The following is a 114,005-nucleotide window of genomic DNA, read 5'->3' as shown; positions in this document are numbered from 1 at the left end:
TTCGAACCAGTTGAACCCGACGCGGGTTAGCCGGGCCCAGGTGTTTGACGACGGGTGTTCGCCGGTCCTCCGAACGGAGCGGCTTCACCAGCTTCGGGCGTTCATCGTGGACGCCACCGGCCACTTCCCGGGTCACCGACACGACCTGAGGCCCCGCGCCACGGCGTAGCCGGCCACGCGCCGTGCCCTGACCCTTCAAATCCGCCTTTTGGGCGCGGACCCAAACCCGGGCGCAAAACGGCGGCCCTGGATGCCGTGAGCGACCCGAACCCGGGCACGTGGATGGTGCCGCGCCCGTCCTGCCACGCACCGGGAATGTGCCCGGCTTTGCACCGGCTCCACGCAGCACGATATAGCCCGTTCCGGCCTTCGTCGAGTACTGCGACAGTTTCATAACGCTTACGCTAGCGGGAAGGTGAGACATTATTTGAGGATAAAAATCCATAATCAATGACACTAGTTACTAACACCGCGGACCAGACGTTTCGATGGAGGGTCCGCAGCGGCGGCTTCGTTCTGTCCGGCCATGCGCCGCTGCCGACGCGGTACATTTGAGCGGTGCCTATCTCTAATGAACATATTGTCTGGATCGATTGCGAAATGACCGGACTGGACCTCGAGGCAGATGCGCTCATCGAGGTGGCAGTGCTGGTTACCGACTCGGAGCTGAACGTGCTCGGGGACGGAGTGGACGTGGTCATCAAGCCCTCCGATGAGTCCCTTACCCAGATGAATGACTTTGTCCGGGAAATGCACACTACTTCCAAGCTGCTCGATGAACTGCCGCATGGCATGACCATGGCCGAGGCGGAAGAGATAGTCATGGAGTACATCACCGCTTGGGTTCCGGAGCCCCGCAAGGCACAGCTCGCCGGGAACTCGGTAGGCACGGACCGCAACTTCCTGGCCAGGGACATGCCGAAGGTCATCGATTTCCTCCACTACCGGATCATCGACGTCTCCACGATCAAGGAACTGTCGCGCCGGTGGTTCACACGCGCTTACTTCCAGTCGCCGGCCAAGAGCGGCGGCCACCGGGCCCTCGGAGACATCAAGGACTCGATCAACGAGCTGCGCTACTACCGCCAGGCAGTCTTCGTCCCCTCCCCCGGGCCCGATTCGGCAACCGCCAAGAAGATCGCTGCCGAGGTCACCCAAACGGCAGTGCTCTGATCCCACCCCGGCGATGTTAGCTGCACCACATTTTGGTCGATTCAGGCCAAAATGGCGAAAGACTGTCAAAAGCACCCCGGAAAGCATGTAGACTTATCTGCGTTGCCTTTTGTGGTTGAAGACCGGCAGGAACCGCTAGAGTGGGATCTGCCGGGAGGAACAAAGAGGCATATGGTGGGTATAGCTCAGCTGGCAGAGCGCCTGGTTGTGGTCCAGGAGGTCGCGGGTTCAAGCCCCGTTACTCACCCCGAATGAGGCTGGTGGCTGACACCGGTAGCTTCGCAAGAAAGCCGTCTTGGAGATGATCCAGGCGGCTTTCTTCATGTTCAGCCGGTCAAGCCCGGCAGTCAGCGGAATACCCTGTCGCCCAGCCTTACCTGGCCGCACGCCTGCTCACGATCTTCGGCGGCACCAGTGAGATCATTGTGCGAAGGCGCCGGCCGGGACACCGCCAACTAGCATTTCAAGCTTTCGCACTGAGGACTTTCGCATTGAGGAGAAGCATGCCCGTCCGTCCAGTCACCATCACCGGTGAACCTGTCCTGCACCGTCGCGCCGCCGCCGTTACCGAGTTCGACGACGACCTCCGCGCTCTCGTCGAGGATATGTACGAGACGATGGACGAGGCCCACGGCGTGGGACTGGCGGCGCCGCAGATCGGTGTCGGCCTGCGCCTGTTCACCTACGACTTCGCCAACGACGACGGCGTACCGCCGCGCGGCGTGCTGATCAATCCGTCTCTGACGCTCTCGAAGATATCCGGCGCCGACCCGGACCCCGAGGAGGAAGTTGAAGGCTGCCTGTCCGTGCCTGGCCTGAGCTACCCGCTCAAACGCGCGGAATGGGCCAGAGTCCAGGGGTTCGACGTCGACGGACAGCCGGTGGACTTCGAAGCCACCGGCTGGTTCGCCCGCGTCATGCAGCATGAATACGACCATCTCGACGGCAAGCTGTACATCGATCGGCTCAATGACCGCTGGGGCCGGCGCGCGCGCAAGCACATCAAAAACCAGGGCTGGGCCCAAGAAGGACTGACCTGGATGCCGGGCGTGGACCCGGATCCGTTCGGCCACTGATCCAGCAGACCTTACGGCCCCTTCTCGCTAGCTCGGTTGCTTGGTCCGCATGTCAACGCTCAGCTTGCCGTTGACCGTGGCGTAGGTGCGTACATCGCTCGCCGGGGCTGGCAGCGGGAGGCTTGTGTCCACGGCGACACGATGTTCCAAGCCGGTGAATCCGTCTTTCGTTGCCCGAGCGTAAAGATCTACGATCACGGGGCCGAAACCTGCCAAAGACGCGCAATCCAGCTTGGCGAAGTACTTGCCGGGTTCAGCTGGAAGAGGATCGAACCGCTGGGTGCTGCACTTATTGGATGCGCGGCCGCGGACCACAAGTTCCAAGCTGTCCAGTTCTCCGGCTGGCGCCAGCGCCACTTCCATGCTCATCTGATCCGATTCCCATAAGACGCTTACAGCCCTTGCCTTGGCTTGGACAAACGGTTCGGCAGCAGCCAGTCTTCGCAGCCCGTCCAGGTCGCCGGCGCGTACAAGCGCAGATCTCTGCCGATGGGGGAAGGACAACTGTTCTTCCAGTGCCGGGGAAATGTAGCGCTGCGCGAACTTAGCGTGTTCGGACATCCAGCGCCTCGCCTGCCGGCGGTTGATCTTGCGAAAACGGTCCGGCGCATAGAACCTCAGGCACTTGCGCCGGTATAGGTCCAGCACCAAGAGGCCGGCCCGCTCTGCATTGGAGTCACCTTCCGTGAGGATCCTCGCTATCTCGCTAACGGAGCGGGTGTAACTCTCCGGACTGGTCCGTTGCGAACTGATATTTGCGCCGTCGTCCCTCGTCCTAAGGTAGTAATAGTCGTAGTCCGCGAGCAGGGAGGTCCGCTCTGAAACCAGATAGCATCGCGCCAACACCAGGCCGTCTTCGAGCCTGACCATCCCTTCGGGAAATCTGATGCCGTGCCGGTCCAGCATGCTCCGACGGAACATCTTCTGGGGCGAGAGTGTACCAAGAATTTTCCTCAGGTCAACGTCCAGGTAGGTCTCTCGGAATAGTCCTGATTGGACGCCTCTGCCGCCGAGCCCCACCATACGCGGCACCAAAAGATCCACGTCATTAGCCAAGGCATAATCCACCATGCGACGCAAGGCTTCGGGCCCCAGTAGGTCATCGGCGTCGCAAAAGAAGATATAGGGAGCCTGGCTCGCCGCGATGCCGACGTTGCGCGGTTTACCCGGCCAGCCGCTGTTCTCTTGATGGATCACACGGATGTTGGAGTGGGCAGCAGCGAAGGCATCAAGCACTTCCCCGCTCATGTCCGTGGAGCCGTCATCGACAGCGACGATCTCGAACAATGCTGGATCCAGATCCTGCGCTGCCAGGGAGTCGAGCAAGTCAGCCAGATACGGCATCGTGTTGTAGACCGGTATTACCACGGCCACCTTCGCCGTCGCGGCACTGGCGCTTGGGCCGCTGTCCCCCGCCGGAACGCGCGGACCTTGGTTCTTAACTACGACCCGCTTGAGTCTGCGCTTAACGGCACGGAACTTATCGTGAAGCCTCAAATCAGGAGTCCGTCAATCCTGACCGATGCTCCTTCTCGCACCGTAGATAGTCTTCCTCGGCGATGTCCTTCAACCGGGTCAGCTCGTCAACGCGCTTCTGTTGGACATCTCCGCGCGCGAAAGCCGACTGCGCCTCTTTAAGCAAGCGCTGGGCCTCCTTGTAGTTGGCCTGCGCCTGTTCCCACCTCGACAACTCTGTCTTTTCAGTCATGGGCCCATTCTAGGAGGCCCCCTGGCAAAAGCCATAGCTGTTACCCGCATGCCGCAAATGCCGAGAGGCCGGCGGCGTATAAAACGCCGCCGGCCTCTCGATCGACCAAGATTCCGTCAGGTCAGCTGATCGCCTCAACCACGGGTTCCTTGGCAACAACCGGGAACAGCATCGGGTGCACTCCGGCCATTTCTTCCAGAACGCGGATGACCTGGCAGCTGTAGCCGAATTCGTTGTCATACCAGACGTAGAGGACGGCGTTCTTGCCGTTCGCGATGGTTGCGAGGCCATCGACAATGCCGGCGCGGCGAGAACCCACGAAGTCGCTCGAAACAACTTCGGGAGAGTCGATGTAGTCGATCTGCTTGTGCAGTTCGGAATCCAGCGACATACCGCGAAGGTAGGTGTTCAGTTCTTCCTTGTTGGCATCCTTTTCCAGGTTCAGGTTCAGGATGGCCATCGAGACGTTCGGGGTAGGAACGCGGATGGCGTTGCCCGTCAGCTTGCCTTCGAGTTCGGGCAGGGCCTTGGCGACTGCCTTGGCGGCACCGGTCTCGGTGATCACCATGTTCAGCGAAGCGGCACGGCCGCGGCGCTCACCCTTATGGAAGTTATCGATCAGGTTCTGGTCGTTCGTAAACGAGTGGACCGTCTCCACATGGCCGTGGACCACGCCGTACTTATCATTGATGGCCTTCAGGACCGGGGTAATGGCGTTGGTGGTGCAGGACGCGGCGGTGACGATCTTGTCGTCGGAGGTGATGTCCTTGTGGTTGACACCGTGGACGATGTTCTTCAGACCGCCCTTGCCCGGCGCCGTCAGCACAACGCGGGAAACACCCTTGCTCTTCAGGTGCTGCGACAGGCCCTCTTCATCGCGCCAGCGGCCGGTGTTGTCCACGACAATGGCGTCGTTGATGCCGTAGGCGGTGTAGTCAACCGTGGACGGATCGTTGGAGTAGATCACGTTGATCAGCGTGCCGTTGGCGAGGATGGTGTTGTGCTCCTCGTCCACGGAGATTGTCCCCTCGAACGGGCCGTGGACGGAGTCGCGGCGCAGCAGGCTTGCGCGCTTGACGAGGTCATTTTCGGATCCCTTGCGGACCACGATGGCGCGCAGGCGCAGGCCGTGGCCGCCGCCCGAGTGGCCGATCATGATCCGGGCCAGGAGACGGCCGATGCGGCCGAAACCGTAAAGAACGACGTCGGTGCTGACGCGGGCGTCCGCTCCGCGCTTACCGACGATCTCGGCCAGCTCTTCCCGCAGGAAGTCCTTCAATTCGCTGCCGGCGGCTTCGGTCTTGAACTTGACCAGCAGGCGGGCCAGATCGACAGAGCCGGCACCGAGGTCCAGCTCGGTCAGGGCCTGAAGCACTGGGAAAGTCTCTTCCAGCGGCAGTTCAACGTCATCGATCTGCCGGGCAAACCGATGGGCCTTGAGGATGCCAACTACGGACTGGTTGATCAGGCTTCGTCCGTGGATGGATGTGACCACGTTGTTCTCGCGGTACAGGCGCCCGATCAGCGGAATCATCGTTTCGGCAAGTGCCTCGCGATTGATCCACGTATCCAGGGCCGCTTCTGACTTCTGGTTCACAGAATTACCTTCCTACATCAGCCGGACTCTCCCTCGAGACCGGTTGGAACTCGCCGCGCAATCCACGGCGACGCCTGCAACGAAGATCCGTCTACTTCGTGCAGAGCACACACCCGCCGTAGCCGGCAGCTGTGTTGAGGACTATGCCCATATCTATTCTAGAGACTCCGGAGGGGCACTGGTTCCAGATACGTGTGAAGTCACTCACAAGCACTCAGAGTCGATACGGTCGTTGCTAGCGTGCAGAGGCCGAATCTCGCTCTCGGCACAATCCCGTATACCCTTCGACGATCGTTGATGAAAATCTACGAATAGCTAATTCGAATGGTCGAAGCGCAAGAACCAGCACCGTGATAGCGGTCAAGATTGTGCACGCTGCAAGGGCAGAGATACTTCCAGCTTCTTGGAGGAACCATGGCATTACAGGTGTGAGTGCCAGAACAACTAAGCCGTGCAAAGCGAAAACGGCCAGACTATGCCGTCCGGTCCTGGCCAGAATCCCATCTCGTTTTGGCATCAGCGAGATGAATGTCATTGTGACAAAGGCGGCAACAACAAAAAGGCCGACTCGCACAAGTATTCCCTGGCCGTGAGTAACGCCGAGATCGTCGAAGCCGAAGCTTCCATAGAGCCATTTTTGACTCAGATCCACCCGATACAAAAACAACCAGACGGCTACAGCTAGAAATACAGCTGCTGACTTCCAGATGGCGGAAAGCGCGGATACTGCACCCAATATCTCCTTTCCATAGGTCGCCCCCAAGACGAAGAAGGGCAGGAATATCAAAGTCCGGGAAAGTGACAATGGGTAACCCACCGCATCAATAACCCCGATGACCGCACTGACCAAGACTGACAGGGCCGCAGTTGTTTTGGGGAACGTGCGGATTACCGGCAGCAGCAGTAGCCACCAGAACATCGCGAGTAAGAACCAGAGGATCCAAAACGGAGTGGCAACTGAAAAATTACGGTCGATTTGAAGCAATTCTGCAGCGACAAAATAGAGCGCTTGAAACGTCGCGAGGATCACGGCGAAGGTTCCAAGCCGTCGTCCGAGATGGGTTGTCTTTGCTGTAACGCCGGCGAGAAAAACAAACGCCGGCATGTGAAACATGTAGATAGCTGTCAGTGGGAGCCGTGTCGTGTCGGCTCTCCAGGAGCCGCCTGCCTCAAGAAAATGACCTAGCACTACAAGGCAGATCAGGATGCCTTTGGCCGTGTCAATGCGATAGTCGCGCGGGCTGCTGGTGCTGAGCATTGGGAAATACTAGCAATCTATTGAGGATGGGATCCATACGCCATCACAGAAGATGCAGGATGTGGGATGGGTTGGCCTTTAAGCCGGGTTCTGTCGCCGGCGGCAGTTGCCCGCCGCCGGGTGGCAATCATCCATCTAGGGGCACCGTTGCCGATGCCCTCAAGCGGCCTACCCGGGCACTCGGGCGAGCAGCCCTCGAACGTACCCTGTATGGCCTTGCTCCGAGTGGGGTTTACCTAGCTCTCCCGGTCACCCGGGACACTGGTGGTCTCTTACACCACCTTTTCACCCTTACCAGATCCCGCCCATGGGCGGTCCTGGCGGTTTGTTTTCTGTGGCACTGGCCTGCGGGTCACCCCGAGTGGGCGTTACCCACCACTCTGCTCTGCGGAGCCCGGACTTTCCTCGGCAGCAGGTTTGCACCTGCCAACGCGATCGCCCAGCCAACCCATCCAGTTCCAAGGATACAGGCCGCGGCACCACCGGACTGCCGGGCATCGGCGGAATCTGTAAGCTCGTAGGGTGCTGATTCTGCTTCCTCCCTCCGAAGGTAAAACCGCTGCCGCCAAGGGCCATCCGTTTGAACTCTCGGAACTGCATTTTCCGGAGCTGAATCCAGCCCGCGAAGAAGTCCTGAACGCCTTGGCCCACGTCAGTTCGCAACCGGATGCCCTGGCCAGCCTCGGCGTCGGCGCGTCGCTGGCCGCCGAAGTGGAACGCAACACGCGCCTGCACGACGAACCGTCCGCCGCCGCCCACACCGTTTATTCAGGCGTCCTTTACGACGCCCTGGGCTACCGCACCATGACCGCGGCGCAAAAGCGCAAGGCTGATGCCGCCGTCGTTATTGTCTCCGCCTTGTGGGGAGCCATCGGATTCCCGGACTTCATTCCCGCGTACCGGCTCTCCATGTCGGTGGGCCTGCCCGAAACAGGGAAGCTCGCCAGTTACTGGAAGAAGCAGCTGCCCGCGGCGCTGGACGCGCATGCGGACGGGCACCTGCTGGTGGACTGCCGATCCAGCAGCTATGCCGCAGCGTGGTCGCCGGCCGCGGACAGGACGGTAGTGGTCAACGTTTTCCAAGAGCGCAACGGCAAGCGGACCGTTGTCTCGCACTTTGCCAAGCACACCCGCGGCGAGCTCGCCCGCCATTTGCTCACCCGCCGGGGCAAGGCGCCGGAGACCCCGACCAACCTGCTCAAGGCCGCGCAGGAGAAATGGCAGGCGGAACTGGTGGCAGGAACCGCGCGCAAGCCGCACGCACTGAACATCATCCTGCCGGGTTAGCTGGCCCTGCCGGCTTAGTTAGGATCCTGCCGGTTCAGCTGGCCCATTCAGTGGAGCGGACCAGGATGCAGCCGGAGTCGGGGCAGAAGACGATGTCGTCCTCGGCGGCCTTCTTGATGTCTGCCAGGTCGCCCGGGCTGAGCTGCATGCCGGAACCTTCCGACTTCCCGTGGAAGAGCCTGGCTGCGCCCACGCCCCGCTGGGCGCGGGTCTTCTCGTAGAGCGCCAGCAAGGCCGGCTCGAATGTGCCCGCCAGCTCGGCGCGCTCCGCCGCGACGGATGCGCGCTCGGCTGCGATGGCGGCCAGGTCTTCGTCCCGGGTCTTCTCCAGTGCGGCCAGTTCCTCCCGCAGGGAATCATGGGACTTCTGGTGGTCGGCCTGCCGTACCCGGACGGCCTCGAGCCGCTCCATCACCTCAAGTTCGACGTCTTCAAGATCCGAACGCCGCTTGTTCAGCGACACGAGTTCGCTCTGCAGGGCGGAGAGATCCTTGGGTGATCCGGATCCGCTGTCCAGCCGCTTCTGGTCCCGGTCGATCCGCGTCTGGACCATTTCGACGTCCGTCTCGGCCCGCTGGAGTTCGCGCTGCGTGTCACCAACCTCGGTGTTGATCGTGACAAGTTCCGAATCGGCAGTGGCCAGCTTCTCCAGCAGGGCATCGATGTCCGCGTTCTTGGCAACGGTGGCGCTGCGGCGGTCCAGCTGGGTTACCTTGCTGTCCAGTGCCTGGAGGTCAAGCAGCCGCAACTGCTCCGATGCTGGTGCTTTCGCCATGAAAATCCTCCGGATCCTGCCGTGCCCCTGCGGCCCGGCGTGCTCTCTAGCCTATCCTTTTGTGCCTAATGCACTGGCCCGGCATCAGGACCCTGGAGTCAGGACGAAATCCCACGGGTCGGTGTTGATTCCGCTGACGCTGACCTCAACGTTGTACCCCTGGTCCGTGAGCACGTTGTCCAGCGCATCGGCCGCGGGCGTGAGCCACAGCCACTCGCTGCCGAAATGCGAGACATCGATCAGATAGGGCCGCCCGTCGACCGCGCCCTCCCGGACTTCCGACGCCGGGTGGTGGCGCAGATCCGCGGTGACGTAGACATCCGCCTGTGCTGCCCGGACGGCGTCGAAGAGCGAGTCGCCGGCGCCGCCGCAGACCGCCACGGTGCGGACAATCCCGTCCTTGTCTCCGGCCACTTTCACTCCCCCGGCTACCGCGGGCAGCATGCTGAAGACAACGGCGGCGAATTCGCCCAGCGTCGTCCCGTCTGCCAGTTCCCCGACCCGCCCGATGCCTTCCTCGGGCAGGCCGTTCTCGGCAGCGGCCAGCGGCCGGACGTCCCGCAGGCCCATGGCATCGGCCAGCACGTCGGAGACCCCGCCCACGGCGCTGTCACCATTGGTATGCACGGTCACCAGCGCGCAGCCGCCCTCGATCAGGCGGTGGATGGCGTCGCCTTTGAAGTTCGAGGTTGCCACCGAGTTCACCGGCTTGAGCAGCAGCGGGTGGTGGGTGACCAGCAGGTCCGCGTCCCACGCCAGTGCTTCGGCGATCACCTCCGCCGTGGGGTCCACCGCGAAGAGGATCCGCTTTACCTCTGCCGAAGGCCTGCCCACCACGGGGCCAACCGCATCCCACGGCTCGGACAGGGATTCGGGCCACAGCTCTTCGATGGCCAGCAGTACGTCGCCAAGAATAGGGGTGCCACCTGCGTCGGGCGCAGGTTCGCTGGACGTATCTTCGGCGTCCTGCTTGGTCTCGGGCTGCTCGTCGTCGTTCATACGTCCTTTTCTACCCCATTGGCTGGTTCGAGTGCGCGTTTTTTTCGTGACGTGGAACACATTGGGAATCTTGGCGGCCCGTCTGACATTGTTAACGACCATGAAGACTTTTGTTTTGGGCGGCGGCTGCTTCTGGTGCTTGGACGCGGTATACCAGAAGACGCGCGGAGTGACCGAAGTGGTTTCCGGCTACACCGGCGGCCACACGCAGAACCCCTTCTATGAAGCGGTGTGCTCCGGAACCACGGGGCACGCGGAAGTCGTGGCTGTGACCTTCGACGAGACGGTGGTGCCCGAGGACGTCATTCTGGACATGTTCTTTGTCTCCCATGATCCGACCACGCTGAACCGCCAAGGGTACGACGTCGGCACCCAGTACCGCTCGGTCATGTACTACACGGACCAGGAGCAGAAGCAGGCGTTCGAAGCCGCGATCGAGCGTGCCCAGCCGCTGTGGGACAACCCGATTGTCACCGAGGTGTCCGAGCTGCCGACCTTCCATACCGCTGAGGAATACCACCAGGATTTTTACGCCAAGCACCCCGAACAGGGGTATTGCCGCGTCATAATCGACCCGAAGCTGGCCAAAGCCCGAAAATATTACGCCCAGTGGCTGGCTGCTTAGTCCGGCGCTGTGAGCGCTGGCTAGGCTAAAAGTATCTTTGCTCCGGGCGTGTCAGCACTGCCCGCTGCGTGTACATCCAGATCGGCCATGGGCCGGAAAAGGCAGGAATCAGCAAAAATGGCACGTATTTACGACGACGTAACCCAGCTTGTTGGACGCACTCCCCTGGTTCGGCTTAACCGTCTGGCCGAGGGGCTGCCGGCGAAGGTAGCCGTGAAGCTCGAGTTCTACAACCCGGCCAACAGTGTCAAGGACCGGATCGGCGTCGCCATTGTGGATGCCGCCGAGCAGGCAGGCGCGCTCAAGCCCGGCGGAACCATTGTGGAGGGCACCTCCGGCAACACCGGTATTGCGCTGGCCATGGTGGGTGCTGCACGCGGCTACAACGTCATTCTCACCATGCCGGAAACCATGTCCACCGAGCGCCGCGTCATGCTGCGCGCCTTCGGCGCCGAGATCGTGCTGACCCCGGGTTCCGAAGGAATGCGGGGCGCCGTCGAGAAGGCCAAGGAAATCGTGGCCACCACGGAAAACTCCATCTGGGCGCAGCAGTTCGCCAACCAGGCCAACGTCGCCATCCACCGTTCCACGACCGGCGAAGAGGTCTGGGCCGACACCGACGGCGAAGTGGACATCTTCGTTGCGGGCATCGGCACGGGCGGCACGATCACCGGCGCTGGCCGCCTGCTGAAGGAACGCAAGCCGTCAGTCCAGGTCATCGCCGTCGAGCCCGAGGACTCCGCCATCCTCACCGGCGGCAATCCCGGCCCGCATAAGATCCAGGGCCTGGGCGCGAACTTCGTCCCCGAAATCCTGGACACGGATGTCTACGACGAAGTGCTCGACGCCCCCACTGAAGCTTCGGTAGCCGTGGCACGCCAGCTCGGCATCAAGGAAGGCATCCTCGGCGGCATCTCCGCCGGCGCCGCCGTCTGGGCCGCCCTTGAGGTAGCCAAGCGTCCGGAGAACGCGGGTAAGCTGATTGTGGCCGTGGTCCCGGACTTCGGAGAGCGTTACATCTCCACCATCCTGTACGACGACATCCGCGGGTAAGTTGTCCGGACCGCACAGCGGTTACTGCCGATCAGAAAGCTTCCATGGGTTTCATAGCGCGACTGCGTGAAGATCTCGAGACCGCCAGGTCACACGACCCGGCGGCCCGCGGGTCCGTCGAGAACTTTTTAGCCTATTCGGGCCTGCATGCCATCTGGATCCACCGGGTGACGCACAAGATGTGGGCCAATCCATCGCTGCGTTTCCCTGCGCGGCTGCTCTCGCAGCTGGGGCGGTTTGTGACCGGCATCGAGATCCATCCCGGTGCCACCATTGGCCGCCGGTTCTTCATCGACCACGGCATGGGCGTGGTGATCGGCGAGACGGCGGAGATCGGCGAAGACGTCATGATCTACCACGGCGTCACGCTCGGCGGCCGTTCGCTGGCCAAGGTAAAGCGCCACCCCACCATCGGGGACCGCGTGGTCATCGGGGCCGGCGCGAAGGTGCTGGGACCGGTTGTCATCGGCGCGGACAGCGCCGTGGGAGCCAACGCCGTCGTTGTTAAGGACGCGCCCCCGGAATCGATCATCACCGGCATTCCCGCGACGTTCCGGCACCGTGATCCGCAACGGGAAACGACGCCCGCCGTGGATCCGGCCGAATACATCGATCCGGCCATGTGGATCTGACCTGCTGACTTCCGAAGGCCCCGGACTGCTCCTGCGGCAGCCTGGGGCCTTCGGCGTTTCCGGCCCCGGATCTGCTCGGGCCGGTTGACCTTGGCACGAAAGTGCTGCCCGCAAGCATTTTACTTAGGCGGGCGAACCTGACGAGAGGACTGACCATGGGTGAAACCATCCGCATCGGCATTGCCGGCTACGGAAACCTGGGCCGCGGTGTGGAGGCCGCGGTGGAGAAAAACGCCGACATGCAGCTGACCGGGATTTTTACGCGCCGCGAACCGACGGACCTGGTGCCGCTGCATCCCGGGACCGCCGTCTACGCCATGTCCGACCTGGCGGCCTACGAGGACGACATCGACGTACTGATCCTGTGCGGCGGCTCCAAGGAAGACCTCCCTGCACAGGGGCCGGTGTTGGCCGCGCGGTTCAACACCGTGGACAGCTTTGACACCCATGCGCGCATCCCGGAGTATTACGACGCCGTAAACGGGCCGGCACGCGCCAACCGGAAGACCGCGTTGATTTCCGCCGGCTGGGATCCGGGCATGTTCTCCATCAACCGGGTGTACGGTGAGGCACTCCTGCCCGACGGCGACACGTACACGTTTTGGGGCCGGGGCCTGAGCCAGGGGCATTCCGATGCGGTCCGCCGGGTTCCCGGGGTAGCCGGCGGCGTCCAGTACACCATTCCCTCGCAGACGGCCATCGACAAGGTCCGCAATGGCACCCGTCCGCAGCTGGAGACCCGGGAGAAGCACGTACGCGAGTGCTTCGTGGTGCTGGCAGACGGCGCGGACCCCGCGGCCGTCAAGGAGGCCATCGTGACGATGCCGCACTACTTTGACCAGTACAACACCGAGGTTCACTTCATCACGGCTGAGGAACTCGCCCGTGACCACCGCGCGATGCCGCACGGCGGTTTCTCGATCCGCAGCGGCAACACCAGCGGCGAACATGCGCAGGTCATTGAATACGGCCTCACGCTCGAGAGCAACCCGGAATTCACCGCCAGCGTCCTGGTGGCCTACGCCCGCGCGGTGAGCCGGCTGAACAAGCAGGGCCAGTTCGGCGCCGTGACCGTCCTGGACGTGCCGCCGGGGCTGCTCTCGCCGAAGTCGGCGGCCGAGCTGCGCGCCGAACTGCTGTAGTCCGGCCGAAGCCGGCGGTCCTGCCGGAGCGGCCCATCAAGCCGCTCCGGCAGGACCGTGCGCATTGTTAGTGCGTGTCGACGGCCTCGACCTCGGACTTGTCGCCGCTCCACTGCGTGTGGAAGGTGCCCTCAGCGTCGACGCGCCTATAGGTGTGGGCGCCGAACAGGTCGCGCAGGCCCTGCGTCAGGGCAGCCGGCAGGCGCTTGCGGCGCAGACCGTCGTAGTAGGCCAACGAGCTGGAGAAGACCGGAACCGGGATGCCCAGCTGCACGGCGGTCGCCACGACGCGGCGCCAGGCCGGTACCGCTGCCGCAATGGCTTCGGCAAAGGCCGGAGCGAACAGCAGGTTCTCGGGGCGGTCCTCATCGGCGTAGGCCTTCATGATGTCGTCGAGCAGCTCGGCGCGGATGATGCAGCCCGCACGCCACAACGAAGCGATTTCGTCCAGCTTCAGTTCCCAGCCGTATTCCTTCGCGGCCGAGGTGAGCATGTCGATGCCCTGGGCGTAGCTGACCAGCTTCGACGCGAACAGCGCCTGGCGGACGTCTTCGACGAAGCCCTCAGGTACCTGCACCTGCTGTTCGTGTCCGGCCAGCACGTCCTGCGCCAGGGCACGCTGGTCCCGCTGCGAGGACAAGCCGCGGGCGAAGACAGACTCGGCGATACCCGATACCGGCGAGCCCAGTTCCAGTGCCGAGACAACCGTCCAGCGTCCGGTGCCCTTCTGGCCCGCGGAATCAACAACGACGTCGATAAACGGCTTTGAGGTCTTGGCGTCCGTATGTGCCAACACCTCGGCCGTGATCTCGATCAGGAACGAGGACAGCTCGCCCTTGTTCCACTCGGTGAAGATCTCCGCCTGCTCGGCAGGCTCGATCCCGGCTCCGGACCGCAGGAGGTCGAAGGCCTCGCCGATGACCTGCATGTCCGCGTATTCGATGCCGTTATGGACCATCTTCACAAAGTGGCCCGCGCCGTCGGTGCCGATCCAGCGGCAGCACGGATCGCCGTCGTACTTTGCTGAAATCTTTTCCAGCATGGGGCCGAGGGAATCGTAGGATTCGCGTGAACCGCCCGGCATGATGGACGGACCGAGCAGGGCGCCTTCCTCGCCGCCGGAGACTCCGATTCCGACGAAGTGCAGGCCCTTTTCGGCCAACGCGGCTTCGCGCCGGCGGGTGTCCTCATAGTGCGAGTTGCCGGCGTCGATGACAATGTCGCCCTCTTCAAGCAACGGAGTCAGCTGCTCGATGACCGAATCCACCGGTTTTCCGGCCTTGACCATAATCAGTACACGGCGGGGCTTCTGCAGGGAGTCCACCAGTTCCTGCAGTGACTCGGTGCGGACGAAGTCGCCTTCATCCCCATGCTGGTTCAGCAGGGCATCGGTCTTCTCCACCGAACGGTTGTGCAGGGCAACGGTGTAACCGTTACGGGCAAAATTCCGTGCCAGGTTGGCGCCCATGACTGCCAGACCTGTCACACCGATGTGTGCGCTCATTACTCTCCAGTGCTTGTTTGCTTGCGTGGACCCGGGCCTGCTCGCGTAGGCAGCCGGGATAGGTATCCACGCTCCAGCCTAGTCCGGCAGTGCCCGGGCAGTTAAGCCGTTGCACTATTTTGCACGGCTAGCCCTTGGTGACCGCCGCATTGCGGGGGCTCAGTTGGACCCGGCACTCCCCCGGGCCACGTCGCTGCGTTCGAGTTCATGGATGATGCCCGCCACGTCTTCGATCAGCGAGACGCCGTCTTCCATCTCCGGATTTCCCGTCGAGAGGACGGTGATTCCGTACTCCGTGCTGTCCTCGCTGACGTAGCCGATGCTGTTGACATCCCATTTGCCGTCGTCGTCCTGCAGCCAGCCATTCTTCAGGGCCACGGAGGCGTGGGTGGTGCCGGAGGGCACTCCCCAGTACTGGGACGCTTCCACCCCGTTCATCAGTTTCTGGAGGTGGGTCAACTGGTCCTCATTCAGCCAGTCGGCTCCGTAGATGACGGCATTGACGATCTTGAGCTGGTCAGCCGCCGTGGTGGTCGACGCGCCCCAGAGCGGCCCTGCCTCCGTGCCCGTCAAGGCCAGCAGGTCATAGGTCTCCTGCAACGCCTCGGCACCGCCGATGTTCCGGTAGAGCTCGTTAGTTGCATCATTGTCGCTTGACTGGATCATCCGGGCCGATAGGTCCATCTCATCGGAAGTCAGCCCCCGGCCTTCCTTCGTGGCTTCCCGGATCAGCGTCAGGACCATGGACACCTTGACGATGCTTGCTTCCATATAGCCTTGGCGGGCGTTGTAGGTCCAGGTCTCATCCGTGGCCGGGTCGTACACCGCGGCGGAGAACGTCTTCCCTGTTGCGGCTGCATACTCATCCATGGCGGCGGAAAATTGCTGCTCATCCAGGCTGGGTTCAGGCGCCTTCGCCTCCGCACCGAGGCCTTCCTGGCCGCTCATCCGGAGATTCTCCACCTGGCTTGCCCTGGAGAGGGCCTGGGCCTGCAAGTCCTCGTCCCCGGCCCTGCTGTTGACCGCTACGTCTACAGTCTGCGCGGCAAGGAGGATGGCGGCCGCACTGCCCACGAGGGCAAAGATCGGCCGACGCTTGATGCTTGGCATTGACTACCTTCGGGTCGGAAACCGGTTTCATCTTTGCTACCACAGCAACATGGCCAGGGTCTCTGCGCAACCTGTGCACGAGCTGAACGCCGACGCAGAGCTTGGCCAAATTAGCCGTTAAACACAGCAGGGTTCCGTTGCCGGAACCCTGCGAGGGTGGGTCCTACCGGGATCGAACCGATGACATCCACGGTGTAAACGTGGCGCTCTACCAGCTGAGCTAAAGACCCAATGGTGATGTTTTGTACAGTGCCGCAGTGCGTTATCCGCCGCAACATCACAAGGAAATACTCTACCGGATAACCGGCCCGATGTGCCAACTGGACCCACCGGCACCATCTGCATCACCGGCAAACAGGGCTGGAAGCTCCGCAGCAAGGCCTTCCAGACTCTCCGAGACGCCTGCCTCGAGCTTCACCGCTGCCAACTCATCGCCGCGCGTGCTGCCCCGGTTGATAATCACCACCGGCTTGCCTGTTTTGGCGGCATGGCGAACAAAACGCAGCCCGCTCATGACGGTCAGCGATGACCCCGCCACCAGCATTGCCTCTGCCCGATCAACCATGGTGTAGGCAGCGGCAACGCGGTCCTTGGGAACGTTCTCGCCGAAATAAACAAAGTCCGGCTTGAGCATCCCGCCGCACACTTCGCAGTCCGCGATGACAAAGTGCGCTGTGTCGTCGACGTTGGCATCCGCATCGGGGGCTACGTCGCCGGGATCGGCGGAGGAGTCGGGCCATCCGGGATTCAGTGCTTCCAGCCGGTCCGCGAGTTCGGAGCGGTCGATTACCCGGCTGCACTGCAGGCAGATGACCTTGTCGAAGCGCCCGTGCAGGTCAATGACATTGATGCTGCCAGCGTCTTCATGCAGGCGGTCCACGTTCTGGGTGATCAGCCCTGTCATCAGCCCCGCATGTTCAATGGCCGCCAGAGCGAGATGGCCGGCATTCGGTTCCGCACGGTGCATGTGGCGCCAGCCGACATGGTTGCGGGCCCAGTACCGACGCCGCAGCAGTTCATCCGACACGAACTGCTGATAAGTCATGGGGCTGCGCGGCACGGAGTCAGGCCCCCGGTAGTCCGGGATGCCTGAATCCGTGCTGAGCCCCGCACCGGTGAGGACAGCAAGAGGACGGCCGGCCATGGCACTGATCGCCTGGTCAAACCGCCCCCGGTCCATACGCTGCCTAGAGCTCTTTCAGCAGGCGGTGATACTCCTGGATATCACGCGCCTGGGTGCGCGGGCTGTCGATCACGTGGCGCAGGATTCCGTCCGCATCCACGATGAACGTTCCGCGTCCTGCCATTCCGGATTCTTCGTCGAAGACGCCATATGCCTTCGCCACGCCGCCATGCGGCCAGAAATCGGCGAGCAGGTCGAATTCGTAGCTTTCCTGCTCGGCAAAGGCCCGCAGCGCGAACTTATGATCAACGGACACAGCAAGCAATCGGGCGTTTTGATCCTTGAAGGACGCCAGATCGTCGCGAAGCGCGCACAGCTCACCGGTGCAGATCCCGGAGAAAGCGAAGGGGTAAAAGACGATAACTACGGACTGGCCGCGGAGATCGGAGAGGCGGATTGGCTCCCCGAACTGGTTGGACAGCTCAAAATCCGGGGCAGCCTTGCCGACGGCGGGAAAACTCATATGGTTATTTATTCCTCTTGCTTACGAGCCGGGCGGCTGCCCAGTCATCGGAGACTCCTGCGGACGTGGTGACGTGCAGTCCTGCCGTGGGTGCTGCTTCCTGGATATCCGACGGCGGCACGTAGCCATCCCGTCCCGATTTCGGCGTCAGGACCCACACCACACCGCCGTCGTCCAGCATGGTGAGAGAATCCACCAGCGCGTCAACCAGGTCTCCGTCACCGTCCCGCCACCAAAGAATGGCAGCATCAACGGAATCCTGGTCGTCCTCGGTGAGCAGTTCGGAGCCAGTCAAGTCTTCGACGTCGGCACGCAGATCGAAATCCACATCCTCGTCGTAGCCGAACTCCTGTATTAGGTCTCCGTCTTTGAAACCCAACTTGCCTGCCACATTGTCAACCGTGGCGGCCTCGGCCTCGCTCACTGTGCTCCTCCTGGTTGGAACTGTCTTGCAACTGTCATACCTGCATGTACGGGACCGGGTTGGTCCTCTAATGGATACTACAAGCCAACACCCTATTTGCGGATGCATCAAGCCAGCCGCCGCGTCCGACCTGAAAAGGCAGCCCCTGCCACAATTGTGATAGGGCGTCCTTCCACCGCGTAATCAATGGGTTCGCGGGCAGCCCCGCGGCTACGCTGTGGCACTATGAGCGGCTAGAGTTGCACGAAGAATATCCGTGCGCGTCCAAACCGGACTGCGCCGGGATTCAGCGACCAATGCTTCCGCTTGAAGCCGGAGACATTGCCCGCCGTAAGCGCGGCCGGGACGCTTGACCATGCACGGCGCAGACACAATCTGCACATAAGAGAGGTTGGACGTGAGCGCAGGAGAAGATACCTCGCACATCCTGAGCGGGCTGACACACCAGCTCCCGGACCGCGATCCTGAGGAAACCGCGGAATGGATCGAATCGCTGGACCAGCTGATTCAGTCCCAAGGCACTGAGCGCGCACAGTTCATCATGCGCTCCCTGCTGCAACGAGCGGGCGCCCAGAGCGTCGGCGTGCCCATGGTCACCACCACGGACTACGTCAATACCATTCCCGCCGACCAGGAACCTGCGTTCCCGGGCAAGGAAGAGATCGAACGCAAGTACCGTGCCTGGTTGCGCTGGAACGCCGCGGTGCTGGTGCACCGCGCGCAGCGGCCCGACATCGGCGTTGGCGGGCACATCTCTACCTACGCCGGCGCCGCCACCCTGTACGAAGTCGGACTCAACCACTTCTTCCGCGGCAAGGACCACCCCGGCGGCGGCGACCACGTCTTCTTCCAGGGGCACGCTTCGCCCGGCATGTACGCCCGCGCCTTCCTCGAAGGCCGCATGAGCGAAGAGGATCTGGACGGTTTCCGGCAGGAGAAGTCCAAGGCGGGCCACGGCCTCTCGTCCTATCCGCACCCCCGTCTGATGCCGGAATTCTGGGAGTTCCCGACGGTCTCCATGGGTATCGGCCCGATGAACGCGATCTACCAGGCGCAGTCCAACCGCTATCTGCACAACCGCAGCATCAAGGACACCTCCGAGCAGCATGTCTGGGCCTTCCTCGGCGACGGCGAAATGGACGAGCCGGAAAGCCGCGGCCTGCTCCAGTTGGCCGCCAATGAAAACCTCGACAACCTCACTTTTGTCATCAACTGCAACCTCCAGCGCCTCGATGGCCCGGTACGCGGCAACGGCAAGATCATGCAGGAGCTCGAAGCGTTCTTCCGCGGTGCCGGCTGGAATGTCATCAAGGTTGTCTGGGGCCGTGAATGGGATCCGCTGCTGGCTGCCGACAAGGACGGCGCCCTGGTGGACGTCATGAACGAGACCATGGACGGCGACTACCAGACGTACAAGGCCGAGTCCGGCGGCTTCGTCCGCGAGCATTTCTTCGGCAAGACCCCCCAGACCAAGGAAATGGTCTCCCACCTTTCCGATGAGGAGATCTGGAACCTCAAGCGCGGCGGCCACGACTACCACAAGGTCTACGCCGCCTACAAGGCTGCCACCGAGTTCGAGGGCAAGCCGACGGTGATCCTGGCGCACACCGTCAAGGGCTACGGTCTGGGCACCCACTTCGAGGGCCGCAACGCGACCCACCAGATGAAGAAACTGACTCTGGATGATCTGAAGCAGTTCCGCGACCACCTGCGGATCCCGATCAGCGACGAGCAGCTCGAATCCGACCCGTACCGGCCGCCGTACTACCATCCAGGACAGGACTCGCCCGAGATCCAGTACCTGCAGGAGCGGCGCAAGGCCCTGGGCGGTTACGTGCCGGAACGGCGGAACACCGCGGAGCCGATCCACCTGCCTGACGACAAGGCCTACGAAGTTGCCAAGCGCGGATCCGGCAAGCAGATGGCTGCGACCACGATGGCCTTCGTGCGCCTGCTGAAGGATCTGATGCGGGACAAGGACTTCGGCAAGCGGGTTGTCCCGATTGTGCCGGACGAAGCCCGCACCTTCGGCATGGACTCGTTCTTCCCGACGTCGAAAATCTACAACCCCAAGGGCCAGAATTACCTGTCCGTGGACCGCGACCTCGTCCTGGCCTACAAGGAGTCGATTTCCGGGCAGATCCTGCACGCTGGCATCAACGAGGCCGGTTCCACCGCAGCCTTCACAGCAGCAGGAACCGCCTATGCCACCCACGGCGAGCCGCTGATTCCGATCTACATCTTCTACTCGATGTTCGGTTTCCAGCGCACCGGTGATTCCTTCTGGGCCGCCGGGGACCAGATGACCCGCGGCTTCATTATCGGCGCCACGGCCGGCCGGACCACGCTTACCGGAGAAGGTCTGCAGCACGCCGACGGCCATTCGCCGCTCCTGGCTTCGACCAACCCGGCGGTCGTGACCTACGACCCGGCGTACGGCTACGAAATCGGACACATCATGAAGTCCGGTCTGGAGCGCATGTATGGACCGGATTCCAAGGATCCGAACGTCATGTACTACCTGACGGTCTACAACGAGCCGATCCTTCAGCCGGCAGAGCCCGAAAAGCTCGACGTCGAAGGTCTGCTCAAGGGCATCTACCTGCTGGCGCCGGCCAAGGTAGACGGTCCCCGGACCCAGCTGCTGGCTTCCGGTGTCTCGGTGCCGTGGGCCCTCGAGGCACAGCAGATCCTCGCCGACGAATGGGGTGTCTCTGCCGACGTTTGGTCCGTCACGTCCTGGACCGAGCTGCGCAGGGACGGCCTGGCGGCGGAGGAAGAAGCCTTCCTTAACCCGGGCTCCGAACCGCGCAAGCCGTTTGTCACCGAACAGCTTGAGGGTGCCACTGGACCCATCGTTGCCGTAAGCGACTTCATGAAGGCAGTGCCGGACCAGATCCGCCAGTTCCTGCCCCACGAATTCGCCACGCTCGGTGCGGACGGCTTCGGCTTCTCCGATACCCGCGCTGCTGCCCGGCGCTTCTTCAAGATCGACAGCCACTCGATCGTGGTCCGCGCTCTGGAAATGCTCGCCCGCCGCGGTGAAGTGGACCAGAACGCTCCCAAGGAAGCCTTCGACCGGTACAAGCTCAATGACGTCACAGCCGGTACGTCCGGAAACGCCGGCGGCGATTCCTGACCAAGCGGCAAGAACAAGAAAGGCAGCGGGATCTCCGGAAGGGGACCCGCTGCTTTTTTTGTCCCCGCGACAGCTTCGGCCTCGGGAACAGTCCGTGCCGTTTTAGTAGGAACCACACAAAAGAACGAATGGAGCACAGGCCGCCGAGTGCGTATGCTCGAGGCATGCCCCAGCCCCGGACCAATGCCGCAACCCCGGCCCCGCAAGCGACGCCGAAGACCACGGTCCGCGGCGCTAAGCCGTACTCAAGCAAACAGCCGCCGGCCACTGCTGCCACTCTTGACCGGCTCAGGTCGAAGATCGGCGCGCTGTCCACAACTACGCTCAAGCGGCTGGAAAGCGAGTTGCCCTGGTACCGCAGCCTTCGTCCCGACGAGCGGGCCGCGCTGGGGCTGGTTGCGCAAAAAGGGATCGCGTCCTTCGTGACCTGGTATGAGCGTCCGGCATCGCCTGCCTGGGTCATGAACGACGTTTTCGGTACAGCTCCGACTGAACTGACCCGGTCGATCAGCCTGCAACGCGCCCTGCAGCTGATCCGTGTGGTGGTTGAAGCCGTGGAGGACCAGGTCGGCGACTTGGCGGGCGGCAGCGACGAAGCGTCGCTGCGGGAGGCGGTCCTGAGGTATTCCCGGGAGGTGGCCTTCGCCGCAGCGGACGTCTACGCGCGTGCCGCCGAGACCCGCGGAGCCTGGGACACCCGGCTGGAGGCACTTGTCGTGGACGCCATCCTGCGCGGGGAGAGCTCGGATGCCCTGCGTTCGCGGATCGCCGCCGTCGGCTGGAAATCCGCGGGCAAGATTACCGTCATGGTGGGCAGTTCCCCGCCGGAACCAAGCCCGTCCTTCGTCGCTGAAATACGCCGGGCCAGTTCACGGTTTGCCGACGACACCTTGGTGGGGATCCAGGGCGAGAGGCTGATTCTGGTACTGGGCGGCATATCCGACCAGGGCTCAGCCTTCATCCGGCTCAGCGAACTGTTCGGTCCCGGCCCCGTTGTCTACGGACCGGAAACCAAATCGCTGGTAGACGCAAGCATGTCGGCGCAGGCAGCTTTCGCCGGCCTCTCAGCCGCCCGGGCCTGGCCAGGTGCGCCGCGTCCTGTGGCGGCAAACGATCTGTGGCCCGAACGGGTTATGTCGGGAGACGATGCCGCACGCCGCGACCTGTACAAATACATCTACGTGCCGCTGGTCAATGCCGGAAACGGACTTAGCGAAACGCTCTCCAGTTACCTGTCCCTCGGCCATTCCCTGGAGGCAACCGCGAGAGAACTCTTCGTCCATGCCAATACCGTGCGGTACCGCCTGCGGAGAGTGTGCGACGTGACCGGCTGGGATCCGCTGCTCCCCCGCGAGGCGTTCGTTTTGCAAACAGCCCTCGTTGTTGGCCGTCTGGTGGCCGCGTCACGGCCCGCCCAGGAACGCACGCCTACTCGGCAGTAACAACCTGCCCTTGTAGACTTCCTACAAAGGGATCAGGTGAGCTTCGTTTGCCAAAACACCCTAATAACCCCAATGTCTTTGGAAAGCTGGATAAGTGCTTGCAATTGTCTGCCCGGGCCAGGGCTCCCAGACCCCAGGATTCCTCTCCCCTTGGCTGGACGTCCCCGGCGTCGCTGAACACCTGAGCTTGCTCAGCGACATAGCGAAGCTGGACCTCGTAGCCCACGGGACCACTTCCGACGAAGAGACCATTAAAGACACAGCCGTCGCCCAGCCTCTTATCGTCGCCGCCGGTCTCATTGCGGCCAGAGCGCTGACGGCGGATGAACCGCTGGACCTTTCCACGGTTGTGGCCGGACACTCTGTCGGCGAGATTACGGCCTCAGCCATCGCCGGCGCCCTGACCGAAAACGATGCGATGGCCTTCGTCCGCGAACGCGCCAACGCGATGGCCCAGGCCGCGGCCCAGACACCAACAGGCATGAGCGCAGTGCTCGGCGGAGACCAGGCGGAAGTTCTCGCAGTCATCGACGCCGCGGAGCTCACCCCCGCGAACGCGAACGGCGGCGGGCAGATCGTGGCGGCCGGCACCTTTGACCAACTCCAGAAGCTGGCAGATAATCCTCCGGCCAAGGCCCGCGTCATCCCGCTGAAGGTGGCCGGCGCTTTCCATACCGAACACATGGCGCCCGCCGTCGGTGTCCTGGAAGGGCTGCGTCCGCAGCTGTCCCCTGCCTCGCCGGCGCTGACGCTGCTGTCCAACAGCGACGGCGAACCGGTTGCCGGCGGCGAGCAGAACCTGGACAGTCTGATCGCCCAGGTCTCCAGGCCCGTCCGCTGGGATCTGTGCATGGAAGAACTGCTCTCCGTTGGCGTGACCGGCCTACTCGAACTGCCGCCGGCGGGGACGCTGACGGGACTGGCGAAGCGCGGCATGAAGGGTGTGGCTACAATGGCCCTGAAATCCCCTGATCAGCTCGAGCAGGCCCGCGCCTTCATCGCCGAACATACTCAACAGACACCGGCCGGCGTCGCACTTACCAATGAACATAAGTCTGGAGACATCCACCAGTGAGCAACCCCGTCATGCGCCAGTCCCAACTGCGCGAACATTCCCGCATCCTCGGTATGGGAGCCTTCCGGCCCGATGTCATCGTCACGAACGACGATGTCTGCCAGTGGATTGAGTCCTCTGACGAATGGATCCGTCAGAGGACCGGAATTGTGACGCGCCACCGGGCCGGAGCGGATACCTCCGTTGTGGACATGGCCGAGGGCGCTGCCCTCGAAGCACTCGAGAAGGCCGGTATCGAAGCCTCCCAGCTCGGAGCGGTCATCGTCTCGACTGTCTCGCACCCGTACGCCACGCCGTCGGCCGCTGCTGCCCTGGCAGACCGGCTTGGGGCAACACCCGCGCCGGCATTCGATATTTCCGCTGCCTGCGCAGGCTACTGCTACGGCATTGCCCAGGGCGACGCCCTGGTCCGTTCCGGCGCAGCCGAATACGTCCTGGTGGTAGGAGCGGAGAAGCTCTCGGATGTGATCGACAACTCCGAGCGGACCATCTCCTTCCTGCTCGGCGACGGTGCCGGCGCCGTCGTTATCGGCCCTTCCGACACTCCCGGCATCGGACCATCGGTCTGGGGCTCGGACGGGAGCAAGTGGGATGTCATCGGCATGACCCATTCGCTGAGCGACGTGCGTGAACTCTCCCTGGCTGCGGAGGCGGCAGGCTCTCTCTCCGCAGCTGCTGCCGAACGGGACGAGGACGGCAAGAAGCTGTGGCCCACCTTGCGCCAGGACGGACAGTCGGTGTTCCGCTGGGCCGTTTGGGAAATGGCGAAGGTTGCCCAGCGCGCCCTGGACGAAGCCGGAGTCAAGCCGGAAGAGCTCGCCGCGTTCGTCCCGCACCAGGCCAATATGCGCATCATCGACGAGATGATCAAGCAGCTAAAGCTGCCGGAAAGCGTCGCGGTTGCCCGCGACATCGCAGACGCCGGAAACACCTCCGCAGCGTCTATTCCGCTGGCTACGCACCGCCTGCTGCAGGAAAACCCGCAGCTCAGCGGAGGTCTGGCGTTGCAGATTGGCTTCGGCGCGGGGCTGGTCTTCGGTGCACAGGTCATCGTTCTGCCGTAGTATCGCAGTCGTTCCGCTGCAATTTCCCCTGCACGTGAACAGTTTTCCATTCCAAACCGTATTCAGCGGTTTGACAACCCCGGCCGGACATCGTGCCGGCACCATTAGAAAAGGAGCCTTCAATGGCTAGCAACGAAGAAATCCTGGCAGGCCTGGCCGAAATCGTTAACGAGGAAACCGGTCTCGCACCCGAGGCTGTCGAACTGGACAAGTCCTTCACCGACGATCTGGATATCGACTCCATCTCCATGATGACGATCGTCGTCAACGCTGAGGAAAAGTTCGGCGTCCGCATCCCAGACGAAGAGGTCAAGAACCTCAAGACCGTCGGCGACGCCGTGGACTTCATCGCCAACGCCCAGGCGTAAGTTTTCCCTTCACAGGGACCGGCGGCCGGATGCGATTCGTTCCGGCCGCCGACTCTTGCATTTTTTGCCCCATACCCTTGGAGAGAATGAGTAAATGGCACGCAAAGTAGTCATCACCGGCCTTGGCGCCACCACGCCCATCGGCGGCGACGTCCCCACGATGTGGAGGAACGCTCTCAAGGGCGTGTCAGGCGCCCGTACCCTTGAAGACGATTGGGTAGCACGCTACGAACTCCCCGTAACCTTTGCCTGCCGGGCCTCCAACAAGCCTGACGAGGTACTGACCCGCGTCGAAGCCAAGCGGATGGATCCATCCACACAGTTCGCCGTCGTCGCTTCCCGCGAAGCCTGGAAGGACTCGGGCATCGAAGAAATCGACCACGACCGGTTGGCCGTGGCTTTCGCCACCGGTATCGGCGGCGTCTGGACACTTCTGGATGCTTGGGACACCCTCCGGGAAAAGGGGCCCCGCCGGGTCCTGCCGATGACTGTTCCCATGCTGATGCCCAACGGGCCCTCAGCAGCGGTAAGCATGGATCTGGGTGCCCGCGCAGGCGCCCACACTCCTGTCTCCGCCTGTGCCTCGGGAACCGAGGCCATCGCCATGGGCGTTGATCTCATCCGTGCCGGCAAGGCCGACGTCGTTATGACCGGCGGCGCCGAAGCCGCCATCCATGCGATGCCGATTGCGGCCTTCAGTGCCATGCAGGCGCTCTCTAAGCGCAACGACGACCCTGAGCACGCCTCACGGCCGTACGATCTGGACCGCGACGGATTCGTCATGGGCGAAGGAGCCGGCGCGCTCGTCCTCGAGGCCGAGGAACACGCCCTGGCCCGCGGCGCCCGTATCTATGCCGAACTTGCCGGTTCCGGAGTCACTGCCGATGCCTACCACATCACTGCCCCGGATCCGGAAGGCCTTGGAGCGACCCGAGCGCTCAAGGCAGCTATGTTTGACGCCCGCGCTCAGGCCGTAGACGTGGTCCACGTCAACGCTCATGCCACCTCCACCCCGGTGGGCGACAAGCCCGAGTACACGGCCCTTAAGGCGGCTCTGGGCAACCAGGTGGACAACGTCTCGGTCTCGGCAACCAAGTCGCAGACCGGACACCTCTTGGGAGCCTCTGGCGCCGTCGAATCGGTCATGACGGCCCTTGCCGTGTACGAACGCAAGGCACCTCTGACCATCAACCTCGATAATCAGGATCCGGAGATCCCGCTGGATGTGGTGACCTCCGCCCGGGATTTGCCCAGCGGCGACATTGTGGCGCTGAACAACTCCTTCGGTTTCGGCGGACACAACGCCGTCGTCGTGTTCCGGAACGCCTGACCAACCGGCACGGAAAATCCCTGCCGCAGACCGGCAAAGGAGAGGCTTCTCAGCGAATCGCTGAGAAGCCTCTCCTTTGCTTTGCTGTTGGATGAGCGGCGAAGACGTTTAGTGCAGAAGTGTCAGCCGACCTGATGAAGCCACCGGACGGGCGCGCCCTCGGCTGCGTGCCGGAAGGGTTCCAGCTCTTCATCCCAAGCCTCGCCCAGCGCCAAGGAGAGCTCATGGTAAACAGCCGCCGGATCACCGGCGCCCGTCTCGTAGGCATAGCGGATGCGGTCTTCTGAAACCATGATGTTGCCGTGGACATCTGTTGCCGCGTGAAATATGCCCAGTTCGGGTGTGTGCGACCAACGGCCCCCGTCCACGCCGAGGCTCGGCTCTTCGGTCACCTCATAACGCAGGTGAGCCCAGCCGCGCAAGGCGGACGCCAGCATAGAACCTGTCCCCTGTGGACCGAGCCACGAGAGTTCGGCCCGGAACATTCCGGGCGCAGCAGGTTGAGGGGTCCAGTCAAGATCCGTTCGCTTGTCCACGACGGATCCGACGGCCCACTCGATGTGGGGGCATAGCGCTGTAGGCGCCGAATGCACAAACAGCACACCACGCGTCATCACAACAGACATCCCATCCTCCAATTTGCTGTAGGTACGTCTTCCCCAACGACCTTCAGCCCACGGATAGTTATCTGATTCCGACGCTGCTATTGCTCAGGTTGATTCGACGATACATCTATTAGTATTTCGTCAACCCGATGGATTATGTGACTCATTCTGCCGTATGTCCGGGAATTCCGCCAGCGTAACTACCAAGTTGCCATTCTCGTTCGCACTAGGCACGCGGATGCGCCTGCTTATAGCTGGCTCGCAGGCGATCCACCGAGACATGCGTATAGATCTGTGTAGTCGCCAGGGACTCATGGCCAAGAATCTCCTGGACGGCACGGAGGTCCGCGCCACCGTCGAGCAGATGGGTAGCGGTGCTGTGGCGCAATGCGTGCGGGCTGGTGGCCGCAGTGTCGCCGAGTCCGGCAAACAGGCGTGCGGAAACGTCCCGCACCTGCCGCTGGTCGATCCGCTTTCCCCGGCGGCCTAGAAACAGCGCCGGACCGCTGGCATCCGTCGCCAGCGCTCCCCTCCCGCGGCGAAGCCAGTCATCCAATGCGGTAGCAGCAGGAACACCATAGGGGACTGCGCGTTCTTTATTGCCCTTACCCAGCACGCGTACCAGCCTGCGGTCCTGGTCAAGGTCGTCAACGTCCAGTCCGGACAACTCCCCAACACGAATTCCGGTGGCGTAGAGGAGTTCGATCAACGCCCGATCACGCAGCGGAACAGGCTGCCCCTCGGCTGCTTCCGAAGCCAGCGTCGAGAACAGCTGTTCCACCTGGCGCCGCTGCAGGACGTGGGGCAGCGTCCGTTGGCGTTTGGGAGCCTGCAACCGCACTGCAGGATCGCTTGCGATGAGCTCTTCGCGGAGGGCCCATGCGGTAAAAACTCGGGCGGACGCGGCACGGCGGGCGATGCTGGACCGGGCCCGGCCGTCGGCATTCATGCTGCCCAGCCAGGCACGTAAAGTCAGCAGACTGAGTCCGCTTAAATCCGCTATGGAGTTGCCCGCTGCGAAGTTGAAGAGCTGTTGGAGGTCCGCCAGATAGGCACGGGTGGTGTGTTCCGAATGGGCACGTTCGGCAGTCAGATACTTTTCAAACCCGTTGAACGCCGAGCTGAAGCTTTCCGGCCAAGGCCTGTTAGAAGCTGCTTCCGACGTCTCACGAGCATTCATCGTTCCACTGTCCTCGATCCCGGTCTCGAACTCAAGACGCCACACGTAGGCTTCCTGCAGGACTTAGGAGCCTACGACCGCCCAGCGTTCAGCCCCGCCGTTGCCGCCGCCAACCGGACGAATCCTGCTGGGCGAGAGACATGATTTCCAGCCGCCCGAGCCCCGCCAGTACCGTCCTCATCGGCAATCCGGCTACAGCCGAAAGCTTCTCGACCGTGGTTCCCTGCCTCACGGGCAGTGCGTCCAGCAGGAGCAGATCCTCCACGCTGAGGCCATCGTGGTCGGAGAGCGGCGCCTGTTGCTCTGCGGCCGCCCCTGCATCGAGGGGCCCCGCCAATTCAGCGACTTCAGCAGCGTCGGTAACGCAGACTGCGCTGCCGTCACGCAAGAGTCGGTGCGTGCCTGCCGAGTTCGCCGAGTAAATGGATCCCGGCACTGCGCCGACCGGACGGCCCAGTCCTGCAGCGTGGTGCGCCGTGTTCAGCGCTCCCGAGCGCCACCGGGCTTCTACGACTACCGTGGTACCGGCCAGTGCGGCGATCAATCGGTTGCGCTGGAGGAACCGCCAGCGAGTGGGCGCGGCGCCTGGCGGCAGTTCGGAGAGCAGAAGACCGCGGCTGGCCACCGTGCGGAGCAGTTCCTCATTCCCCGCCGGATAGTAGCGGTCCAGCCCGCACGCCATGATCGCGACGGTGGCTGGCCAATGCCCTGGCTCTGCGGCTGCCAGGGCGGAACGGTGCGCCTGGGCATCGATGCCGTAGGCACCGCCGGAAGCCACGCAGTAGCCCTTCTGCGTCAGGCCTGCGGCCAGGTCGCCTGTAGCAGAGTTGCCGTAGTTCGTGCTGTCCCTTGATCCAACCAGGGCTACCGTGCGTTCTGCTGGGGGAATTCCGTTCGAGTGTTGCCCGCGGCTCCAAAGGCACAGCGGTTCTGCGAGCTCCAGATCAGCCAGTGCCACTGGCCAGGACTCATCGCCTGGCACCAGAACGGCCCCACCAAGGCGCTCGATCGTGGCCAGGTCCCGATCCGGGTCCAGGTCCTTAATGCGCGGATGCCAGCGCTGAAGAGCCTCGGAAAGCATTCCCTGTTGGCTGCGTGACTGCTCCCGGTTCAGCAGGCGGTAGAGCTCAGCCTGCAGCTCCGGTCCCGGTTTCACCTCGCCTGTCGCGATACGCAGCCCATCCAAGGCGCCGACGGCCGCGACAAGGGCGAGTCCCACCCAGTCCGAAGGCTCCATGAGCCGTGATAAGGCCGCCCGCGCCCTGCGGTCGGCGGCCTGTGTAGTCGTCCTCATGTCGCACCTACCTGTTGACGGAAAGCCAGCGCCGCGCAGACGCAGTCTCGATCGGGAACCGCCAGACCGGCCAGATCGGCCATGGTCCAGGCCACCCTGAGCACCCGGGCATAGCCCCGGCCAGTCAGCACATCGCGCTCCATGGCCTTGTCGAGGTCTACTGTTGCCGTGCGCGAAAGCCGCAGTTCGGTCTTGAGCAGCTCGGCCGAAACCTCCGAGTTCAGTTCGCGGCCCCAACGCCCCAACCGCTCTCGTTGAGCCTTCCTGGCTTCGCGCACGCGCGCCGCGACGGTCCGGCTCGCTTCCTGCTCCGCCGCACCGGCCATGTCGGCGAGCGACAGCCGGTTGAGCCGCAGCTGAAGATCTATGCGGTCTATCAGGGGTTTGGATAACTTGCCGAAGTACCGGCGGCGTTGCACGGGCGTGCAACTGCACTCCAGCCCTTTGCCGCTGGCCATCCCGCAGGGACAGGGATTGGCTGCCAGCACCAGCTGGAAGCGGGCGGGATAGGCGGCCGTGCCCGTTGCCCGGTGGAGCACCAGGTTCCCGCTCTCCAGCGGCTGCCGCAGCGCATCCAGTACCGCGCGATCATATTCCGGTGCCTCGTCGAGGAAGAGGACGCCGCGGTGTGCTCTGGACGCAGCACCGGGACGCGGGACTCCGGAACCGCCGCCGATGATGGATGCAGTGGTGGCCGTGTGATGCGGGTTCTCGAATGGCGGACGCCGCAACAACTGGGTCAAATGCGCGGCAGTGTTGCTCAATGAATGAACCGCGGTGACCTCCATGGCGTGGTGGTCCGGCAGGTCCGGCAGCAGACCAGGCAAGCGCTCTGCCAGCATCGTCTTGCCCGCCCCGGGCGGCCCGACGAGCATGACATGGTGCCCGCCGGCGGCCGCAACCTCCATGGCAGTCCTGGCTTCGTGCTGGCCTGCGATATCTGCCATGTCGGGTTCGCGGCAGTCCCCGGTGGCTGGGCTCTCGCGTCCGGTCGGAGCTTCCTCTGCATCACCCACCGGGAGCAGCAGGGGGACCGGATCCGCCCCATAGGCAAGGAGCAGTTCAGCCAGCGTTCCATAACTCCGGACCTTGACGCCGGGGACCAGTTCCGCTTCCGCGCGGTTGGCCGCCGCCACGACGACTTCGGGGTGGCCGTCATCAACTGCTGCCATGACGGCCGGCAATACTCCCCGGATGGGCCTTAGCCTGCCGTCAAGCCCCAGTTCGGAGAGGAACACGGTTCCGCCGCTTGGCCGGACATCCCCGGATGCCTGCAAGGCGGACATCAGGATTGCCAGATCGAAGCCGGAACCTTTTTTCGGTAACGAAGCCGGGATCAGGTTCACGGTGATTTTGCGCCGACTCAGTGGAATTCCGGCGTTCTTCGCCGCTGCCTTAATCCGGTCCTTCGCCTCATTCAGCGACGCGTCCGGCAAGCCGAGGAGGACAAATGCCGGGAGCGTCTGGCCTATGTCGGCTTCGACCTCGACCATGTGTCCTGACAAGCCGACCAATGCCACGGAGAAGGTTCTGCCCAGTCCCATCAGCCCACGGCCTTCACGTGCTCAATGACCGGAGGAGTCTGCCCGTCGTGGAGAATGGCAACAGCATCGATACGGTAGCCGGTGCCCGACATGCCGTGCGCCCGCAGCCATTGCAGGGTCAGGATCTGCAGTCGCTGGACCTTGGCAGGCGTAATCGCCTCAAGAGGATGCCCGTAGTCCGGACTTCGCCGCGTTTTGACCTCCGAAACGACAACTGTTGCCCCTTCCAGAGCAACGATGTCGAGCTCCCCCGTGCCGGAACGCCAATTGCGGTCCACGACCCGCTGCCCGGCCCGTTCCAAATACCTGGCAGCCAGGTCTTCGCCGTCTTTGCCCAGTTTGTCTTTGGCTCTCATACCCCCAGCGTGGCGGCACGGATGGCAATGGCACAGGGAGCCTGGCACTTATGTGGACGTTGCTCCGGGCCGTGATTGCTGTGCAGGGAAAGTGCAAAATCCACCGGGCCGTCCGCGGGCGGGGGAAAACGCTAGTTACCGAGGTCTGCGTCCTTGGGCAGCGTCAGGTCATCGGTCTTGGTCAGCTCTTCGATGTTCACGTCCTTGAACGTCAGCACGCGGACCTTTTTGACGAAACGTGCCGAGCGGTAAATATCCCAGACCCAGGCATCCTGCAGGGTCAGGTCGAAGTAGATCTCGCCATCGGCCGAACGGGCCTGCAGATCAACATGGTTGGCCAGGTAGAACCGCCGCTCGGTCTCCACAACGTAGCTGAACAGACCCGCAACGTCGCGGTATTCGCGGTAGAGCTGCAGCTCCATGTCCGTTTCATAGTTCTCAAGATCTTCGGCGCTCATGCCACCATCTTCTCGCAGTTCGGTTAGGTCTGTGTTCCCCGCCGTATTTCGGTCCTCAGGGGAGGCGATAATCGCGGGTGAAGAACCGGTTAGAGCGGTCCTGCTCCGCTCAGTTCAACGGCTGCCATGGCCGGGCTGTCCGGCGTCAGCCGCCAGCTCTGCCTGTGCTGGCTTGAAGGTCCCTTGTCCAGAATGGCCGCCCGGTGGCTGCCGGTAGCGTAGCCCTTGTTGGCCTCCCAGCCATACGCAGGGTAGTCATCGGCGAGCTTTATCATCATTGCGTCGCGTTCCACCTTTGCCAGGACACTGGCGGCGGCCACGCTAAGGCACTGCAAATCGGCTTTGATCTTCGTGTGCACAGGCGCGTCACACCCGGCACCGTCGGATACCTCGAAGAGCGATGCCTGCGGCTGTGCCGAGAGCCAGTCATAGTTACCGTCCAGGATCACGACATCCGGCCGGGCTATGGCAAGAACCTGCAGCCAGGCGCGGGTTCCGGCCAGGCGCAGCGCGGCCATCAGCCCCATGCTGTCAATTTCAGCAGGAGAGGCGTGGCCAACGCCGTAGGCGTTGGCCCAGGTCCGGATCACCGGCACGAGTGCTTCACGGTCCGGCGCGCTGAGCAGTTTGCTGTCGCGCACACCTTTGAGCGCCTTGGCAGTGGTGGCGTCGATCAGGACCATGCCCACGCTGACGGGGCCGGCCAAGGCTCCACGGCCAACTTCATCCGCACCGGCAATCAGCCGGTGGCCCTGCGCCTTGAATGAACGCTCGAAGCGCAGATGCGGGTCCTTCGGCGTCATCGGCTGGCCCCTTGTGCCGGTGCGGTTTCCTCCACGGACCCCGATTCCTGACCGGGGTTCCCTTCGTCCGGCGCCGGGACAGCGTCGAATACCTCCGGATAGCTGCCCAGCACACTCATCCGGCCCAACGGCCAGGCGATCACGGCTGCCCTGCCTTCCACTGCATCGATGTCTATGAAGCCGCCGGATTCCTCGTCGCGGTGTTCGCGGGAATCGGCCGAGTGGTTACGGTTATCCCCCATGACCCAGATTTTACCCTCGGGAACAACGACGTCGAAGGGCTGGCGGGCATTGTCGGATTCCGGATGCAGGTACGGTTCGTCGAGCGGATATCCGTTCACGGTAATCCGTCCGTCTGCGTCGCAGCAGACCACGCGGTCCCCGCTGACACCAATCACGCGCTTGACCAGATGCTGCTGCGAGCTATCGGGCAGCAGCCCAACAAAAGTAAGGGCCTGCTGGAACCAGCCATCGTCGTCGTTCGATTCCGCCGGAGGCAGCCAACTGAGGTCGTCCTGGAAGACAACAACGTCCCCGCGGTTGAGGCTGAACGGCTCAGGCACCAGCAGATTGACGAAAATGCGGTCGTTGACTTCCAAGGTGTTTTCCATGGAAGTAGACGGAATATAGAAGGCCCGGAACAGGAAGGTCTTGATCAGGAACGACAACAACAGGGCTACCGCCACGATGACCGCGATTTCGCGCAGCCACGCCAGAACCGGGTTTTTCCGTTTATCTGCCGCCTGCTCCATGTTCACTTTCCTTTGTCCGTTTCGGGATCGGTGCCAAGAGCGGTCCGCTCCAGCGGACCGGACCGCTCCAGCGGCCAGACGATTTCCATCGGCCTGCCGATTACCCTTTCCAAGGGAACCATACCCCCGCCGGGCGCACCCAGCAGTACACGCGAATCAGCTGAGATTGCCCGGTGGTCCCCCATCAACCACAACCTATCGTGCGGCACTTCAACGGCGAATTCCTGTTCGCTGGGGGCATCTCCGGGATACACATAGTCTTCAGTAACCGCTTCCCCATTGATCACCAGCCGGCCGTCCGGGGCACAGCATTCCACCATGTCGCCGGGAAGTCCGATGACCCGCTTGACGTAAACCGTATCGCTGCCGATGAGTCCAAACCATTGCCCCAGCCCCAGCAGCGCGTCGACATAGGCGGGGTTGCCGCTGTCGAAGGGCGCAAAGGAGCCGCGGCCGTCGAAAACCACCAAGTCGCCCCGCTCGATGGGTCCAAAGGCATAATCAGTTCGGGAGACCAGTACCCGGTCGCCGGTATCCAGCAGTGGCTCCATCGAATCCGACGGGATGTAGTAGACGTCGATCAGGGTAGCGCGGACCACTGCGCTGAGCACGATTGCTGCGGCGAGCACAGCTAAGACAAAACGCCAGCCCGGGAATCCGGACCGGCGTTTTGCATGTTCCCCGGACGAGGCCCGGGGAACTGGAATTTCTTGCACCACTTAGTTCAAGCTGCCCTAAGGAAGGGAGGCTACTTGGCAGTGCTGAAGTCGCGCTTTTCCTTGATCTTGGCAGCCTTGCCGTGGCGGTCGCGCATGTAGTACAGCTTGGCACGGCGCACGTCACCCTTGGTCAGGACTTCGATCTTGTCGATGATCGGAGAGTGAACCGGGAAGGTACGCTCCACGCCGACGCCGAAGGAAACCTTGCGGACGGTGAACGTCTCGCGGATGCCGTCGCCCTGGCGGCCCATCACGAAGCCCTGGAAGACCTGAACACGGGCGTTCTTGCCTTCGATGATGTTGACGTGAACCTTGACGGTGTCGCCGGCGCGGAATTCGGGAACGTCGCTGCGCAGTGAAGCGGCGTCTACTGAATCGAGGATGTGCATTGGTATCACTCCTGGTGAACGCCACAGGTCATCCACTTTGGTCACGGCATGAGGGTCCGGCACGCGGCAGGACGATCAATACCGAAAGTTCTGTTAGACCGGCGCGTCCGGAAATGGCACGCCGGTGTGTCTGGCTGTTGGCTCCACGCCCCCTGTGGCAGGCGCAAACCCAGCAAACACAAGTCTTTATATTGCCACACCGCAGCGGGCACCGCCAATTCAGCGGGCTTGGGTCAGCCGCTGGTTGGGCGCAACGCGATGCCGGTAGCCGAAACGGTGTAGCCCGCACTGTCGAGCAAGGCCTTGTCCGCCTTGTCCAGCGTGCCGGGGTCCAGCCGGGCAATCAGGTCCGGACGGCGCCGGAGAGTCCGCAGCAGTTGCTCATCGCGGCGGAACCGGGCGATCTTGGCGTGGTTGCCGCTGAGCAGTACCTCTGGGACGGCCTTGTCCCGCCACTGCGAAGGCTTTGTGTAGACGGGATATTCGAGCAGGCCGTCGGAGTGGGATTCCTCGACCAGGGATTCGGGGTTGCCCACGACACCCGGAATCAGTCGCCCGATGGCCTCCACCATGGCCAGCACGGCAACCTCGCCGCCGTTGAGGACATAGTCACCCAGGCTCATCGGGCGGACGGTGAATCTTTCCGCGGCCCAGTCCAGCACACGCTCGTCAATGCCTTCGTACCGGCCACAGGCGAAGACCAGATGCTCTTCCTCCGCGAGCTCATGGGCGGCCGCCTGCGTGAAAACTTCTCCGGCCGGTGACGGCACGATCAGCACGGGACGTTGGGGCCCTTCCGCGGGCAGCAATGATTCGAGGGCCTCCGCCCAAGGTTCGGGTTTCATCACCATGCCTGCACCGCCGCCGTACGGTGTGTCGTCCACCGTGCGGTGTTTGTCCGTCGTGAACTCCCGCAGGTCGTGCACGTCCAGTTGCAGCAGACCGTCCTGGCGTGCCTTGCCGATCAGGGAAAGTTCCAGGGCAGCCAGATACTCGGGAAAAATGCTAACGACGTCGATGCGCACTTAGCGCTCCCCCTCGCCGTCGTCGGGGGTGCTTTGGCTCTCGGCCGAGTTGAGCTCGAAAAGACCTGCGGGCGGGGTGACGCGGATGAAGCCGGCCTCGACGTCGACTTCCGGGACAATCTGTTCCACGAAGGGAACCAGGACTTCGTCGCCGTTGGCTGCGGTGACGACCAGGAGGTCCTGGGCGGGAAGCGTATTCAAGGCGGCGACCTTGCCGACTTCCTGCTCATCCACCAGCACACGCAGGCCGACCAACTCGTGTTCGTACCAGGCGTCTTCATCGTCGTCGACATCTTCCGTATTAACGAACAGCTGGGCGCCGCGGAGCTCCTCGGCCCCGTTCCGGTCCGCCACTTCCGCAAAGCCCAGCAGGAGGATGTCCTTGTTCCAACGAGCCGATTCAACCGTCAGCGGCCCCAGACTCGCCGGCTCAACGACAAAGGACGCGCCGGGAACGAAGCGTTCCTCGGGCGCATCGGTCATCACCTGGACAGTGACCTCGCCTCGAATGCCGTGGGGTTTGCCAATCCGCGCAATCTGGACCTGCATGGAATCTCCTGTCGAACTACGTCTGAGGGTCGAAAATCGGGGCACAAAAACATCCGGCCCTACACCATTATCTGGTGCGGGGCCGGATGCGATAACTGATGTGAAGCGTGCTCAGCGGCGGCGGTCAGTATCCACTACGTCCACGCGGACCTGCTCGCCACCCGCAAGTGCGGCAATGACGGTGCGCAGTGCGCGTGCAGTGCGGCCCTGACGGCCGATGACGCGACCCAAATCGTCCTGGTGGACCCGCACCTCAATAATGTCTGAGCGGCGGTTGGTCTTCACCATGACCTTGACGTCCTCGGGACTGTCAACGATGCCACGGACCAGGTGTTCGAGCGCTTCAGCCAGCATTTACTCAGCCTTTGCGGTTTCGTCGGCAGACGCTTCAGCCGGTGCTTCTGCAGCGGCTTCGTCGGCGGCCTCTTCCTTCTTGGCCTTCGGGGTGATGGCCTCCGGGATGATCACGGACTCCTTCTCGGGAGCAGCGAAAGCTTCCTTGGGAGCCTTGGTCTTGAGCGTGCCTTCCTGGCCCTCAATACCCTTGAACTTCTGCCAGTCACCGGTGATCTTGAGCAGGGCGGAAACCTGTTCGGACGGCTGGGCACCTACGCCGAGCCAGTACTGTGCACGGTCGGACTTGATGTCGATGTACGACGGCTCTTCGGTGGGGCGGTACAGCCCGATCTCCTCGATGGCACGGCCGTCGCGCTTGGCGCGGGCATCCATGACAACGATTCGGTAGTGGGCTGAGAACTTCTTGCCGAAGCGCTTAAGGCGAATCTTTACGGCCACTTTAGTGGTCACTCCTGGTTCTGAAAATGGGCGAACCCGTATGTCTGCACCCGTGGGGCGGGCCGTGGTTGGGGTTCAAAGGACAAGACACTTGCACGGAGAGAGGGGCCGCGCAGATCGAGTACCTGTCTATTGTGCCAGATACAACCCAATCCGCGCGACTCGGCTCCCCCGACTGTGCGAGCGGCCATGAATGCCGGTCAGACGGACTCGGTACCGCTCCAGACGTAGAGCTGCTGGCGGCCGTCTTCCGAGGCATCCGCAGCGAGTTCGCCGATGCGCTTCACCGACTCCACCGCTGCGTCGCCGCTGAGCGGCATGTCCTCTTCGGAAGCCCACGCGGCGGCGACGTCGGGCAGCACGGGGGCACCGTCGTCGGACGTTTCGGCCAGCAGGTCGGCCAAGGCGCGGACCATCGATTCCGGCGCGACGTAGGACGTAGAGGGTCTCGCTGGCGACGTCGGCAATGGCAAGTTCGTCCTCGCCGACGGAATGGACTGCCTGCCCTGCCAGCTGGCCCAGCCGTTCGATTTCCCAATCCGTGATGCCATTGATCCGCGTGTGCGGAGCATCCGGAACTTCCACCTGGGCTCCGCCTTCGCCAACAGCCTCCAGCGCCTTATCAAGTGCGGCGGCGCGCTGCACCGCCGCGTCGTGGGTGGCCACAAAAACTTCAGTAATTCCGGACATAGCGCCTCCGCCTCGGATTGGATGCATTTGGTTTCACCCTATCCTGCGCGGGGCCGCGGCCAAACTGCGCAGGATCAGGAGACGGCGACGCGCAGCTGGTTGCGCCAGGGATCCTCAAACCGAAGCTCGGCACCGGTGTGATGATGGCTGACGCCGGCACTCCCCAGCCGCTGGGCCAGGGCGCCGACCTCGTCCTCGTTCGGAACATGGATCAGCACCTCCCCCAGGCCCAGGGTGTCCTTGCGCGGGCCGGCGCCACGGCTGTTCCACACGTTCATCGCCATATGGTGGTGGTAGCCGCCGGCGGAGACAAACAACGCCTGGCCATGCCAGCCGGCCGTGCGCTCGAATCCGAGCGTGTTGACGTAGAACTGCTCCGCCACCGAGGTGTCGCCAACCTGCAGGTGGACGTGGCCGATGGCCGCGCCAGCGTCGTGCTGCTTGCGGACGGAGTCCTCGGTGAGGTGGTTCTGCAGGTAGGACTGGGGGTTCAAGGCCAGGCTGTCCATGTGGACCTCCTTGCCTGTGGCGGTCTCATTCCATTCCCACTGCTCACGGGGCCGGTCATAGTACAGCTCAATGCCGTTGCCTTCGGGATCGGTGAAGTAGAAGGCTTCGCTCACCAAGTGATCGGCGCTGCCGACGAAACGCGTGGGGTCGGTTTGGGCCGCAGAGGCGACAGTCGCGGCAAGGTCCGACCGGTTGTCGAACAGGAATGCGGTATGAAACAGCCCTGCTTCGCCGCGCGACGGCAGCTGGAGTCCGGCGGCGGGCGCCAGGTGGACCAGCGGCGTGGTGCCGCGGCCCAGATACACACCGCCGAGCCCTTCTGCAACAGGATCCAAGCCCAGCGCGTTCTGGTAGTACTTGGTCATGTTCGTCATGTCCCCCACCTTGAGCATTACGGTGCCCATGGTGAGGTCGCCTGCCAACAGATCCTGGTTTTTTGCTTGAAAGTTCATGTATATAAGAATACTTGAACCTTCATGTTAATTCCAGTCCCAGTGGCCTGCGGTCCGGCTACTGCATCAACCTGACGCGGCTGTGCCCCTGTCCAGGATCAGCGGCGGCGGTTCCGCCGGGACTTGAGGAAGCTGTAGAAAACGAGTTCGCCCGCCGCCTCGGTGACCAGCGACAGCGCTCCCGCGCGCATGATTCCGTTGCGAGGGCTTCGGTGCCGGGCCGCGGCCCGGAAGAGTACTGCTGCGGCGCCGGCTGCAACGGCCGCGCTTCCGGCCAGCAGCTCCGGGTGCGCCAGCACGGTCCGGTGCCATTTGGCGAAGGGAGAATGTCCGGAGGTGGGAGTAGCGATGACTTCGAGCAAGGCCTTGGCCATCGGCAGCGGGGGCATCACGGTGACCGGCTGACCCACGGCAGCCACCGGCGCTTCGGCCAGCCGGCCGGCCAGTTCCGGCAGCCCCAGGGCCACCGCTGTCCGGGCCAGGACCTCGCCATCCTCCGGCCCCTGCATCAGGTCCCTGAGCCGGGACTCCGCCTCGGCATCCAGATCGAGGGCTTGGGCGATGCCGGCGGTGCTCGGCTCCGTGGATCGGACCAATGTTCCGAGCAATCGCAGGGTTTCTGCCGAGGCCTTATCGGTGGTTGCGAACGGCTTGGGCTGCGGCTGCCATGCGTGCCACAAGTTGTTGCTCGGGTCGTTCACAGCACCGGGAAGCCAAACTTCAACGGCCCGCAGTCCGTCCAGATTCATTAACGCGACCAATGGCTTGGTTTCGGCCGGCCAGTTGTAGAGCCCGGGCGCGGCTTCCCCTTCCACAACCACCACAGAGCGGCCCGGCACGGTTTTGTCGTCCAGCACCTGGAGTTCGACGCGGTTCAGCGTTCCAAACATGATCAGATCTTCGTGGCGCATATTCCCCACGAGCACAGTGCGCAGCACCATTGGATCTTCTACATCCGTCCCACCGGATTCTCCCAGCTCAGGCTCCTCGGCCAGCCGGAACGCGGCCTCCGCTGCCGGGGCTTGGTAGCTGAAGCCATCCACGTCCGCTGCCGCGCCGAGGGCCAGCGAGAAACTTTGGGCCAGCATGCGGTAGTCGGGGCCGGGAGCGGCTTCGCCGCCCTGATCCAGGACAGCGACGCGTCCGGCAGCATTTCGGGCGAGCAGCATTTCGATGACTGTTTGGCCCGCCTCCGGCTGGCCTGCCGCGAAAGCACCGAGCAGCGAACGGTCCGTGATCTCTTGCATCAGGGCCGCTACACCAGCCTCGTCCAGTGGCCAGGGCCACCAAAGTTCACCGGTTATGGGCTCCCACACAGATTCACTCATGGCATCAACGCTAGCAAGTCCCGCTAGCAGTGCTGTCCAGCGGCCAGGAAGTCGACCAACAACCCATGACCTTCCGGCGTGTCCTGTGGGCGGTGGTTGTTGGCGGCATGGCGATGTACCGCACCAGTGGTAGCCAGATATTCCGCGACCTCTTCATACAGCGGCTCCCAGCCGCCGGTCACGACGAGGGTGCGGACGCCGGGAACAATGTGCAGCGGGGCGGTCCAGGGCGGATCCTGCAGCCGGAGCCGACTGGCCTGCAGGCGGTCCCCGGCCGAGGCCAGAGGCTTCGCCGCCGTGCCAAGGACGAGGCGCGAGAATTCACGATGATACTGCTCGTCGTCCAGCTCATCCCTTGCCGCAAACAGAGGCTCCAGCCGCTTCCGATGTGCCTTTGTTGCCGGCAGGTCCGCAGTCAGCGACAAACACGCAGGTTCGAACAGGGTCAGGGAGGCCACCAGTTCCGGCCGTTCCACCGCCGCCATCATCGCCGCAACGGCCCCTTGGGAATGCGCGACGAGATGGCCGCCGTCGCCGAGGTTTTCCACGACTATTTGCATATCTGCCCCGAAATCCGTCCGCACTGGAGCGGTATCCGGCGCGAAACCGTGCCGCCGGACAAACAGGCAGTCGTAGGCGCTGGCGAGACGGTGCTGGTACGGCCACGCGGCGATGCCGAAGCGACCGGTTCCGTGTACAAAGACCACACGGGGCTTGGGGCTGCTGCGCTGCATAAGGGCAGTCTAGGATCCGGAGCTGACTGTATTGTCGAAGTCCGGAAGCAGTTCGCGTGGCGGCACGTCCCGCTGGACCGTATCGATCCGCTGGCCATCACGCAGCTCAAGCACCGAGAGCAGCTCATGGGCGTCGAGGGCGGCTTTCAGCTGGGCCGCCTGGGGACGGCCCAGTCCGGCCAGCGCCAGGTCCGCCGCGAGGAACTCGGCTTGTCCGCCTGCCACGGCGGCGAGCGAACCGCCGTCGTAGGTTCCGCCGTCGTAAATAAAAGTAATGGCTTCCGCCGGGAAGGCCGGCGTCTGTTGGTAATCAATAGCCAGAATGCGCCCCAGCGGCAGCGACAGCGAGGTTGCCTGCAGAACGCGTCCGGCCGTTGAGCGCGGGTCCTCCCCCGATTTCACCATCCCGGCCGGCAATGATGCATGGCCGTCGGCATCGGGGCTGAGCAGAATGGAACCGCTGACGGTGCGTACCACCACCGCCACGTTGGCAGGGCGCTTCCATTGGGAACCATAGAATCCACTCAGATCGTGCCTGCTCACAAAAGCCCTTCGTAGAAGCCCCAACTCTTACCAGGATGCCGAACGGTATGCTCCTGTGGTCCGGCCGGTGCCGGCGCGGACCACGGCGAGCCTACTTGCCCAGGAACTTTTCGAACCCCTTGGGCAGGTTCAGTGCGGACGGATCGAAGTCTTCCTGCTGCTGGCCGAAAGCTGCGCCGGTGGGCAACGCCTTTTTGGCGTTGGCGCGGCGTTCCTCGGCTTCCCGCAGTTCCTGTGCGGCCTTGGCCGGATTTCCCGAACGAGCCTTCTTCTTGCCCTTCGAGACCTGCTTGCCCTTACGGGCGCCGCCGCTGAAGCCGCCCGGTCCGGCCATGCCGGGCATCCCCGGGATGCCGCCGCCCTGGGCCATCTTCTTCATCATCTTCTGGGCCTGGCCAAACCGCTCCAGCAGGCCGTTGACCTCGGAGACGTGGACGCCGGATCCCTTGGCGATACGGGCGCGGCGGGAGCCGTTGATGATCTTCGGTGCGACCCGCTCGTGCGGGGTCATGGAGCGGACAATGGCCTCGACGCGGTCGATCTCGCGCTCGTCGAAGTTCTCCAGCTGCTGGCGCATGCCGGCGGCGCCGGGCATCATCATCAGCATCTTCTTCATCGATCCCATCTTGCGGATCTGCTGCATCTGCGCGAGGAAGTCATCGAGCGTGAAGTCTTCCTGGTCGGCGAACTTCTGCGCCATGCGCTCGGCTTCGCCCTTGTCCCAGGACTTCTCCGCCTGCTCGATCAGGGAGAGGATGTCGCCCATGTCCAGGATGCGGTTGGCCATCCGGTCCGGGTGGAAGATTTCGAAATCGTCCAGGCTCTCACCGGTGGAGGCAAACATGACCGGCTTGCCCGTCACGGACGCGACGGAGAGCGCGGCGCCGCCGCGGGCATCGCCGTCGAGCTTTGAAAGCACGACGCCGGTGAAGTTTACGCCTTCGTTGAACGCCTGGGCGGTGTTGACCGCGTCCTGGCCGATCATGGCGTCGATGACGAAGAGGACCTCGTCCGGGTTGATGGCTGCGCGGATGTCCGCGGCCTGCTGCATCATTTCCGTGTCCACACCCAGGCGGCCGGCGGTGTCCACAATGACAACGTCGTGCAGTTTCTGGCGGGCTTCCTCGACACCCTGGCGGGCGACGGCGACCGGATCGCCCGTGGCTGATTCAAATTCCGACTGCACACCCGGGTGGGGTGCGAAGACCGGTACACCGGCGCGCTGACCGTTGACCTGCAGCTGGGTGACGGCATTGGGCCGCTGGAGGTCCGCGGCGACCAGCAGCGGGCTGTGGCCCTGTCCCTTCAGCCACTTGGACAGTTTTCCGGCGAGCGTGGTCTTACCGGCACCCTGCAGACCAGCCAGCATGATCACGGTGGGCGGGTTCTTGGCCAGGCGGATGCGCCGGGTCTCGCCGCCCAGGATGTTGACAAGTTCGTCGTTGACGATCTTGACGACCTGCTGGCCCGGGTTCAGCGCACCGGAGACTTCCTCGCCGAGCGCACGTTCCTTAACATGCGCGGCGAATTCACGCACCACCGGTACGGCGACGTCCGCGTCCAGCAGGGCACGCCGGATCTCGCGGACAGTGGCGTCGACATCCGCCTCCGTGAGACGTCCCTTGCCGCGCAGATTCTTGAAGGTCGAGGCCAACCGGTCAGAGAGTGAATTGAACACGCGCCGTGTACTTCTTTCGTCGATCTAGGCTCACAGTCCCCGGCCGCGCCGGAGTTCAACTATCTAGGGTAGCAACTGCGGGCGGGCAATGTCCCAATTTCCGGACGACGACGGCGACCGGACCACTTGATGGCAGCGAACCGGCGACATCGGGCGCCATAGGTGGCAAGGTAGGAAAGGTGACTGCCGAACAGACCTCAACCGGGACAGAATCCGCAGAAACCACCCGCGGAGACTTGGAAATCCGGACCTTGCTCATTTTGGGCGCTTCCGGGGACCTGACCGGACGGCTGCTGCTGCCCGGACTCGGAAAGCTCATTGCCCAAGGGCGGACCCAGGGCCTGAGCCTTGTGGGCGCAGGATCCGATGACTGGGACCAGGACCGGTGGCGCGAACGCGTCGACGAAGCCTTCGGGTCCTGCACTCAGGGAGCCAACGACGCCGGCCTGCGGGAATTGCGCAAAGTACAGGAAAACACCGAGTACCACATGGTGGACGTGACAGCCCAAGGGGCTCTGGCGGAACTGCTCAGCTCGGTCAACGGACCGGCAGCGGTCTATTTCGCTTTACCGCCGGCCGTCAGCCAGCAGGCCTGCGAGATCCTCAAGCCCGAGGACGTGCCCGAAGGCACGCGCTTGGTGATGGAGAAGCCCTTCGGCTCCAGCCGGGTCTCGGCTGCCTCACTGAACGAGACGCTGCTGCGGCTGGTCCCCGAGGACCACATCCACCGGGTGGACCACTTCCTGGGCAAAGCCACTGTGTTCAACATCCTGGGCCTGCGCTTTGCCAACCGGTTGCTCGAGCCGCTGTTCAGCAATGAGCATGTGCAGAAGGTCGAAATCTTTTACGACGAGTCCCTGGCATTGGAAGGACGGGCACGGTACTACGACAAGGCCGGTGCCTTGCGGGACATGATCCAGAGCCATTTGCTGCAGATCATGGCGCTCACCGCGCTGAACGCCCCCGCAACGCTGCACGAACGCGACCTTCGCGACCACATCGGCAGCGTTCTGCGCGCCAGTTCGGTCAAACCGGACTTCGCCAAAAGCACGCGACGTGCCCGGTACACGGCCGGTGACGTGGACGGACGGAAAATCCCCGACTACGTGGCCGAAGAGGGGATCGATCCCGCGCGGAACACGGAGACGCTGGCGGAGATCGAGGTCTCGATCAACAACAGCCGCTGGACCGGGGTTCCGTTTATCCTGCGTTCGGGCAAAGCGTTGGGCAAGAAGCAGAAGGAAGCCATTGTCACCTTCAAACCCGTTAACCATCTGCCCACCGGGTTTAAGGGCGTGGATGCACCCACGCGCCTGCGGATCGGTTTCGGCCCCGACACCCTCAGGCTGGAGATCGATGTCAACGGACCGGGCGACATCTTCACGCTCGACCGCGAGGTGATGGAGACCAACCTGCACTCCGCAGATCTCTTGCCGTATGGGGAAGTGCTGGACGGCATCCTGACCGGGGACCCGATGCTCTCGGTCCGCGGGGACATCGCGGAGGATTGCTGGCGGATTGTCGAGCCGGTCCTGAAAGCATGGGAGGCCAACGAAGTGCCGCTGGAGGAGTACGCTGCAGGATCGAGCGGACCGGCTGGCTGGGAAACATCGAGGGACGATACGCCGATGCGGACCGTGGACGCCGAGGCCTGAGCGGAGGGCAGCGGATCACACAAAGCTGCACCTCCGAAAGCCGGATCCGATGATTCGATTCCAGCTCCCGGAGGTGCAGTGAGCGCCCTCTGCTGTCCGGCTAGATTGCGGCTTCCCCGCGCTCGCCGGTGCGCACCCGCACGGCTTCCTCGACGTCGATAAGCCATACTTTGCCGTCGCCGGCCCGTCCGGTGTTGGCCGTGGCAACCAGGACATCGACGATGTCGTTGGCCCATTCGTTCGCGACCAGGACCTCCACTCGCACCTTCTGCAGCAGATCAACGGTGTACTCAGCGCCGCGGTACACCTCGGTGTGGCCCCGCTGGCGGCCGTAGCCGCTGGCCTGGCTGACCGTGAGTCCCTGCACCCCGTAACTTTCCAGGCTGCCGCGGACCTCGTCGAGCTTCTCGGGACGGATGATAGCGGTAACCAGTTTCATGCCTTGACCTCTTCCTTGATGTGCGCGCTGCGGTCCGTTGCCGGATGCGGCACAAAAGTGCCTCCGGTGCCCAGCCCGCCGAACTCGTACGCGGTTTCGGCGTGCTGCGTCAGGTCCACGCCTATGACCTCCTGGTCCTCGGTGACGCGGAAGCCAATCGTCTTGTGCACTGCCAGCCCGATGACAATCGTCATGATCGCGGTGAACGCGACGGATACAACCGCTGCCACCGTCTGGGCGCCTAGCTGGCCGGGACCGCCGCCGTAGAACAGTCCGCCGACGACCCCGTCCGCTGGGAGGGCAAGGAAGCCAAGTGCCAGCGTGCCGACCAGTCCGGCGACGAGGTGGACGCCGACGACATCCAGGGAGTCGTCATAGCCGAACTTGTACTTCAGCCCCACAGCGAGGGCCGCCAGCGCACCGGCAACGATGCCTAGACCGATGGCGCCGAGGGGAGAGACATTCGCGCAGGCCGGGGTGATCGCAACCAGGCCGGAGACGACGCCGGAAGCCGCGCCCAGGGAAGTCGGCCGACCATCACGGATGCGCTCGACGACGAGCCAGGCGAGCATCGCGGCACCGGGCGCCACCATGGTGTTGACCCAGATGAGCCCCGCTTCCTCCGCAGTACCGGCGGCGCCACCGTTGAAGCCGAACCAGCCGAACCACAGCAGCGCAGCACCGAGCATAACGAACGGGATGTTGTGCGGACGCTGGGCCGGGTCCTTGCCGAACCCTTTGCGCTTGCCCAGGATCAGGGCCAGGATCAGGCCAGCAATGCCGGCATTAATGTGGACCACAGTGCCACCGGCGAAGTCAATGGCCTCCCCGGCCCAGGCGCCGACAGCACCTTCTGCACTCAGGAGGCCGCCGCCCCACACCATAAAAGCCAGGGGGCAGTACACCAGAGTGACCCACACTGGCACAAAGACAGCCCAGGCGCCGAACTTCGCGCGGTCGGCGATGGCGCCGGAAATGAGTGCCACGGTGATGATCGCGAAGGTAGCTCCGTAGCCGGCGCCAATCAGGTCCTCCGTGTTCAGCAGCGTCTGCATGCCGAATGCCGCGAACGGGTTGCCGAAGAGCTGGCCGATCCCCTCGCCGCCGCTCATGGAGTAACCCCACAGGACCCAGACGACGGCGACCAGGCCGATGGAAATGAAGCTCATCATCATCATGTTGAGGGCGGCTTTTGCTCGGGTCATGCCGCCATAGAAGAATGCAAGGCCTGGCGTCATGAGCAGCACCAGTGCCGCGGAAATCATCACCCAGACGTGACCTGCTGACAGATCCATTTTCGCGTCCTCTCGTCCGAGGCGGGCCCATCCCGCATCTGGTTTCCAGATTGCCGGTCGATTGTTTCCGCGGATTCGGCACTTCGTTTCAGGGGCGTTACAAGGACGAGGCCACCGTAAATCCGGTGTCACGACCATGTTTCAGTCATGTTTCGCAGCACGGATAGGCTTGATGCCATGCCCCTCTTCCGCCGCTTGGCCCGTTCCTCGGCCGAGCCCGCCCGCGCCCGGTCGGCACGCCCGCGCCCCACACCTATCCCCCGCGACATCAAAGTGCTGGTGGCAGCCGCCTTCGTAATCGCACTGGGTTACGGCCTCGTGGCTCCGGTACTGCCGCAGTTTGCGGCGAGTTTTGACGTTGGCGTCGCGGCTGCGTCCATCATTGTCAGTGTCTTCGCCTTCACCCGGCTGATCTTCGCCCCGGCGGGCGGGGCGCTCGTGGGCCGTTGGGGTGAACGACGGGTCTATCTCACCGGCCTGCTGATCGTTGCCGCCTCCACGGGTGCCTGTGCCTTGGCGCAGGGCTACTGGCAGTTGCTGCTGTTCCGAGGGCTCGGCGGCGTGGGCTCCACGATGTTCACCGTTTCCGCCACCGCGCTGATCCTCCGGCTCGCGCCACCCGACAGCCGTGGACGCGTTTCAGGCCTCTACGCTGCAACATTCCTGATGGGCGGCATCCTTGGGCCGGTTGTGGGCGGTCTGTTGGCCGGTCTCGGCCTGCGCGTTCCCTTCGTGGTGTACGCCGTCGCACTTCTGGTGGCTGCCGCCGTCGTCGCTCTCATGCTGAAGAAGCCCGACCGCAGCTCCACAGACGGCACGGACTCCCCCATTCAGCCGATGCCGTTGAGCGAAGCGATGAAGGATCCGGGGTACAGGGCCGCCATCGCCTCTGCCTTCGCCAATGGCTGGGCCACGTTTGGTGTCCGCATGTCGCTGATTCCGCTCTTTGCGGGTGCCGTCCTAGGCGCAGGGCCGGAAACTGCCGGACTGGCCCTGGCAGTGTTTGCCGTGGGCAACGCGCTGGCGCTGACGTTTTCGGGCAAGCTCTCGGACACCTTAGGACGCCGGCCGATGGTGATTTCCGGACTTGCCGTTGCAGGGCTGGCGATCGCCGCCATCGGTTTTACCGACTCGGTCCCGGTATTCGTCGCCGTGTCCGTGATCGCCGGTTTCGGATCAGGCCTGCTTGGACCCGCCCAGCAGGCAGCGGTGGCGGACATCATCGGCAATCAACGCAGCGGCGGAAAAGTCCTCGCTGTGTTCCAAATGTCTACAGACGCCGGCGCCATCGTCGGGCCCGTCCTCGCTGGCGCCCTGGCGGACAGGCTGGACTATGGCTGGGCCTTCGCAGTCACCGGCTGCGTGACCATCCTCGCTGCCCTGTTCTGGCTGTTTTTCGGCCGGGAAACCCTCGCCGTCCAGCAATCGGAACCTTCCGCCGACGGATCCCGCTCCTAATTTCCGCTGCTTGAAGCAAGGACGCCAGAACCGTCTCTGGCTGCTGGCGTCCCGCGTCCGGCGTCCGGCTTCCGGCCTCCGGCCTCCGGCGAGGATCCCATCTGCCTAGAAGCTGAGCCCCAAGTTGAACTTAAAGATTCAAGTAAATGGCGTCGCGAACGGTTTCTGGCTTGGCCTGTCCAAGCGTTTCTGAACGCTGACTTAGACCCACTCCGCGGACGGGAAAGCGACCGGGAGTCGAGCAATTCCACAACAACCGCTCAAGACGGTGGTTCTCCACAGCCTGGAATACGTCTTGTGTCCTCCATCACATCACAGTAGAATCGAAAGTATGTTCGAGTCAGTCGTTCCGGCGGAGATGGATCCGGTTAAGCCGGTTCCCGGTGATCCGGGTGCTGTACTGGTCCGGGCCGCGATCCTGGAACTGGCGAACATGGACCAGGACGTCGCCGAGGGCGTGCGGATCGACCGGATCACCGCATTGGAGGAACTTAAAGCCGCCGCGGCTGCCGCGCAGGCGCGGGAGACGGAGGCGTTTGTTGCCTCCCGCCACCAGACCCGCGCTGCCGCGGGGGTCGCGGCGGAGAAGCGGGGCCGGGGCCTGGCCAAGGAGATCGGCCTGGCACGCAAGGACTCCCCGAACCGGGGCGGTAAGCACCTGGGCATGGCGACCACGTTGATTCGGGAGATGCCGCACACGTATGCGGCGTTGGCGGAGGGCCGGCTGAACGAGTGGCGGGCGACCATCCTGGTCCGCGAGACCGCGTGCCTGAGCGTGGAAGACCGGGCCAAGGTTGACCGGGAATTGTGTGCTGATCCGAAAACACTGCGAGGGTGCGGGGATAAACGGATCGGGGCGCTGGCGAAGCAGGCCGCGCTGCGGCTGGATCCGCTGTCGGTGGTCCGCCGGGCTGCGAAAGCCGAAACGGAACGGCATGTCTCCTGCCGTCCGGCGCCGGACACCATGGCCCAGGTGAGCTGCCTGCTGCCGGTGGTGCAGGGCGTGGCCGTCCACGCGGCCCTGGCCAAGGAGGCCGACCGGTTGAAGGCGCAGGGTGATGAACGTGGCCGGGGGCAGTTGATGGCCGACATCCTCGTCGAGCGTGTCACCGGCCAGCCCGCGGAGAATCCCGCAAAAATCGAGGTGCAGTTGGTCATGACTGACCGCACCCTGTTCCAGGGCGATTCCGAACCGGCGCATCTGGCCGGGTACGGCATCGTCCCCGCCCAGTGGGCTCGCGACCTGCTCCGCACCGACGACACCGACACCGAGAACGGGAACGGGAACGCTGGCAAGGACGCCTCCGCCGCCGGTAGCCCGATGAAGGGCGCCGCTGGGAACGGCGGCACAGATCATCCTGCGGTCGGCAATCCGATAAAGGGCGCCGACGAAGACAAGATCGTTACCCGCGCAGCGGATGCCGGCAACGGAGACGGCGCTGCCGGTTCCGGCCCGCCAGACACAGCCGAACCCATACCGGCCAACGATGCAGGTGCCGACACCGCAAACACCGCAGACACCGGAACCACCGGAACCACTGGAGCCGCCGGTTCGGAGACCGGGCCCCCAGGTTCCAAGCGAAGAGCCTCCGGCGAAGACGTAGATGTGGAAGTGTGGGTGCGCCGACTGTACACCGCGCCGGGCACCGGACAACTGCTCGGCATGGATTCGCGGGCGCGGTTAATGCCGGCCGGAATGCAACGCATGATCCAGGCCAGGGACCAGCTCTGCCGCACGCCGTGGTGCGACGCACCGATCCGCCACCACGACCACGTCGTGCCCTGGCGCGACGCCGGGCAGACCAGCGAGATCAACGGGCAAGGGCTATGTGAAGCGTGTAACCTGGCGAAAGAAACCGACGGCTGGCACGCCCAAAGGGTCCCCGGTCCGCGGCACACCGTCGAAACAACCACCCCGACCGGACACACCTACCAATCCACCGCACCAGCGCTACCCGGCACGCCACCAGCGACGGAGCAACCGGACGAGACACTGGAGCCGCTCTCAGTCTTCGAGCAGGCCCTCGGCCGCATCGACTTCATCTACCGCCAAGCAGCCTGACAAGATTTAGGAATCGGCCAATACACGTGCCCTAAATACGCCGAAGGGCGGACGTGATCTCACGTCCGCCCTTCGGCTTCGGTCATCGAAGTGTCCCATCGGCAACCGCCCGCAGGACGATTGAGCGCCCCTAGTTCAGGAGGGCATCCACAAAAGCTTCGGCTTCGAACGGAGCCAGATCGTCCGCGCCTTCACCGAGGCCGATCAGCTTGACCGGAACGCCGAGGCTACGCTGAATAGCGACGACGATTCCGCCCTTGGCAGTTCCGTCCAGCTTGGTCAGCACAATGCCCGTGATATTAACGACCTCGGAGAAGACCTTGGCCTGGTTCAGTCCATTCTGTCCGGTGGTGGCATCCAGAACCAACAGGACCTCGTCAACCATCGCCTGCTTCTCGATGACGCGCTTGACCTTGCCGAGCTCGTCCATCAGGCCCACCTTGTTCTGCAGGCGGCCGGCCGTATCAATCATGACGACGTCGACTTCCTGGTCGATGCCGGCCTTCACTGCTTCGAAGGCGACGGACGCCGGGTCCGCACCATCGACGTCGGACTTTACGGTAGGTACACCCACGCGCTGGCCCCAGGTTGCCAACTGCTCGGCTGCCGCGGCACGGAAGGTATCCGCCGCGCCCAGTAGCACATCCTTGTCTTCGGCGACCAGCACGCGGGCCAGCTTGCCAACAGTGGTGGTCTTGCCCACGCCGTTGACGCCTACCACCATGACGATAGATGGGCGGTCCGCATGACGCTCGACGGCCAACGAACGGTCCATTTCGGGGTCAACGAGCTTGATGAGTTCTTCGCGCAGCATCGCCTTGACGTGCTCAGGGTCCTGGCTGCCAGCGACCTTGACGCGGTCGCGCAGGGCGTCGACCAGCTCCATCGTTGGCTCGGTGCCGAGGTCCGCCATTAGGAGGGTTTCCTCGATTTCGTCCCAGACGTCCTCGTCGATCTTGTCCCGGGAGAGCAGCGCCAGCAGGCCCTTACCCAGGGCGTTGTTGGACTTGATCAGGCGGGCACGCAGGCGGGCCAGCCTGCCCTCAACCGGAGCAGGGGTCTCGACCGGTACCGTCTCGATGCCCGCCGCATCATCGGCAACTTCGACGTCGGTCTCGGGCAGTTCCTCTTCGGGAACCGCAACACGGGGTTCGGCCGGCGCAGGTGGCGCTTCCAACGTATCGGTACCGCCGCCGCGCACCGGGTCGTTGGCGTCCCGAGTGGTGGGGTAGGTTCCCGGAGGAGTCTTGCGGCCCTTGACCAGGAGGATGGCAACCGTACCGATCACGGCGATCGCGATGACAGCGTATATAAGGATCATGGTTACGTCGTTCACAATCCCTAGCTTCTCACAGCCCCTACCTTCGGACGCACGGCCGCAGGCAGGACAAGAACCGGAGCTGGGCGAATCCGGCGTGCGGGCTTATCATGGCGTCACCTCCCCCGCCGCGCTGGGCCGGTGTCCGTACCGTGCTCCGAGGCGGATTCCAGGGCGAAAGCGAAAGGCCGGAAATGGCCAGTGATTCTGGGGACGCGGCAAAGCCTGGACGCGCCTACGACGTCGAGGAGTTGGCGCCGCTGCCCGCGCTGCATACCTTGCCCGGCGTGAGCCGTGTGGAACAAGGCGCGGAAGCCGAGTTCGAGGCGGTGTACTTCGATAGCGAGGATCTCGTGCTGGCCGCACGGGGCATCACGCTTGAACGTCGCACCGGCGCTCAAGCCGGTTGGCAACTGGAGCAGCCAACTAACGACGGCGAGCGCCGGGTCAGCTCTTCACCTCCCGTCCGCGGCACAGACGGAGTGCCGAAGATCCTATTGCAGTTGGTGCGTGTGCATGTGCGGGACAAGCCGTTGGTTCCCGTTGCCCGGGTCCAGACCAGACGGGTTTTGCACCGGCTCCGGGGTTCCGGGGATGAGGTGCTGGCCGACATGCTGGATGACCATCTGCGGTCCGAGCAGATGGAAAGTCCCTCCGGGGGCAGCCGGTGGCGGGAATGGTCGATTGAACTGGTCGAGGGCAATCAGGACTTCTTGGACGCTTGTGACGCCCTGTGCGCCGGCTCCGGTGCGCAACCCGGATCCCGCAATTCCACACTGCGGTCGGAATTGTCGCGACATTCGCGCCAGTCGGAGCCGGTTGTGCCATGTCCGAAGCGGAAAGGTGAGGCGGCCGCCGTCGTACTCTTCTTTCTGCATCAGCATGTCCGCAGCCTGAAGGAACAGGATCCGCTGGTGCGGTCGGGTGAGCCTGAGGCGATACACAAAATGCGCGTGGCTTCCCGGCGGCTGCGCTCGTCCCTGGCCACTTACCGCAAACTGCTGGCTGGCGATACAGCCGGTGAGCTGCGGGGCGAGCTGAAGTGGCTCGCGGGCCTGCTGGGCGAGGCCCGCGACGCCCAGGTAATGCAGGACCGGCTCCGGGACATACTTGCCGGGGAGCCCGCGGAACTGGTGCTGGGGCCCGTTTCCCGCAGGATCGATGAGCAGCTCGGCGCCGACCTGAAGGCAGCGCAGGCCAAGACATTGCGGGCGCTCGATACGAAACGGTACTTCCGCCTCCTCGATGCGCTGGATTGGTTACTTTCCGATTCCCCGCTGACGGAACTGGCCTCGGAGCTTGCGCGCGAAGTGATCGGCAGGCACGTTAAGCGGGAGGCCAAACGGCTGCGCAGGGCCGTGACGGCTGCGGAGCAGCCTCCCGGCGGCGCCACCGATGCACGCGCCCTGCACGAGGTCCGCATCCGTGCTAAGCGGCTGCGGTATGCAGCGGAAGCTGCGGTCCCGGTGGGCGGGAAACGCGCCCAGCGGCTCGCCGAGGCGGCGCAACGGGTGCAACAATCGCTCGGCGTGCACCAGGACACCGTCCTGACGCGCGAGCTGCTGCGCCGATTGGGCGCCGGGTCCGTCCTACAGAATGAAAACGGCTTCAGCTACGGGCGCCTGCACGCGCTGGAGCAGTTTGCGGCCGAAAATGCGGAGGCAACCTTCCGCCGTGAATGGGAAGGGTTCCCTTCCACTAGCATCAAGCCATGAAGCCGTTCCTGCTCCTGGCTACCCGGGCCCAAGACAAAGCAGCCGACGAAGAGTATGCGGCGTTCATGCGCTTCGGCGGCCTAGTGGACGGGGAACTGCACCGGGTCCGGCTGGAGGCCGCCCCACTGCCGGACATTGATCTTGATTCCTACAGCGGGATCATCCTGGGCGGCAGTCCGTTCAACTCCAGTGATGCGCCCGCGGACAAATCGGCGGTGCAGCACCGGGTAGAACGCGAACTCGGACGCCTGCTCGATCAGGTCATCGCCACGGATTTTCCGTTTTTCGGTGCCTGCTACGGCGTCGGCACGTTGGGCCTGCACCAGGGCGGCGTGGTCGACAGGACCCATGGCGAGCCGATCGGCGAAGTGGAGATAGTCCTGACCGATGATGGCAGAAAGGATCCGTTGCTGGCAGGGGTGCCGGACCGGTTCCGGGCCTTTGTGGGACACAAGGAAGCGTGTTCGACGCTGCCGGCTGGTGCCGTGCGGTTGGCCGGATCGGCTACCTGCCCGATCCAGATGTTCCGGCTGAAATCGAACCTGTATGCCACACAGTTCCACCCCGAACTCGACATCGACGGGCTGCTGACCCGGATCTCCATCTACCGTTTTGCCGGGTATTTCCCGCCGGCCGAGGCTGCGAGGGTGATGGAAAGTGTCCGCGGAAGCGTGGTCACCGAGCCCCAGCACGTGCTGCGCAATTTCGTGCGCCGATATCGGCGGGACTAGCGATACCGGCTGGACCGGCTCGGGCCACCAGTCCGCCGTGCCGCCGGGCCACCTTGCCGCCGCGCGTCAGGCCTCTGCCGGGGCAAGGCGCTGGGATATGACGGTGGAGACGCCGTCCCCCCGCATGGTCACGCCGTAGAGTGCGTCGGCGACTTCCATAGTGCGCTTCTGGTGGGTGATGACGATGAGTTGGCTGGACTCGCGCAGTTCCTCGAAAATGGTGATCAGCCGCCCCAAGTTCGTGTCATCCAAGGCCGCCTCTACCTCATCCATCACGTAAAAGGGCGATGGCCGCGCCTTGAAGATCGCCACCAGCAGGGCCACGGCGGTCAAGGAGCGCTCCCCGCCGGAGAGCAGCGAGAGGCGCTTGATTTTCTTGCCGGCAGGGCGTGCCTCGACTTCGATACCCGTGGTGAGCATGTCGTCCGGGTCCGTCAGCACCAGCCGTCCTTCGCCACCGGGGAACAACCGGCCGAAGACGCGTTCGAACTGCGCCGCCGTGTCGTGGTAGGCCTCCGTGAAGACGCGTTCCACCCGCTCATCGACCTCCTTGATGATGTCCAGCAGGTCCTTGCGTGTGGCCTTGAGGTCTTCCAGCTGGCCGCTGAGATACTGGTGGCGTTCCTCCAGCGCCGCAAACTCTTCCAGTGCCAGCGGGTTCACCTTGCCCAGGGAGGACAGGTCCCGTTGGGCCTTCTTCAGCCGCTTCTCCTGCTCCGCACGGACAAACGGCACTCCCTCGATCACGGGGTTGCCGTCTTCGTCCACCTCCTCACGCAGGGCTGCCCACTTATCGTTCGATGCCGCCGTGGCCACCGGAACCGGCTGGTCCGGCCCGTATTCAGCCACTAGATGGTCCGGAGTCAGCCCCAGCTCGTCAATCGCCTTTGTCTCAAGAGCCTCAATGCGCAGCCGCTGCTGGGCTCGGGCCATCTCATCGCGGTGCACGGAATCCGTCAGCTCCCGCAACTCGTTGGCGAGCGCGTCGGTCGAGGTGCGGATGGTGGCCAGTTCGCGCTCCCACGCTGCCCGGACCTCCTCGGCAGCATCACGTTCACGTTCGGCCAAGTCAACCGACACGTCCAGCCAGGCCAGCACCTGCTTGACGCCGCGTGCGACGGCGGCGGCTTTGGCCGCCTGCACCTGGCGCTTGCGTGCCCGCTCGGCCGCCTGTGCCCGGGCGTGCCGTTCCGTTGCCGCTGCCCGTTCCAATGATGCGGCGCGGTTGCCGATAGCGTTCAACTGCTCCTCGCCCGAGCGCAGGGCCAGTCTGGCTTCCATCTCGCTCTGGCGTGCCCTGGTGGCGGCGGCTGCGAGCGCATCGCGTTGTTCGGTTGAGGGCTCGGCTTCTGCAGGAGCTTCCTGGGCGGCGCCGAGACGCTGGGTGATCTCCGCCAGTTTCTGCTGCTCGGTGGCAACGTTGGCTTCGGCAGCTTCAACCAGCCTGGCGATCCGCTCGCTCTCCCCCACGGCTGAGCGCAACGTCGAGCCAAGATGGCCCAGCCGCTCAGCCACAGCCGCCAGCCGTGCGTCCGATTCGTTCAGTTGTTCCAGCGCCGCCTCTGCCCGGGCGCCGGTTTCTGCACGGCGTGCCGTCGCGGCTGCGATCGCAAACTTGGCCCGTTCTGCCCTGGCCGTGGCGTGTGCCAACCGTTGGGCGGTTTCCTCCACCGCAGCCTGCACTTCCAGCAGGCTCGGCCGGCCGGCCGATCCGCCACGGGCACTATAGGCGCTAAAGACCTCGCCGTCCCTGGTCACCGCGGTCAGGTCCGGGCGGGCGGAAACAGCTTCTGCTGCCTCGGAAAGATCCTCAACAACGACGACGGCAGCCAGCAAGGCGCGTACGGCTGCGGCTTCTTCCTTCAACGTGACCAGGGCGAGGGCAGGGACCGCGCCACCGGGCAGGGCCAGGTCCCCTGCGGCCTGATCCGCCGCGGCTAGGTCCCCCTCGGACTGATCCGCCGGGGCCTGATTCGTTGGGGCAAGGCCAGCCGTCCGGGCGAAGACAAGCTCAATCCGGCCGGAGTCCTCGCTCTTCATCAGCTCCAGCGCCTGCACCCCGGCATCCCGGCCCGCCACGACTACCGCTTCGGCGCTGCTGCCCAGGGCCGCGGCTATCGCGGGCTCGTAGCCGGGTTCCACTGTGATCAGCTCTGCCAGCGGCCCCAGGACTCCCTCTGAACCGGAGGCCAGCAGAGCCTCGCTGCCGTCCCGGCGGTCGAGGCCTACTTCCAGTGCTTCCTTTCGCGCCGACAGGGCATCGCGCTCACGTTCGGCTTCGCGTTCCTCCGCAACGAGGGATTCGAGTTCTTCCTCGATCGCGTCCAGTTCCTGCGACGCCTGCTCGTATTCGGCGTCGAGGCCCTCTTCGCCTTCTTCCACTCCGGCGACCTGGGATTCCAGGGCGCTGAACTCGGCCTGCGCCTTGCGGCGGCGTTCCTCGCCCTCACCGATCGAGGCACGCAGGCGACCCAGCTCAGCTTCCGCTGCCTCCACCCGCGAGCGGGCCGCCGCCACCTGTCCGGCGAGTTTGGCGAGACCTTCCCTGCGGTCTGCGGCCGCCCGGAGGATGGCGGTCAGGCGTTGGTCTTCGGCGGCGGCACTGGCTTCAGCTTCGGCGCGGGCCTGGACTGCGTCCTCCAGGGCTTCCCTGCGGTCCTCCAACTCGAACTCAAGCTCCGCCTGTTCTTCGCGCACCTGTGCGGCCTGCTGTTCCAGCTGGTCCGGATCACGTCCGGTTTCCGGTTCCGCATCCGCATTGCCGAGCAGCCGCCGTCGTTCATTGGCCAGGTTGCCCAGTGATCTGAACCGTTCACGGGCGGAAGAAAGCTGGTACCAGGCATCCCGGGCGGCGTTCAGCCTCGGTGTAGCCTCTGCCGCCAGCCGTTCCAGTTCCGCGAGCCGCCGCCGTCCGGCCTCCAGCGTTCGTTCCACCTCGGCCTGCCTGGCTTTCATCGCAGCTTCATCCGCCACTTCCTGCGCCAGGGCAGCGGTCAGCTGGACCAAGTCATCTGCGAGCAGGCGCGCCCGCGCATCCCGGACCTCGAACTGCACCTGCTGGGCACGGCGGGCCACCTCGGCCTGTTTGCCCAACGGGGTCAACTGCCGGCGGAGCTCGCCGGTGAGATCGGTCAGGCGGGCGAGATTGGCCTGCATCGACTCAAGCTTCCGGACCGTCTTTTCCTTGCGCCGCCGGTGCTTGAGGATTCCCGCGGCTTCCTCGACGAACCCCCGGCGGTCATCCGGAGTGGCGTGCAGGATACGGTCCAGCTGGCCCTGGCCCACAATCACATGCATCTCGCGGCCGAGGCCGGAATCGCTGAGCAGTTCCTGGATGTCCAGCAGGCGGCAGTTGCTGCCGTTGATGGCATATTCGGAGCCGCCGGTACGGAAAAGCGTGCGCGAAATGGTGACTTCCGCGTATTCGATGGGTAAGGCGCCGTCGGCGTTATCGATGGTCAAGGAGACCTGGGCGCGGCCCAGCGGCGAACGGCCAGAAGTGCCTGCGAAGATGACGTCTTCCATCTTGCCGCCGCGCAAGGTCTTGGCACCTTGTTCGCCCATGACCCAGGCCAGGGCGTCGACGACGTTGGACTTGCCGGACCCGTTGGGACCGACGACGGCCGTGACACCGGGCTCGAAATCGAAGGTCGTGGCAGACGCAAAAGACTTGAAGCCGCGCACAGTCAGAGATTTCAGATGCAAATTGTGTCTCCCGCAGCACTTTTTCCTTGAAACAATCTATCGTGTTTCCTATGCAGATCGCGGCACAAAGGGGCGCTAGTGTGCGCAACCAGGCCTGCCGGGTCTGCTGTGGAGGAGCGGTTAATCACATATGCATGCCGGACGGTGCATGTGCGGGAACGGCCGCATTAGGTGCATAGTTAAGGTTTCGGGGTGCATCACAGGCGCGGACCGGTGCCGCGGACAGAAACACGAATAAAGGCTGGATATTGATCGGTAACGCGACGTTTCGACATGACAACACGGCACTGCTGGCCGTCACGAGTGTGGAGGCGCCGGTAGTCGTCAGTTCCGCGGAGTTCGACGAGCGCCTGGCCCCCAGCCTCAAGCGTCTGCGCCTTTCCAAGCGTCTGCTCGAGCGTGTCGCCGGAGTGTCCGAACGCCGCTGGTGGTCGCCGGGCACAAGTTTCGACGACGCCGCCATCGAAGCCGGTGCCAAAGCCATGGCCGAGGCAGGCATCGAGCCCGACGAAATCGGCCTGCTGATCAATACGTCGGTGACCCGCAAGAACCTTGAGCCTTCCGTGGCGGTGAAGATCCACCACAGCCTCGGTTTGCCGTCGTCGGCCATTAACTTCGACCTGGCCAATGCCTGCCTCGGGTTCGTCAACGGGATCACCCTGGCGGCCAACATGATTGACTCCGGCCAGATCAAATACGCGCTCATCGTCGCCGGGGAAGATGCGCAGCAGACCCAGGAAACCACCTTCAAACGGCTGAACGACCCGGACTCCTCCCGGGAGGACTACCTGCGCGAATTCGCCACGCTGACGCTGGGCTCCGGCGCGGCCGCTGCCGTAATCGGCCCGGCGGACCTGCACCCGGGCTCGCACCGGATCATCGGCGGCGTTTCCCGCGCCGGAACCGAACACCACGGACTGTGCGTAGGCGGGCAGGACGGCATGTTCACCGATACCAAGGGGCTACTGGAGGGCGGGCTGGAACTGGTGGTCACGGCGTGGCACGAAGCGCATGACAACGGCTGGAACTGGCGGTCCATGGACCGCTACGTCACCCACCAGGTCTCCAATTCCTACACCAACGCCATCATCAAGGCCGTCAACCTCGTGAAGGACAGAGTGCCGATCACCTTCCCGAAATGGGGCAACGTGGGTCCGGCATCGCTGCCGATGACCCTGGCCCAGGAAGCGCAGAGCCTCAACGCCGGCGACCGTGTGCTGTGCATGGGCGTGGGCTCCGGATTGAACACGGCCATGATGGAGATTGCGTGGTAACTGAGCTGTGGCCAGGTGTCCTGGCTGTCTGGTCCCGCCACGTCAACGTACCTTCGACGGCGGCAGCGGACCCGGACGGCAGCACGCACACCTGGCATCTGCTCGACAACGGCCCCCAGCTGGAAGAACGCGGGATCACGCCCGCCGGCACGTTGCTCTGCGTGCACGGCAATCCCACCTGGTCCTACCTCTGGCGCAGCCTGCTGGCGGCAGCAACCGAGGCAGAGCAGCCCTGGCGGGTGGTCGCCGTCGACCAGCTGGACATGGGCTTCTCCGCCCGCACCGGTAGGTTCCGCCGGCTGGAGGACCGCATCACTGATCTGGGCGACCTGACCCGGGAGCTGAACCTGACGGGGCCGGTCGTCACCGTCGGCCACGACTGGGGCGGCCTGGTCTCCCTCGGCTGGGCCACGCGCCACCGGCAGCAGCTCGCCGCCGTCGTACTAACGAACACCGCCGTTCATCCGGCCGGCTACTCCGTTCCCGCCCCGCTGCAGCTCGCGCTGCACCCGGCCGTGCACAGCTGGGGAACGACGACGTCGGCCGCTTTCCTCCGCGTGACACATGCGTTGGCGCATCCCCCGCTCGCCAAGGACGTCCGCGAAGCCTTCATGGCACCGTACCGCAGCGCCGGACGCAGGTCAGGGGTGGGCAACTTCGTCGCCGACATCCCCGCGGACCAGGCTGCCCCCAGCTGGGGCACGCTCACCGAGGTAGCCGACGGCATCCGTTCCCTGGACGTTCCGGCCCTGGTCCTGTGGGGGCCGAAGGATCCGATCTTCTCCGACCGTTACCTGCGCGATCTGCTGCAGCGACTGCCGCAGGCCGACGTGCACCGTTTCGAGGGTGCCGGCCATCTGCTCCCCGAAGACGCAGACATCGCCACGCCCATCTTCGGCTGGCTGGACCGGTTGAAGCCCGGCGTGGACCTCGGTAGCGGCGAAAGCGCACCGGCCCATGCAATGGCAGATGCCAGTGCTCCGGAAACCGGCTCAACTGAAGCCACACCGACGGTGACCGCAGTAGGCACGGGCTCGTTCCGCCCCATGTTGGCCGAACTGGCCGAGCGGGCCGGGGACAGTTCGCCCGCCGTGGTGGACATGGCCCCGCTCGACGCCGAGCCGGGAACCGGCCCGCGGACGTTGTCATGGGCCGAACTTGCCGCCGTTGTGGACCGCCTGGCGGCAGGCATGTCGTCCATCGGTGTCAAGGCCGGAGACCGGGTCAACCTGCTGGTGCCGCCCGGCATCGAATTGACGAGCCTGATCTACGCGTGCCTGAAGCTCGGCGCCGTAATCGTGGTGGCCGACGCCGGCCTGGGCGCCACCGGCCTGAGCCGTGCCATCAAGGGCGCCGGCCCGAAGTTCATCATCGGAATCGAACGCGCCTTCGTCGCCGCCCGGCTCTTCCAATGGCCCGGGGTGAAGATCAGTGCGACGGCCATGAGCGCACCCAAACGCGCACTGTACGGCGTCAGCCACACGGTGGAGGACCTGCTGCAGTCAATCCCGGACACACCCGGTACCGCAGCAGTCACAACGGATCCGGATCCGGACGCGGATACCGCTATCCTGTTCACCTCCGGCTCCACCGGACCGGCGAAGGGCGTGGTCTACACGCACCGGCAGTTGGCCGCCATGCGGGACACCCTGAAGGATACGTACAAGCTGCAGGCCGGCACCGCGCTGGTTGCCGGTTTCGCCCCCTTCGCCTTGCTGGGGCCCGCCTTGGGGGCAACCTCGGTCACCCCCGACATGGATGTCACAGCGCCCAAGACCCTGACCGCGGCGGCACTGGCCGAAGCCGCGGCAGCAGTACAAGCGACCGCCGTTTTCGCGTCCCCGGCGGCGCTGAACAACGTTGTGGCTACCGCCGCCGAGCTGTCCGGCAGGCAACGCGGCGCTTTGGGAGAGATTGAACTGCTCCTCTCTGCCGGCGCGCCGATCCCGGAACCGCTGCTGGCCAAAGTCCAGCGGCTGGTCCCCAACGCATCCCTGCACACGCCGTACGGGATGACCGAGGCCTTGCCCGTCACCGACATCAGCCTCGAGGAAATCCGGGCAGCTGGTAAGGGTAACGGCGTGTGCGTCGGCACTCCCGTCGCCGGCGCCAAGGTTGCCTTCACCGCCCTGAACCCGGATGGCAGCAGCACCGATGACCCCATCACCCGGCCCGGTGTCACCGGCGAGATCCTGGTCAGTGCTCCACACGTGAAGGACCGCTATGACCGGTTGTGGATCACCGAATCGCGCAGCAGATCCGTCCCCGGCTGGCACCGCACCGGCGACGTGGGGCATCTCGACGACGCCGGACGCCTCTGGGTTGAGGGACGGCTGGCACACGTCCTGACCACCGCCCAGGGCGTCAAGACGCCCGTGGCCGCCGAGCAGGCAGCCGAATCGGTCCCCCAGGTGGCGCGGGCGGCCGTGGTCGGCGTCGGCCCCGCTGGTGCCCAGGTTCCGGTCGCCGTCGTCGAAACGCAGCCGAAGGCACGGAAGCCGGCGCCGGCCGCTTGGAAGCTCAGTGCCAAGGTGCGCGAGACGGTAGCGGCAGAGACAGGTCTGGATCTTGCCTCCGTCCTGCAGGTGCCCGAATTGCCTACCGATATCCGGCACAATTCCAAGATCGACCGGGCGGCATTGGCACAGTGGGCAGCGAAGGCGCTGGCCGGAGGACGGATGGGCCAGCCATGAGCACCGGAACGGCCCAAGGCCGGAATATCCTGGTCACTGGCGCCAGCGGCATGCTTGGTGGCGCCGTCGCACGGCTGCTGGTGGAGCAAGGCCACCGCGTGCGCACCTTCCAGCGGCGCCCTGCGGCCTTGGCCCAAGATGGGGCACCGGCAGAAACGGTTCAAGGATCGCTGACCGACGAGTTGGCTGTGGCCCGCGCAGTTGCGGGTGTTGACGCCGTCGTGCATTTGGCTGCAAAGGTTTCCTTTACCGGCGAATGGAGCGACTTTGTCGCCACCAATATCGACGGTACCCGGGGTCTGCTCAAGGCCGCCCGTGGTGCCGGCGTGCGGGACTTTGTATTCGTCTCTTCGCCGTCGGTCGCCCATTTCGGAACGGCCATTGCCGGCGCCGGCGCGGGCACTGCGGATCCCGAACGTGCACACGGAAACTATGCCAGGTCCAAGGCCGCCGCAGAGCTGCTCGCCTTGGCGGAAGACTCCCCCGGTTTCCGGGTGGCCGCCGTGCGCCCGCACGTCGTCTGGGGCCCCGGGGACACCCAGCTGGTGGAGCGGGTCGTGGCGCGGGCACGGGCGGGGCGGCTGCCCCTGCTGGACCATGGCACAGCGCTGATCGACAGCACCTACATCGACAACGCCGCCGCCGCCATTGCCCGGACACTGGAACGGATGGACCACGCCCACGGGCAGGCGCTGGTGGTCACCAACGGCCAGCCGCGGCCGGTAGGCGAACTGCTGGCCGGCATCTGCGCGGCTGCCGGCGTGAGGCCTCCTGCCTGGAATGTGCCGGGCTGGCTGGCCCGGGGTGCCGGCAGTGTGATCGAGCGCGCCTGGACCGCAGCCGGTAAACGCGGCCTGGTCCGCGACGAACCGCCAATGACAAGGTTCCTGGCCGAACAGCTCTCCACCGCGCACTGGTTCGACCAACGCCGCACGCGCGAGGTGCTGGACTGGTCCCCTGCGGTCAGCATCGAAGAGGGCTTGGACCGGCTCGCGGAGCACTACCTCGGCCGGTCCGGCCGTCGCGCTTAACCACCACCCGTAGGAGAATCAGTATGCAGAGCCTGAAACATATCGCCGACTGGCCGGTCCCGAATGCGTCGACCGCCGTGATCGGAAAGGACGGCGGCCTCCTGGGCTCCCACGGAGACCAGGACCGCCATTACGCGTTGGCCTCCGTCACCAAACTGCTCAGTGCCTATGCCGTGTTGCTGGCGGTGGAAGAGGGCGCCTTGGAACTGGACCAGCCCGCAGGTCCGGAGGGTTCGACCGTCCGGCATCTGCTGGCGCACAGCGGCGGTTACGACTTCGGCGACCGCTCCGTGCGCTATACCCCCGGCGAACGCCGGCTGTACTCCAATGCCGGATTCGAGGTCCTCGGCGAAACCGTGGAACACGCAACCGGAATGGCCTTCGCCGACTACCTGCGCGACGGTGTCCTGCTGCCCCTGGGCATGCAGCGGACCTCACTGGCGGGCTCCCCCGCCGCCGGAGCTACCTCAACCGTCGCCGATTTGTCGCGCTTCGCAGCAGAGCTTCAGCAACCGCGGCTGCTGGATCCGTCCACGCTGTCCGAAGCCACCTCGGTGGTTTTCCCCGGGCTGGCGGGCGTGCTGCCCGGCTTCGGGCGCCAGAAGGACAATGACTGGGGTCTGGGCTTCGAAATCCGCAACGGCAAGCAGCCGCACTGGACCGGCGGGAACAGTTCACCGCGTACTTTCGGCCATTTCGGCCAGTCCGGGACGTTCCTCTGGGTGGATCCGGAAGCCGGCGCCGCCTGTGTCACGCTGACGGACCGTGACTTCGGCCCCTGGGCGGCCGAGGCCTGGCCGGCTTTCACCGATGCGGCGCTGGCCGAGCTGGCCACCTGAGCCAAGCTTGCCGGCAGTGCAATGCCGCGGACGCCTGCCTCTAGCGACGTCCGCGGCACCGCTGTAGTCTCTGCTCAGCCTGCAGAAGCCTTGGGGGCGCCGATGCCGGGGTCTATCTGGAACGGTCCGTTCGCCGATGGCCGCACATCGAAGTCAAAGATCGACGTCGGCAGATACACCGTCGAGCAAGAGTTCGGGATGTCGACCACCCCGGACAGCCGGCCCTCGATCGGTGCGGCGCCCAGCAGCAGGTAGGCCTGCTCGGGGCTGTAGCCGAACTTGGTCAGGTAGTCGATGGCGTGGAGGCAGGCGCGCTGGTAGGACAGGTGCGAGTCCAGATAGTGCTGCTTGCCATCCAAGGTGACCGAGGTTCCAGAGAAGGCAAGCCACTCGCTGAACTGCGGGTCCACGGTGCCGGGCATGAAGATAGCGTTCTCGCTGACGCCGTAGGTGTCCATCCCGCCCTTGATCACTTCGAAGCGCAGGTCGATGAACCCGCCCATCTCGATGGCCCCGCAGAAGGTGATCTCGCCGTCGCCTTGGGAGAAATGCAGATCCCCGAGCGAGAAGTTGGCACCATCAACGAACACCGGATAGAAGATCCGCGACCCCTTGGTCAGATTCTTGATGTCCTGGTTTCCGCCGTTCTCGCGTGGCGGCGCTGTGCGGGCGGCTTCCCCTGCCACACGGTCGAAATCCGAGTCCGGTACACCACCGAGAAGTGCGTGCTGCGGCTCCGGCGGCAGTGCCAGCGGCGGCACCCGATCCGGATCCGTCGCGATCAGGTCGCCTTCGCGCTTGTTCCACTTGGCCAGCAGCTCTGCCGAGGGAGCGGTACCCATCAGTCCCGGGTGGATGATGCCGTTGAATGACACACCCGGCACGTGGCGTGAGGTCGCTTTCTGCCCGGTGAAGTCCCAGACGGCCTTGTAGGCATCGGGGAACTGCTCCGTGAGGAAACCGCCGCCGTTGGTCTTCGCAAAAATGCCGGTGTAGCCCCAGCCCTGGCCGGCCAGCGGCCCGGAGTCCTCCTGCGGAATCGGTCCGACATCCAGTATGTCGACGACGAGCAGGTCCCCCGGCTGGGCTCCTTCGATGGCGAACGGCCCGCTGAGTTTGTGTACCGTTAGCAGCGGGGCATTGAGGATGTCTTCCGCAGAGTCGTCATTGACGATGGCACCGTCGAACCATTCACGGCAGTCGATCCGGACGGACACGCCCTGCTTTACGGTCGCAACGGGCGGGATCTCCGGGTGGTAGCGGTTGTGTCCGACTTTTTCCTGGTCTTCGAATTTCTTGCTCGAGTCGAGCGGGAAAATGACTTCTGGCATTATTCTCTACTCCTCTTATGTTTCTGCTGCCCTGTCGGATCAGGGCCGCGGAAGCTTCTGGTGCAGCGGATTGTGCGTATAACGTTGCTTGGGCGCCTTCTTGCCGGGCAACCCGGAGACTACGTCCGGCTCGTGAGCGCTCCTCGCCGTGCTGTCCAGCAGTTTGTAAGCGCTGGTCCCGGCGATGGAGAGTCTCGGCGCGCTGAAGACCCTGCGGGCCTCCCGTCCGCAGCCAGGACATTCGGTGTTCTGCGGTGCCTGCCCCATCGCGAAATTCAACTCGACTGCAGCGCACTGGCCGCAGCGGTATTCGTAAAGGGTCATGAAGCCGCTCCCTGCGCTGTAGCCGGGCCTACTTCATCCCGATTAGTCCGATCTCGTGGTCGCCCTAGGAATAGCGAGGCTGCGAAGGATGCGGCGAAAACCAGACCTCCCACCCATGCAGTAGTGGCCGTGGAGACGAAGCTGCCGCTGAGCAACAGCAGCGCCGGGATGGTGCAGGTCAACCAGCCGCAGAAGATGGCAAACCACCCGGTGGCGGCGGTGATCGAGTCCTTGCCCAGTGCCATGAGGAGGAAGAACATGAACCACAGCACGGCCCACGTGATCCAGATGACGCCGAACAGACGATCCGATAACAGTGTGAAGCTGAGGACGCCGATGACTACGGCGACCACGGCTACGAACAGGCTGAACCAGCCCAGTCCTTCTGCACTGATGCCTGTCAACTGCAGGATGCCTACGTAGAGGTAGGTAAAGCCGAACAGGAACAGACCGGCTGCCGCAAACGTGGCGGCCAGTTCACCTTGCGCCTGGGACAGCAGGACCAGAGGCACCACGGTTTGCAGGGCACCGACGAAAAGATTGAGGATTGCGGCCGATTTTCCGGGAATCCGGCCAAGCAGCATCAGCCCGTTGATGAAAAGAACTGCGCCTACGTATAACAGTCCGGCACTAGCCATATTTGCCTCATCGCAAAGGAAGTGGAACTACGAACAGGTATGGGCCGAACCTAACAACCCCTGGTTGTTAGGTCAATGGCAAACCTTGGGAAAACCCTACGGAGTTCCGATATTGGCTACCTGCCGCTTCAAGGCAGACCAGCGGTACGGTCGGGCTACCAGCGGCCGTTGCGCGGTCTCGGCTGGCACACTGGGCAGGAGTAGGAGGAACGGTTCATGAAGACTTCCCGCCGGATCTTTGTCTCCAGTCCCAGCGCGGCACAGCGGTTGCAGTTTTCCCGCTCGCGCCCGTAGGCGTTCAATGACCGGGCGAAGTATCCCGAGGCACCGTTGACGTTCACATACAGGGCGTCAAAGCTGGTGCCCCCGGCGTCCAGTGCGCGGTTCATGACGTCGCGGCAAGCTTCGACCAGCCGTTCCGCTTCCTTGCGCCGCATGGTGTCGGTGGGCCGGGCATAGTGCAACTTAGCTGCCCAAAGGGCTTCGTCGGCGTAGATGTTTCCGATCCCGGAGACCAGACCCTGGTCCAGAATGGCGCGTTTGATTCCGGTGCGGCGGGCACGCAGGCGGCGGTAAAAAGTATCGAACGAAAACGCAGGATCCAACGGATCACGGGCGATGTGCGCGGCCTCCACCGGCACCAGCGGCAGGCCGCTTTCCGAAAGTCCTCCCGCGTGTCCGTCCACCGTTGGTATCAGGTCCGCTAGGAAAACTCCGCCGAAAATCCGCTGGTCAACGAAGCGCAATTCGGCAGGCATGGGGGTGCCGTCGGCATTCGCGGCAGGGCTCAGGGTGAGGCGGACTTTCAAGTGCTTTTCATCAGGCTGGACGGAATCCTCGACCAGCAGTTGCCCGCTCATCCCCAGATGGGCCATCAGCGCAAGTTGCGGCGCACCGCCGTCGTTGTAGGTTTCTTCGCGCAGCGGCAGCCAGAGAAACTTCCCGCGGCGCGCCACGTCTTCCACCCGTGCACCCTCAAGGTTGCCGCGCAGGTCCTCGGCGCCCAGCGCATGGCGGCGGATGGAACGCTCGTCGAGGACCTCGACGCCGGTAATGGTGCGGCCGCGGACCCACTGGGCCAAGCCGCGGCGTACCACCTCGACTTCAGGCAGTTCAGGCATCTGCGGGTTCGACGGAACGCAGCTGGCGCCACGAGACGGCGGCAGCTTCCTGCTCGGCTTCCTTCTTGGAGTGGCCGGTGCCCTGGCCGTAAGCGGTGCCGCCGATGCGCAGCGTTGCCACGAACGTTCTGGCGTGGTCTGGTCCGGAGCCCTGGACGGCATATTCGACGCTGCCCATCTTACGGGCGGCGGCCAGTTCCTGGATGCTCGTTTTCCAGTCAGTGCCTGCGCCCAGCGCCTCGGCATCCGCGAGCAGCGGGGAAATGAGGTGCATGACCATCCTGCGCGCGGTTTCGATGCCGTTGACAAGGTAGGTAGCACCGATCAGCGCTTCGACCGTGTCCGCCAGAATGGAAGACTTGTCCGCGCCGTTGGTCAGCTTTTCGCCCTGGCCGAGCAGAATGTACTGGCCCAGATCCAGGTCGCGGGCAACTCCTGCCAGCGCACGGGTGCTGACGACGGCGGAACGGCGTTTGGCCAGCTCGCCCTCGGGCAGGTCAGGATTGTCGCGGTAGAGCGCATCAGTGACGGAGAAGCCGAGAATGGAGTCGCCCAGGAATTCGAGGCGCTCATTGGTCGGCAGGCCGCCGTGTTCATACGCGTAGGAGCGATGTGTCAGAGCAAGACGAAGCGTCTCGGCGTCGATTTCGACGCCGAGACGCTTCAAAAGCTCTTCAGTTGAAGGCATGCGGACGCTATTAAACGTCGGCTACCTTGCGGCCCTTGTACTCAAGGAACAGCGCAGTGCCTGCCGAGTCGGTGACGACCTTGGCCTGGTGAGGCAGGCTGTAGGTGACACGGCCGTTCTCAACGGTCTTGACCAGGTTGGGCGCAGTTGCCTTCCACTGGGACCGGCGTGCGCGCGTATTCGAGCGGGACATTTTCCGCTTGGGAACAGCCACGACTAACTCTCTTCTCTCTCGTCTGACTCTGTACGTGTTGCTGCCTCATCGGCAGCTGTGCCAGCCAACCCGGCGAGGGCTGCCCAGCGAGGATCCAAAACCTCATGTTGGTGGCCCGGATCCTCTTCAAGGCGCATCCCGCATTCAGGACAAAGGCCTTTACAGTCTTCCCGGCACACCGGCTGGAACGGCAGGGCGGTTACCACTGCGTCCCGCAACACCGGTTCGAGATCGATTGAATCGCGCTCTACCCGCCGCTGCTCGTCAGCCTCTTCATCATCCGGACCCTGATCCTGCGGATCGAAGCCCTCGTAGTAGAAGAGTTCCTGCACCCTGACGGAGAGATCATACTCGATTGCATCCAAGCAGCGCCCGCACTCCCCCGTTACATCAACGGTGGCAGTGCCGGAAACCAGAATGCCTTCGTGTACGGACTCAAGCCGCAGATCCAGCTCCATATCAGAGCCTTCCTGCACGCCAATGAGTGCTGCACCGAACTGATCCGGTGCAGGTACATGCTCGTTCAGGGTCCGCATAGTACCCGGGCTGCGCCCGAGATCCTTGACCGAAATGGCCAGGGGCGATTTTTGATCATGATTCATGATCACAACGATGAGAACTCCTATAGAACATATGACCGACGTATTATCTTAGCGCGAAGTTGCCCATACTCTCAAATGGACGCTCCGCAGGACTATTGTCCTTGTTCGTCCTGCTGGAAACGTTGCAGCACGGCTTTGGGAACAAAGTCCGCGATATCACCGCCGAGCGCCGCCACTTCCTTAATCAAAGTGGATGAGAGATGTGTGTAACTGTTCTCTGCCGGCAGGAACACCGTTTCGACGCCAGTGAGATGGCGGTTCATCCGGGCCATCGGCAGTTCGTAGTGGTAATCCTGCGTGGAACGCAGTCCCTTGATAATGACACCTGCACCATGGCTACGGCAAAATTCCGCCAGCAGCCCGTCGCCCATCGGCTCTACGGTGATCCCCCGCAGGTAGGACAGGGTCTGGCGCGCCATATCCAGGCGCACGTCCAGGGAGAACCTGTATTTCTTCGCATAGTTGGTGGAGACGGCGACGATCACTTCGTCGTACATGCTGGCGGCACGGGCAATAATTTCAACGTGCCCGTTGTGCAGCGGGTCATAGGATCCAGGGCAGACGGCTCGGCGCATATCTATGAATCTAATCCATTCACAGCACAAGTCACAGCACGTGAGGCCGCGGTTGTAGTGATATTACTGGGAGATATGAGCAGAACGGACGAAAACCTGGCCCAAGGGTCCGCCTCGGGGAACCGCGCACCATGGCTACGCACGGCCGAAGGCGCCAACCTGCTGGGCGCCGACGGCCATCTGGGTGTGACCATCTTCGAGGAGATCACCACGCTGGCCGTTCGCGCCGGCGCGATCAACCTTGGCCAGGGGTTTCCTGACGAGGACGGGCCGGAACTGATGCGGGAGGCTGCCCGTGACGCCATCTCGGCCGGCGCAAACCAGTATGCGCCGGGCAAGGGAATCCCCGCGCTGCGCGAAGCGATCTCCGACCATCAGCGGCGTTTCTATGGACTGACGCCGGATCCGGAGACGGAAATCATCGTGACCACCGGGGCTACGGAAGCCTTGGCCGCCGCCCTGCTTGCCCTGACCGGCCCCGGCGATGAGGTCCTGACCTTCGAGCCGTTCTACGACTCCTACGGTGCTGTGATCGCGCTCAGCGGCGCAACCCACGTCACGGTGCCCTTGCTGGCGCCCGAGTTCCAGCCGGACCTGGTCGCGCTTGAGGCGGCTTTTTCCGCGAGGACGCGCGTCATCCTGGTCAACAACCCGCACAATCCGATGGGCAGTGTCTTCACGCGGGAGGCGCTGACACGCATCGTGGAGCTGGCCAACCGCCACGATGCCATCATCATTACGGACGAAGTCTACGAGCACCTCACCTTCGGCGTTGCCCACATACCCGTAGCCACGCTGCCCGGCGCATCGGAGCGCACCCTGACCATTTCCTCCGCGGGCAAAACGTTCTCGCTCACCGGATGGAAAATCGGCTGGATGAGCGGGCCGTCCGAGCTGGTAGCGGCGGCTCGGACCGTCAAGCAATTCCTTAGTTATTCCTCCGGCACCCCCTTCCAAGCGGCCGTAGCGGCCGGTCTCGCGCTGGACGGTTCCTTCTACCAAGACGTAGCGGACACGCTGCAGCGCAAGCGGGACATCCTCAGCGAGGGGTTGCGGGCAACGGGTTTGGACGTCTTCACGCCCCAAGGTACCTACTTCGTCAACGTAGATGCGGCGCCGCTGGGCGTTACCGATGCCACGGCTTTGGCCCGCCGGCTCCCTGAGCTGGTCGGCGTGGCAGCCATACCGGTTCCGGTGTTCTGCCACCCGGCAGGTGCGGAACGGACCAAGTCGCTGCTGCGCTTCGCCTTCTGCAAACGTGTGGATGTGCTGGAGGAAGCGGCGTCGAGGCTCGCCACCTTGAAGGACCGGCTCTAGCGGTGCAGAATCGTTTTCTGCGCGGCAGCGGCCTGCATGCCTCCATTGACCCGGACAGCAGGGTGCCGGGAGCGTACATCCTGAGTATCGGCGGCGCCGAACAGTCCCATGTGGACCTGAAGCACCCGGAGCATGTCTTCTACGAGTACCTGCGCCGGATCGCCAACGTTGTGGATCTTGCCGGCGAACCGGGCCAGCCGCTGCGCTCGTTGCATCTGGGCGCCGGTGCGCTCACGCTCGCACGCTATATCCAGGCCACCAGGCCGGGCTCCGAACAGCACGCCGTGGAGTTGGAACGGGAGCTGCTGGACTACGTCATTGACCAGCTGCCGCTGCCCGAAGGCACGGACCTGACCGTTTATATTGGCGATGCCCGCCAGGAAGTGACCTTTGGGGATATCGACGGCGAGTTCGACGTCGTCGTGCTCGATGTCTTTGCCGGCGAGGATGCCCCGGAACATCTGGCCACTGGCGGTTTCTACAGTGAGCTGCTAGAACTGCTGTCGCCCGGCGGAGTCCTGCTGGTCAATGTCGGCGACGACCCTCCGCTGGCCTTTGCCAAACGTCAGATCTCCGAGCTGTCGGACTGCACGCCAGCGGTGGCTGTGCTGGGCGAAGCGGGAATGTTCACCAGCCGCTATGCCGGCAATTTGGTGCTCGCGGCGAGACGGGATTCGTGGCCGGAGGACTGGACGCAGTCCGTGCTCGCCGCCGGTCCGCATCCGGCGCAGGTGTTCACGGGCGCCGAGCTGGAATCATTCGTGCTGGCTTAGACCGGCTCCGCGAACCACAGCTGCGTCTCACCGTACTTCCGGCCGGAAAAACACTCCAGCCCTGCCGGCCAACGTGGTTCCGGCGAACGCGAGGAGCGTTCGACGACGACCACCGCGCCTTCGGCCAGGAACGGCTCCAGCAGCGCCAGGATCTCCGCCAGCTTGTCTTCGGCGAGCGGGTACGGCGGATCAATCAGCACCAGGTTGTAATGCCTGCCCTCCTGCAGCCTGCCCAGGAATCCCTCGGCGCCGGTGCGGTGGACCTGGACGACGGCCCGGCGCAGCACGGAGTTGATCATCTCGGCGTTGCGCCGGCACACGGCCGCGGCCTTTTCCGCCAATTCGACCAGTTCGACTCGGGCCGCTCCCCTGCTGGCGCATTCGGCCCCCAACGCGCCCGAGCCCGCGAAGAGGTCAAGAACGACGGCGTCATGGATGACGTCGTACGACTCGAGCCGTGAGAACAACGCTTCCTTGACCCGATCCGTCGTCGGCCTCGTCGCGGTACCCGGGACGTTGGCCAGCGTCATGCCGCCGGCGGTCCCGGCCACCACCCGGCTCATGCCCTATCCCCGTTCAAGGAACGCCTCTTTCTCCGGGTTGAGATACTGCTCGATGGCGTCGGCCAATTCCGGGTAGTCCCCCAGCTGGGCGTCATGTTCGATGATCGCCGCGGCGTCCTTGCGGGCGTGTTCGATCACGGCTTCGTCCTTGATGACGCGCAGGAGCTTCAGCGTGGACTTGCCGCCGGACTGGGAAGACCCCAAAATGTCGCCTTCGCGGCGCAGCTTCAGGTCATCCTGGGCCAGCCGGAATCCGTCAGTGGTCGCCTCCACCGCTTGCAGCCGCTCCCGGCTGGGGTGGCCCGGCTCCAGGCTGGTGACCAGCAGGCACGTGCCCAGCAGCGAGCCGCGGCCCACCCGTCCCCGCAGCTGGTGCAGCTGCGATATGCCGAACCTGTCCGCATCAAGGATCACCATCATCGTGGCGTTGGGGACGTCCACGCCGACTTCGATGACGGTGGTGGACACGAGCAGGTCCAGCCGCCCCTCGGTGAAGGCTGCCATGGTGGCATTCTTTTCCGCCGAGTCCAGTCTTCCGTGGAGGACACCGATGCGCACTCCGGACAAGACCGGCAGTTCCGCCAGAAACTCTGCCATCCGTTGGACCGAAGCCAGCGGACGGCTTTCCTCTCCGGCGTCGGCAGTCGGCTCAAAACTGGCCGGATCCTCGCCTTCGTCGTCGCCGATCTTGGGACAGACCACATACACCTGCCTGCCGGCATCGACTTCCTCGCGTGCCCTTGCCCAGATCCGGTCGGCCCACCCCGGGTTCTCCACCAGTCCCACGAGGTGGGTACGGATCGGGGCGCGTCCGGCCGGCAGCTCCCGCAGCACCGATGTTTCCAAATCGCCGAAAACGGTCATAGCAACGGTGCGCGGGATCGGTGTGGCGGTCATGACCAGCAGGTGGGGCGGCTTGATGGCCTGCGCACGCAACTGGTCGCGCTGCTCGACGCCGAACCGATGCTGCTCGTCCACCACGATCAGGCCCAGATCGTAATACTCAACCTCTTTCGAAAGCAGGGCGTGGGTGCCTATGACGATGCCCGCCTCGTTGCTGTTGATATCCCGCAGGACGCTGCGGCGGGCGGAACCAACCACGGAACCGGTCAACAGCACGACCCTGGTGCCGTTTTCATCGCCGCCAAGCATGCCGCCTTCGGCCAGCGGCCCCAGCATCCGCCGGATCGATTCGTAGTGCTGGCCTGCCAGCACCTCCGTTGGTGCCATCAGGACGGCCTGCCCGCCGGCGTCGATGACCTGGAGCATGGCGCGCAGGGCAACAAGTGTCTTGCCGGACCCCACTTCCCCCTGCAGCAGCCGGTTCATCGGGTGGTTCTCCGCGAGCTCCGCGGCAATGGTGGCTCCGACCTCCTGCTGGCCGCCGGTGAGGGTGAAGGGCAGCGAGGCATCGAAACGCTCCAGCAATCCAGCCCGGCGGTGCGGCCTTGCGGTTGCTTCCTCGGCAGCCGCTTGTGCCCTGCGCCGGGCCAGCGCGGTCTGGAGGATCAGCGCTTCCTGATACCTGAACCTCTCCTGGGCTTTAGCCACCGATTCCAGGTCCTGGGGGCGGTGGATCTGCTGGTACGCGTCCTCCAGCGAATACAGCCGGTCGCGGATGGCAATATCGGCCGGCACCGGGTCCTCGATCCGGCTGAAGTCCACGACGTCGAGCAAAGCTTCGACGGCGGCCTTGATCCGCCAGCTGCTTAGCTTCGCGGTGGCCGGATACAGCGGGACGGGCCGCCGGGCTTCCACGGCGTCAAAGCCGGTCTCGTCCTCAAGCAGCACGTAGTCCGGATTGGTCAGCGTAAGCTGGCGTTGGTAGGTGGTGACCTTGCCGGCAAACATGGCCAGTGTGCCCGGCAGCAGTTCCTTGTCCGCACGGTACGCGTTGAAGAACGTCAGGTGCACCTGGTTCAACCCCCGTACGGAATCATCGCTGACGACGACGTCTGTCAGGATACCTTTCCGGGCACGCATCCGGCGCGTAGTGCAGCTGACAACGCGGGCCACCAGGGTCACGTTTTCGTCCAGGGGAAGCTCGGCAATGCTGGTCAGCTCACCGCGCTTGAGGTAGCGGCGCGGGAAATAATTCAGCAGTTCCCCGACGGTGCTCAGGCCAAGGTGCTTCTCCAGCGCCGAAGCGCTGCGTTGTCCGAGCCGCCGCTTCAGTTCGAGTTCAACTTCTGCCGGCAGATGTTCAGTCATGGGCCTCGTACACCGGGGCGGAAAGATCGGTCACGGACAAATTGGATGGTTCGGCGAAGGCCCGGATCGCGGCTAAGGCGGGCTCCGCTTCCGGGACATGGGCGTGCACCCGCCAGCGGTAGCCGACTTCCGACTCGGTAACCGCACTCAGGATCACGGAATCGCCCAGCTCGTCCAACTGCAGTCGCAGGGTGGCTGCATCCAGCGGACTCAAGTTGATAGTGCACATGACTTCCACTCCTTCATGCGCCTGGCCGAGATGGATGTGCGGATCCTGCAGGTTGTAGCCGTGCAGCCCGTCCAGCAGTTCCGGCTGCAGTTCCACACCGAGCGCGCTGGAGCGCAACGTGTCCATGATCAGCAGAAAACCCACGGCTCCTGCGTCCACTACCTGTGCGGCTGCCAGCATACCGAGCTGGTCTTCGGTCTGCACGACGGCATCGAGGGCAGCCTCCACCACCGCTTCCAGCGTGACTGCCAGACCATGGTTCGAATCGTCCCCGTTGTGTGCGGATCCCTGGGAATTGGCCGCCCGTGAGACTGCTTCCATGGCCGAGAGCATGGTACCGGGCACCGGATCGCTCAACGCGGACCAACAGCGGATTTCTGCCCGCTGGAGCGCCGCAGCCAGCAACGGCCCGGTCATCCTGGAGGTGCCTTTCAGAGGCTCCGCCATCGCCGAGAGGAACACCGCGAACAAGGTGCCGGAGTTTCCGCGAGCTTCCTCCATGGCAGCCTGCCCGCTCGCCGCCAGCAGTTCGCCGACATCCGCGGTCTCCGCTTCGGCGGCCGCATGGGAAGCTGCCCTCACCGTCAGGTACAGGTTGGTGCCCGTATCCCCGTCCGCTACGGGGAAAATGTTGATGGCATTGAGCCGGTCGCTATGGTTGCCGAGCACTTCTTCCGCTTTCGCCAGCCAGCGCTTGAGCGCCTGTGTGTTCGCGGCTATCTTTGCGTGCAAGGTGTTCCAATCCCGCTGCCGCGGCACAAACGGGCCAACGGACTCTTACAGTTCTCCAGCGTTAACCGAGCCTACCGTAGCCGGAGCCCGAGAGTGGGTAACGTTTAGGGGATGGCCGGCACATCAGGAGCAGTTCCCGGACTTCTACCCGGCCGAAGCGAGATAGTCGGCCATCGAGCCATTGCTCATTGCCTTGGATATTTCGGCGATGGCCGCTTGATCCTTGAGCACGATGGACTGGCCGTCGGCGGACATGCCGGTACCCAATGACGGGAGCGTAAACATTTCGATGTCGTTGCCGCGCACCTTCCACAGGCTGGCGCCGAGGAAGGCTGCCGCCGGGCCGCTGAACTCCGAATCAACGCTGATGTAAGGCGAGAACTCCGAGACCACTCCGCTCATCCGCAGCGGATTGACCAGTGTCGCCGGTGAGAGGATTTCGGACACCAGGGCTTTCACGAACAGCTGCTGGTTGGCCACTCGCTGGTAGTCGCCGTTGGTGAACGACTTGCGCTCCCGAACGAAATTCAGCGCGGACTCGCCGTCGAGGGTCTGCACACCTTCGGGGAAGGATTCGCCGTTGCCGCCGGTGATCTGGAAGGCGGCAGGATTATCGATTTGAACTCCGCCAAGGGCATCCGTCAGAGCCCGGAAGCCGGCAAAGTCGACGCTGGCAACATGGTCGATACGTGCGTTGAACATTGTCTCCACCGTTTCGACCACCAACGGGGTGCCGCCGAATGCCATGGCGGAGTTGATCTTGTGCTCCCCGTAACCGGGGATCGTGGTCCAGGTGTCGCGCATGATCGACATGACGTAGACCTTGTCGCGGTTTTCCGGAAGGTGCACAAGCATCATCGTGTCCGTACGGCCGCCGTTGGGCACGCCGGCGAGGTTTTCGCCCTCGCCGCTTCCGCCGTCGGCGTCGGTTCCCATCAGCAGGATGTTCTTGGAGCCGTCACCGGCTACCTTGCTGATGCGGTTCTGCGGGAACGCATTCTCAATCTTCTGCGAATTGTTGTCGAAGACGTTGGCCAGGTAAAAGACGTAGCTACCGCCGATGACGATGGCCACGGCCACCAGTGCAGCCAGTACGGCGAGCACCTTGGGCAAGGGCCGGCGCTTGGGGCGGCGGGGAGGGGCGTAGTCATAGTCGTAGTCAGACGTCATTCATTCACTTTCTTGAAACGGGCCACGGACGAGCATAGTGGCCGAAACTGGACGGTTCCTGCAAGGGGCGCCGCGCAGCGAGTCCGGGTGCGCGGGCGCTCCAGGGCACCCATTATTGTCCGCACCGGCAAGCGGATAGGCTGGATCCATGTCCCGGATGAACGCCCTGAGCCGATACCTGCCTACCTCGTTACTGGGGGCAGGGATAGTGTTCGCGGCAACCGCCTGCTCTCCCATCGTGCAGGTTGATGCCGCCGAAGACGCCGCCAATCCCGCCTGTGCTCCGATGATGGTGATCCTGCCGGAGTTCGTGGCCGATGCTGAGCGCCGAGAGACCTCCAGCCAGGCAACTGCTGCCTGGGGCGACCCGTCCAAAGTCATCCTGCGCTGCGGTGTCCCGGTTCCGGGCCCGACCACGGACCGGTGTGTCACGGTCAACGGCATCGACTGGGTCTTGCACGAGGGCGAAGAGACCTGGACGGCCACCACGTATGGCCGCGAACCGGCCACGGAGCTTATTTTCGATCCGGACGAGGTGGCCGAATCCACCATTCTGGTGGATCTGGCCGACGCGGCCGCGGAGGTTCCGCAGACGAACAAATGCATCAACCCGACGGACACGCTCGACGCCTCGTAGACACGGGACGCCGAGCGGCAACCGCAGTTGCGGTCAGCGCAGCCCGGTTTTGCGGTTCAGCGCGAGATAGATCAGTTCGTCGATGAGTTCGGTGTAGGGCAGTCCGGACTTGGCCCACATCTGCGGGTACATGCTGATCGGGGTGAACCCGGGCATGGTGTTGATCTCGTTGATGACGAGATGGCCGTCCTGTGTGTAGAAGAAGTCCACCCGGGACAGACCCTCTCCCGCGACGGCATCGAACGCCTTGCCGGCAAGTTCGCGGACCCGGTCCGTGGCGTCCGAAGGCAGGTCCGCCGGGCAGCTGAGTGCGGCGGCCGCACCGTCAACGTACTTGGCTTCAAAGTCGTAGAAATCGTGCTCGCCGGACTGCACCGCGATCTCACCTGGGAGGCTGGTGCGCGGGCCAGCAAAGCCCCGCCCCTGCAGGACAGCCACTTCGATCTCCCGGCCGACAATCCCCGCTTCGACGACGATCTTCGGATCGTGCTCCCGTGCGGCTTCGATGGCGGCCCGTAGTCCAGCAGCGTCGGAAACCTTGCTGATGCCCATCGATGAGCCGGCGCGGGCCGGCTTCACGAAGACCGGGAAGCCCAGTCCCGCCACGCGTGCCAGAGCCGAGTCCGGGTCCTGCTGCCACTGGCGGTCGGTAATGACCTCGTACGGCCCGACTTCGAGCCCCGCGGCTTCGAAGACCACCTTCATGTAGTGCTTGTCCATCCCGACGGCGGATGCCAGGACGCCGGCGCCCACGTAGCGCACGTCGTTCATTTCCAGCAGGCCCTGCAGCGTGCCGTCTTCGCCGAAAGGTCCGTGCAGCAGCGGGAGTACAACATCGACCTGCCCCAGGCTACGGAGGGCGTCGGAGGCAGAACGAACAACCAGTTCGGTGGCGGAATCCCCGGCGGCCAGCAGCACCGATTCCGCCGCGGGGGTGACCTCCGGCCGGGTCGCCGAGGTCAGGGACCAGCGGGCAGGATCATCGGAGACCAACGTCCACTGGCCGTTGGCGGCGATGCCGATCGGAACGACGTCGTACTTTTTCTGGTCAATGGCCGCCAGAACGCCTGCAGCCGTCACACAGCTGACCGAGTGCTCGCTGGAACGGCCGCCGAAAAGGACGGCGACACGCGGTTTCCGCCCAGTCGCCGGGACATTCGGGCTGTTCGGTTCTTTTTTCACTGTTCCTGTTCGCCTTCGGATTTGAGCTCACGGGTGAGCAGTCGCGGGGCCAGGTCCTCGACGGAAATTTCTCCCTCGAGAACGGCGACCACGCTTTCGGTAATCGGCATTTCCACACCTACCTGGGTGGCCAGGTCGAGCACCGCGCGCCCGGATTTGATCCCCTCCGCGGTCTGGGTCATGCGCTGGCCGACTTCGTCCAGCGTCAGGCCTTCGCCCAGCAGGCGGCCAGCGGTGCGGTTGCGCGAGAGCGGGGACGAGCAGGTAGCCACCAAGTCCCCCAGCCCGGCCAGTCCCGCCATCGTTTCCAGCTCGCCGCCCAACGCCAGCGTGAGCCGCGTGGTCTCCGCCAGTCCGCGGGTGATGACGGAGGCCTTGGTGTTGTCGCCCATGTGCTTGCCGTCGCAGATGCCCACGCACAAGGCGATCACATTCTTGACGATCCCGCCGATCTCCACACCCACAACGTCCGTGTTGGTGTACGGGCGGAAGTACCGGGCGGTGCAGGTGTTGGCAATCCACTGCGCCACGTCGCGGTCGGTACAGGCCACCACCGAGGCGGTGGGTTCCTTGCGCGCGATCTCCATGGCCAGGTTGGGGCCGGAAATCACCGCGATCCGCGAATCGGGCAGCGAGAGTTCTTCCTTGATGACTTCGCTCATCCGCGAGTCGGTGCCGCGTTCCAGGCCCTTCATGAGGGAAACAACGACGGCGGTGTCCCCCAGCAGCGGCTTCAAGGCCGCCAGCTGAGGACGCAGCGTCTGCGCCGGAACGGCAAGAACCACCAGCTCTGCCCCGTCCATGACCTCGGCCACGTCACCGGAGGCGGTCAGGTTATCCGGCAGGCGGATGTCGTTGAGGTACTGGCTGTTCAGGTGGTGGCTGTTGATTTCCTCCGCCACTTCCGGCCGCCGTGCCCACAGCCGCACCTGGATGCCCGGATGGGCATCAGCCACGACCTTGGCAAACGTTGTGCCCCAGCTGCCGGCGCCCAGAACAGCCACTGCGGCGGGCAGTTGCTGGTGGGAGCTCACGGCTTTTCCTCCGGTGATGTGGGGGGCAGGTCGGCGGGCGGGGACACTTCGAAGTTCCGACCCGTGGCGTTCTGGCCGCGCACGGCCGGGTCCCAGCGTTGGGCCGGGGGCTGCTCGCCGCGGAGTCCGGCCAACAAATCCGTTACGGCGTCCAAAATCCTGGTCGTCGCCTCCTCGAGCACTGTTTTCGTCAGCGGCTGGCCGATGAATTCGCTCAGGTCCACCGGCGGTCCGGCAACCACTCTTGCCGTCTTGCGCGGAAAGATATGGAGCTTCTTCGCGTAGCGTGGGAACAACTCGTTGGCGCCCCAATGGGCTACCGGAACAACCGGAACCCCCGTCTGGAGCGCCAGCCTGGCCGCGCCGGTCCGGCCGCGCATGGGCCACAGGTCCGGATCCCGGGTCAGCGTGCCTTCCGGGTAGATGATCACGGCACCGCCCTGATCCATCACCTCCCGGGCCACGCTGAGGGAGCGGTTTGCGCCGGCACTGCTGCGCTCCACGGGGATCTGCTTGGCGGCTGACAGGATGGCGCCGACCACGGGGATCTTGAACAGGGAGGCCTTGGCCAGGAAGTGCGGGAAGAACCCCTGGTTGTAAACGAAGTGGCCCACCACCAGGGGGTCTATTTCCGTATTGTGGTTGGGGCAGACGATGATCCCACCGCCTTGCGGCAGGTTCTCCGTCCCCTCCCACTTACGCCTGAGGAGCAGGTTCAGCACCGGGCGCACCAAGGCGGCCAAGGTGCTGAGCGTGGCCCGTTCCTTCATGGCCGGCTTCATCCTTCGTCCCGCCGTTTCAGGCAATGTCGAAGTCCGCGCCGAGGTTTTCCAGTTTGGACTGGAACCGCTCGTACCCCCGGTTGATCAGCTCGATACCGGTCACACGGGACGTGCCGTTGGCTGCCAGCGCCGCAATCAGGTGGCTGAAGCCACCGCGCAGATCCGGGATGTCGATGTCCGTGCCCTGCAGCTGGGTGGGCCCCGAGATGACGGCCGAATGCAGGAAATTGCGCTGGCCGAAGCGGCACGGGATGCTGCCCAGACACTCGCGGTGCACCTGAATGCTGGCGCCCATCCGGATCAGGGCCTGAGTGAAGCCGAAGCGGTTTTCGTAGACCGTTTCGTGGACGATGGACACGCCGACTGCCTGGGTCAGGGCGACCACCAGGGGCTGCTGCCAGTCCGTCATGAAGCCCGGATGCACGTCCGTTTCGAGAACCAGCGGCGAGAGCTTCCCGCCGGTGTGGTAGAAGCGGATACCCTCGTCGTCGATATCGAAGGCGCCGCCGATTCTGCGGTAGGTGTTCAGGAACGCGGTCAGATCCGGCTGGTTCGCGCCCTCAACATAGATGTCACCCTGGGTGACTAGCGCGGCCGAAGCCCAGGATGCTGCCTCGTTGCGGTCCGGCAGCGCGCGGTGGTTGAAGCCGCTGAGATGTGGAACGCCCTCGATCCGGATGACCCGGTCCGTCTGCACCGAAATGATGGCGCCCATTTTCTGCAGGACCGCGATCAGGTCCATGATTTCCGGTTCGATCGCCGCCCCGCTGAGTTCGGTGATGCCCTCGGCGCGGGTGGCCGTCAGCAGCACCTGCTCGGTGGCGCCGACACTGGGGTAGGGCAGCGAGAGCTTGGCGCCCTTGAGTCCCTTGGGAGCGGAAATGGAGATACCGCCCTCGCGCTTCTCCACCACGGCGCCGAACTGGCGCAGCACATCCAGGTGGTAGTCGATCGGGCGGTCGCCGATCTTGCAGCCACCCAGATCAGGAATGAACGCTTCCCCGATGGCATGGATCAGCGGTCCGCAGAAAAGGATCGGGATGCGGGAGTCACCGGCATGCGCGTCGATGTCCTTCATCTGGGCCGTCTTGACCTTGGTGGGGTCCAGGGACAGGTCACCGGTGACGGGATCCTTGGTGACCTCGACGCCATGGAGGCGCAGCAGGCTCGTCACTACCTCGACGTCCTTGATCTCCGGAACGTTGCGCAGCAGCGAAGAATCGTTGCCCAGCAGGGAGGCAACCATGGCTTTTGGTACGAGGTTCTTGGCTCCCCGGACGGATACCTTTCCCTTAAGAGGGACTCCTCCGCGGATGGTCAGAACGCTTGCCATATACACCTGTTTCCTCGATCTGCAACGCCCCCAAACTTCGCGGAGGCCTCAGCTAAGCATAGAAGCTACCGTGACCATCCCGAAATAAAGTGCGATTAGCCACGCCGGAGTTATGAACGGGCGGGTAGCGTTTTCGGCTTCCAGGATGGACGGGTTGCCTCGTAGCTGGTGATCTCCTCTTCGTGCTGGAGCGTCAGCCCGATGTCGTCCAGCCCTTCGAGCAGGCGCCAGCGCGTGTAGTCATCGATCTCGAACGGTGCCGTGAGGGTTCCGCAGACCACCGTCTTCGAGTTCAGGTCCACCGTGATTTCGGTGCCCGGATGGTTCTCCAGTTCCTTCCAGATCAACTCGATGTCGTCCTGGGCAACCTGTGCGGCCAGCAGCCCCTGCTTGCCCGAGTTGCCCCGGAAGATGTCCGCGAAGCGCGACGAGAGGACCACCCTGAAGCCGTAATCCTTCAGTGCCCATACCGCGTGCTCACGGGAGGATCCGGTGCCGAAATCGGAGCCGGCCACCAGCACCGAACCACGGTTGAACGGCTCCTGGTTCAGGATGAAGTCATCCTTCTTCCGCCAGGCCGAAAACAGCGCGTCTTCGAATCCGGTACGGGTGATGCGCTTGAGGTACACGGCAGGAATGATCTGGTCCGTGTCAACATTTGACTGCCGCAGCGGAACGCCGATACCGGTGTGGGTGGTGAATTTTTCCATGGTCATTGTTTCCCCTAATCCGCGTTAAGCTGCGCTGGTTTCGCTCAGGCGGCGAGCCTGGCCCTCGTCAACAGGATCCAAGTCCGACGGCGAACTCAGGGTGCCGCGTACTGCGGTTGCCGCTGCCACCACAGGCGACACGAGGTGCGTGCGGCCGCCCTTGCCCTGGCGCCCCTCGAAGTTGCGGTTGGACGTGGAGGCGCAGCGTTCGCCCGGAGCGAGCTGGTCCGGGTTCATGCCCAGGCACATGGAGCAGCCGGCGAAGCGCCACTCGGCGCCGAAATCCTTGAAGACCTGGTCCAGGCCCTCGGCCTCGGCCTCCAGCCGGACGCGGGCAGAGCCGGGTACTACCATCATGCGGATGTTCGGGTCCTTGCTGCGGCCGCGGATGATGTCCGCCGCAATGCGCAGGTCCTCGATGCGGCTGTTGGTACAGGAGCCGAGGAAAACGGTATCTACCCGAATGTCCTTCATCGGCGTGCCGGCCTTGAGGTCCATGTAGGTCAGGGCGCGCTCTGCCGAGGCCTTTGCGTTCTCGTCCGCGAAGTCCTCGGGCGAAGGGACGGACTCGGAGAGGGAGACGCCCTGGCCCGGGTTGGTGCCCCACGTGACGAACGGTTCCAGCGTGTCCGCGTCGAGGAAGACCTCGGCGTCGAATTCGGCGTCGTCCTCGGTGCGCAGTGTCTGCCAGTACTCGACGGCGGCGTCCCAGTCCGCGCCCTCGGGTGCGTGCGGCCGGCCCTTCAGGTATTCGAAGGTGGTTTCATCCGGCGCCACCATGCCGGCGCGGGCACCCGCTTCGATGGACATGTTGCAAATGGTCATCCGCGCCTCCATCGACAGGTCCCGGATGGCCGAGCCGCGGTACTCCAGCACGTAGCCCTGTCCCCCGCCGGTGCCGATCTTGGCGATGACGGCCAGGATGATGTCTTTCGAGGTCACGCCCGGACGCAGGGTGCCCTCGACGTTGATCGCCATGGTCTTGAACGGCTTCAGCGACAGGGTCTGCGTGGCCATGACGTGCTCGACCTCGGAGGTGCCGATGCCGAAGGCCAGCGCGCCGAAGGCGCCGTGCGTGGACGTGTGCGAGTCGCCGCAGACCACGGTGAGGCCCGGCTGAGTCAGCCCCAGCTGGGGGCCGACAACGTGCACAATGCCCTGCTCGGCGTCGCCCAGCGAATGCAGCCGGACGCCGAACTCCTTGCAGTTGGCCCGCAGGGTCTCGATCTGGGTGCGACTGGTCGGATCCGCGATCGGCTTGTCAATGTCCAGCGTCGGAGTGTTGTGGTCCTCCGTGGCGATGGTCAGATCCGGGCGGCGCAGCGGGCGGCCGGCCAGGCGCAGGCCTTCGAACGCCTGCGGGGACGTGACTTCGTGAACAAGATGGAGATCGATGTAGAGCAGGTCAGGCTGCTGCGCGGCTCCTTCGCCGTCGCCCTTGCGCACCACGTGTGTATTCCACACCTTTTCAGCGAGCGTTTTGCCCGCAGTTGTACCGGCCATAGCCAGCTCCCTCCATCAGTGACAGCGCGGGCCGTTTCAACCGGTATTCGGCTGCCATCGGCGCCCGCAGAAGTATGTACTTCAACTCTCCCAGCCCGCATCGCTGCTCGCTAGTTTTTCGACTTGCATCTCAGATAATGAGACGTCAATATCAACCTATGGACAAATCAAGCGGCGTCGGAGTCATCGATAAGGCAGCCATGGTGCTGGATACGCTGGAGGCCGGGCCCACAACATTGGCCCAGCTGGTGGCCGCTACCGGGCTCGCGAGGCCTACTGTCCACCGCCTGGCGCTGGCCCTGGTCCACCACCGGCTGGTCAGCCGCGACATCCAGGGGCGGTTCGTCCTGGGCAGCCGGCTGGTCGAACTGGCTTCGGCCGCCGGCGAAGACCGCCTGATCGCGTCCGCCGGCCCCGTGCTGCTTGCCCTGCGCGATGCCACCGGCGAGAGCGCGCAGGTTTTCCGCCGGCAGGGTGAATGGCGTGTGTGCGTGGCCTCGGCGGAGCGGCCGATCGGCCTGCGCGACACCATCCCGGTAGGCACCCAGCTCTCCATGAAGGCCGGCTCGGCCGCCCAGGTCCTGCTGGCGTGGGAGGACCATGAACGCCTGCTGGAGGGGCTGAAGAACGCCCGCTTTACGCCGACGGTACTGGCAGGAGTCCGCCGCCGCGGTTGGGGCCAGAGCCTGGGTGAGCGGGAACCCGGCGTCGCGTCCGTTTCCGCGCCCGTGCGCGGGCCCTCCGGCCGGGTGATAGCCGCAGTCTCCATTTCCGGTCCGATCGAGCGGCTCAGCCGCCAGCCCGGCCGCATCCACGCAGAAGTGGTAGTCCATGCCGCACAGCAGTTGACCGACGCGCTGCGCAAGACCACCGACTGAACCGCCGGGATCAGCCCCTGAAATGATCCCAGCCGAGCACGTCCGGTACCTCGCCGTCCACGGTCACCTCGGCGGCACCGGCTGCCGCTTCGGCAACGCCCCCGATGTGCACGAACCCCTCGGGCAGCCCCGCGCCGGGTGGGAAAACCGCGAGCAGCCCGTGGTCCTCTCCCCCGCCCAGCACCCAGTGCCGCGGATCCGCGTCCAGCATGCGCGCCGCTTGTCGAAGCGGGACCTCGAAATGGTCCAGCCGCTGGTAGTCAAGGGCCAAGGCGGCGCCGCTCGCCCGGGCCAGCCGTCCGGCGTCGCGGATCAGTCCGTCGGAGATGTCCATCATGGCGTGCGCGCCGGCTTGCGCAGCCCGCGGCCCCAGTGCCAGCGGCGGCAACGGCCGTGACTGCGCGGTAGCCAGAGCCTGCAGTTCGGGCGGCATCCCGCCGTAACCCGAAGTTCCCTCAAGCAGCGCCAAGCCAGCGGCTGCCCTGCCCAACGATCCGCCGACGGCCACCAGGTCTCCCGGTCGCGCCCCGGACCGCAGGACCGGTGCCCTGCCCTGCAGATCCCCGGTAACCGCTGCCGTGACCACCAGTACGGCGCCCCGGCCCAGGTCGCCGCCCACCACGGCGCACCGCTCCGCGCCCAGTTCGTGCAGCGCCGTGCGGAGTCCGTCCGCCATGTCCTCCACCCAGCGCACCGGTGTGTCCCCGGGCAGGGTCAGGCTGATGACCAGCGACGTGGGCACGGCACCCATGGCATTGATGTCCGATACGTTCTGCGCGGCGCATTTCCACCCGACGTCGAACCCTGAAGTCCGGTAGCCGCTGGCCCATTCGAGCCGGAAGTCCTGGTCCTGGACCAGGGTGTCGATGGAGATCACGGTACGCCCGTCGGGAGCCTCGATCACCGCGGCGTCGTCCCCGGGGCCCACCGGCACATCGGCAGTACCCAGCCGCGGGAAAATCCGTTCCAGGACTGCCCGCTCGTCCAGTTGAGCCACCGTGAGATGTTCCGCCACTTCTCCGCTTCCCCGTTCCGGCCCCGGAAATTCTTGCGCGGCCTTAATTCTTGGTCCTGACTAGATCATTCACTACCGCCGCGCCAACCGGTAATCTGCCCCCATGACCACCTACGCCATCTTCCTACGCGGGATCAACGTCAGCGGCATCAACATCAAGATGGCAGATCTGAAAGCGGCCTTGGCCGAGCTGCCCCTGCAAGACGTCAGGACGCTGCTGGCCAGCGGCAACATCGTGTGCGCCAGCGAGGGTTCCGCCGACGAGGTGAAGCAACTGGTCGAGGCGAAACTGCGCGAGCGCTTCGGCTACGACGCCTGGGTCGTGGTGCTCAGCACTGAACGGCTGGACGAACTGGTGGCGGCGTGCCCTTACCCGGCGGACAACGCCGACGTCCATGCCTACGTCACCGTCACGTCGGATCCGGCCGAGCTGCAGGAACTGCACAAGGCAGCCGCTGCCGCCGACGGGGACGGCATCCTGCTGGGACCCGAAGCGATGGCCTGGACGGCAGCCAAGGGCGGCACGCTGGAGAGCCCGGTGAACAAGCTGGTGGCACACAAGAGATTCAAAAGTACGACGACGACACGCAACCTCCGTACGATGCTCAAGGTTCTGGCCGCCGCCGGCTAGCAAGAGCTGCCCTGGCCCCGCTAGCGCGTGCCGCCGCGCGCGGCCGCCAGGGCCTCCCGGAAGCTGTTGTACCGGTGGATCTCTTCCTCCACCGGGACCACCACTTTCCTCTCGGCCACTTGAGCCACCGCGGACCGCAGCCGCCGTCGTGCTTTGGCTGCCCTTGAGGCCGCTGCCACCCGGGCCACCAGCCCCGATGCCAGCCCCAGCACAATACCAAGCAGGACGCCGGCCACCAGCAGGAGCGTGGGCAGGGGGAAGCCCTCGAGCCGCGGCGCCGGAGGTACGTCGAACTGGAAGTAGCCCAGGACGGCCAGTCCCAGGAGCCAGAGCGCGCCGGTTGCCGCCGCGGCCAGGGCGATCCACTGGAGAATGCCGATCACCGGCCACCACCACGACTTCCGGTTTGAGCCCAGGTCCGTCCCGGCGATGGCCTGGTCGAGCGCATCGGGCAGCTCGGGTGCACTGGCACGGGCCGCCCTGCGGATGGAGCCGCGCCACACTTCCGGTGCCAGGCCGGCGGCCGCATCGGCAAAGGTCCTGACCGCGGAATCCGCCTGCGCCCGCTGCGCGGGGCCAGGCTCAGGCAGGGAAGACCGGTTCACTGCGGGATTGATGTCCCGGCGGTCGAGGTTGAGCCGCTTCAACGGATCGCGGCGGAGTTTGCCCAGCCACCTGGTGACCGGCCAGCCGGTGTTGGCATGCGACTGCCTGCGGTAGGACTTGCGCACCGCGTCCGCCACCACGTCCACGCTCGCCGACTGGGCCAGGTGCTCCGAGAGAGTCTGCTTGGCTTCCTTCGGCACGGCCGGCAGTGCCGGGCCGGACGAGCCGTCCGCCAGTGCGGCGGCAGAAGCGTCGATATCGGCCAGGAGACGTTCGGTGCTGGCGCGGCGCCGGTCCACCACGGTGCGGATGGCCGTGCGCAGTTCTTCGACTCCCGCGCCGGTCATCGCGGAAGCCGGATAGACCGCCACACCGTCGAGTCCGTCCTGCGCCAGAATCTGCTTCAGCGAGTCCAGCACCGGCCGGACCTCCCGCGTCGCCAGCCTGTCAATCTGGTTGAGCACCACCATGGTGACGGCTCCGTAGGAGGCAAGCGGGCGCAGGAAGCCCTGGTGCAGGGCGGCATCGGCATATTTCTGCGGGTCAAGCACCCACACGAGGACGTCTACCTGGCCGGCGAGGCGTTCCACGATCTGCCGGTGTTCGACGGCGGTGGAGTCGAAATCAGGAAGATCGAGCAGGATCAGTCCGCCGTAGCCGTCCTGGTCGGCACCATGGTGCCGGCTGTTGCCGTCGGGCGGAGCGTCCATCAGGTGCCGTTTTTTGACCTGAAGCCAATCGAGCAGCGGCTCGCTTCCGGCTGGCTTCCACACGCCTGCCAGCGGTTCGGAAGTCGTCGGGCGGCGGGCGGCAGCGGTCGCTACTTCCTGTCCGGCAACCGCGTTGAACAGCGATGACTTGCCGCTGCCCGTGGCGCCGAAGAAACCGACAACGGTGTGTTCGGCCGACAACGAGCGCCGTGTGCTGGCCCGGTTCAGCACCTCCGTGACGGGTGCCAGTGTCTCATCGGGCAGGCGTTCCTCGGCAAGTTCGCGCGCCGTATTCAAGGCCTCCAGCCGGCTGCGCAGCGGCGAGCGTTCCTTCTCTCCCCGGTGCCGGCTCATGCCGCGCCCTCCGCTCCGGTCCGTCGGGCCAGTGCGGACAGCTGTGCCGCTTGTCCGCGCAGCCCGGCGGCCAGCGCCGCGGCGTCCTCGTCATCGATCAGGGAGAGGAAACGCGTTGCTTCCTCCCGCATCAGGTTTTCCGTCCGTTCCCTCAGCCCTTCCCGCGCCTTGCGGGCGAGACGGCGGACCGCGTCCTCACCGAAAACGGCCTCCAGCAGTTTTTGCCCGACCACGGCTGTTCCGCCGGCAACGCCGATCTCGATGCCGGTCAGGCCACCGGTGGCGGCGAAGACCACAACCATCAACGCCACGCCCAGACCGTTCACCCCGAAGGAAAGCATCCTGGCGGTAAGCCTCTTGCTGGCGCCCTCCGTCTGGATCATCGCCAACAGGTCACCCTGCCAGGCGCGGATTTCGGCCGAAGCCTTGTCGCTGAAACCGTCGCTGACGGTAGACAGGTCCTTGCTTCCCAGCAGCTGCCGCCCGGCCGGATCGTTGCGCCACCGTGCATCGGCGTCCTCGGCGCCCTTGGCTGCCTCGTCCACGATCACGGCCTGCAGTCCCGATTCGATTGCGGCCTCAACGGTGACCGACGGTGCCGGCTTACCGCTGAAGAAGGCGCCGATCCGGTCCCGCAACCGGCCCACCCCGCTCTCGATCGAGCGGAAGAACTCACCCGTTCCCACGAAGTCCTGCCAGCGGGCCAGCACCTCGCCGCGCAGCAGGGTGCCGTCCTGGGTGGAGTCCAGCGTTCGCCGGGCTGCACTGTTATAGGCGTCCAGCACGTCGTCACGCAGTCTGGCCGCCGCGACGGACTGGGCGTCCAGCGCATCCGCCACCGTCGCGGTCGTGGCGGCCAGCGATGCCACCGCCCCGCTGAGGGTCCGGCGCGCGATGGCGGACCTGCCCGCGGCATCTGCGGAAATCTCCAGCAGCCAGCCGCGGATGTCCGTCACTGCAGCACGCGGCAGCATGCCCAGCTCGTCCAGGGGCGACTCGGGGACGACGAAGAGCCGCGCGTTGCCCAGTCCTTCGCGGTTCAGGAGCCCGGCGAGGTCCGCCTGGACCTCGTCCTCGACGCCGGCCGGAACGCGGTCCAGCACGACGGCGACGAGGATGTCCCGCCCGGCGGCTTCCAGCAGCAGCTTCCACGGCACAGCGTCCGCATAGCGGTTTGCAGTGGTCACGAACAGCCACAGGTCTGCCGCCGACAGCAGCTGGCCGGCCAGCTTGCGGTTATCGTCCGAAATAGAGTCAACGTCGGGTGCGTCCAGCAGGGCGATGCCGGGCGGGATCGTGGTTTCCGAGACGAGGACCAGGGAGGACATGGCCCGCGGATCCGGGTCGGCACCGGCCCGCTCCGCGGGCAGTGCACCGGCAGTCTCCACGGCTGAGGTGATGCGGTTCAGGGCGGGTAGGACGCGCTGGTCCGCAAACCATGAACGGTCACGCGGGTTGTGCAGCAGGATAGGTTGACGCGTGGTCGGTCTGATGGCACCCGTGCGGGTGACCGGGCGGCCTGTCAGCGCGTTGACCAGGGTTGATTTGCCGGCGCCGGTGGATCCGCCAACGACTGCCAGCAGTGGCGCGTCCAGGCTGCGGTAGCGCGGCAGGACATAGTCCTCCAGCTGGTCCAGCGCTGCGTGGATATCCTGGCGGGCCTGTGCGGCACCGGGCAGATGAAGCGGAAGCGTCAGCTCGCCGAGCGCATCGCGGACCGCCTCCGCCAGTGCCAACCCGTCGGAGGCATATTCCGGGCGGCTCTCTGTTGTACCTGTCACAGATCCATCATGCCAGCACTCCGTAGGCAGTCGCCGCTGACATGGGAATACTGCCATAAAGAGTTGGCGGACAGGACCGGAACGTGGACATGAAAAAACCGGCCCCGGACAAGATGTCCGGGGCCGGTTATTGGTGACCCCAGCGGGATTCGAACCCGCGTTACCGCCGTGAGAGGGCGGCGTACTAGGCCGCTATACGATGGGGCCTTGCACTTTTTTACCGGCTTCCGCCGATCGAGCTTCATGAGTATTTCACACACTTTGCCCGGCTGCCAAATTCGTTATTTGGCCGGATTTGCGCTCTAAACAGCGCAATCCTTAGCGCTGGGATACCAGGACTCGAACCTAGAATGACGGTACCAGAAACCGTTGTGTTGCCAATTACACCATATCCCAAAGGTGCTTTCGGGCGTTGCGGGAAGCTTCTTGCTTGCTTCCTCAGCGCCTCAGCACGAGTAATTACTTTACCGGAGGTCCCCCGTTTACACAAAACGGTTTGCCGGTTACCCGCTGAGGCGTCCGTCACATCGCCCGAAAGCGCCTGTTCTAGGCGTTCTGGAAAGCCTTGATGCGGGCCAGCGAGGAGTTCTTGCCGAGGATGACCATGGACTCGAACAACGGCGGGGAAATCCGGCGGCCGGAGACAGCGGTCCGGACCGGGCCGAAGGCCAGCCGCGGCTTAAGCCCGAGTTCTTCCACCAGCGCCGTACGCAGCGCAGTCTGGATATTCTCCGCGGTCCACTCCTCGATTGGCTCCAAGGCAGCCAGCGCCGCGTCCAGGACTTCGGCCAGATTTTCCGGCAGTCCCTTGCGGGCGTCATCCGCGATGTCGATTTCGTCATCCTTCTTGAACAGGAAGGCGATCATGTCCGGGGCCTCCCCCAGCAAGGTGATGCGTTCCTGGATCAGCGGGGCAGCTTCGGCCAGAACCATGTGGTCCCGCTCGGTGAGGGTCTCCCCTACAAGGGAGGCATGCTGCAGGTACGGGACCAGGCGCAGCCTGAAGTCCCCCGGTTCCAGCAGCCGCACGTGGGTTCCGTTGATGGCCTCCGCCTTCTTCAGGTCGAAGCGGGCCGGGTTGGAGAGCACATCGTGGATGTCGAAGTTCTCCACCAGTTGGTCCACCGTGAAGATGTCTTCGTCCGCCGACAGGCTCCAGCCCAGCAGCGACAGGTAGTTCAGCAGCCCCTCGCGGATGAAGCCGCGTTCACGGTGCAGGAAGAGGTTGGACTCCGGGTCCCGCTTGGACAGCTTCTTATTCCCCTGGCCCATGACATAGGGCAGGTGGCCGAACAGCGGCATGTAGCGTGCCACGCCGATGTCCACCAGCGCCCGGTACAGGGCGATCTGGCGCGGCGTGGAGGAGAGCAGATCCTCGCCGCGCAGGACATGGGTGATGCCCATCAGCGCATCGTCCACCGGGTTCACCAGTGTGTAGAGGGGTTTGCCGTTGGCCCGGACGACGACGAAGTCCGGCACGGTCCCGGCCTTGAACGTAATTTCGCCCCGGACCAGATCGTTGAAGGTCAGGTCCTCGTCCGGCATCCGCACGCGCAGCACGGGTTCGCGTCCCTCTGCCTTGAACGCGCCGATCTGTTCTTCGGTCAGGTCCCGGTCGAAGTTGTCGTAACCGAGTTTGGCGTCGCGGCCGGCCGCCTTGTGCCGGGCCTCGACCTCTTCCGGCGTCGAGTACGACTCATAGATGTGGCCGGCTTCCTTCAGCTTGGTGATGACGTCCTGGTAGATGTCAGCGCGCTGGGACTGGCGGTAGGGCTCGTGCGGACCGCCGACTTCGACGCCCTCGTCCCAGGTGATGCCGAGCCACTTCATCGCTTCCAGCAACTGCTGGTAGCTTTCCTCGCTGTCGCGCGCGGCGTCCGTGTCTTCGATCCGGAAGACCATGGTGCCGCCGGTGTGCCGGGCATAGGCCCAGTTGAAAAGGGCGGTGCGGATGAGGCCGACGTGCGGGGTTCCCGTGGGCGACGGGCAGAACCGTACCCGGACGGGTGTTTCGGCATCGACAGTGGGCAGGTCAGCGGGAAGCGCAGATGCATTAGTCATGATGGACACCAGTTTAGCCCGTGCAGGAACGCCGCCTCCGGCACACCCGACGCTAGGGCACTGCCTGCTCAAGGAGAGCGTAGATTCCGCCGCAGACCGCCGCCCCGGCCAGCGCCGAAACCACGAGACGCCCGGCCCGTCGGGGCCGCAGAGCCGTCTGGGCCCAGGCGCCGAGGGCGAGGAGCGCAGCCCCGATCAGCCCGGGCGTTCCTGCCATCAGGACCAGGATGGCCGCGGCTCCGCCATAGGTCATGCAGGCCCAGTCCGGGCCGGCTCGGTGGAAGATCAGCATCAGGGCAAAGCCGCCATAGATGGCGAAGATTACGGCGGCAAGACCCAGCGGACCGTTCAGCCACTGGATGGCACGCAGTGTCCCGTACATCAACACTCCGGTGCACACTATCAGCGGGCCTAAGCCGAGCCGCTTGATGCCCCTGCGCAGGTCCCCTCGCTTACCGAGCCATGTGACGATGGCCCATGGCACGAGGCAGAGCAGGAACGCAGCCCCGGCTCCCCACCAAGCCATCCGGCCGGGACCGTACTCGAGCACAGGGCGCAAGATCAAGACCACGGCCCAAACGACGGCGGGCGGCAGCACCGCTGCGATGGTGCGGGCCGCGGCTGGGCCGCGTGGCGCCGTCGTCGTCATCGTGCGTCCCGGCTAGCGGCGCGCGGTGTTGGACAGCCGTCCGATGCCCTCGATCTCAACCTCGTACCGCTGCCCGGCCTCGATCGTCCCGACGCCGGCCGGGGTGCCGGTCATGATGATGTCGCCCGGCAGGAGGGTGAAGGCCTGGGAGACGTAGGAGACGAGTTCCTTGACGCTCCAGATCATCTGGGCCGTGTTGCCATCCTGCTTCAGTTCGCCGTCGAGCCAGCCCTTGACCGTAAGGTCTTCGGTGTCCAGTTCGGTTTCGATCCACGGTCCGATCGGCGCCGAGCCATCGAAGCCCTTGGCGCGGGCCCACTGGTTGTCCGTGCGCTGGGCATCGCGGGCTGTCAGGTCGTTGCCGCAGGTGTAGCCGAAGATCACTTCGTCGACCCGCTCGGCGGGGACGTCCTTGCAGATGCGGCCAATCACTACGCACAGCTCCGCCTCGTAGGACACCTCTTCCGAGAATTCCGGCAGCACCATCGGCTCGTTCGGACCGATGACGGAGGTGTTGGGCTTCAGGAACATCAGCGGTGCGGCGGGGGTTTCGTTGCCCATTTCCTTGATGTGCTCGGCATAGTTGCGGCCGATGCCGACCACCTTGCTCCGCGGGATAATCGGGGCCAGCAGCCGCACGTCCTCGAGCTTGTGGCGGGCGCCGGTGAGCTGGATTCCGGAGAAGAACGGGTCACCGGCGATGACCGCGACCTCTTCATTTCCTTCGTCACCTTCGACGATGCCGAATGCAGGGTCAGAGTCAAGTACAAATCGGGCGATACGCATAGGAACTACCCTAGCGGCTCGCGTGCTGGTTTCCGGAGCGCAGATAATCCAGCTGTGCCGCGACGGATGCTTCGGCGGCCCCGCGCACGGACGGATCGACGTCGTTGTAGACATGGTCGGTGACGGCGTCGACGCCGGCTTGCTCGCCGAGCTCTTTCAGAGCTGCGCGGATCTGGTCCAGCCGCAGCTGGCGGTGCTCCGCATATTCGCGGCAGATGGCTGAGAGATCAGGCAGGAGCGGGCCATGGGCAGGCAGGACTTTCGCGGGGCCGAGCGCGGCCAGTTTCTCCAGTGATTCAAGATACGGCCCCAGCCTCCCGTCCGGGTAGGCGATGATGGTTGTCCCCCGGCCCAAGATCGTGTCGCCGGTCAGCACGGACCCGTCCGGGCCGTCCTCGGGAAGGTGGAATGACACCGAGTCCGCCGTGTGCCCGGGAGTGGCGAGAACCGAGATGCTCACGCCGGCGGCGCGGATGGTTTCGCCGTCGGTGAGCGGATCGCCGCCATGGCACTGGGCCTGGTCCAAGGCACGCACGGGCGCTCCGGTCAGCTCATGGAACCGGGCACTGGCCTCGGTGTGGTCAATGTGGTGGTGCGTAATCAGTACCAGCTCGACATTGCCGGCGGCGGCCAGTTCCTGCAGGTGCGTCTCGTCCAGCGGCCCCGGATCCACGACGACGACGCCGGGCCCGCCCGGAGCGCTGATCAGGTAGGACTGGGTCCCCTCCAGGCTCATCGGCCCCGGATTCGGCGCCAGCCGGTAGCGGGTGAGTGTGCTGCTGCGGACCAGGTTCGGATTCGATGCTGCGTTCACGTCCCTATCCTTGCATCCCGGGCACCGGAACCGGGATTTCTGACGGGATCAAGGAACGAGGAGCGACGACGACGGTGACCGGCTCTCACAAGCCGGGCACCGCCGTCGGACTCTACGATGTTGCCTACGTGCCGGCCAGGGTTACTCGCTGCGGGTGTTCTGCTCGGCGAGTGAATCCCAGAAGGAGGTGTCCGCATCGTCGATGGAGCGGTCCGAGATGGCTCGGACGGCAGCGTCGAGCGTGGTGACGGTCTGCTTGATCAGGTAGCCGTTGGACTTCTGTCCCAGTACATAGTCCTCGTAGAAGTGATCGCTCATGCCGCGCATCTCGAACAGCAGCGTAGAGATGCCGTATTCGACGGCGATGCCGTTGCGGCTGATGGTCTCGGCGGTCCCGCCGACGTACTTGCCCAAGTGGCCCCAGCCCGTGGAGTCGACGGCGTTGAAGACGACGGCGCCAAGCTTCTTCGAGCCTTCCAGCACGTCCTCATCCACGTTCTCTGTGGTCGGGTACAGGATGGAGCCGGAGACGAGCTGCCCGTCCCGTTCACTTTGGGCGCCCTGGTGGTGCAGGTCGATCATGTAGTCGATGTTGTACTTGCCCAAGACATTGTCGTGCAGGGCCTTGGTTTCCGGCTGGATCCTCGTGACATGGTCCCGGTTGATGTCCGCTTCGTTGGCGTTGTAGCGGGTCAGGTGTCGGTCTCCGGCGGCAATGTAATCGTCCAGCGGAAAGTTGACGTCCCCCATGGCACCGTCCGCGTTCAGCATCGGAACGATCAGGACATTGACCCCGTCCAGCACCCCCTTGGTCTTGCCCGTGCCCAGGTGCTTGATGAATTCCAGGGCGCCTTCCGTGGTCAGCTGCTCGTTGCCATGCTGCTGCGTGAGGAAGAGGACCGTGGGGTTCTCCGGGTTGGTGATGTACTTCGCCAGGAAGATGTCGCGGCCCTTGACAGTCTGGCCGATGACGTCCACGTCCAACTGCGGCTGTTTGGCGTCCTGCACCTTGAGCTCCGCCGCCAGTTCCTCATAGGTGTGGAGAATCGAGGTGTTGACGGTTTCGCTGCCTCCGTAGTTGGGCCCTTCGCCGGCTGCTACCGCTGCGGGTGCAGTGACGGCGGTCAGGGCGAGGGCTCCGGCTAGGGCTGCTGCGGCAAGTGGTTTTCTCATGGACGAGGTTCCTCCTGGTTCGACGTGCGGGTGATGCTTGCAAGCTATCCGTCATGGCACGGCAAAGGTAGGTTAAACGAGCAAATCAGCCCTCCGGACCCCAAACTTTCTTCCTCGGAGACGTGTACCAACGGCAAAGGGCCCCGTCCGCGCTGTGCGAACGGGGCCCTTGGAAACCTGATCCGGGCAGTCTGGGCTTAGGTCAAGCGGGTCAGCCAGCCGTGCGTGTCCTCCACGGCGCCGGTCTGGATACCGAGCAGCTGCTTGCGGATGGACATCGATACTTCACCGGCGTTGCTGCCCGGGGAGCCGATGGAGCCGTCTTTGGTCTTGAGTTCCCCGATGGGCGTGATGACCGCTGCCGTGCCGCAGGCGAAGGCTTCCGTGATGTCGCCGGAAGCAACGCCGTCGCGCCACTCATCGATGGTGATCTTGCGTTCCTGGACGTCCAGGCCGCGGTCCTTGGCCAGCTGGATGATCGAGGAGCGCGTGACGCCGTGCAGGATGTTCCCGTTCAGCTCGGGCGTGACCAGCCTGCCGTCCTTGAACACAAAGAAAATGTTCATTCCGCCGAGCTCTTCCACGGCATTGTCATTAAACGGGTCCAGGAACAGTACCTGCTTGCAGCCGTGCGCCTCGGCTTCCATCTGCGGGGCCAGTGAGGCCGCATAGTTGCCGCCGCACTTGGCTTCCCCGGTACCGCCGCGGCCTGCCCGGGCATACTGTTCGGACAGCCAGATCGACACCGGCTTCAGCTCGCCGCCGAAGTAGTTGCCGACCGGCGAGGCGATGACACGGAAGGAAACTTCCCGCGCCGGCCGCACACCGAGGAACGCCTCCGTGGCGATCATGAACGGGCGCAGGTAGAGCGCTTCGCCGTCGCCGTTGGGTACCCAGTCCTTGTCCACCTCCACCAGCTGCCGCAGGGATTCCAGGAACGTCTCCTCGGGAATCTCCGGCAGCGCCAGCCGGCGGGCGGAGCGGTTCATCCGCTTCGCGTTGGCCTCGGGGCGGAAGGTCCAGACCGAGCCGTCCGCGTGCTTGTAGGCCTTCATCCCCTCGAAAATCTCCTGGCCGTAGTGCAGCACGGCGGCGGAGGGATCCAGGGCGATGGGTCCGTAAGGCTCGATCCGCGCGCCGGACCAGCCGCCGTTGCCTTCTGCATCGACTTTGTAATCGACGACGGCCGTGTGGTCCGTGAAGTAGTTGCCGAAACCCGGGTCGGCCAGAATGGCAGCACGTTCTTCGGCGCTCTTCGGATGGTCCGAGAGCTGCTGGGTGAATTCCAGCGTTTGGGTCATGGTTCCTCCACGGTCTTTGGGCACGCCGTTGTGATTCGAGTTAAGGGCTATTAACTAGCCTACTGCCAAAAGTGAGGCAATCGCATCGCCGATCTCCGACGTCGTACGCGGTTCGGTGCCGCGGCCGGCGATGTCCTTCTCCACCGCATCCTGCACCCGGGCGGCCGCAGCGTCCAAACCAAGATGCTCCAGCATCAGCGCCACGGACAGAATGGCGGCGGTCGGATCTGCCTTCTGCTGTCCGGCAATATCCGGGGCTGAGCCGTGGACCGGTTCGAACATGGACGGTGCGGTGCGGTCCATGTTGATGTTGCCCGACGCGGCGAGCCCGATGCCGCCGGTGATGGCGGCGGCCAGGTCGGTGATGATGTCGCCGAAGAGGTTGTCCGTGACGATGACGTCGAAGCGTGCCGGGTCGGTGACCATGAAGATGGTGGCCGCATCAATGTGCAGGTAGTCGACGGCGACATCGGGGAACTCGCGTCCCACTGCCTCGACCTGGCGGCGCCACAGGTGGCCGGCATGGACGAGCACATTGTGCTTGTGGACCAGCGTCAGCTTCTTGCGGCGGGCCGATGCGCGGCGGAAGGCGTCACGGACCACGCGCTCCACGCCGTGGGCGGTGTTGACCGAGACTTCGGTGGCGATCTCGTGCGGCGTGCCCACGCGCAGGGCGCCGCCATTGCCGACGTACGGGCCTTCGGTGCCTTCACGCACGACGACGAAATCCACCTCGCCGGGGTTGGCCAGCGGGCTGGGCACGCCGGGGAAGAGCTTGGACGGGCGCAGGTTGACGAAGTGGTCCAGGCTGAAGCGCAGCTTGAGCAGCATCTCGCGTTCGATGATGCCGGAGGGAATGCGGGTGTCCCCCGGGGCGGCACCGACGGCGCCGAACAGAATGGCGTCGTGGCTGCGCAGCTTGTCCAGCGTGTCCTCGGGCAGGGTCTCCCCCGTGGCCAGCCAGTGCTCGGCACCGAGCTTGTACTCCGTCAGCTCAAAGGTGGCGTCTTCGTTGGCGGTCGCCGCCTTGAGAACCTTGACTCCTTCGGCCACCACCTCCGGACCGATTCCGTCTCCGGGGATGATTGCCAGTGAAAATGCCTGTGACTCTGCTGCGTTCATGCGTCCAGTCTAGGGAACGATCCCACATCTTGAGCAAGCCATCTCACTTTGTGAACACTGTAAATCAGACCTGGGCATGACGCGGGCAGCCCCGGCCGCGGCATAGAGTTTTGAATCATGCGCGTGCACCACAGGATCTACAACTGGTTCCAGGAGAATCCCGGCAAAGTAGACCTCATCATTATGCTGTCGGCCTTCGCCGTCTCCGCCCTGCCCTATGTTGCCGCCGCGGACCTGCCGGCCTTTGCCCTCTCGGCCCTGCTGATCATCCCGCTGGCATGGCGGCGCACGTATCCGTGGCAGTCCGGCGCGGCGATGGCCGTGGCGGCACTGCTCAATGTTGCTTTCCTATCCGTGCCCGTCCCCGCGCAGGCCCTGGTGCTGGTCATGGTGTTTTCGCTGGCCGCCTATGCCCCGCGCTGGGCCAGCCTCGGCGGTCTGGTGCTGGCCCTGCTGGGCGGCGCCATGTTCGTTGTCCGCTTCTCGTTCATTCCCAACGGCCCTGCCGGCCGCATCTCCGCCTTCCTGATGACGCTGGTGGCGATCGACGCCGTGGTGCTGGTTTCCTGGACCTTGGGCGACCTGATGCGCAACCGCCGGCTGACCGTGCAGGCGCTGCAGGACCGGGCGCACCGGCTGGAGATCGAGCGGCAGCAGGAACGTGATCTGGCCGCCGCCGACGAGCGGAGCCACATCGCCCGCGAGATGCATGACATCGTGGCACACTCGCTCTCGGTCATCATCACCCAGGCCGACGGCGCCCGGTATGCGAGCGCGCAGGACCCGGCGGTGGCGACCGAGACCCTGGGCACCATCGCGGAAACCGGCCGCGCCTCGCTGCGTGACATGCGCCGGCTGCTTGGCGTGCTGCGCGGGGATGAGGTCGCTTCCGTCCGCCCGCTCCCCACGCTGGCGGACGTGGAGACGCTGGTGGACACGGTCCGCCGCTCCGGCCTGGAAGTTGCGCTGGAGCGGGCGGGCGCGCCGCGGCGTGCGATGCCAAGCGGAGCGGAACTCACCGGCTACCGCGTGGTGCAGGAGGGCCTGACCAATGTCCTCAAGCATGCCGGGCCGAACGCCTCGGCACAGGTGCTGCTTGAATGGACTGGCCGCGGCCTGCAGATCCGGATTGACGACGACGGCCGCGGCGCCGGCGCGGATCCTGCCACCGCGGGCAGCGGGCAGGGCATCACCGGCATGGCCGAACGCCTGTCGCTCTACGATGGGACGGTGGAAGCCGCCCCGAAGCCCGGCGGCGGATTCCGCGTCCACGCATTCATTCCCTACACGGAGGCCTAAAGAGTGAGCTTTCCAGCTGCCGAAGCCGAAACCAGCCGCGCCAGCCAGGCACCGATCCGCGTGGCCTTGGTCGATGACCAGCAGCTGGTCCGCGGCGGCTTCAAAATGCTGATCAATTCCCAGCCTGACCTTGAAGTGGTGGCAGAAGCCGGCGACGGACAGGAAGCGGTGAACGCACTCGCGGTGGTTCGTGCCGACGTCGTTCTGATGGATGTCCGGATGCCGGGCATGGACGGCATCGAAGCAACCGGCAAACTGCTGGCGCGGGCCGCCCGGCCCGGTGGACGGGAGGGGCAGGACCTGAAGGTCGTGGTGCTCACCACCTTCGATCTGGATGAGTACGCACTTTCGGCCATCCAGGCCGGGGCCAGCGGCTTCCTGCTCAAGGACGCGCCGCCGGAGGAACTCCTCGAAGCCATCCGGACGGTGTACCGGGGCGACGCCGTGATCGCGCCGTCCACCACCCGCCGGCTGCTGGACCACGTTGCCCCGCTGCTGCGCGCGCCGAGTCCGGAGGTCGGCCGCCACGCCGCCGCGGTGGACACGCTTACGGCCCGCGAGCGCGAGGTGTTCACGCTGATCGCCCAGGGGCTTTCCAACCCGGAGATCGCTACCACCCTGTTCCTCTCCGAGGCCACGGTGAAGACGCACGTGGGGCACATCCTGGCCAAGCTCAACGCCCGGGACCGGGTGCAGGCCGTGGTCATCGCCTACGAAACAGGGATTGTCAGCCCCTGACTTCTCCACCCTGGGTATGAGACGGCGCGGCAGAACACCAGACCGGAGGCCGATCCGCCCGGGCATCCTGGGTTCGTAGCGTTGGAGTATGACAACCAGCACTGAGCAATCACTCGCCTCCGGGGCCTCGAACGGCTCCGGGAAATCCACCGCCGCAGCAGCCACGCAGGCCCTTAACAAGACGTACGGCACGGGAGATACCCGCGTCCACGCGCTGAAGAATGTTGATGTGGCGTTCCAGAGCGGCAAGTTCACGGCCATCATGGGCCCCTCCGGTTCCGGCAAATCAACGCTGATGCACTGCCTGGCCGGCCTGGACACCGCCGATTCGGGAAAGATCTGGATCGGCGGCACCGAGATCACCGCCCTGAACGACAACCAGCTGACCAAACTGCGCCGCGAGCGCGTCGGCTTCGTCTTCCAGGCCTTCAACCTGGTCTCCACCCTGACGGCCGAACAGAACATCACGCTGCCGATCGCACTGGCGGGCGGCACCGTGGACAAGGAATGGTTCCGGTACGTGACCTCCACCCTGGGCCTGGCCGACCGGCTCACGCACCGTCCGCACGAGCTCTCCGGCGGCCAGCAGCAGCGCGTGGCCGTAGCCCGGGCGTTGCTCACCCGGCCCGATGTCATCTTCGGCGACGAGCCCACCGGAAACCTCGATTCCAAGGTCGGCGCCGAAGTGCTCTCCCTGCTGCGCCGCTCCGCTACCGAGATGGGCCAGAGCATCATCATGGTCACCCACGATCCCGTCGCCGCCTCGTACGCCGACCGCGTGGTCCTGATGAACGACGGCGCGCTGGTAGGCGAGCTCGAGCGCCCGGGCACCGAGCAGATCCTGGCCGCGCTGGCAAAGCTGGGGGCCTGAGCCGTGCTGCAGGTAGCTCTCGCACAGGTGAAGCAGCATGCGCGGCGGTTCATCGCCGTGGCACTGGCCGTGGTGATGGCCGTCGGCTTCCTCACCGCCACCCTGATGGTCAACGCCTCCACCGAGGCCTCGCTGGGCAACAGCGTTGGCGCCGGTTTCCGCAACGCGGACCTGGTGGTCAGCTCCGGCCTGGACAAGCCGCTGGATGAACGGGCCGCCGAGGCTGTGGCGGACGCTGACGGCGTCGCCGAGGTTTACGTCCAGCAGCAGACCCACGTCGCCTTCGGCGCGGCAGGTGAGGCCAGCTACGGTGCGCTGCAGAACACCGCGCCGTCGGCCGGTCTGGACCACCTGGAACTGATCGAAGGTACCCTGCCGGGCAGTGCCGAAGTGGCGGTGGACGATGCCACGGCCGAGCGCCTCGCTCTGACCGTTGGCAGCCAGCTCGAATTCGCCCCGGGCGCCGGCATGGCGGCTGCGGAGGACGTAGCCGCCAGCGGCATTCCGGCCACGGTCTCCGCCATCGTGAAGGCGTCCAAGGACCCGCTCATGATGGGCCAGCCGCAGTTCTTCGGCACAAGCGGACTCATCGCCGCGCTCGCCGGCGAGCAAGCTCCGGTCCAGGTGCGCAGCATCCAGCTGGATCTGGCCGCCGGCACCGACACCGCCACGGCGAAGGACGCCGTCGCCGCTGCCCTGGCCGCCGCCGGATTCGCGGAACCGACTGTCAACACCGCGGCCGAGCAGACCAAGGAAGTCGTGGCCAGCTTCACCGGGGGCACGGACCAGCTGACCATTGTGCTGCTGGCGTTCGCCCTGGTGGCGGTCCTGGTGTCCGCCCTGGTGGTAGCCAACACCTTCTCTGTGCTGATCGCCCAGCGCACGCGGGAGCTGGCGCTGCTGCGCTGTATCGGTGCCGATCGCGGGCAGATCCGCCGCTCGGTGCTGGTAGAGGCGCTGCTGGTGGGCGTTGTGGCCTCCGTCATCGGCGTGCTCGGAGCCGTGGGTTTGATGGCCGGCATCATTGCCGTGCTGCAGGGCCGTCCGGACACCGAATTCGCTGCCCTGGCCGTACCGCCGCTGGCTGTCGCCGTAGGCCTGGTCACCGGAGTGGTCATGACGGTCCTCGCTGCCCTCGCCCCGGCCCGCGCCGCCACCGCGGTTGCCCCGCTGGCGGCCCTGCGCCCGGCCGAGGATGTCCGCGTGGGCAACCGGAAAGGCAAGGTAAGGCTCGGTTTCGGCATCGCGCTTGTGGTGGGCGGCGCCGTCGTACTTGGCTTGGGCGCGCTCAATGCCAACCTGCTCATCGCCCTGCCCGGCGGCGCCATGTCCTTCATCGGCCTGCTGCTGTGCGCCACGCTCTTTGTGCCGCCGCTGGTCACCGCAATCGGTGCCCTGGCCAGGCCGCTGGGCGTGCCCGGCAAGCTGGCCGCCGTCAACGCGGTCCGCAATCCCGGCCGCACTTCCGCCACGGCCACCGCCCTGCTCATCGGCGTGACGCTGGTGGTCATGATGATGACCGGCGCGCAGACCGCACGCACGGCGTTCGAATCCGAGCTCAGCGCGCAGTACCCGGTGGACATCAGCATCGGCAACCTCGCGGAAGACGGCGGCCAGCTCGATGAGGCAGCCGTGCAAACCGCCCTGACGTACGACGGCGTTGCTGCCGCCGGCTTAATCACCACCGGCGGCTACGCCACGCTGAACGGCCAGCGGACGGGGGTCTACCAGCTGACACCGGCACAGCGGGAGCTGCTGCAGGACCACTCCCTGACGCTGGACGCCGATACCGTGCTGCTGGCCGAAGGCTCGGGCCTGGACACACTCACCGTCACCGGCAGCAGCGGTTCCAAGGAGCTCCGGGTGGTGGAGGTGAGCAGTTTTTCCTTCCCGCCGCTGATGTCCTCCGCCGTGGCCGAAGAGATCGGTGTGCCCGCGCCCGCTGCCGCCGACAGCGAGGAGTACTATTCGTCCCTGCCGCAGCTGTGGCTGTCCGTGGACCGGGATCTCGACGCCACGGCGCTGATGGAACTGCGCAGCGAACTGGCCGCCGGGCTGAACGTGCAGGACTACCAGACCTCCGGGGCGGCCATTGAGCGGGCAGCATTCAACCAAATCATCGACGTGCTGCTGCTGGTGGTCACCGGGCTGCTGGCCGTGGCGGTGCTGATCGCGCTGGTGGGCGTGGCGAACACGCTCTCGCTCTCGGTGCTGGAACGGACCCAGGAGTCTTCGCTGCTGCGGGCACTGGGCCTGACCCGCAACCAGCTGCGCGGCATGCTGGCCCTTGAGGCCGTCCTGATCGCCGGCGTGGCTGCCCTGATCGGGTCCGGGCTGGGCATTTTGTACGGCTGGCTCGGCGCGCAGTCCGCGCTAGGCACGTTCACCGCGGTTGTGCCGGACGTGCCCTGGCTGCAGCTGGGCGCCGTGCTGGCAGTGGCCGTGGTTGCCGGCCTGCTGGCCTCCGTGATGCCGGCCCGCCGCGCGGCACGGCTCTCCCCCGTCGAGGGGCTGGCAACGGTCTGACTTCTCCGGAACCACCAGGACTGTCGGCGGCGTTTCCGCAAGGAATACGCCGCCGGCAGTCCCTTTCCTGCCGTCAGCCGGAAGGAATTCAGGCTCCGGCAAACCCGTCACCGCTGACCCCGAGACATGGCCGGGGCTGCGTGCTACGTTGACTGTGAAGTCTCTGACCGTAGGCACCACGCTTGGACGGGAGTTCAACGATGAGCAGCACCACCGAAACCCAAGAGCAACCGGAACTCAAACGGGCCATAGGTCCCAAGCTCCTGCTGCTGTTCATAGTCGGGGACATCCTCGGCACCGGCGTGTATGCGCTCACCGGGCGCATTGCGGGCGAGGTGGGAGGCGCCGCCTGGGCACCTATCCTGCTGGCCTTCATCGTGGCCACCATCACCGCTTTTTCCTATCTGGAACTCGTCACCAAATACCCGCAGGCCGCCGGCGCCGCGCTCTACACGCACAAGGCCTTCGGCATCCATTTCCTGACCTTCCTGGTCACCTTTGCGGTGCTCAGTTCCGGCATCACTTCCGCTTCCACCGCGTCCAAGTTCCTGGCCGAGAACTTTATCGTGGGGTTCAACCTTGACTGGGACCAGGGCGGCGTCACCTGGGTCGCGGTGATCTTCATGGTCGTGCTGGCGCTGATCAACCTCCGCGGCGTCGCCGAGAGCATCAAGTTCAATGTGGTCCTGACCCTGGTTGAGTTCACCGGCCTGATGATCGTGATCTTCATCGGGTTCTGGGCCATGTCCCAGGGCAACGTGGACTTCAGCCGGGTGCTGATCTTCGAAACGCCCGCGGACAAGGGCGCCTTCCTCTCCATCACGGCGGCAACCTCGCTTGCCTTCTTCTCGATGGTGGGTTTCGAGGACTCGGTCAACATGGCGGAGGAAACCAAGGATCCGGTCAAGATTTTCCCCAAGGTCATGCTGACGGGCCTGGGCATCACCGTGCTGATCTACATCCTGGTATCCATCGCCGCGGTGGCGATTGTCCCTATCGGCGTCCTGTCCGAAAGCACCACGCCGCTGCTCGAAGTGGTGCAGACCGGGGCGCCGGGACTGCCGGTGGATGTCATCTATCCGTTCCTGTCCATGTTCGCAGTGGCCAATACCGCGCTGATCAATATGCTGATGGCCAGCCGCCTGCTTTATGGCATGGCCAAACAGGACGTGCTGCCCCGCTCGCTCGGCAAAGTGTTGCCGAACCGCCGCTCGCCGTGGGCCTCCATCATCTTCACCACGCTGATCGCCGTCGGGCTGATCATCACGGTCACCAACTTCATGGGCACCGACACGGTCAGCGCGCTGGGCGGCACCACGGCCCTGCTGCTGCTGTGCGTGTTCACCGTGGTGAACGTCGCCGTCCTTGTCCTGCGCCGCCGGCCGATCGCCCGGAAACACTTCCGCGCACCGAAGTTCCTCCCGTACCTGGGCGTTCTTACCTGCGGATTCCTGGTCGGGCCGTGGGCGCAGGATCCCGTCGAATACCAGATCGCCGGCGTGATGATCGGCGTGGGCATCGTGCTGTGGCTGCTGACATGGCTGTGGAACCGGGGTGTGCGGGCGAAGAAGACCCGCATCAGGCATCCCGAGGACCTGGCCGGCTGAGGCCTTTCGCCACCGGATCCACCACAATCCGATCAGGATCTGCAAAAATAGCAAGCATGCTGATGACCGACGATCGGGAGGAACACACGATGGACCAGGACCACAAACAGCCGGGCCGAATGGACGATGACGAATTTGCCGCCTACTTGGACGATCATCTGCTGGGCGCCAAGACCGGAATCAAGCTCTTCGGCTCAGCCCGGGAATCCTGGGCCGGTACCGAGTTCGAGGCGGACCTCCAGCGGCTGCGCAATGAGGTCATTGCCGAACGCCGCGAGGTCAAGGAGCTGATGGGACAGTTCGGCTATCGGCGGAGCACCTTCAAGAAAGTCGCTGCGGCCGGCGGCGCCGTGGTGGCCAAGATCAATCCGCTCAATCCGCTGCGCATGGGCGGCGGCGCCGGAGCGCAGCTGGAACTGGAAACGCTCCAGTCCGCGCTCCGCGGCAAGGAATGCCTCTGGCGGACCCTGATCGTGCTCGCCGAAGCGGAGCCACGGCTCGATGCCCAGCGTTTCCGGCAGTTGCTGGACCAGACCCACCGCCAGCTGGACACGATGGCCCGCATCATGGAGCGGACGGCCAAGGACCGCTTCCTGGCCAGGCGGGAAGCCTCCTAAGCCGCCGCTATTCGGCCGGCTCTTCGTATTTCGGGAAGATCGGTGTAGGCGCCGGTAATTCCGTACCCGGCACCAAAGCCTTGGCGATGGCGGCAAAGGCGCGGGCGCCGTCGTCGTTCTGTCCCAGCACGTCAAGCAGCTTGGCTGCCGATCCAGGCATCACCGGCTGGACCAGGATGGAGACGATCCGCAGCACCTCCAGGGTCACGTAGAGCACGGTGTTCATCCGCTCCACGTCGGTCTTGCGCAGCACCCAGGGGGCCTGCTCGGCGAAGTAGGCGTTGGTATCGCCCAGCACGGTCCAGATTGCTTCGAGGGATGCGTGGAAATCCTGTAGCTCGTAGGCCGCGCGGGACTTCTCCAGCAGCCGCTCGGCCTGCGCCAGGAGTTCGTGGTCTTCGGCGGCGAGTGTGCCGGGCTGCGGGACCCTGCCCTCGCAGTTCTTGGCCACCATGGACAGGGAGCGCTGGGCCAGGTTGCCCAGGTTGTTCGCCAGATCCGCGTTCATCCGGCCGACGATGGCTTCGTGGCTGTAGGAGCCGTCCGCGCCGAACGGCACTTCGCGCAGCAGGAAGAAGCGCATCTGGTCCAGGCCGTACTGCTCCACCCAGTCCGACGGCGCAATCACGTTGCCGAGTGACTTGGACATCTTCACGCCCTGGTTGTACAGGTGGCCGTGGATCATCACGCGCTTGGGCAGTTCCAGCCCGGCGGACATCAGGAACGCCGGCCAGTAGATGGCGTGGAAGCGGGAGATGTCCTTGCCGATCACGTGCACGTCGGCCGGCCACCACTTGCGGAACGCTTCCGCCTCGGTGTCCGGGAAGCCGACGCCGGTGAGGTAGTTGGTCAGCGCGTCCACCCACACGTACATCACGTGCTTGGGGTTGCCCGGCACCGGAACACCCCAGTCGAAGGTGGTGCGGGAGATGGACAGGTCCGTCAGGCCGTGCTTGACGAAGCTGATCACCTCATTGAAGCGGGTGCGGGGCGCGGCGAATTCCGGCTGGTCTTCGTAAAGCTTGAGCAGCTTGTCCTGGTAGGCCGTCAGCCGGAAGAAGTAGGACTCTTCTTCGGTCCAGGTGACTTCGGTATCGGTCTGGGTCGAGTAGCGCTTGCCGTCCTCGCGGACCCCGGTCTCGTCTTCGCCGTAGTAGGCCTCGTCGCGGACGGAGTACCAGCCCTCGTACTTATCGAGGTAGATGTCCCCGGCCTCTTCCATCCGCTTCCAGATGGCCTGCGCGGCGGTGTAGTGGTCTTCGTCCGTGGTGCGGATGAAGCGGTCGTAGCTGATGCCCAGGCCGTCCTGGGTTATCTGGAAGACGTCCGAGTTGCGCTTGGCCAGGGCCAGCGGGGTGATGCCTTCCTTCTCCGCGGTGTGGAGCATCTTCTGCCCGTGCTCGTCCGTTCCGGTCAGGAAGTAGACGTCGTAGCCGTCCAGCCGCTTGAACCGCGCCATGGCATCAGTGGCAATGAATTCGTAGGCATGCCCGATGTGGGGCACACCGTTGGGGTAAGAAATTGCCGTGGTGATGTAGTACGGAGGCTTGTCAGCAGAAGAGGTCACCTATAGAAATTACCGCGTGTGCTCGGCGCTTGTCGAAAGCGGCCGGCCGCCGCCGTGTTCGTGACAACGACGGCGGCACCCGGCTCATCCGGTTACGGCGTCTTCGGCGGTGGTTGCCCGCCTCAGTACATGTGGGTGCGGCTGTCCGCCACCTTGATCAGTTCCTGGTCGTGGGACGCGACCAGGACCGCGATCCCGTCCTTGGTGGTGTCCTTGAGGATGCCGATGATCTGGTTGGCATGCTCGCGGTCCAGGCTGGCCGTCGGCTCATCCACCACGAGCACACGCGTGCCCAGGATCAGCGCGCGCGCAATCGCCACCCGCTGCCGTTCGCCGCCGGACAACTGCGCCGGGTAATGCCGCATCCGGCGCCCCAGCCCCACCAGGTCCAGCAGGTCCTTGGCCATCTCGGTTTTCGCTTCGACCTGCTTGTCCGGCACCGCGGGCAGCAGCACGTTTTCAAGCGCGCTCATCCCGTCGATCAGCGCCCCGCCCTGGTCCACGTACCCGATGAGGGCACGGCGACGGTCGGAGATTTCGTCGTCGTCCATCTCATCGAGCGAGTCGCCCTGCCAGAACACCTCTCCCGACGTCGGCAGCGTCAGGCCGGCCGCCACGGTCAGGATGCTGGTCTTGCCCGAGCCGCTTCGTCCGGCCAGGCAGTGCATGTTCCCCGCCTCGAGGCCAAGGTCGAAGTCCTCCGCGACCACCAGCGGCTCGCCGCCGCCGCCGTCGTAGCGGATGGTGATGCCACGCAGCTCCAGCGGCATGGCATGGTCCGCGGTACGCCCGATTTTCTCGGCGCGCGTCTGCGGTTGTTCAATCATTTCCGTGTCCTTGTCATCAGGATGAACCAGAGAATCACTGCCAGCACGCCGGCGGCCACTGCACGCAGCGCGGCATGCGGCGCCACGGCGAGGGAAACGCCGACGGCACCGAGGACGGCCAGCGGCAGGGCCATCACCGCCAGCAGCCCCGCTTCACTGCGCCGCAGCGAGAGCAGCAGCGTGGGAGTCCAGCCCATCGCCTCGAGAATGTCCCATTGCTCGCGTTTGCGGGCCAGGTCGAAACGGCCGGTCATCAGCGTCAGTACCAGTGCCGTCACCACGCCGAGCACCGCCAGCGCGATGTTCACGCCGCCGGTCTGGCTGAGCGCCAGCGAGCCGAGCGCCGTGCTGCCGGCCGCCCGCGGGAGGTCAAGGATGACCGCCGCCAGCGCGCCCGCCGCCGCACCGAGCACACCCACGCCCACAACAACAGCTCCGGCGTTGAACCGGTTGGTGTTCACCTGCCGCACGGCGAATTTCAGCGGCGTATCGACCATCGGCGCTGTGCCCGACGACGACGGCGCATCCCCGGCCGGCGGGACCGGCTTCAGCAAGGCTGAGGAGATGAAGGACGCGGCGACATAGACCATGAGTACGACGCCGGAAACCACCAGCGTGGTCAGCGTGCGGCTGAAGACGTTGACCACTACCGCCACCGCCAGCAGCGCCGCGGCGCCGACGAGCAGTTCGGCCAGGAACCAGGACCGGATCCTGGGCCGCGTCCAGCCCATCGCGCGCAGCGTTACCGCTTCGGTACGGCGCGAGCGGGTGAACGCCACCGTGCTCGCTGCGGTCAGCAGCGCGGCCCCGCCCAGGGTCAGGAAGAGCAGTGCCGAGCTGGCCTGGCCCAGTGAGCTCTGGACCGCAGAGGCAGCGCCCTGGCGGACCCAGGACTGGCTGACCGTGCCCAGGTCGGTGACCGTTCCATCGGCTTCCTGGTGGTACTCGGGCACGTAGATGGAAACGTCCTCGCGGGCGGAGCCGGCAACAACCTGGACATCCAGGCCCAGGTCGCCGATGGCGCCGGCGACGGCATCGATGTTCGGTGCGGCGTCGGCCCAGCTGCCGGCGGCATCCACCCGGACGCGGACGGCGTCGATCACCGGATCCGTGTCCGAGGTCCCGCGCACGGCGGCCAGCCCGTTGAAGTCCGTGATGGCGCCGGCGGACTGCACTGCCAGGCCGGCACCGCTGAGGCCCGGCTTGAGCTCGGTGTCCTCGACGTCGTTGCCTTCGGCATCCTCCGTCAGGGTCACCGGTGCCGGGTCGTAGCCGCCCAGCGGCAGGTAGTTCACGTCGCCGGCAGCATCGCGCACGGCATCGGCGCTGAAGGTGCCATAGACAAACGGAAGGGGTGCGGCGGCGTCGGCCGGGTCATCGAGGCTGGTCCGGTAGGACTGCTCCTTGACCGGCTCCCGCTGGCTCTGGTCCGGTTCCAGCTGCCACTGCAGCGTCTTTTCCGGCAGCTCGTTCACGGTGACCCAGCCCTGTGGGGTGACCGTCTGGTCCACGCCGCCATCGGGGTTGGCTTCGCCGGCCACGTACTCGGGGGTGGAGAGGAAGTCGGTGGTCCATTCGGCCGGCTGGTGCAGACCCGCGACAACCTGGACTCCGCCGGAGCCCAGCAGGTAGTTGTAGTCCTCGCCTCCGGGCCAGCGCAGCTGGAAGGGCTTGGAGGACGCAAACGGGAGGTACTCCTCCCCCAACTCCTTGCTGACGGTACCGACCTGCGCAACGGTATTGCCGGCGTCGTCAATCTCTTCGATGTCAACGGAGTACGTCAGATCCAGATCGGTGCCGGAGCGGACCACCAGCGGGATCACCTTCGAATCCTCGGTGAGTGTTCCCGCTTCCACCGCCGAGCGGTACTGGGTCAGGAACGGGCTCCAGAACCTGAAAGGATGCCCGTCGATCTCGGCTGATTCGGTGCCTTCGGCAAAAAGACCTGGCGTCATCTGCTGCGAAAACTTGTCGCCCAGTTCCATGGCGCTGCGGCCGGACGGCGCAGGAGCCTTGGCCAGGGGCGCGAGGAAGCCGCCGGCCTCGCCCAGCAGTGCCTGCTCCGCGGCGGGATCAACGGCAACAACGGTCTCGGTGATCTGGGGCAGCATCGGCAGGGCAATGGTGAGGTCGAAATCGCCGTGGGCACTGCCGCCGGCGGGATCCGGGAACTTGATGCCCGTCTCCCCCTCCGGGGCCACGGTACGCAGGCTGGTGCCGCCGGGAACCTTCAGTTCCTCCAGCTGGGCCTGGCCGAGCGAGCCCTCCGCCGCGGTTTCGAACAGGACCGTATCGCTGACGCCGTTGGAGGTGACGGCCTTGGCCGTGATCCGGTAGTTCTTCGGTTCCTCGCTGAGCACGGAATCCGGCTCAGGCCATTCCTCGGCCGGCACGGCGTCGGTGATGTTCTGCTGTTCGAGGTAGCCTTCGATGTTTTCGTTGTAGCCCACGTAGTCCGTGGCCTTCAGCTGGGGAAACTCGACGTCCTGGACCACTTTGGAGACCAGGCTGATCGGGGCGGCGACGCCGACATCGGCGAGGCCGCGGATCTGCCCGAGCTGTTCCTGGGTGATGCCGCCGGTACCGGAAACGTAGTCCGGCTGTTTCAGCGTGTCCGTGTCCGGGCCCTTGCCTTCGGGCAGCACCAGGATGTCGTAGAGTCCCCGGGAGTTGGTATCCACTACTTGTCCCAAGGAGGACTGGGCGCGGTCCTGGATGAACACCGATAGCAGCATGGCCGCGACCAGGACCACTACCGTGACTACGAGCGAGCGGCTACGCAAGAATCGTGCTGCTGCGTTCAACTGGATTCCCCCACATAAGGACTTGACGGTACGAAAAAGAGAGGAGACAAGCGCAAAGGCCCGTTGAGCCGAAGCGAAAGCCAACTGCTGAACGGGCCTGCACTACAACTGGCTTAGTCCTGCAGGTCGACTTCCCGGGCCAGCGTGGCACCGATGGTCTGGCGCAGTTGCTCCAGGACGCCCTGCGGCACCGAGCTGTCCACGGCCAGCAGTGCCAGGGCCTGCTTGCTGTCTTCGTTGCGGGATACCTGCATGCCGGCGATGTTGATGTTGTGATTGCCGAGCAGCTGGCCGAGGGTGCCGATGACGCCGGGGCGGTCTTCGTACGTGAAAACCAGCAGGTGCTCGCTGATCGGGATTTCCACTTCGTAGCCGTTGACGCCCACGAGCTTCTGGATCTGCTTCGGCCCGGTCAGCGTGCCGGAGACAGAAATCCGGCTGCCGTCGGAGAGCGCGCCGCGGACGGTCAGGACGTTCCGGTACTCCTCGGACTCGGTGGTGGTGATCAAGCGGGTGCTGATCCCGCGCTGTTCGGCCAGCACCGGCGCGTTGACATAGGAAACCTGTTCCGAGACCACGTCCTTGAAGACACCCTTCAACGCGGCCAGCTCCAGGGCCTTCACATCCAGTTCGGCGATTTCGCCGGCTACCTCGACGTCGATCTGGGTGACGGAGTCGTGCGTCAGCGCAGTGAAGATGCGACCGATCTTCTCGATCAGCGGGATGCCCGGCCGGACCTCGGGAGCAATGACGCCGCCGGCAACGTTGACGGCGTCGGGAACGAGCTCACCGGCGAGGGCCAGTCGCACGGACCTGGCCACGGAGACGCCGGCCTTTTCCTGTGCCTCCTCCGTGGAAGCGCCCAGGTGCGGGGTGACCACGACGTTGTCGAGGGCGAAGAACGGCAGGTCGGTGCTGGGCTCCTTGACGAAGACATCAATGGCAGCGCCGGCGATCTTGCCTTCCTTGAGGGCGGTGTACAGCTCGTCCTCGTCGATCAGACCGCCGCGGGCAACGTTGACAATGTAGGCCGAAGCCTTCATCTTCTCGAAGGCCTCGGCACCGATCATGCCGATGGTTTCGGGCGTCTTGGGCATGTGGATTGAGATGAAGTCGGACTGCTCGAGCAGTTCGTCCAGGCTCACCAGCTGGACGCCGAGCTGGGCAGCACGTGCGCTCGTGACGTACGGGTCGTAAGCGAGAATCTGGGTTTCGAAGGCCTGCAGGCGCGCAGCGATCAGGGCGCCGATCCGGCCTAGGCCGATGATGCCGACCTTCTTTTCGTAGAGCTCGGCACCGGTGTACTTCGAGCGCTTCCACTCGCCATTCTTCAGGGCAGCGTTGGCGGCCGGAATGTGGCGTGCCAGCGAGAGGATATGCCCGACGGTCAGCTCCGCCGCGGAGACAATGTTCGACGTCGGCGCGTTGACCACCATGACGCCCGCCTGCGTCGCCGCCTTGATGTCCACGTTGTCCAGGCCGACGCCCGCGCGGGCGATGACCTTCAGGTTCTTGGCTGCAGCGATGGCTTCCGCGTCCACCTTGGTGGCGGAACGGACCAGGATGGCGTCAACGTCGGCAATGGCGGAGAGCAGCTGGGAGCGGTCTGCCCCGTCTGTCTGGCGGATCTCGAAGTCGGGACCCAGTGCCTCGACGGTGGCTGGCGACAGTTCTTCGGCAAGGAGAACTACAGGTTTTTCCACAGGGGTGTTCCTTCGCTGCGTTGCATGGTGGGGTGAGTACAGTCTAAGACCGACAAGGGGGCCGGACGCGCATTGTTAACAATACCAATGTGCGCCCGGCCCCCTTGCCGGTTCATTCAGGTGTGCGTGCGGCGCGGAACGTCGCGTGCGTTCCTTAGCGGGCTACGGAGCCCTCGGTGTAGTCATCGTTGGTCTTGATCCACGAGAACAGCTTGCGCAGTTCGCGGCCGGTGGCCTCGATCGGGTGGTCTTCGCCCTTCTTGCGCAACGCGGCGAATTCCGGCGCGCCGGCATCCTGGTCGTCGATGAAACGCTTGGCGAAGGCTCCGGACTGGATGTCGGCCAGCACGGCCTTCATGTTTTCCTTCACGTGCTCGTCGATGACGCGCGGCCCGGAGACGTAGTCGCCGTACTCTGCGGTGTCCGAAACGGACCAGCGCTGCTTGGCGATGCCGCCTTCAACCATCAGGTCCACGATGAGCTTGAGCTCGTGCAGTACCTCGAAGTAAGCAACCTCCGGCTTGTAGCCGGCCTCGGTCAGGGTTTCGAAGCCGTACTGGATCAGCTGGGAAGCACCGCCGCAGAGCACAGCCTGCTCGCCGAATAGGTCGGTCTCGGTCTCTTCGGTGAAGGTGGTTTCGATGACGCCCGCACGGGTGCCGCCGATGGCCTTCGCGTAGGACAGTGCCAGTTCCTTGGCCTTGCCGGAGGCGTTCTGCTCCACGGCGATCAGGTCCGGCACGCCGCGGCCTGCTTCGAATTCGCGGCGGACAATGTGGCCCGGTCCCTTGGGAGCAACGAGGGCAACGTCGACGTCGGCCGGCGGCTTGATGTAGCCGTAGCGGATGTTGAAGCCGTGACCGAAGAACAGGGCGTCGCCGGACTGCAGGTTCGGTGCGATGTCCTCGGCGTAGACGTGGCGCTGGACCTGGTCCGGGGTCAGCACCATGATCAGGTCGGCTTCGGCGACGGCCTCGGCAACGCCGAGCACGCGCAGGCCCTCGGCCTCAGCCTTCTCGCGGGACTTGGAACCTTCCTTGAGTCCGACGCGGACATCCACGCCCGAGTCGCGCAGGCTCAGCGCGTGGGCATGGCCCTGGCTGCCGTAACCGATGACGGCAACGGTGCGTCCCTGGATGATCGAGAGGTCGGCGTCGTCGTCGTAGTAGAGCTCAGTCACTTGTATTTCTCCTGTTTGAGGTTTCTTGATAAGGGTCTAGGCGGAACGCAGGGCGCGGTCGCTCATGGACCGGGAGCCGCGGCCGATGGCCAACGTTCCTGATTGAACAATTTCGCGGATGCCAAACGGCTCAAGCACCGACAGCAGTGCGTTGAGCTTTTCGGCGGTGCCAGTGGCTTCCAGGACCAACGAGTCGGTAGACACGTCGACCACGGAAGCGCGGAATAGATCTGCTGCCTGGGTTACTTGCAGCCGAGTCGCGGCATCCGCACGAACCTTGACCAAGATGTGGTCGCGTTGCACGGAGGATTCGGGAACCAGCTCGACAATCTTGATGACATTGATGAGCTTGTTCAGTTGCTTGGTGACCTGCTCCAGCAGATCACCTTCAGCTTCAACCACCACGGTGATGCGGGAGAACCCGGACGTTTCCGTGGGGCCTACGGCCAAAGAATGGATGTTGAACGCCCGGCGGGCAAAGAGGCTGGCGACGCGGGTCAGGACACCCGGAACGTCTTCAACCAGTACTGAAAGGGTATGGCGTGCCATTGACTAGTCCTCTTCTTCCCATTCCGGGGTCATGTCGCGGGCGATCTGGATCAGGTCGTTGCTGACGCCCGAGGGCACCATCGGCCAGACCATCGCGTTCGGGCTGACAACGAAGTCGATCACCACCGGACGGTCGTTGATTTCCAGCGCCTGCTTGATCGTCGCGTCGATGTCCTCGGCGCGTTCGCAGCGCAGGCCGACACAGCCGTAGGCATCGGCCATCTTGACGAAGTCCGGGATCCGGACCGTCTCGTGGCCGGTGTGCAGGTCAGTGTTGGAGTAGCGGCCGTCGTAGAACAGCGTCTGCCACTGCCGGACCATGCCGAGCGAGGAGTTGTTGATGACAGCAACCTTGATCGGGATGTTGTTCAGGGCGCAGGTGGCCAGCTCCTGGTTGGTCATCTGGAAGCAGCCGTCGCCGTCGATCGACCAGACCACCCGGTCCGGGTTGCCGACCTTGGCGCCCATGGCGGCAGGCACGGAGTAGCCCATGGTGCCCAGGCCGCCCGAGTTCAGCCAGGCCCGCGGCCGCTCGTACTTGATGAACTGGGCGCTCCACATCTGGTGCTGGCCCACGCCGGCAACGTACACGCCCTCCGGACCGGTGAGCTCCCCGATGCGCTCGATGACCTGCTGCGGCGCCATCAGGCCATCGTCGGGCTCGGTGAAGCCCAACGGGTAGGTGTTCTTGAGCCGGTTCAGCTGGGTCCACCACTCGGTCAGATCCGGGGCCCCTTCGGCGGCAAAGCGTTCCCGGCAGGCCTGCGCGAGCTCCGGAATGATCTCCTTGACCGAACCGACGATCGGCACATCGGCGGTACGGTTCTTCGAGATTTCGGCCGGGTCGATGTCGGCGTGGATGACCTTGGCGTCCGGGGCAAAAGTGCTCAGGACACCGGTCACGCGGTCATCAAACCGGGCGCCCAAGGTGATGAGCAGATCCGACTGCTGCAGCGCCGTGACGGCCGAGACCGCGCCGTGCATGCCCGGCATGCCGACGTGCTGCGGGTGGGAATCCGGGAAAACGCCGCGGGCCATCAGCGTGGTGGCAACCGGTGCGCCGACCAGTTCCGCCAGTTCGAGCAGCTCCGGGGACGCCTGGGCCTTGAGCACGCCGCCGC

General features: G+C 64.6%; 103 protein-coding genes, 4 tRNA genes and 1 other RNA gene (1 of these 108 only partly in view). 34 read left to right on the top strand and 74 right to left on the bottom strand.

Annotation, left to right across the window (positions count from 1 at the left end; genetic code table 11):
* Positions 1 to 558 precede the first annotated feature (558 nt).
* The 3 genes from orn (at position 559) to def (ending at position 2,249) form a co-directional block, all read left to right on the top strand.
* The gene (gene orn / locus HGO92_RS15225; protein WP_169996253.1) at positions 559 to 1,173 is read left to right on the top strand and encodes an oligoribonuclease; all 615 of its coding nucleotides are present in this window, start codon (positions 559 to 561) and stop codon (positions 1,171 to 1,173) included.
* Positions 1,174 to 1,347: 174 nt separating this feature from the next.
* A tRNA-His gene (locus tag HGO92_RS15220) sits at positions 1,348 to 1,420 on the top strand.
* Between the two features lie 256 nt (positions 1,421 to 1,676).
* A complete protein-coding gene (gene def / locus HGO92_RS15215; protein WP_169996251.1) occupies positions 1,677 to 2,249 on the top strand; it encodes a peptide deformylase in 573 nt (190 codons plus the stop codon).
* A gap of 27 nt (positions 2,250 to 2,276) precedes the next feature.
* On the opposite strand, the gene HGO92_RS15210 is transcribed toward def, so the two are convergent.
* From HGO92_RS15210 to rnpB, 5 genes are all read right to left on the bottom strand, one after another.
* Positions 2,277 to 3,617, bottom strand: coding sequence for a glycosyltransferase (locus tag HGO92_RS15210; protein ID WP_169996249.1), 1,341 nt, complete (start codon positions 3,615 to 3,617; stop codon positions 2,277 to 2,279).
* Positions 3,618 to 3,747: 130 nt separating this feature from the next.
* Positions 3,748 to 3,957 (bottom strand): hypothetical protein, encoded by a 210-nt coding sequence (locus HGO92_RS15205; RefSeq protein WP_074702090.1) that lies wholly within the window; start codon positions 3,955 to 3,957, stop codon positions 3,748 to 3,750.
* 121 nt (positions 3,958 to 4,078) lie between these two features.
* The gene (locus HGO92_RS15200; RefSeq protein ID WP_169996248.1) at positions 4,079 to 5,554 is read right to left on the bottom strand and encodes a glyceraldehyde-3-phosphate dehydrogenase; all 1,476 of its coding nucleotides are present in this window, start codon (positions 5,552 to 5,554) and stop codon (positions 4,079 to 4,081) included.
* Positions 5,555 to 5,789: 235 nt separating this feature from the next.
* Positions 5,790 to 6,812: an acyltransferase family protein gene (locus tag HGO92_RS15195; protein WP_169996246.1), complete on the bottom strand. Its 1,023-nt coding sequence runs from the start codon at positions 6,810 to 6,812 to the stop codon at positions 5,790 to 5,792.
* A gap of 63 nt (positions 6,813 to 6,875) precedes the next feature.
* Positions 6,876 to 7,263, bottom strand: an RNA gene (rnpB, locus tag HGO92_RS15190) — RNase P RNA component class A.
* Positions 7,264 to 7,334: 71 nt separating this feature from the next.
* Here rnpB and HGO92_RS15185 point away from each other — a divergent pair.
* Positions 7,335 to 8,099, top strand: coding sequence for a peroxide stress protein YaaA (locus tag HGO92_RS15185; protein ID WP_169996244.1), 765 nt, complete (start codon positions 7,335 to 7,337; stop codon positions 8,097 to 8,099).
* Positions 8,100 to 8,133: 34 nt separating this feature from the next.
* On the opposite strand, the gene HGO92_RS15180 is transcribed toward HGO92_RS15185, so the two are convergent.
* Both HGO92_RS15180 and HGO92_RS15175 read right to left on the bottom strand, forming a co-directional pair.
* Entirely contained in the window at positions 8,134 to 8,874 is a 741-nt protein-coding gene (locus HGO92_RS15180; RefSeq protein WP_169996243.1) for a zinc ribbon domain-containing protein, read from the bottom strand.
* An 84-nt stretch (positions 8,875 to 8,958) separates the two neighbouring features.
* Positions 8,959 to 9,873, bottom strand: a complete 915-nt coding sequence (locus HGO92_RS15175; protein ID WP_169996241.1) for a Nif3-like dinuclear metal center hexameric protein — start codon at positions 9,871 to 9,873, stop codon at positions 8,959 to 8,961.
* A gap of 100 nt (positions 9,874 to 9,973) precedes the next feature.
* On the opposite strand from HGO92_RS15175, the gene msrA reads away from it, so the two are divergent.
* The 4 genes from msrA to HGO92_RS15155 all read left to right on the top strand — a co-directional run bounded on the left by msrA (position 9,974) and on the right by HGO92_RS15155 (position 13,325).
* Complete coding sequence (gene msrA / locus HGO92_RS15170; RefSeq protein WP_169996239.1) at positions 9,974 to 10,498, top strand: peptide-methionine (S)-S-oxide reductase MsrA; 525 nt, start codon at positions 9,974 to 9,976, stop codon at positions 10,496 to 10,498.
* A 117-nt stretch (positions 10,499 to 10,615) separates the two neighbouring features.
* Positions 10,616 to 11,551, top strand: a complete 936-nt coding sequence (gene cysK / locus HGO92_RS15165; RefSeq protein ID WP_169996238.1) for a cysteine synthase A — start codon at positions 10,616 to 10,618, stop codon at positions 11,549 to 11,551.
* A gap of 44 nt (positions 11,552 to 11,595) precedes the next feature.
* On the top strand, positions 11,596 to 12,183 hold the full coding sequence (gene epsC, locus HGO92_RS15160) for a serine O-acetyltransferase EpsC (RefSeq protein ID WP_169996236.1): 588 nt from the start codon (positions 11,596 to 11,598) through the stop codon (positions 12,181 to 12,183).
* Positions 12,184 to 12,338: 155 nt separating this feature from the next.
* Positions 12,339 to 13,325 (top strand): diaminopimelate dehydrogenase, encoded by a 987-nt coding sequence (locus HGO92_RS15155; protein WP_169996234.1) that lies wholly within the window; start codon positions 12,339 to 12,341, stop codon positions 13,323 to 13,325.
* A gap of 67 nt (positions 13,326 to 13,392) precedes the next feature.
* Here the strand turns inward: HGO92_RS15155 and gnd are convergent, their stop codons facing one another.
* The 6 genes from gnd to HGO92_RS15125 all read right to left on the bottom strand — a co-directional run bounded on the left by gnd (position 13,393) and on the right by HGO92_RS15125 (position 18,009).
* The gene (gene gnd / locus HGO92_RS15150) at positions 13,393 to 14,829 is read right to left on the bottom strand and encodes an NADP-dependent phosphogluconate dehydrogenase (RefSeq protein ID WP_169996232.1); all 1,437 of its coding nucleotides are present in this window, start codon (positions 14,827 to 14,829) and stop codon (positions 13,393 to 13,395) included.
* Between the two features lie 159 nt (positions 14,830 to 14,988).
* Complete coding sequence (locus HGO92_RS15145; protein WP_169996230.1) at positions 14,989 to 15,939, bottom strand: serine hydrolase; 951 nt, start codon at positions 15,937 to 15,939, stop codon at positions 14,989 to 14,991.
* 157 nt (positions 15,940 to 16,096) lie between these two features.
* Positions 16,097 to 16,169 (bottom strand) — tRNA-Val (locus HGO92_RS15140).
* Between the two features lie 62 nt (positions 16,170 to 16,231).
* A complete protein-coding gene (locus HGO92_RS15135) occupies positions 16,232 to 17,119 on the bottom strand; it encodes an NAD-dependent protein deacetylase (RefSeq protein ID WP_169996228.1) in 888 nt (295 codons plus the stop codon).
* Between the two features lie 7 nt (positions 17,120 to 17,126).
* Positions 17,127 to 17,585 (bottom strand): peroxiredoxin, encoded by a 459-nt coding sequence (locus tag HGO92_RS15130; RefSeq protein WP_169996226.1) that lies wholly within the window; start codon positions 17,583 to 17,585, stop codon positions 17,127 to 17,129.
* Positions 17,586 to 17,589: 4 nt separating this feature from the next.
* Positions 17,590 to 18,009 carry a DUF3052 family protein gene (locus tag HGO92_RS15125; RefSeq protein WP_169996224.1) on the bottom strand — a complete coding sequence of 140 codons (420 nt, stop codon included), beginning with the start codon at positions 18,007 to 18,009 and terminating at the stop codon, positions 17,590 to 17,592.
* Between the two features lie 397 nt (positions 18,010 to 18,406).
* Between HGO92_RS15125 and aceE the strand changes: the two genes are divergently transcribed.
* The 6 genes from aceE to fabF all read left to right on the top strand — a co-directional run bounded on the left by aceE (position 18,407) and on the right by fabF (position 26,427).
* A complete protein-coding gene (gene aceE, locus HGO92_RS15120; protein WP_169996222.1) occupies positions 18,407 to 21,148 on the top strand; it encodes a pyruvate dehydrogenase (acetyl-transferring), homodimeric type in 2,742 nt (913 codons plus the stop codon).
* 164 nt (positions 21,149 to 21,312) lie between these two features.
* Complete coding sequence (locus HGO92_RS15115; RefSeq protein ID WP_240974657.1) at positions 21,313 to 22,590, top strand: PucR family transcriptional regulator; 1,278 nt, start codon at positions 21,313 to 21,315, stop codon at positions 22,588 to 22,590.
* 94 nt (positions 22,591 to 22,684) lie between these two features.
* A complete protein-coding gene (locus HGO92_RS15110) occupies positions 22,685 to 23,665 on the top strand; it encodes an acyltransferase domain-containing protein (RefSeq protein ID WP_169996218.1) in 981 nt (326 codons plus the stop codon).
* Between the two features lie 11 nt (positions 23,666 to 23,676).
* Positions 23,677 to 24,729, top strand: a complete 1,053-nt coding sequence (locus HGO92_RS15105) for a beta-ketoacyl-ACP synthase III (RefSeq protein WP_205834542.1) — start codon at positions 23,677 to 23,679, stop codon at positions 24,727 to 24,729.
* Positions 24,730 to 24,851: 122 nt separating this feature from the next.
* A complete protein-coding gene (locus HGO92_RS15100; RefSeq protein ID WP_074702064.1) occupies positions 24,852 to 25,097 on the top strand; it encodes an acyl carrier protein in 246 nt (81 codons plus the stop codon).
* Between the two features lie 94 nt (positions 25,098 to 25,191).
* Positions 25,192 to 26,427 carry a beta-ketoacyl-ACP synthase II gene (gene fabF, locus HGO92_RS15095; protein ID WP_169996214.1) on the top strand — a complete coding sequence of 412 codons (1,236 nt, stop codon included), beginning with the start codon at positions 25,192 to 25,194 and terminating at the stop codon, positions 26,425 to 26,427.
* Between the two features lie 122 nt (positions 26,428 to 26,549).
* On the opposite strand, the gene HGO92_RS15090 is transcribed toward fabF, so the two are convergent.
* The 20 genes from HGO92_RS15090 to ffh form a co-directional block, all read right to left on the bottom strand.
* Complete coding sequence (locus HGO92_RS15090; protein ID WP_169996212.1) at positions 26,550 to 27,053, bottom strand: DUF3145 domain-containing protein; 504 nt, start codon at positions 27,051 to 27,053, stop codon at positions 26,550 to 26,552.
* A 205-nt stretch (positions 27,054 to 27,258) separates the two neighbouring features.
* Complete coding sequence (locus HGO92_RS15085) at positions 27,259 to 28,212, bottom strand: tyrosine recombinase XerC (protein ID WP_169996279.1); 954 nt, start codon at positions 28,210 to 28,212, stop codon at positions 27,259 to 27,261.
* A gap of 88 nt (positions 28,213 to 28,300) precedes the next feature.
* Positions 28,301 to 29,506 carry a DNA-processing protein DprA gene (locus tag HGO92_RS15080; protein WP_169996210.1) on the bottom strand — a complete coding sequence of 402 codons (1,206 nt, stop codon included), beginning with the start codon at positions 29,504 to 29,506 and terminating at the stop codon, positions 28,301 to 28,303.
* The gene (locus HGO92_RS15075; protein WP_169996208.1) at positions 29,503 to 31,050 is read right to left on the bottom strand and encodes a YifB family Mg chelatase-like AAA ATPase; all 1,548 of its coding nucleotides are present in this window, start codon (positions 31,048 to 31,050) and stop codon (positions 29,503 to 29,505) included. Before HGO92_RS15075 ends, HGO92_RS15080 begins: the two co-directional genes overlap by 4 nt.
* Positions 31,050 to 31,406 (bottom strand): YraN family protein, encoded by a 357-nt coding sequence (locus tag HGO92_RS15070; protein ID WP_169996206.1) that lies wholly within the window; start codon positions 31,404 to 31,406, stop codon positions 31,050 to 31,052. The genes HGO92_RS15075 and HGO92_RS15070 overlap by 1 nt, the downstream gene beginning before the upstream one ends.
* Before the next feature lie 131 nt (positions 31,407 to 31,537).
* Positions 31,538 to 31,864 (bottom strand): DUF2469 domain-containing protein, encoded by a 327-nt coding sequence (locus HGO92_RS15065; RefSeq protein ID WP_074702055.1) that lies wholly within the window; start codon positions 31,862 to 31,864, stop codon positions 31,538 to 31,540.
* Positions 31,865 to 31,953: 89 nt separating this feature from the next.
* A complete protein-coding gene (gene rnhB / locus HGO92_RS15060) occupies positions 31,954 to 32,667 on the bottom strand; it encodes a ribonuclease HII (RefSeq protein WP_169996205.1) in 714 nt (237 codons plus the stop codon).
* Positions 32,664 to 33,419, bottom strand: coding sequence for a signal peptidase I (gene lepB / locus HGO92_RS15055; RefSeq protein ID WP_169996203.1), 756 nt, complete (start codon positions 33,417 to 33,419; stop codon positions 32,664 to 32,666). Before lepB (HGO92_RS15055) ends, rnhB begins: the two co-directional genes overlap by 4 nt.
* A 2-nt stretch (positions 33,420 to 33,421) precedes the next feature.
* Positions 33,422 to 34,048, bottom strand: coding sequence for a signal peptidase I (lepB, locus tag HGO92_RS15050; protein WP_346768972.1), 627 nt, complete (start codon positions 34,046 to 34,048; stop codon positions 33,422 to 33,424).
* A 119-nt stretch (positions 34,049 to 34,167) separates the two neighbouring features.
* Positions 34,168 to 34,527, bottom strand: coding sequence for a 50S ribosomal protein L19 (rplS, locus tag HGO92_RS15045; RefSeq protein WP_169996201.1), 360 nt, complete (start codon positions 34,525 to 34,527; stop codon positions 34,168 to 34,170).
* A gap of 233 nt (positions 34,528 to 34,760) precedes the next feature.
* Positions 34,761 to 35,552: a tRNA (guanosine(37)-N1)-methyltransferase TrmD gene (gene trmD, locus HGO92_RS15040; protein WP_169996199.1), complete on the bottom strand. Its 792-nt coding sequence runs from the start codon at positions 35,550 to 35,552 to the stop codon at positions 34,761 to 34,763.
* Positions 35,553 to 36,101: a ribosome maturation factor RimM gene (rimM, locus tag HGO92_RS15035; RefSeq protein WP_169996197.1), complete on the bottom strand. Its 549-nt coding sequence runs from the start codon at positions 36,099 to 36,101 to the stop codon at positions 35,553 to 35,555.
* 111 nt (positions 36,102 to 36,212) lie between these two features.
* Complete coding sequence (locus HGO92_RS15030) at positions 36,213 to 36,455, bottom strand: RNA-binding protein (RefSeq protein WP_169996195.1); 243 nt, start codon at positions 36,453 to 36,455, stop codon at positions 36,213 to 36,215.
* Entirely contained in the window at positions 36,456 to 36,896 is a 441-nt protein-coding gene (gene rpsP / locus HGO92_RS23795) for a 30S ribosomal protein S16 (protein ID WP_169996193.1), read from the bottom strand.
* 200 nt (positions 36,897 to 37,096) lie between these two features.
* The gene (locus HGO92_RS23790) at positions 37,097 to 37,363 is read right to left on the bottom strand and encodes a hypothetical protein (RefSeq protein ID WP_240974656.1); all 267 of its coding nucleotides are present in this window, start codon (positions 37,361 to 37,363) and stop codon (positions 37,097 to 37,099) included.
* Between the two features lie 297 nt (positions 37,364 to 37,660).
* Positions 37,661 to 38,548, bottom strand: a complete 888-nt coding sequence (locus tag HGO92_RS15015; RefSeq protein ID WP_169996191.1) for a VOC family protein — start codon at positions 38,546 to 38,548, stop codon at positions 37,661 to 37,663.
* 98 nt (positions 38,549 to 38,646) lie between these two features.
* A complete protein-coding gene (locus HGO92_RS15010) occupies positions 38,647 to 39,876 on the bottom strand; it encodes a hypothetical protein (RefSeq protein ID WP_169996189.1) in 1,230 nt (409 codons plus the stop codon).
* Positions 39,877 to 39,899: 23 nt separating this feature from the next.
* Positions 39,900 to 40,610 (bottom strand): alpha/beta fold hydrolase, encoded by a 711-nt coding sequence (locus tag HGO92_RS15005; RefSeq protein WP_169996186.1) that lies wholly within the window; start codon positions 40,608 to 40,610, stop codon positions 39,900 to 39,902.
* Positions 40,611 to 40,619: 9 nt separating this feature from the next.
* On the bottom strand, positions 40,620 to 41,153 hold the full coding sequence (locus HGO92_RS15000; protein ID WP_169996184.1) for an NUDIX hydrolase: 534 nt from the start codon (positions 41,151 to 41,153) through the stop codon (positions 40,620 to 40,622).
* A 91-nt stretch (positions 41,154 to 41,244) separates the two neighbouring features.
* Positions 41,245 to 42,831 carry a signal recognition particle protein gene (gene ffh / locus HGO92_RS14995; RefSeq protein ID WP_169996182.1) on the bottom strand — a complete coding sequence of 529 codons (1,587 nt, stop codon included), beginning with the start codon at positions 42,829 to 42,831 and terminating at the stop codon, positions 41,245 to 41,247.
* 242 nt (positions 42,832 to 43,073) lie between these two features.
* Between ffh and HGO92_RS14990 the strand changes: the two genes are divergently transcribed.
* Positions 43,074 to 44,486: a glucose-6-phosphate dehydrogenase gene (locus HGO92_RS14990; protein WP_169996275.1), complete on the top strand. Its 1,413-nt coding sequence runs from the start codon at positions 43,074 to 43,076 to the stop codon at positions 44,484 to 44,486.
* A gap of 100 nt (positions 44,487 to 44,586) precedes the next feature.
* Here the strand turns inward: HGO92_RS14990 and HGO92_RS14985 are convergent, their stop codons facing one another.
* Positions 44,587 to 44,925, bottom strand: coding sequence for a P-II family nitrogen regulator (locus HGO92_RS14985; RefSeq protein ID WP_139005359.1), 339 nt, complete (start codon positions 44,923 to 44,925; stop codon positions 44,587 to 44,589).
* Positions 44,922 to 46,220 carry an ammonium transporter gene (locus HGO92_RS14980; RefSeq protein WP_169996180.1) on the bottom strand — a complete coding sequence of 433 codons (1,299 nt, stop codon included), beginning with the start codon at positions 46,218 to 46,220 and terminating at the stop codon, positions 44,922 to 44,924. The genes HGO92_RS14985 and HGO92_RS14980 overlap by 4 nt, the downstream gene beginning before the upstream one ends.
* Before the next feature lie 177 nt (positions 46,221 to 46,397).
* Between HGO92_RS14980 and HGO92_RS14975 the strand changes: the two genes are divergently transcribed.
* Both HGO92_RS14975 and HGO92_RS23785 read left to right on the top strand, forming a co-directional pair.
* A complete protein-coding gene (locus HGO92_RS14975) occupies positions 46,398 to 47,678 on the top strand; it encodes an MFS transporter (protein ID WP_169996178.1) in 1,281 nt (426 codons plus the stop codon).
* Positions 47,679 to 48,009: 331 nt separating this feature from the next.
* Positions 48,010 to 49,740 carry an HNH endonuclease gene (locus HGO92_RS23785; protein ID WP_240974655.1) on the top strand — a complete coding sequence of 577 codons (1,731 nt, stop codon included), beginning with the start codon at positions 48,010 to 48,012 and terminating at the stop codon, positions 49,738 to 49,740.
* A 130-nt stretch (positions 49,741 to 49,870) separates the two neighbouring features.
* Here HGO92_RS23785 and ftsY read toward each other — a convergent pair whose 3' ends face one another.
* Positions 49,871 to 51,076, bottom strand: a complete 1,206-nt coding sequence (gene ftsY, locus HGO92_RS14960) for a signal recognition particle-docking protein FtsY (protein ID WP_169996176.1) — start codon at positions 51,074 to 51,076, stop codon at positions 49,871 to 49,873.
* A gap of 176 nt (positions 51,077 to 51,252) precedes the next feature.
* Between ftsY and HGO92_RS14955 the strand changes: the two genes are divergently transcribed.
* Together HGO92_RS14955 and HGO92_RS14950 are read left to right on the top strand one after the other, a co-directional pair.
* Positions 51,253 to 52,773, top strand: coding sequence for a CYTH and CHAD domain-containing protein (locus HGO92_RS14955; protein WP_169996174.1), 1,521 nt, complete (start codon positions 51,253 to 51,255; stop codon positions 52,771 to 52,773).
* A complete protein-coding gene (locus HGO92_RS14950; protein ID WP_169996172.1) occupies positions 52,770 to 53,504 on the top strand; it encodes a glutamine amidotransferase in 735 nt (244 codons plus the stop codon). Before HGO92_RS14955 ends, HGO92_RS14950 begins: the two co-directional genes overlap by 4 nt.
* Before the next feature lie 66 nt (positions 53,505 to 53,570).
* Here HGO92_RS14950 and smc read toward each other — a convergent pair whose 3' ends face one another.
* Positions 53,571 to 57,209 (bottom strand): chromosome segregation protein SMC, encoded by a 3,639-nt coding sequence (gene smc, locus HGO92_RS14945; RefSeq protein ID WP_205834523.1) that lies wholly within the window; start codon positions 57,207 to 57,209, stop codon positions 53,571 to 53,573.
* A 248-nt stretch (positions 57,210 to 57,457) separates the two neighbouring features.
* Here smc and HGO92_RS14940 point away from each other — a divergent pair, with 248 nt between their 5' ends.
* The 4 genes from HGO92_RS14940 to HGO92_RS14925 are packed head-to-tail and all read left to right on the top strand — an operon-like array spanning position 57,458 to position 63,046.
* Positions 57,458 to 58,483, top strand: coding sequence for a 3-oxoacyl-ACP synthase III (locus tag HGO92_RS14940; RefSeq protein ID WP_205834522.1), 1,026 nt, complete (start codon positions 57,458 to 57,460; stop codon positions 58,481 to 58,483).
* On the top strand, positions 58,477 to 61,176 hold the full coding sequence (locus HGO92_RS14935; protein ID WP_169996170.1) for an alpha/beta fold hydrolase: 2,700 nt from the start codon (positions 58,477 to 58,479) through the stop codon (positions 61,174 to 61,176). The genes HGO92_RS14940 and HGO92_RS14935 overlap by 7 nt, the downstream gene beginning before the upstream one ends.
* A complete protein-coding gene (locus tag HGO92_RS14930) occupies positions 61,173 to 62,207 on the top strand; it encodes an NAD-dependent epimerase/dehydratase family protein (protein WP_169996168.1) in 1,035 nt (344 codons plus the stop codon). The genes HGO92_RS14935 and HGO92_RS14930 overlap by 4 nt, the downstream gene beginning before the upstream one ends.
* 23 nt (positions 62,208 to 62,230) lie before the next feature.
* A complete protein-coding gene (locus HGO92_RS14925; RefSeq protein ID WP_205834521.1) occupies positions 62,231 to 63,046 on the top strand; it encodes a serine hydrolase domain-containing protein in 816 nt (271 codons plus the stop codon).
* Positions 63,047 to 63,120: 74 nt separating this feature from the next.
* Here HGO92_RS14925 and fmdA read toward each other — a convergent pair whose 3' ends face one another.
* From fmdA to coaD, 8 genes are all read right to left on the bottom strand, one after another.
* A complete protein-coding gene (gene fmdA, locus HGO92_RS14920) occupies positions 63,121 to 64,377 on the bottom strand; it encodes a formamidase (RefSeq protein ID WP_169996166.1) in 1,257 nt (418 codons plus the stop codon).
* Between the two features lie 39 nt (positions 64,378 to 64,416).
* Positions 64,417 to 64,701, bottom strand: coding sequence for an FmdB family zinc ribbon protein (locus tag HGO92_RS14915; protein WP_169996164.1), 285 nt, complete (start codon positions 64,699 to 64,701; stop codon positions 64,417 to 64,419).
* A complete protein-coding gene (locus tag HGO92_RS14910; RefSeq protein WP_169996162.1) occupies positions 64,698 to 65,339 on the bottom strand; it encodes an AmiS/UreI family transporter in 642 nt (213 codons plus the stop codon). The genes HGO92_RS14915 and HGO92_RS14910 overlap by 4 nt, the downstream gene beginning before the upstream one ends.
* A gap of 155 nt (positions 65,340 to 65,494) precedes the next feature.
* Positions 65,495 to 66,460 (bottom strand): bifunctional DNA-formamidopyrimidine glycosylase/DNA-(apurinic or apyrimidinic site) lyase, encoded by a 966-nt coding sequence (mutM, locus tag HGO92_RS14905; RefSeq protein WP_169996160.1) that lies wholly within the window; start codon positions 66,458 to 66,460, stop codon positions 65,495 to 65,497.
* Entirely contained in the window at positions 66,453 to 67,148 is a 696-nt protein-coding gene (gene rnc / locus HGO92_RS14900; RefSeq protein ID WP_169996158.1) for a ribonuclease III, read from the bottom strand. Before rnc ends, mutM begins: the two co-directional genes overlap by 8 nt.
* A 10-nt stretch (positions 67,149 to 67,158) precedes the next feature.
* Positions 67,159 to 67,362, bottom strand: coding sequence for a 50S ribosomal protein L32 (gene rpmF, locus HGO92_RS14895; protein ID WP_055240805.1), 204 nt, complete (start codon positions 67,360 to 67,362; stop codon positions 67,159 to 67,161).
* A 2-nt stretch (positions 67,363 to 67,364) separates the two neighbouring features.
* Positions 67,365 to 67,940: a YceD family protein gene (locus tag HGO92_RS14890; RefSeq protein ID WP_169996265.1), complete on the bottom strand. Its 576-nt coding sequence runs from the start codon at positions 67,938 to 67,940 to the stop codon at positions 67,365 to 67,367.
* A gap of 116 nt (positions 67,941 to 68,056) precedes the next feature.
* Positions 68,057 to 68,539, bottom strand: a complete 483-nt coding sequence (gene coaD, locus HGO92_RS14885; protein ID WP_169996156.1) for a pantetheine-phosphate adenylyltransferase — start codon at positions 68,537 to 68,539, stop codon at positions 68,057 to 68,059.
* Positions 68,540 to 68,614: 75 nt separating this feature from the next.
* Here coaD and HGO92_RS14880 point away from each other — a divergent pair, with 75 nt between their 5' ends.
* On the top strand, positions 68,615 to 69,856 hold the full coding sequence (locus HGO92_RS14880; protein ID WP_169996154.1) for an aminotransferase class I/II-fold pyridoxal phosphate-dependent enzyme: 1,242 nt from the start codon (positions 68,615 to 68,617) through the stop codon (positions 69,854 to 69,856).
* A 2-nt stretch (positions 69,857 to 69,858) separates the two neighbouring features.
* Entirely contained in the window at positions 69,859 to 70,629 is a 771-nt protein-coding gene (locus tag HGO92_RS14875; RefSeq protein WP_169996152.1) for a fused MFS/spermidine synthase, read from the top strand.
* Here HGO92_RS14875 and rsmD read toward each other — a convergent pair.
* The 4 genes from rsmD to HGO92_RS14855 form a co-directional block, all read right to left on the bottom strand.
* Positions 70,626 to 71,192, bottom strand: coding sequence for a 16S rRNA (guanine(966)-N(2))-methyltransferase RsmD (gene rsmD, locus HGO92_RS14870; protein WP_169996150.1), 567 nt, complete (start codon positions 71,190 to 71,192; stop codon positions 70,626 to 70,628). The genes HGO92_RS14875 and rsmD overlap by 4 nt on opposite strands.
* Before the next feature lie 3 nt (positions 71,193 to 71,195).
* Positions 71,196 to 73,403 (bottom strand): ATP-dependent DNA helicase RecG, encoded by a 2,208-nt coding sequence (locus tag HGO92_RS14865; RefSeq protein ID WP_440915778.1) that lies wholly within the window; start codon positions 73,401 to 73,403, stop codon positions 71,196 to 71,198.
* On the bottom strand, positions 73,396 to 74,364 hold the full coding sequence (locus tag HGO92_RS14860; RefSeq protein WP_169996148.1) for a DAK2 domain-containing protein: 969 nt from the start codon (positions 74,362 to 74,364) through the stop codon (positions 73,396 to 73,398). The genes HGO92_RS14865 and HGO92_RS14860 overlap by 8 nt, the downstream gene beginning before the upstream one ends.
* Positions 74,365 to 74,508: 144 nt before the next feature.
* Complete coding sequence (locus HGO92_RS14855; protein ID WP_169996146.1) at positions 74,509 to 75,534, bottom strand: LCP family protein; 1,026 nt, start codon at positions 75,532 to 75,534, stop codon at positions 74,509 to 74,511.
* Between the two features lie 148 nt (positions 75,535 to 75,682).
* Between HGO92_RS14855 and HGO92_RS14850 the strand changes: the two genes are divergently transcribed.
* Positions 75,683 to 76,171 carry a DUF3515 domain-containing protein gene (locus HGO92_RS14850; protein WP_169996144.1) on the top strand — a complete coding sequence of 163 codons (489 nt, stop codon included), beginning with the start codon at positions 75,683 to 75,685 and terminating at the stop codon, positions 76,169 to 76,171.
* A 33-nt stretch (positions 76,172 to 76,204) separates the two neighbouring features.
* Here HGO92_RS14850 and HGO92_RS14845 read toward each other — a convergent pair whose 3' ends face one another.
* The 6 genes from HGO92_RS14845 to leuC all read right to left on the bottom strand — a co-directional run bounded on the left by HGO92_RS14845 (position 76,205) and on the right by leuC (position 82,715).
* Positions 76,205 to 77,353, bottom strand: a complete 1,149-nt coding sequence (locus HGO92_RS14845) for a D-alanine--D-alanine ligase (protein ID WP_169996142.1) — start codon at positions 77,351 to 77,353, stop codon at positions 76,205 to 76,207.
* Complete coding sequence (locus tag HGO92_RS14840) at positions 77,350 to 78,387, bottom strand: NAD(P)H-dependent glycerol-3-phosphate dehydrogenase (protein WP_169996140.1); 1,038 nt, start codon at positions 78,385 to 78,387, stop codon at positions 77,350 to 77,352. The genes HGO92_RS14845 and HGO92_RS14840 overlap by 4 nt, the downstream gene beginning before the upstream one ends.
* Positions 78,384 to 79,169: a lysophospholipid acyltransferase family protein gene (locus HGO92_RS14835; protein WP_169996138.1), complete on the bottom strand. Its 786-nt coding sequence runs from the start codon at positions 79,167 to 79,169 to the stop codon at positions 78,384 to 78,386. Before HGO92_RS14835 ends, HGO92_RS14840 begins: the two co-directional genes overlap by 4 nt.
* A 16-nt stretch (positions 79,170 to 79,185) precedes the next feature.
* Positions 79,186 to 80,502, bottom strand: coding sequence for a UDP-N-acetylglucosamine 1-carboxyvinyltransferase (gene murA, locus HGO92_RS14830; protein WP_169996136.1), 1,317 nt, complete (start codon positions 80,500 to 80,502; stop codon positions 79,186 to 79,188).
* 110 nt (positions 80,503 to 80,612) lie between these two features.
* A complete protein-coding gene (gene leuD, locus HGO92_RS14825; RefSeq protein ID WP_169996262.1) occupies positions 80,613 to 81,212 on the bottom strand; it encodes a 3-isopropylmalate dehydratase small subunit in 600 nt (199 codons plus the stop codon).
* Between the two features lie 24 nt (positions 81,213 to 81,236).
* Positions 81,237 to 82,715 carry a 3-isopropylmalate dehydratase large subunit gene (gene leuC / locus HGO92_RS14820; RefSeq protein WP_169996134.1) on the bottom strand — a complete coding sequence of 493 codons (1,479 nt, stop codon included), beginning with the start codon at positions 82,713 to 82,715 and terminating at the stop codon, positions 81,237 to 81,239.
* 158 nt (positions 82,716 to 82,873) lie between these two features.
* Here leuC and HGO92_RS14815 point away from each other — a divergent pair, with 158 nt between their 5' ends.
* A complete protein-coding gene (locus HGO92_RS14815) occupies positions 82,874 to 83,593 on the top strand; it encodes an IclR family transcriptional regulator (RefSeq protein WP_169996132.1) in 720 nt (239 codons plus the stop codon).
* 10 nt (positions 83,594 to 83,603) lie between these two features.
* Here HGO92_RS14815 and HGO92_RS14810 read toward each other — a convergent pair whose 3' ends face one another.
* A complete protein-coding gene (locus HGO92_RS14810) occupies positions 83,604 to 84,608 on the bottom strand; it encodes a thiamine-phosphate kinase (RefSeq protein WP_169996131.1) in 1,005 nt (334 codons plus the stop codon).
* A 103-nt stretch (positions 84,609 to 84,711) separates the two neighbouring features.
* Between HGO92_RS14810 and HGO92_RS14805 the strand changes: the two genes are divergently transcribed.
* Positions 84,712 to 85,239 (top strand): DUF1697 domain-containing protein, encoded by a 528-nt coding sequence (locus HGO92_RS14805; protein ID WP_169996129.1) that lies wholly within the window; start codon positions 84,712 to 84,714, stop codon positions 85,237 to 85,239.
* Positions 85,240 to 85,259: 20 nt separating this feature from the next.
* On the opposite strand, the gene HGO92_RS14800 is transcribed toward HGO92_RS14805, so the two are convergent.
* The 11 genes from HGO92_RS14800 to HGO92_RS14750 all read right to left on the bottom strand — a co-directional run bounded on the left by HGO92_RS14800 (position 85,260) and on the right by HGO92_RS14750 (position 96,596).
* Positions 85,260 to 86,909 (bottom strand): GTPase, encoded by a 1,650-nt coding sequence (locus tag HGO92_RS14800; protein WP_169996127.1) that lies wholly within the window; start codon positions 86,907 to 86,909, stop codon positions 85,260 to 85,262.
* Positions 86,906 to 88,747: a dynamin family protein gene (locus HGO92_RS14795; protein WP_169996125.1), complete on the bottom strand. Its 1,842-nt coding sequence runs from the start codon at positions 88,745 to 88,747 to the stop codon at positions 86,906 to 86,908. Before HGO92_RS14795 ends, HGO92_RS14800 begins: the two co-directional genes overlap by 4 nt.
* A gap of 74 nt (positions 88,748 to 88,821) precedes the next feature.
* Positions 88,822 to 88,897, bottom strand: a tRNA-Glu gene (locus tag HGO92_RS14790).
* A 117-nt stretch (positions 88,898 to 89,014) separates the two neighbouring features.
* Positions 89,015 to 89,086 (bottom strand) — tRNA-Gln (locus HGO92_RS14785).
* A gap of 150 nt (positions 89,087 to 89,236) precedes the next feature.
* Positions 89,237 to 90,751 (bottom strand): glutamate--tRNA ligase, encoded by a 1,515-nt coding sequence (gene gltX / locus HGO92_RS14780; RefSeq protein ID WP_169996123.1) that lies wholly within the window; start codon positions 90,749 to 90,751, stop codon positions 89,237 to 89,239.
* Between the two features lie 52 nt (positions 90,752 to 90,803).
* On the bottom strand, positions 90,804 to 91,400 hold the full coding sequence (locus HGO92_RS14775; protein WP_169996121.1) for a hypothetical protein: 597 nt from the start codon (positions 91,398 to 91,400) through the stop codon (positions 90,804 to 90,806).
* 12 nt (positions 91,401 to 91,412) lie between these two features.
* Positions 91,413 to 92,186, bottom strand: a complete 774-nt coding sequence (locus HGO92_RS14770) for a fumarylacetoacetate hydrolase family protein (RefSeq protein WP_169996120.1) — start codon at positions 92,184 to 92,186, stop codon at positions 91,413 to 91,415.
* A 10-nt stretch (positions 92,187 to 92,196) separates the two neighbouring features.
* Complete coding sequence (locus tag HGO92_RS14765) at positions 92,197 to 93,000, bottom strand: MBL fold metallo-hydrolase (RefSeq protein ID WP_169996118.1); 804 nt, start codon at positions 92,998 to 93,000, stop codon at positions 92,197 to 92,199.
* A 141-nt stretch (positions 93,001 to 93,141) separates the two neighbouring features.
* The gene (locus HGO92_RS14760; protein ID WP_169996116.1) at positions 93,142 to 94,173 is read right to left on the bottom strand and encodes a M14 family zinc carboxypeptidase; all 1,032 of its coding nucleotides are present in this window, start codon (positions 94,171 to 94,173) and stop codon (positions 93,142 to 93,144) included.
* A 197-nt stretch (positions 94,174 to 94,370) separates the two neighbouring features.
* Positions 94,371 to 95,474, bottom strand: coding sequence for a branched-chain amino acid aminotransferase (locus HGO92_RS14755; protein ID WP_169996114.1), 1,104 nt, complete (start codon positions 95,472 to 95,474; stop codon positions 94,371 to 94,373).
* Positions 95,475 to 95,528: 54 nt separating this feature from the next.
* Positions 95,529 to 96,596 carry a 3-isopropylmalate dehydrogenase gene (locus HGO92_RS14750; protein ID WP_169996112.1) on the bottom strand — a complete coding sequence of 356 codons (1,068 nt, stop codon included), beginning with the start codon at positions 96,594 to 96,596 and terminating at the stop codon, positions 95,529 to 95,531.
* A 117-nt stretch (positions 96,597 to 96,713) separates the two neighbouring features.
* Here HGO92_RS14750 and HGO92_RS14745 point away from each other — a divergent pair, with 117 nt between their 5' ends.
* The 6 genes from HGO92_RS14745 to HGO92_RS14720 all read left to right on the top strand — a co-directional run bounded on the left by HGO92_RS14745 (position 96,714) and on the right by HGO92_RS14720 (position 104,254).
* Positions 96,714 to 97,895: a sensor histidine kinase gene (locus HGO92_RS14745; protein WP_169996110.1), complete on the top strand. Its 1,182-nt coding sequence runs from the start codon at positions 96,714 to 96,716 to the stop codon at positions 97,893 to 97,895.
* Positions 97,896 to 97,955: 60 nt separating this feature from the next.
* Positions 97,956 to 98,633, top strand: coding sequence for a response regulator (locus HGO92_RS14740; RefSeq protein ID WP_169996261.1), 678 nt, complete (start codon positions 97,956 to 97,958; stop codon positions 98,631 to 98,633).
* A gap of 88 nt (positions 98,634 to 98,721) precedes the next feature.
* Positions 98,722 to 99,504 carry an ABC transporter ATP-binding protein gene (locus HGO92_RS14735; protein WP_169996108.1) on the top strand — a complete coding sequence of 261 codons (783 nt, stop codon included), beginning with the start codon at positions 98,722 to 98,724 and terminating at the stop codon, positions 99,502 to 99,504.
* A gap of 3 nt (positions 99,505 to 99,507) precedes the next feature.
* The gene (locus HGO92_RS14730) at positions 99,508 to 102,030 is read left to right on the top strand and encodes an FtsX-like permease family protein (protein WP_169996106.1); all 2,523 of its coding nucleotides are present in this window, start codon (positions 99,508 to 99,510) and stop codon (positions 102,028 to 102,030) included.
* 200 nt (positions 102,031 to 102,230) lie between these two features.
* Positions 102,231 to 103,637: an APC family permease gene (locus tag HGO92_RS14725; RefSeq protein ID WP_169996104.1), complete on the top strand. Its 1,407-nt coding sequence runs from the start codon at positions 102,231 to 102,233 to the stop codon at positions 103,635 to 103,637.
* Between the two features lie 56 nt (positions 103,638 to 103,693).
* The gene (locus tag HGO92_RS14720; protein ID WP_169996102.1) at positions 103,694 to 104,254 is read left to right on the top strand and encodes a hypothetical protein; all 561 of its coding nucleotides are present in this window, start codon (positions 103,694 to 103,696) and stop codon (positions 104,252 to 104,254) included.
* Between the two features lie 7 nt (positions 104,255 to 104,261).
* Here the strand turns inward: HGO92_RS14720 and metG are convergent, their stop codons facing one another.
* The 7 genes from metG to HGO92_RS14685 form a co-directional block, all read right to left on the bottom strand.
* The gene (metG, locus tag HGO92_RS14715) at positions 104,262 to 105,821 is read right to left on the bottom strand and encodes a methionine--tRNA ligase (protein ID WP_169996101.1); all 1,560 of its coding nucleotides are present in this window, start codon (positions 105,819 to 105,821) and stop codon (positions 104,262 to 104,264) included.
* Between the two features lie 122 nt (positions 105,822 to 105,943).
* Positions 105,944 to 106,648, bottom strand: coding sequence for an ABC transporter ATP-binding protein (locus HGO92_RS14710; RefSeq protein ID WP_169996099.1), 705 nt, complete (start codon positions 106,646 to 106,648; stop codon positions 105,944 to 105,946).
* Positions 106,645 to 109,431, bottom strand: a complete 2,787-nt coding sequence (locus HGO92_RS14705) for an ABC transporter permease (RefSeq protein WP_346768970.1) — start codon at positions 109,429 to 109,431, stop codon at positions 106,645 to 106,647. Before HGO92_RS14705 ends, HGO92_RS14710 begins: the two co-directional genes overlap by 4 nt.
* 134 nt (positions 109,432 to 109,565) lie before the next feature.
* Entirely contained in the window at positions 109,566 to 111,155 is a 1,590-nt protein-coding gene (gene serA / locus HGO92_RS14700; protein ID WP_169996095.1) for a phosphoglycerate dehydrogenase, read from the bottom strand.
* 154 nt (positions 111,156 to 111,309) lie between these two features.
* Positions 111,310 to 112,335, bottom strand: a complete 1,026-nt coding sequence (gene ilvC, locus HGO92_RS14695) for a ketol-acid reductoisomerase (protein WP_074701972.1) — start codon at positions 112,333 to 112,335, stop codon at positions 111,310 to 111,312.
* Positions 112,336 to 112,371: 36 nt separating this feature from the next.
* Positions 112,372 to 112,884 (bottom strand): acetolactate synthase small subunit, encoded by a 513-nt coding sequence (gene ilvN / locus HGO92_RS14690; protein ID WP_074701971.1) that lies wholly within the window; start codon positions 112,882 to 112,884, stop codon positions 112,372 to 112,374.
* Positions 112,885 to 112,887: 3 nt separating this feature from the next.
* Positions 112,888 to 114,005, bottom strand: the 3' portion of a protein-coding gene (locus HGO92_RS14685) for an acetolactate synthase large subunit (protein ID WP_169996093.1). The gene runs 787 nt beyond the window's last position; the window shows 1,118 of its 1,905 coding nt (coding positions 788–1,905); its start codon lies beyond the right edge, outside the window; the stop codon is at positions 112,888 to 112,890.

This window comes from Crystallibacter degradans (genome assembly GCF_012952295.1).
In the GTDB taxonomy this organism is placed as follows: domain Bacteria; phylum Actinomycetota; class Actinomycetes; order Actinomycetales; family Micrococcaceae; genus Crystallibacter; species Crystallibacter degradans.
The sequence above is the reverse complement of the archived record's forward strand: the minus strand, read 5'-3'. Positions and strand labels throughout refer to the sequence as shown.

Bases quoted from the DNA above. Each gene is read 5' to 3' on its own strand.
- HGO92_RS14750 (WP_169996112.1), bottom strand. From the start codon at position 96,596: ATGAACGCAGCAGAGTCACAGGCATTTTCACTGGCAATCATCCCCGGA.
- HGO92_RS14800 (WP_169996127.1), bottom strand. From the start codon at position 86,909: ATGAGCCGGCACCGGGGAGAGAAGGAACGCTCGCCGCTGCGCAGCCGG.
- HGO92_RS23785 (WP_240974655.1), top strand. From the start codon at position 48,010: ATGTTCGAGTCAGTCGTTCCGGCGGAGATGGATCCGGTTAAGCCGGTT.
- coaD (WP_169996156.1), bottom strand. From the start codon at position 68,539: ATGCGCCGAGCCGTCTGCCCTGGATCCTATGACCCGCTGCACAACGGG.
- HGO92_RS15175 (WP_169996241.1), bottom strand. From the start codon at position 9,873: ATGAACGACGACGAGCAGCCCGAGACCAAGCAGGACGCCGAAGATACG.
- HGO92_RS14975 (WP_169996178.1), top strand. From the start codon at position 46,398: ATGCCCCTCTTCCGCCGCTTGGCCCGTTCCTCGGCCGAGCCCGCCCGC.
- HGO92_RS14760 (WP_169996116.1), bottom strand. From the start codon at position 94,173: ATGAGAAAACCACTTGCCGCAGCAGCCCTAGCCGGAGCCCTCGCCCTG.
- HGO92_RS14980 (WP_169996180.1), bottom strand. From the start codon at position 46,220: ATGGATCTGTCAGCAGGTCACGTCTGGGTGATGATTTCCGCGGCACTG.
- HGO92_RS14835 (WP_169996138.1), bottom strand. From the start codon at position 79,169: ATGAAGCCGGCCATGAAGGAACGGGCCACGCTCAGCACCTTGGCCGCC.
- HGO92_RS15085 (WP_169996279.1), bottom strand. From the start codon at position 28,212: ATGAATGCTCGTGAGACGTCGGAAGCAGCTTCTAACAGGCCTTGGCCG.
- HGO92_RS15010 (WP_169996189.1), bottom strand. From the start codon at position 39,876: ATGAGTGAATCTGTGTGGGAGCCCATAACCGGTGAACTTTGGTGGCCC.
- HGO92_RS14720 (WP_169996102.1), top strand. From the start codon at position 103,694: ATGCTGATGACCGACGATCGGGAGGAACACACGATGGACCAGGACCAC.
- HGO92_RS15030 (WP_169996195.1), bottom strand. From the start codon at position 36,455: ATGCTGGCTGAAGCGCTCGAACACCTGGTCCGTGGCATCGTTGACAGT.
- HGO92_RS15005 (WP_169996186.1), bottom strand. From the start codon at position 40,610: ATGCAGCGCAGCAGCCCCAAGCCCCGTGTGGTCTTTGTACACGGAACC.
- HGO92_RS15115 (WP_240974657.1), top strand. From the start codon at position 21,313: ATGCCCCAGCCCCGGACCAATGCCGCAACCCCGGCCCCGCAAGCGACG.
- HGO92_RS15105 (WP_205834542.1), top strand. From the start codon at position 23,677: ATGCGCCAGTCCCAACTGCGCGAACATTCCCGCATCCTCGGTATGGGA.
- def (WP_169996251.1), top strand. From the start codon at position 1,677: ATGCCCGTCCGTCCAGTCACCATCACCGGTGAACCTGTCCTGCACCGT.
- HGO92_RS15090 (WP_169996212.1), bottom strand. From the start codon at position 27,053: ATGTCTGTTGTGATGACGCGTGGTGTGCTGTTTGTGCATTCGGCGCCT.
- HGO92_RS14925 (WP_205834521.1), top strand. From the start codon at position 62,231: ATGCAGAGCCTGAAACATATCGCCGACTGGCCGGTCCCGAATGCGTCG.
- rnhB (WP_169996205.1), bottom strand. From the start codon at position 32,667: ATGACGCCGAAGGACCCGCATCTGCGCTTCGAGCGTTCATTCAAGGCG.
- HGO92_RS15180 (WP_169996243.1), bottom strand. From the start codon at position 8,874: ATGGCGAAAGCACCAGCATCGGAGCAGTTGCGGCTGCTTGACCTCCAG.
- HGO92_RS15100 (WP_074702064.1), top strand. From the start codon at position 24,852: ATGGCTAGCAACGAAGAAATCCTGGCAGGCCTGGCCGAAATCGTTAAC.
- HGO92_RS14915 (WP_169996164.1), bottom strand. From the start codon at position 64,701: ATGACCCTTTACGAATACCGCTGCGGCCAGTGCGCTGCAGTCGAGTTG.
- fmdA (WP_169996166.1), bottom strand. From the start codon at position 64,377: ATGCCAGAAGTCATTTTCCCGCTCGACTCGAGCAAGAAATTCGAAGAC.
- rnc (WP_169996158.1), bottom strand. From the start codon at position 67,148: ATGCCTTCAACTGAAGAGCTTTTGAAGCGTCTCGGCGTCGAAATCGAC.
- HGO92_RS15070 (WP_169996206.1), bottom strand. From the start codon at position 31,406: ATGAGAGCCAAAGACAAACTGGGCAAAGACGGCGAAGACCTGGCTGCC.
- HGO92_RS15145 (WP_169996230.1), bottom strand. From the start codon at position 15,939: ATGCCAAGCATCAAGCGTCGGCCGATCTTTGCCCTCGTGGGCAGTGCG.
- HGO92_RS14950 (WP_169996172.1), top strand. From the start codon at position 52,770: ATGAAGCCGTTCCTGCTCCTGGCTACCCGGGCCCAAGACAAAGCAGCC.
- HGO92_RS15195 (WP_169996246.1), bottom strand. From the start codon at position 6,812: ATGCTCAGCACCAGCAGCCCGCGCGACTATCGCATTGACACGGCCAAA.
- leuC (WP_169996134.1), bottom strand. From the start codon at position 82,715: ATGGCCGGTACAACTGCGGGCAAAACGCTCGCTGAAAAGGTGTGGAAT.
- rsmD (WP_169996150.1), bottom strand. From the start codon at position 71,192: ATGAGCCGGGTGGTGGCCGGGACCGCCGGCGGCATGACGCTGGCCAAC.
- HGO92_RS14865 (WP_440915778.1), bottom strand. From the start codon at position 73,403: ATGACTGAACATCTGCCGGCAGAAGTTGAACTCGAACTGAAGCGGCGG.
- HGO92_RS14745 (WP_169996110.1), top strand. From the start codon at position 96,714: ATGCGCGTGCACCACAGGATCTACAACTGGTTCCAGGAGAATCCCGGC.
- rplS (WP_169996201.1), bottom strand. From the start codon at position 34,527: ATGCACATCCTCGATTCAGTAGACGCCGCTTCACTGCGCAGCGACGTT.
- mutM (WP_169996160.1), bottom strand. From the start codon at position 66,460: ATGCCTGAACTGCCTGAAGTCGAGGTGGTACGCCGCGGCTTGGCCCAG.
- lepB (WP_169996203.1), bottom strand. From the start codon at position 33,419: ATGGAGCAGGCGGCAGATAAACGGAAAAACCCGGTTCTGGCGTGGCTG.
- HGO92_RS14775 (WP_169996121.1), bottom strand. From the start codon at position 91,400: ATGACGACGACGGCGCCACGCGGCCCAGCCGCGGCCCGCACCATCGCA.
- HGO92_RS14755 (WP_169996114.1), bottom strand. From the start codon at position 95,474: ATGACCCAAACGCTGGAATTCACCCAGCAGCTCTCGGACCATCCGAAG.
- leuD (WP_169996262.1), bottom strand. From the start codon at position 81,212: ATGGAAAAATTCACCACCCACACCGGTATCGGCGTTCCGCTGCGGCAG.
- HGO92_RS15130 (WP_169996226.1), bottom strand. From the start codon at position 17,585: ATGAGTTTTCCCGCCGTCGGCAAGGCTGCCCCGGATTTTGAGCTGTCC.
- gltX (WP_169996123.1), bottom strand. From the start codon at position 90,751: ATGACTAATGCATCTGCGCTTCCCGCTGACCTGCCCACTGTCGATGCC.
- HGO92_RS14805 (WP_169996129.1), top strand. From the start codon at position 84,712: ATGACCACCTACGCCATCTTCCTACGCGGGATCAACGTCAGCGGCATC.
- epsC (WP_169996236.1), top strand. From the start codon at position 11,596: ATGGGTTTCATAGCGCGACTGCGTGAAGATCTCGAGACCGCCAGGTCA.
- rimM (WP_169996197.1), bottom strand. From the start codon at position 36,101: ATGCAGGTCCAGATTGCGCGGATTGGCAAACCCCACGGCATTCGAGGC.
- HGO92_RS15015 (WP_169996191.1), bottom strand. From the start codon at position 38,548: ATGAACTTTCAAGCAAAAAACCAGGATCTGTTGGCAGGCGACCTCACC.
- HGO92_RS14930 (WP_169996168.1), top strand. From the start codon at position 61,173: ATGAGCACCGGAACGGCCCAAGGCCGGAATATCCTGGTCACTGGCGCC.
- HGO92_RS14880 (WP_169996154.1), top strand. From the start codon at position 68,615: ATGAGCAGAACGGACGAAAACCTGGCCCAAGGGTCCGCCTCGGGGAAC.
- murA (WP_169996136.1), bottom strand. From the start codon at position 80,502: ATGGCAAGCGTTCTGACCATCCGCGGAGGAGTCCCTCTTAAGGGAAAG.
- HGO92_RS14735 (WP_169996108.1), top strand. From the start codon at position 98,722: ATGACAACCAGCACTGAGCAATCACTCGCCTCCGGGGCCTCGAACGGC.
- HGO92_RS14770 (WP_169996120.1), bottom strand. From the start codon at position 92,186: ATGCGTATCGCCCGATTTGTACTTGACTCTGACCCTGCATTCGGCATC.
- ilvN (WP_074701971.1), bottom strand. From the start codon at position 112,884: ATGGCACGCCATACCCTTTCAGTACTGGTTGAAGACGTTCCGGGTGTC.
- HGO92_RS15080 (WP_169996210.1), bottom strand. From the start codon at position 29,506: ATGAGGACGACTACACAGGCCGCCGACCGCAGGGCGCGGGCGGCCTTA.
- fabF (WP_169996214.1), top strand. From the start codon at position 25,192: ATGGCACGCAAAGTAGTCATCACCGGCCTTGGCGCCACCACGCCCATC.
- HGO92_RS15205 (WP_074702090.1), bottom strand. From the start codon at position 3,957: ATGACTGAAAAGACAGAGTTGTCGAGGTGGGAACAGGCGCAGGCCAAC.
- gnd (WP_169996232.1), bottom strand. From the start codon at position 14,829: ATGAGCGCACACATCGGTGTGACAGGTCTGGCAGTCATGGGCGCCAAC.
- HGO92_RS15075 (WP_169996208.1), bottom strand. From the start codon at position 31,050: ATGGGACTGGGCAGAACCTTCTCCGTGGCATTGGTCGGCTTGTCAGGA.
- HGO92_RS15065 (WP_074702055.1), bottom strand. From the start codon at position 31,864: ATGAGCGCCGAAGATCTTGAGAACTATGAAACGGACATGGAGCTGCAG.
- msrA (WP_169996239.1), top strand. From the start codon at position 9,974: ATGAAGACTTTTGTTTTGGGCGGCGGCTGCTTCTGGTGCTTGGACGCG.
- HGO92_RS14985 (WP_139005359.1), bottom strand. From the start codon at position 44,925: ATGAAACTGGTTACCGCTATCATCCGTCCCGAGAAGCTCGACGAGGTC.
- HGO92_RS14815 (WP_169996132.1), top strand. From the start codon at position 82,874: ATGGACAAATCAAGCGGCGTCGGAGTCATCGATAAGGCAGCCATGGTG.
- HGO92_RS14955 (WP_169996174.1), top strand. From the start codon at position 51,253: ATGGCCAGTGATTCTGGGGACGCGGCAAAGCCTGGACGCGCCTACGAC.
- HGO92_RS15135 (WP_169996228.1), bottom strand. From the start codon at position 17,119: ATGGACCGGGGGCGGTTTGACCAGGCGATCAGTGCCATGGCCGGCCGT.
- HGO92_RS14795 (WP_169996125.1), bottom strand. From the start codon at position 88,747: ATGGCAGTATTCCCATGTCAGCGGCGACTGCCTACGGAGTGCTGGCAT.
- HGO92_RS14850 (WP_169996144.1), top strand. From the start codon at position 75,683: ATGTCCCGGATGAACGCCCTGAGCCGATACCTGCCTACCTCGTTACTG.
- HGO92_RS15155 (WP_169996234.1), top strand. From the start codon at position 12,339: ATGGGTGAAACCATCCGCATCGGCATTGCCGGCTACGGAAACCTGGGC.
- HGO92_RS14725 (WP_169996104.1), top strand. From the start codon at position 102,231: ATGAGCAGCACCACCGAAACCCAAGAGCAACCGGAACTCAAACGGGCC.
- HGO92_RS14910 (WP_169996162.1), bottom strand. From the start codon at position 65,339: ATGGCTAGTGCCGGACTGTTATACGTAGGCGCAGTTCTTTTCATCAAC.
- HGO92_RS14855 (WP_169996146.1), bottom strand. From the start codon at position 75,534: ATGACGTCTGACTACGACTATGACTACGCCCCTCCCCGCCGCCCCAAG.
- cysK (WP_169996238.1), top strand. From the start codon at position 10,616: ATGGCACGTATTTACGACGACGTAACCCAGCTTGTTGGACGCACTCCC.
- HGO92_RS14710 (WP_169996099.1), bottom strand. From the start codon at position 106,648: ATGATTGAACAACCGCAGACGCGCGCCGAGAAAATCGGGCGTACCGCG.